This is a genomic window from Desulfoscipio geothermicus DSM 3669 (genome assembly GCF_900115975.1).
Taxonomy (GTDB): Bacteria; Bacillota; Desulfotomaculia; order Desulfotomaculales; family Desulfallaceae; genus Desulfoscipio; species Desulfoscipio geothermicus.
The window spans coordinates 1-102,293 of sequence record NZ_FOYM01000014.1; the positions used below are offsets into that span (position 1 = coordinate 1).

Consider the following 102,293-nt stretch of genomic DNA (forward strand, 5'->3'; position numbering starts at 1 on the left):
GGAGAAGCCTCCGGGCTTGTCCCGGAGGAGGTTGTGCGGGCGGCAGCCCGCACTGGATGTCGGACACCCTGCCGAGAGGCAGGGCAGGCCGGCGCTGCGCAAGTGGCAAGCGCGGCAAAGGGTACATCTAGCGCGCTCCCGTGAGGGACGTGACGGAGGAGAGAGGGGTAACCGAGAGGTCCCTATCCGAAGTGTGCAGGTTGAAAGCGCAACGCTGAATGCCAAAGCGGCGGGGTGAGTTGGGGACGCTGCGACCTCTGCGGAACCCAAAACCTGCGCTACGGTGAGGCTAGTGAGACACCCTAATGGGGAAACCCGGGGCAAACTGAGTAGGCTGAACCTACGGGCAAGGGTGAGGCAGCCCTGTAAGCCACTGAAACGGGGTATGCGGCTCATCACGTGGAGGGTGAGACATGCACGCTGCAGCCAGTGTGGGTGACCCGTCGAGGTCTCCTGGTTACCACCATTAAGGCTAGCGGATATGCAGAACCTAATGAGGCACCCAGCCGAAAGGTGGGAAAACGGACAGGGGGAGCTAAGTCCCTGGTTGGTGGACATGGGCATATAAGGGAATCCGAAATTGCCCGTGTGCCAGGAGAAGTCAGAGCGCCTTCATAGTAGCGAAGTAGCTCCGAGACCATAACTCGGTGTGAAGTGAAGGAAGGCGTCGTTACTGAAAAGTTGATTCAGAAGCAGACATGCTAATTGGTAAGTCTCCGTCGTGAAACACTGCCAAGATGGTTCTGCTTGCGAGGAGACGCTCGAACTTGAAGTGGCACAATCTTTATGGACGCTTGCTCAGTTATCAACGGTTGTATGAGGCATGGCTAAAAGTTAAGGCGAATCAAGGGGCTGGTGGAGTGGACGGAATCAGTCTGTCCGCATTTGAAAGCAAACTGGAAGAAAATCTCCAAGAGCTTTTTAGCGACCTCAAAGCCAAGGCTTACAAGCCATTGCCAGTACTCAGGCGCTACATTCCGAAACGAAACGGCAAAAAGCGCCCACTCGGCCTTCCATCTATTCGGGACAAGGTCGTACAACAGGCGGTCGTTGATATACTCCAACCTCTGTACGAGACGGAGTTTCACCCGGCCTCTGTCGGCTTCCGACCTGGAAAAGGTGCGTTCAATGCTTTCGGGCGCATCATCCACTTGATGGAACAAGGCTATGTTTGGGTATATGATGCTGACATCAAGGGTTACTTTGACTGTATAGACCATCGAATACTCCTGGGGATTATGAAGCGAAGGATTGCCGACCGTTCCATTCTGGACCTCATCTGGCAGTGGTTAAAGGCTGGAGTCGTAGAGAATGGCGTGAGAAGTTTCTCAAAGGCAGGTTCTCCGCAAGGCGGAGTCATTTCTCCATTACTTGCCAATATTTACCTGAATGAACTGGACTGGGAACTTAATAGGGCAGGCGTGCAATTTGTACGTTACGCTGATGATTTTCTGGTCTTTGCTAAGGATGAAGAAGGCGTCAAGCATGGAGAAGCTATCGTACGGGATGTCATGAGAAGATTGAAACTCGAACTCTCAGCCGAGAAAACGAATACTTTGCACCTGATGGAGAAACGCACTTTCAACGGAAGGACAATTCCCGAGCTAGAATACCTTGGAGTGGCTATTCAAGGATGGTTTCGGAAACGAGACGGAACTTGGAGTTTTGGACTCAGATGCACTTCCGATGCCATGAAGGCTTTCCGAGAAGCTATCAAAGAGCAAACTCCGAAAACTCACACGTTAAGTTTGGACGCATTAGTAAAGAGAGTGAACCCGGTAATTCTAGGCAAGGCAGCATATTGGGCGCAGGCCGCCAAGGCGGTGCAGGTGTACAAATCAGTCCGAGGCCAGTGCCGCTGTGCCACAGCACTCCTTGCTCAACAGGCGACCAGGCTAGATGCATATGTCCGTCAGCGTATTCGGCGCTGCCGCCTACCTCAGCGTGGTGGCGGCAAGACGTACAGGAGAGTTAACACGCTCAGCTCAATCTACACCCATGAGTGCTTTGTGGGGGCGGGGCTTCAATACGCCGAGAGAATCATTTGGGATGCAGCCACTGGCCTGTCATTGACAGATGACGAGCACTTAGCTATCATCCGTCAGCGCAGGACAAAGGTAGCATCAGCCAAGCGGCAGCGCAAAGCTGGTGATACAGTATACTGGGCCAAGCGGGCTGCAGCATACGAGCGAGCACAGAAACGCATCCGCAAGTTCGAGAGTAAGTAACGTAGAGCGGTTTGCGGGAAAACCGCACGAGCCGTTCATTGAGGGGCTGGCCTTGTAAGAGGTCGGCCTACTCTATCATGAATCAAATTCAAAAACCCTAATAGACGTTGATTTTAAATAAAAATAATGCTTCTGTATTTTTTGATATAATTCATTAAGTGTATAATCTGCTTCTCTTAAATACTTTTCATAAAGATTATTTAAAACTTCATCCCAATCATAATCTAAATAACCATTCATATGTTTACCTACTATGCCGGTACTTTTTAATTTTGAGATTAAAGCTATATGTTCTTGATCAGTCATAGCAACAAATGGTTTTGTGTATAGGTAATTTACAAATCTTATACCCATAGCAAAGCTTATAATATAACATGCTAAGTTTAGCAGTGCATATGTAAGTTTTGCGATATTGATCAAAATATGCCCGATAATTAATATTGCAACTTGATTCTGTAAAATAAAATCTGTTAACACTTTGGGGTTATCGATTTGCATGAATTGTTCACCGCACCGATTTACAGCATATATTAACAAAAACAAAATAGAGATTACCTTAATTATTTTCCAGTAATCCCAAAAGACTTGTTTGCCGACGTAGTAAAAGTGTTTGATATATTTTGGTGCCAGGTTAGATAATCTAGTTATCCTTTCTTGCGTGAAAAAGGTGCTAAGTTCAGTTTTTATATTTAGCATTGTTAATCATTCCCTTCATTTCCCAAAGTCTCCGTAGGTTGCAAATTTCGGGCATCTCGCCTCTCTCGTAAGACCATCTTAATAAAATAAACACCCTACAAATAAAGTAAGGTGTTAATGCGAAATCACTTTTTTGCTAAAAGGGTTTCAGTCGTCAATATTTAATATTTTTTCTTATTCTTGGCCAGACGCTTAAATATCAACTTCTTTATCCTATACCATTTGCCCGTCGATAATCGTAAGGCACAACAATGGTTAATGAAGAATCATTTACGTATACGAAGTCTTTTGGGTTTTTTGTATAAAGAGGATAAGTTGATGCTGTGGCTGCTATGTAACAGTCTTCAATATGCTTTTCCCGGTATTCCGCGGATTCTCTGGAGTAGAGTGCTGCTATCCTACCGATACGCTCGTCCACAGACAGAATGGTACTAAACATCGGTAAAACTTTGTTTATTCTTTCTTCTTCTTCGCAAGAGATATAAGGGTACTGTAGCAATTCTTTTAATGTTACCACCGAAAAGAATATATCCCGATCATCCTGGATCAATTGCTCAATAAGGGTTACGGCAGATTGCTGGTCAAACATAGCTCTTTCATTTTTCGGTCGGGACTTTCGTTGGGATCTTAAAAAATCAACGGCTATGTTTGTATCCAATAATACCCCACTCACCTATTATCAAAGAACGATGTGTCCTTACCTTCCCACAGGCCCACAAGTGAACGGAATGCTTTTAATCTTCTCTTAATTCGAGCCTCTTTAGTTTCAAACTTGGTACTAATGCTATTTCCTTTAATTTTTATTACAATCTTTCTCCCGGATGATTTTCTTGAAACGATTCGCTTTGGCATAATACTTCACCTCTTACTACAAGTATAACTGATCTCTGACTCTTTAGACAGCCCTCAATTTTAGATACATAATTAAAATATTGATCATATAAGAAGTTGCCGTGAATCATGCTGGCCATCATCTGTGATTGTACTTATTAGCCGGTGTTTCTCAATAAAATACTCCAAGTCAGATTCCCTGATCCGGATCTGTCCACTGGGGAGTAGATAGAACGTCAAAAGTTTTTTTTAACCACCGCCAGATCGTTACCCCACTCACGCCCAGCCTCTTTGCCACTTCCGACGGTGTCAAAAGCCTATCATCTTTTTCCGCCAGGGCGGTGGCTTTTCTCGCCAGGTCTGTGAATGTATCCGACGGAATAAAATCCTTAATATACTTCAATTCTTTAAGAAAACTTTTCAGCCTATTATTCAAACGGTTTCACCTCTTTACAACGTGTTTCATTTATTGCATCATATCTCCGTAGGCTGCAATTTTTTAAAACTTTTTATCTGCCCAATCAATGTCCTCGTCAATTGTTTTAAGAATGAGCATTATGTTTTTTATTTCCTCCCTTGGGACCGCAAATTTATTTATTAAAGCATTAACTTCGTCAATGTGATTTTGGTAATACTGAAGCAGCTCCGGTACATCCGCAATCGATTCTTTAATAAATTTTTCCATTTACTCCTCCTTCGGTATTTGATGGTATTTTTACTAATCAGTTAACAAAATGTTGATTATACGCCTGCTTTTTTCGCTCCAGCGACACCCGCGCATAAACCTGGGTTGTATTCGGTGAACTATGACCCAGTAGCGCCTGTATGTCTTCCAGCCTGGCACCGTGGTTGACCATAGAAGTGGCCATGGTGTGCCTGAATACGTGTGGGTGGATATTTTTATTTATTACCACCCGTGAGGCAATTTTTTTGAATATCAAATGGATTGACCGTTGTGATAATCGTTTGGGCTTACCCCTCTCCGTCACAAAAAGAGCTTTTTCAGTATCTTGACGGCTGTCAAGGTATTTTTTAAGCGCGTGGGCTGCCCGGGCACCGATAAACACCACTCTTTCCTTGTTTCCTTTTCCGATAACCGAAAAGCATCTCTCTTGCCAGTCAATATCCGACCGGTTAAGGTTATGTATCTCGGCCAGCCGGCACCCGCTGGCGTAAAAAACTTCGAGCAACGCTTTTTCCCTCAGGGTATGACAACCCTCCCGAAGAATTTCTAACTCATCAACGCTCAGCGCTTTGGGAATGCGCTGTTCCAGTTTAGGCAACTTGATTTTCCGGGTGGGATCAAAACTAATAAGTTCTTCCGTTATAAGATAATCAAAAAATGTTCTCAGCACGCTGATGTAGTATCGAATGGTACTTATTTTTAATTCCTGACAACTTGAAAGCCAGTTCCTTATATCCCCCGGAGTAATCTTGTTTACAGGCTTTTCAGTGTATGCCCCGAAATTTAAAATGGTTTTGCGGTAATTCCGTAAAGTCTTTTCGCTAAGACCTTCCATTTTCTTGGCCAGGAGAAACATATTCATTTTTTGTGATATATCCGGGTGTGTTTCTCCAGTGGCTATTTTCTTAATTTCGTATTGGCTCAGTAAATCATGTAGTTTTTCTTTGATTTTTTTTTCACCAGACGTACAAATAACGGTTATTTGATCAATTAAGGTGTCAAGCATATCAACTCACCTTTTTAAGTGGATCTTCACCATTTTTTCAGGACTGAAAATAAATAAAGAACAAAGACCTTGGTGAATACACCAAGTCTTTGTTCTTTAGTGGGTAGTACCATGATTCTGTTAATCTCGTCTGCGTTTCAACCATTTACCGATATTAACATCAGCACTAACTTTCATTTGCTCAGGCGTTCCGGACACAAAATAGTTAAGGTTGGTTTTAATTTGTCCACCTTCAGCGTCCCCGAAAGCCAATAATTCATCTACTGTCATTACTTCGCAAAAATCAAAGACATTTTTGTTTAAAGCAGGCTTAAATTCACGATCCCACTTATCTTCATCGTTATAATTTTCCACACCGGCCGGTGCGTTAATGGAAACGTTACCATAAGCCGTTACGGTGTCTAAAGTGGCGATACCATCGTAAATTGAGCCATATGAAATATCAGGCTCAAAGCCGCTATCCCTTATTGTCCTATAACCACTTCCGTGGGAACGTTTCTCCTTAATTATTGCCGTTTCAAACTCACCAGGTAGGTACTTTGTTTCGCCGGGTTGCAATATAACGTCCCATTTAACCGGCAACCTTGCATAGTCGCTATCAGCGGTTTCGTGCCTGTAAACTACCTGTAGATCTTTGCAATTCATGATAAATTGTGAATTATTCAGGAATCCTTGGTTTACTTTATAGGTGTCAATGAAACGGTAAAGGAGTTTTTCAGTGTACTTCTCTTTAGTTTCTTCCACTCGCTCACCGATATGCTTGATAGTAAAGCCATCGATTTTGCTATACCCGCTATGAGGGAGCATAAATATATACTTTTCCGTGCCATCTTTTTGGGTTACAGAATCGTAATAATATCGCTGCCCGTTAATATTTATTGTTCGACCAGCTTTGTCATAAGGGTTATTAAAATATTGTATTAACTCGCGATTTGTAAATTGATCTTCGTAATACTGATCCAAATATCTTCGTATCCGACCTTCATAATTAGCGATAAATATACGATAATTGGAAGTGTTTGACAACATACCTTTAAATTCATCTATTGAATTTGCAAGCCAAACTTTGCAGAATACCATAGGTCCCACAGCTCTCATGTTGCTTATATCCTGTTCGCTGGCCGGTTTCCCTGGAGATCTATCATCTATGGCAATTGGCCGGTATACCTCTACCCGACTCCAGGTATAGCCAGGTACGGTTTCATATACAGGCTTGCCAATAGTCCAATCTTCGGGATCGTCGGGAACCCATTTCATAACTGTTTTGAACGCTGGCTTCAACACAAATACTTCCTGGTCGTCTTCGTTTTCTTTGTACCACTGCGGGGCACCAAACTGTAAACCTGTAGCATCGCAAAAATAAAATACCCGGTCATAATCGTCCGCCGGGGGTTGGTACTTGTATTCATCCGGCGCGTAGGGGTCGTAATTTTCTTCAATATGAACAACTACAGATAAATAGTTTATCTTATACGGCTTCCATCCTTTCACTTTCGCATCTTGCGGTAATTTAACCATAACCCACTTGGTTTCTTTGGCTCCCAGGTTTACAAATACATCCCTTGATTCAGGTATGAAAGTTCTAACCTTGGCTTTTACGGCCCAATCGTTGGGATTGTATATCGGGATAATTATCTGCCGCCATTCCTCGCGGTTAAGATAATCACCGAAAGGATAATAAACTTGTTTGGGTTCCCTTGTACCCCACTTGTAATGTGAAAGACTTTCGTTCATATACCTTGGCGACGGATAGACTTCCGCAGGATACAGGTATCGTTTGGGTTGGGAGGGGTCTTGAACACGCTTGGTTTCATACCCGATGAGAACCTGCCTTTCCTGCTCAACGAATTTACCCTCGTTTAAGTAGGCCCAGCCGGTTTTGTTGCCTTGCTGGTCGCATTCAACCAGCACTTGGGGAGAATTTTTCGGAAAAACCCAATATCCAAACACCTCTGTCCCGTCGGTTAGAGTATGCCAGGAGGGGCGTTCTACCGGTAGTGATCTGGATACGTCTTCATTCGGTACTAGCCTGGCCCTTACTTTAACATTTACTTCGGCTTCTTTATATGGCAGTTTTTTAACTTCCGGCAGCCATACTTTTTCTTTGATTGTTTCGTATATCGGCTCTTGTACTTCCATCGCCGGGTAGTATGAGGCGTAGTGGCTTTCTTCCCTGGGGGTTGTATTTTCGGTTATGTTATGGCTTTTTTCTAATGTGTTGTTATCATAATTTGACTCGTCTAATAGTTCGCCCGATTCCAGTTTAAATTGCCTATCTTTCCAGCCATTTTCCCAGATACGGTTAATTGCTATCACGGGGGTTGTACCCTTACTCGCTGTATATACCCAACCGTCATCTTTGTCTATATAGACTGTTCCTCCAGGCTCCATAAAAACAAATTTGCTGTCCCGCAGCTGGTAGTTGCCTGCTGATTGCTTAACGTAAAAACGAAGTTCTGCAAACCCAGGCTTGTTGTAATAGCTTCTAAATACGGCGGCTACTTTGTAGGTTTCGCCTTCTATGAGTGCATCGGCCATACGGCTTCCTGCGCTGTTATACAAGTTCAGGTCCATGGCGGCCAGGTCAACGTCGCCGCTGGGCGGCTCATTGCTGCCGCTGTTGCCGCCGGTCATTTCCGACGTTAGTACGTTGTCCGAGTAGGTTGTTTCCATTGCCCCGTCTTTGCCGTAAATTTTGTAGTATTCACCTTTAAGTTGGAAGTCGGCTTGTGTTACCAGCGGTTCATTTACCCATTTGCCGTCTATATAGTTTCTATTGACCGTGACAATCAGGGTGAAGTCGTTTTCGGGCAGAGCGTAACCGAACTCCCAAAATAACGTGCTGGCTACCTGGTTTTGCGCCAATTCAGCTTCCTTGCTTGCCACCAGTTGCGGTTCGCCGCCTTTTTCCTGGATGAAGGCCCGCAGGTGGGTCTTGTCTTTAACCGTAGTGAAGGGGGTTTGGTTGATAAGCTGGACTGTCCATTTTTCTTCTTCGCCCGGGTTCCTGGCCACCTTCTTTTGCTTCAGCCCGATCAGGGCCAGGTTATAGTTATAGTTGATATACACGTCTGTGTTTACCTGGACATTGCCTTTATGGGTGACCAGGGCCTTGGCGGCATCGGCGGTCAGTAAGGAGCTGCCCACCTGGCCGCCTTTATCGCCTTTCAGGTAGGTGGTGGCGTAATAGAAGCCTTCGTAATCGTTGCCGTCTTTGCCTACCCAGGCGACGCTGTAATTAGGTGGTCTATTATATAGCTTATAAGGATCTTTGGTTGTTGCATCGTCCGGGCCGGGTGTTAGTTTGCCTATAACCGGGGCGTTGGGATTGTTCTGTATTTCCACGTTTGTATCCATCGTGGTAGCCTTGATATACGGGTTTTCCCTTAAGCCGTTGTGGATTAAGAAATAATCAATATTTTCAGCGGTGGCTATTTGAAATTTGGTGCTTTTTAAAATGGCGTATGCGAAGGGGTCATTTTCGCGAAGGTCTTTTTCTACTGCCGCTGTATAACCGCTGTTAAGCTTGCCGGGTAAGCAGAATACCGGCATGTAACTGCCATGGATAGCATAATTGTTATACATAACGCCACCGTCGTTTAGAAATATACGGACATATTGGTTGTGTGTGTTAACACGGCCCGGGTAAGGACTGGGTAATGGATCTGACCATCGTTTTTCGTATTTAGCTTGTGCCAAACCTGTGGGCAGCAAAAAAAACATAATAAATAGAGAGAAAAGTAATATCTTTTTCACGCTTACAAACCTCCTCCGTTCTTTTAAATTGAAAACGGCTCTCTAAAAATAAAAAGCCGGGGTTTTTAATCACCCCGGTGAGAAGTACATTGTTTAAATTTTTTTCAAGTCTATCATTGCCCCGGCGCCTTTCTTTACAAATTCAAATACCTTATCCCTAAACTCCTGTGGCAGTCTTCCGGTTATAGCCCCCGGTTTCCAGATGCCAAGCAAGAAGAAAACTGCCAGCAAAATTTCATAAAAACGCAAAAAGTTATGGTAACCACTGGTCTTGAATATGTTATCGGACTGAGAAAAATAAAAGACTGTATCCATGAATCCCTTGCCCTCGGATACGACAGAAATTTTAAACATGCCGAATACCACAGCGACAGTGGCCACCAACTTGAAAATAATGCGCAGGTCGGGCAGGTTCTCGTTGCTACTGACTTTTAAATAGACAACAGCCCAAATTGTAAGAAATACCAGCAGGCTGGAAAAATTGGATATGCCGGCGATTACGCCCAGGCCGGCCAGGCCGATAAGATACCCGGCCAGGGCAGCGTAATTGATGTTCTTGGCCTTCTCGACCAACCACCAGATAACGCCTGCAACAATCATCATCCCCTGGCCCAACCGGTAAGTGAAATCACTAAGCAGGGTTAAAGAGTTGCCCAAGAAACTCCCGCCAATGAACATTGAAGCAGCGTTTTGAATTAGTTCAACGGGTATAATTAAAAGCGGGCTGAAAACAAAAATAATAAGGCCGGTTGTGCCTATAATGGCCGCCATGATAAACGGTATATGGATGATTAGAATATATAGCCAGTTTAGAAAAACTTGCACCAAAACTATACCCAAAATCGCAATCAACATGAGCTCGGCACCGGACAGGATATTACCGGTATTTCTCAAGTAAAAAGGCAAAAGTAGCAGGAACGAAACCAGGTAAAGGACTCCCAGGAACAGGCCGGCATCCTTGATTTTAAAAGCCATTCGCGGCACAATTAAATCTTCATGGTTCATGTAAACACCTCTCCTTTGTTAAATTTCTTATGCACCATTATCAGTAATAAATTTTTCCAACTCCCCCCTTTTTTCTCTAAAAAAGTGACTATAAAAAGAAAAGGCGGGATTTAATCCCGCTTAAATTTTATTAAAGCTCACAAACCATAAGTTTTCGTAAAGAGGAGGTTCTGGAGGCCCTATGCTTGCAGCAGCGTTAAAATTAAACGCTGACAATAAAACTGCATTTGGATTACCATCTATAAAATATTTGCCGTTTTTAACATAGAATTTACCATTCAAGCTATCTTCAACAACATGCCCGTCCTTTTCCCATACCAGTTTTGCGGTATCACCGCCATCTTTTAATTCAACATATCCCGGGCTCCAATATCCTTCTGCCCCGTAAATCCTTAAAGTTTTGGATTTTGGGTCATACTGAAACGCTTCTTCCGGGGCTCCGAAGGCAGTTAATAGGACTTTTATGTTTATCGGGCCTTCATCAAAACGGTTTCTGGGTTCCGGTGTAAGGTAATCCGGCAAGGTTTCTTCCCAGCGCCGCGGTTCACCACCATCAACAGTAACGTAATAATCACCGCTAGATCCGTGTACTACAAGTGCCGGGTCATAATTCCAAAACACTACCTTCTTGGAAGAAGGCATAAAGCCCATTATCATGGCCCGGGGCTTCTCGGGAAACTCAATGTCAGGCCGCTTGAAAACCGTGTTTTGAGGGATTTCTTCCACCGGCGGCAGTATCACTTCAGGCGTTTTGGCCCCCTGGGGCACTATGGCCACCGTTCGGGTTTTATCGTCCCACTTTACCGCGTACCCAAACGCCTCGGCAACCCACCGGGCCGGCAGGTAGGTTCTGCCGTCCCTGATCACCGGCGCGACATCAAGGTCGCTGCCCTCGGATATGATTTTCTTTGCTATATCCACCGCGTTATCTTCGCCATTTCTGACCAGTATCTTTTTAACCCCCACTACCAGGTAGACACCGGTGTCGTCCCGGGTTAAAGTGACCAGGCGCAGGAACTTGTTCCATTCAACCTTGATGCCAAACGGTTCGCTCATGTAACGTACCGGAACGTAGGTACGTCCATCTTCGATAAACGGTTTGGCGTCCATTTCTTTTAGTTGATCGTCCAGTTGATAGGTGCTGCTGTCTATGGTAAAGATTACGGAGTGGTTGTCGGCGGCATCAGCCGGCCTCAAACCGGGTACGAAAATAACCATCAGAGCGACAATTACAACAAACAAAATAAATTTTTTCAAGTGATCACACCCCTTCGGTTTCTTGAGCAGTATCCAGCGGACTTTCCCAGTGTATGGCCAGTGCTTTATCTTCCTCGACCATCAGGTCAACATACATACCTTTCTTTAATTTGCTGGTTAAGTCAAATGCCGTTCCGGGCTTTGAAAGAATGTCCATCCCCTCCTGGATGGTAGTGTTTGAATCAATCTTAATAGTAATTTCTTTGCCTTCGAACTCCTTGTCCCCGCTATTTTCTACTTTTATGGTTAGCTCATTTGGCTTAACCGCAAGCACCTTGCCCGACCGGACCATCTGGTTAAGTTTCTCCTGGTGCTCTGTGGCCGCTTTTTTTAGTTTAACCTCCGGCATGTAATCCGTGAAGTACCAGTGGCCGCAAACGCCGCTAAATGTGCCGACTATGAAAGTTAAAATTGCTATTAAGATTGTTTTTCTCACTTAATGGTCTCTCCCTTCTTATTAGACACAATTTCCAGAACTAATGTTCCAAGTTTTGATCATCATGGTAACATTTTTTAATAGTTATCGTTGGATTTTGGACCTTGCTTGCAAATCGAAATAATGGAATGCTGAAGATCATCACTACTCCAAAAACCAAAAGCAGTATTAAAATTGGTATGCCTACAGCAGTAAGTATTAATAATGTGGTCAGTTTCAATGTTAATATCACCTCACATTCTTGTCCTGTTATCGCTCCCTACAAAATAAGAAAACCGGAGTTTACCAGCTCCGGTTGTTGACATTATATGTTAAACTTAATAATATTGTGTTAACAAGGAATATTGGTAATACGGCGTGTGCGCCTCGTCTGTCGGGGTTTCGTTTTAGGCCCCTGAAGTTGCTGGGATCAACTTCAGGGGTTTTTAACTACTGCCGCCAGTCCGTTATTCGGGCGACGAGGGTGAGAAAAAGGGTGACGGTTGCGACAATCTGTACTACATCTGAAACTGAAAACATTTTTACCTCACCCCCTTTCGAGTTGTTAAATCCTCATTTTTCCGCAAAATCAGATTATCTTAGCATATAGTAGAGCAAAACCCCGGATGTCATTACTGCCGTGGCACCTGTAGTAAAATTTAAAAAGATTTGCCTAAAATTGTTTGTTGCTCCTATCCATCGTACTACGGCTTTGGTAGTCTCATAACCTGCTACGGCCAGTATCGAAGCTGCAACTAAACGACCGTATTCTGCTGCAATTGGTGCTCCTGTAGGTGCTTCTGTAGGCAGTTCAGCCAGTTCCGCATATAAATAGGCGCAGTGGCCAGAAACAAATAATACCCCTAGCAATAACCCGTGGCATGCGATGGATATAAGATTAATATTCGGTCGAGAAAAAGTTTTGTCCGACAGAGCAGCAAAACCCAACTGTATGACATAAATGATACTGCCAAAAAATACGAAGAAAGATGACACATATTCACCCCCTACCTGTAACAATTTGGGTAATTAATCACATCCCGCTCCTTGCAAAATAAGAAAACCGGAGTTCATCACTCCGGTTATGTTTAACATGCTGTTTCTGGTTGATACTGGTATGGAACTACAATTTCTAAATTCGGATGCGGGACGTACTTAAAATCGCCAGGATTACGTGTGTATAAAGGCAATTTGAATGTTATCGCTGTTGCAGCTATATAGCAGTCTTCAATGTGATAGTCACGATATTCGGCTGATTGGCGAGATAGTATACCGGCTATGCGTGATACTTTAGAGGTTGTGGGTAAAATACGATAGAATGTTGGTAACAAGTTAATTATTCTTTCTTCCTCCTGTTTAGATATATAGGGATATTGAAGTAATTCTTTTAGAGTATGACAAGAAATATACCTAGTAATTCGTTCATCGATAAGCCAGTTAACTAACTCTATAGCTTTTTTTGAATTGTAAGCATATTCCTTGTTTTTAGGGCGAGATTTTCTATAGCTTCTAAGTAAATCTATCAAAATATTTGTATCTAATAATACTCCGTCCATATTACTACCTTTTATCAAAAAAAGATGTGTCTTTTCCTTCCCATAAACCTATTAGTTCTTTTAATGCTGCTTTCTCTCTTTTGATTTTCAGCTTATCGAGAGGAGTTAAAAACTTTTTGCGTTTTTTTTTGATTAAATCACCTTTAGCTCCGTACGTTATTTTTACTGATTTCATATTCATCACTCCGTTCACTAAACGTCAAGAATATTGTATCTATCAAAATTTAAGATTATCTTTTTCAAATTATAACCCATCATTTGTATTACCACAACCTTCTTTGACTTAATTAATTATTCAGTGGGATTTACAAAAAATGCTCTACTCGTGCTATCAATGTAAATTGGAACATGGTTTGAATCACTGAAACTACGCAAAACCGGCGCAAAAAAACCGGGTTTCATCCAGACCCGCGCCCGGGTATAATAACTGTCTTCACCTACCGGGTAGCCTTCCCAACCGGCTTTTTCAGCGTCTGGAGTTTCATCAAGGGTAAAATACCCGCCCTGGTTTGCCCAAAAACTTGGGCTGCCGTTAAGTAGGGCAGTTTTCAAGGCTGCCTCTTTTGCTTTTTCAGTATCTATTTCGATGTGATACCCCGTTATTTTTTCTTCAATTCCAATCGGGTTACCCGCATCATCAGTTACAGTCTGAACTTCTTTTTCAGGTATTACTTCTGCCGTCATGGCCCCGGCCAGTGACGAGGCATCGACCAGGGTTTGAAGCTGCGCCCGGGCGATTAAAAATCGACCTGTATCAAGCATGAGTGCTGCCAAAATTAAAAGCAGTGGAATTGCTATTGCTGCCCACAAAACCAATGAACCGCGTTGATTATTAATTATGTGGTTCATAACTCACTCCATCCTACTGAAAATAATCGTAAATATGGATAATTGATTCACGGTAGTAATCTGCTGTTACATGTATCAATATTGGAAATATAATCAAAGAAATAGCAAGCACAGCCGCAACCAGTACAAATTGATTTTGAAACAAACTGTCCAGCAAGATCATTTCTTTCAAATCATGTCTGTTAGGTAAGCGTATTGTACTAAGAGAAGATGATAACACATTGACCTCGGCATTCCTGTTTTTGTATAGCTCCAAATATTCACTGTTATCAAACCATAGTTTTAGTTTTACCAAATAACAGTGTTCCAAATGCTCTTTGTATGTGCCATTATATTTATCCGTATATTTGAAATCATCATAGTCAACAAGTCTGAATCCTTTTGTTTTCAACTGCTGTACTAGTGAATCTTTAACTGATTGACTGACCTGGCATAGTTTTAATGTCGGTGCCAGGTATTTTTCATTTATTGGGCAGGGAGCCCACTTGGAATAATATTCGTATTCAAGATTATATTTGGCAGCAAGTTTTCTGCAGATCGCCATATTGGGCACATATATATCGCAGGTGTTTGTTTCCTTGTTCTGGTATATATAAAAATTTTTGAGCATCCTAATCTTCCTCACTAATTTCAAACTCTTTTTTGAACACCGCGCTACCGGTGACAGTAATGGTATTCCCCCACCCCTCGGCATCGTGGTTTATGAGTTTGGGCAAGTTGGGAACGGCTATCGGCACTTTAAAACTCACATTGGCCAGACAGTGGGTACCGCCGCTGTCGGTCGGCACCAGGGCTTTATTAGTAATAACGCCGTCCGTCAATGTTACGTTGTACAGTTCTTTATTGTTGCTCAGTGTCCGGCCCAATACATGTTCCGTTACTGCAAGAGCCTCTTCTTTTTCATGTGTAATGGCATATGTCCTGGCTGTTTCCCTGGCTGCTGTTTGTGCCGCGTTTTTGGCTATCACTACTTGCCCCCATGTAAGCGCTCCCAGGATAAAAAACAAAATCACGGGAAATATCAGCGCAAATTCCAGCACCATCGAACCCCGTTTGTTTTTTTAAAATAACCAATTAAATGCCTCCCTTATAATAAGTCCGGGTAAAAAGAATGGAGCCAAAGGTAAAGCAAAAATCTTACCTTGTGCTTTTAGTTGCTGGATATAAAGTTTAATATTACCTTTAAACAGGTACTTAACGGTTAAAAGGTTCTGCGTGACCAATTCTTTAAATTGCCCTTTCAAAGCCATATACAGGCTAATAGCAAGGGCACAAAGGGCCACTCCGTAAAAAATCACCTCCGAACCTGTTTGATAACCCAATATTGCGCCCAATGCGGCCGATAACTTAATGTCCCCGTTACCCATAAAACCAATGATGCTGAAAAGAACGGTAAGCATAAAACAACCCAACAAGCCGGCCAGCGCAATTTCAGGTTCCTGACGATGAATCAAGAACCCGGATATAATACCGGCCAGGACAAGATAATTGGGTATGCGCCGGTACCTGATATCTGTCCATGAAACCCAAGTTAAAAGCAGTAAGCATGATATAAATGATACCGTCATAAAACACCCCCTCGAATAAAACAAAAAAGGTCACCCGGTAAATACGAGTGACCCTTGGTTTTTTATTCCATGTTATTATTGCCCTCATCCAGCCAGTTACCAATATTCTTGAAAGACTCGCTCGCTTTGGGTCCGAAAATCTGGTAGCCGGCTATAAAAAGGCCGATTAAAACAGCCACAATAGCGGCAAACTGGAGCACATCGCCCCTTTCATCTTTGATAAATTCTTTAATGGCTTTCATCAATAATTCCCCCTATGAATTGTAAATTTTAATTGTTTCCAGAATAATAGGCATAACTACAAAGCAGACCGTTGTTAATATAGCCGACAGGACAAGATAAACCGTAACTTTGGGTTTTAACTTGGATGCCTTTGTGAACAACTCCAATTCTTTTCTGTTTCGGAAGGTACGGTTCAGGTCCCGGAGGTAATTAGCAATGGCAGATCCTTTTTCGGCGTGTTTAAGTACGAGGGCCAATTCATCCGCCTCGGCTAGATTGTACCTGGCAGCCATATTGGAAAACACAAAGTGTAACGGCTTTCCAAGGCGTACCTGATCTATGACGTTTTTCAACTCCCGGGCCAGCAGGGTTTCCCCTTCGGCGGACCATTCCAAAACCCTGACCGGCATCAGACCGCCGGTTGCAGCAATTTCCATTCTCCTGCTTAAATTGATTAAATCCTCTCGAAAAGACTCCCGCCCCCTTTCTGCGTCTGCCTTAATTTTTGCCCATGGAGCCACAACAGCGGCGAAAGTAAATAGCATAACTATCCACGGGTCGATTACTCCTCCAAGACAAAGACTCAAGGCGCTTACCAAGACCAGACCGACAAAGGCTGCCATAATGCCGACAAAATCAATGGCCTGCAGATTGTATGGTCTACCGGCTAATTTTAGTTTGAAGTCGATTTCCTCCATGTTCAGGTTAATACCGACAGCAATTAACAACCGGTTTGTGATCCTGTATAATTCCTTGATAATATCCTTTTTGTTCTGTGGTTTGGATGTTAACAGTATTTCAAAAATTGAATGTCTTCGGTAAGAAATAATACCCAGGCCAAAGCAGGCCACAGAAGCAAATACGGCAAGCGTAAAATAGAACATTTTTACCAACCCCCGCGCAATGTAATAACCAGTTGCCTGAACAAAGCCGCCGACCACCCTATAACCACCGCGAGAACCCCCGGGTTTTTGTACGAAAACAGCGCTAACATCATGGAAATCAGAATTTCCGCCAACCCCGCGACAAGTGTTCCGGTTTTGTTTCCGAAACAACTCTGAATCAGGGCGCGAATGATTATTCGGCATAAAAAAAGACCTATCAGGGCGATTACAATACCTCCGATTATGTCACCAATGGACCATGAGAGATGTTCAAAAAAATATAACGCATCGTTATATGAAGAAATAATCTCCAATAAAATCACCACCAACCCGGTGCTTTACAAGTTCCTGGCCTGTTTAATCATGTACTGCGTTATTGACCAGCAGATTACGACTATAACTGTTCCCACGAGGTATATGGTCGGGTTTTCATGCAATGTTTGCCAGTGAACGCCCTGGCGGTCCATCAACAACAAAAGAAAAAGCCCCAGCGGGAAAATATGGGCCAGAAGTGCTGTGTATTTAATTTCCGAAACATTGGCTTTGACCTGCATCATATACCTTTCTCTGAATCTTACATGTTCTGCAGCTGATTCCAGTATTTCGCCGGTATTCTCACCCCCGCCCAGTTCGCTGATCACGCGTACTGTTTGGGCAAGTTCTTTCAAGTCGGGCAGGTTGAATTCTGCGATAGCTTTTTCAATGGCCTGGTGCGCTGTAAACCCGTGATCCACACCATCCACGATGTATTGAAATACCGTACCCGCCGGTGCGGGAAATTCATTTGCAATATGTTTAAAACCATCATATAGTGTGCCGGTTCTCGCGCAAACGGCCAGGGTCGTTGTAACCCGCGGCAGTTGCTTTTCAAAAGCTTTTTGGGTTTGCTCGTTTTTAAATTGAATGAATAACCGTGGAACGGTTATAACACCCAGTATACCGAACACAATGCTCAGATAACCGTTTATTGCAAAGCCCAGTACAATGCCAACGGCCGCGCTTAGTATGGCCACCTTCTGCACTTCTTCGCGATTATGACTGTATTCCTCAAGCCTCCAGACATTATCCCAAAAATTGCTTTTATTATTTGACCGGCTTGTCTTGCCAAATAACATTTCCTTGAATATTGATGTCCTGCCCCGATAGATTATTCCCGCGCCCAAGCATAAGATTGACAGAAAAACAGAAACGCAAAGCAAAAATACTAACAAAAGTATGCCCCCTTTTAAAAGCCCTGCCGGGAATTAGTTTTCGTTTGCCGGCAGCAATAACAGCGCGATGGATTTTCCGTCACTTTGGGCGCTTAAAATATTATCGGCCTCTTTTGGTGTTACGGCTAATACCACTGCCTTTGATTCCTCCCGGGGTACGGCTAAAACAGTCACATCTGTACCTACCTTTACGGTCTGACCTTTAACTGAAGCCATAATATCCACTGCATCTCCCGGCCGGATGGTTTCGCCCACCGTTGTTTCTATGCCAGAGGGTATAGCCAGCGCCACTCTACCTTTCATGGCGGCGAGCTTGGCGGGAATGCCGGCCTTTGAGACCGGTTGGAACATTGATTTTCTAAGAATTGTGCCGGCCGGTATATACCCCTTTGCGCACATGTTCGCCAGTTCGGCGGGTTTTAATATAGTATCGCTCTGCAGCGCTCCCCTGGGGGTTTTGCCCAGCACTACATTATGGGGAGTGGCGGTTTCATCGGGATGTATGTCTGTGCCGGCCACCGCCACGTATACCATCCGGTTGACGTTGTTGTACCCGTACGCAAATATAGCTGCCGCTATTAAGGCAAAAACAACGGTACCTATAAAAAATAATTTATAGTTCTTCATTTTAATGATCTCCTTTTCTACCTGAGATTGTAAATATTTGCTGCGGCACGGATATTTTCCGCCTGGCCATTTTCTCCAATGCTCGCCTGGGAATGTATCCCGTGGGCACCATTTCATCGCCCCGGCGCACAAAAATATCTTTTGTCTCCACGGGTTCTCCATTGGAAATTTGCACTTCGGAAATGTGAGTGCAGACACGCTTTTCCGTTTGGGTTGCAGGGTCGTACTCTTTCCCCATTTGTACTATTAAATCTATTGCGGAGCTGATAATAAGATTTCGTGTAGCTTGATCCATGCCGGCGGCTTCAGGTGATTGGCCCATTAGCATTGGTATTTGTACCCGGACGGTATCCAGCGGTGTTTCAGAGTGCAATGTGCCCATTCCGCTCTGTCCTGTGGCCATGGCACGCAGCAAATAAAAAATAGCACCGTCCCTGACCTCGGCGATAAGTATTCTGGTTGCCCTGGTCTGTAGGGCGTGCTTTAGTATGGTACCAATACCGATTTCACCTTTACCTTCAATATTGGGCTGTCTCGCCACATAGTTGCGCAAATACGGGTGTTTTAAAGGACATTCCCTGACTTCCTCCACCAGAACGGGCAACTCCAGTTGATCGAACTCGTGACCGAGCACAGCGATCAAAGTGGTTTTACCCGCACCCATCGGGCCGGTAATCATTACGTTCAAGCGGCCTTTCGCAGCCAGCTTGAGAAATAAGGCGCCTGCGGCCGAAAAGGTGGCTGGTACCATGCTGTCGATATTGCCTATATATACGAACTTCCTGATGGCCAGGTACACGCCATCCCCCAGCGGAGGTATGGATACAGCCACCCGGTGACCTTCCGGTAGAGTTAAAGACACAGACGGGGTTGACTCGTCTATCTTGCACCGTCCCAGATAACACAGCCGTTCAACGAATAGTCTCAAGTGCGCTTTACTCCGAAACGTAATGCCAGTGGCGGGGATTAGTTCACCGTCCTGCTCGTATAGGATTTTATCGTAGTCAGTAACCACAATATCAGTTACAGTCGCGTTATCCATTAGTTCCTGAAGCGGCCCGTAGCCTGCCAGTTCGTTGCGTATCTGGCGGGCTATATTAACCCGATCGGTATAGCTCAGGTTGCGGTTTTGTGTCAAATGATTGGATATTTCATCTTCCAACTGGTTACCGTCAAGCTCCTGGCCTTTCTTATAAAGGTTTAATATGTGTTGGCGGCACCCTTCCACCACTTCTTCCATATGTCCGTATATTTTATCTTCAGTTTCTTTTTGCCGCCGCTGGCGTAAAATATCCGAAGTTCCGGGTAATGATCTTTCCATAGACTAATTCCCACCCTTTTTAAACGTGAATAAGTTTGTAAACAGCTTTTTAAAAAATCCTTTTTGTTCGATTTGCGTTGACTGAGTAAATAACTCACGGGGGAAGAAGTGACGCAGAAACTTTTCCATCTCCCTTGTAAACGGCGTGTCGTGTGCGCCCAAGTACGGTACCCTTGACCTGCGGGACAGCATTTCGTATACTTCGTTATCCCGCGGCAACTGGTGTCTCACGGGAAAACCGCCGGTCGCTTCAGGTATGGATTCATTGAGCTTGAAAGGGTCCTTACCGGGCGGGACTTTATTTGCAACCAGTGATATATTCGGATCACCGTTAATATATCTGATGGTATCCGTGGTGAAATCAACCAGGTTATCCAGTACGGGCAATTCCGGTGAGAACACTATCAGCAGTTCATCTGAGTTTTCCATGGCTGATAACGTAGGATCGCTTAAAGTGTTCCCACCGTCTATCAGTATCACGGCAAAATGGCGACGTAATACATCAATGGTTTTTTGCACCAGGTCATATGTTAATTTATTATCCGTCATTCCCCTGATCGGTGGCAGAATATAGAGGTTTTTACGTATTTCAATAAGGTAAGCTAACACAACATCCCGGTTGCCGCGCATCTGCCACGGAAAGTCGCTCCAGGCCGACAATGTTTTCTCCCGTGGCCGCGGGCCGTTATAATGATCGTCTTTTTTAATCGAAGTAATTATTTTTTCTTTAGCATCTGCGAGATAGCCAAAATAGCGAATCACATCGCCATAGGCCCTGTTTATGTCAAGGTCTAAAACCACCACCTTGAGATTGGTGACTGTCGCTATACTCTGGGCCATAGATACTGTGAGCACTGTTTTGCCGGGATTGCCGCCTTTTTGACCAAAAACGGTGATGACTTTTTTATCGACCGGGACTCCGCGGTTTGATAGTTCTCTCCGGCGCACTTCATCTATCCTGGCGTTGCTGCCGGTTGAATCGTCTTCGTTTTCATCCAAATCTTCAAATAAGGTTTTATCCTTATTGTTTCTTACTGCACTGTGTTTAATTAGCTCAGGGCGCTCAGCGAAGTATTTATTGATGGTCTCCAGTTCAAAGCCTTCCCGGGCCAGTTTTAATTTATATTGCGCCCATTTTCGGTATGCCGTGGCCATGTCGTCAACGGACACAAAAATAACGCTTTGAACTTCGTGTCTGGTGGCTACATCAATCATTAGCTTAATTTCGTCGTCTGAAAATCCCAAAAGGACGGCATCTGCGCCCTTGGCGCTGTTTTCAAGGGCCTCCACTGCCTGGGATGGTTCAGTGGCCAAGTTGATAATCCTTATTTGCGAATAATCATTATTTTGCCTTTCGATCCGGTCTGTAAATTCTCTCGGACCGGCAAGTAAAAGTTTTATCATATGAACATCTCCCTATGTCTGAATTTTTGCAGCCAGTTTACCCATGCCCATGGCTATTGTTTCACTTTTCTTATATGCTGGTTCCCCGGATGCCAGGGCTGCGTAACAGCCTTCAAAGTCGGTTTTAATTGTAATGACGTTTTGCCCCAGTATGTCTTCTACAATCTCTGTGCCGATGTCGGGTATGGCTTTGTTGTATACAAAAAGTGCGTTCTTTATTGCAGCAGGTTCAATGGATTGGACCACGTCACTGTCTATAACCACGACGGTTTTATCAGCTTCAACTGACTGAATATGCTTGTAATCAGGCTGAGGCGAAAAGTCTACAACTACCCATCTATATTCTTTGCGCAGTATATCAATTAGTGGGCCAATTTTATCTGAGTTCAGCTTCCATACCGGAGCAGGCGGCACATATAGGTCCCAGTATTCTGTTTGGGCCAGTAAAAAACCGTCTTTTTTATCAAATTGAGGGTTGCCGCAGTGATGTTTTGCATTTGGCGGAATACCCAGGTCAACGACGGCAATTTTGCCGCCATTTTCGTGCAGTAGCATTGCAAGGCTGGTAGTGATCGTTGTGGTACCTACCCCACCTCTAAAACCTCTAACGGCTATAACTTTAATTCTGTTTGTTACGGGTGCAGGGCCTGCGGATTCTTCTTCATCTTCAAAAATAAAAACATCCTCGTCATTGTCGTTGGCGAGAATGTTTTGTTGAATGCTTAAAATTTTTTCAATTATAGCATTTACAGAAAGACGTTGGCCGGCAGGCAGCAGGAAGATATTATCTTCCGGTACACCGGCTTTGGTAGCTCTGTTACTGAATGCAATTCCAGTTTTATCAGGCGTGCCGGCTATTACTATACAATTTTGAGGGGTTACAAGGTATTCCGTTGGGTCGTCTATACCGCCGGTTTTGTTTTTGCGAATGACAATTGATATAATACCTGGCTCCTTATAGTTTTCCGTTAATGTTAATCCTGTTTCATTGGCAATTCTGTCGGTAAATTTTTGCGGTAACATGCTAAATAACTTCATGTCAACCCCTCCTAAACATAGACTTCAAGCCAGAAAACAATGATTTCTTTCCCCCACCAACTAATTGTTCTTCATAAGCTAGTTGCTGGAAGGGCAAGCGCTTACTGGCTATTACTTTTACTGCATTCCCTGCTGTACTGCCGTTAAGCTGGATTGCAAGTTTGCGATTTTTTTTGGCTGCATTTACTCCCTGAGTATCCAACGGAATTTCATCATAGCTATCAAAACCCAGTTTTTTCGCTACTTCTTTTGGAGTGTAATAACCAGTTGGTACAACCATGTTAATCACAAGTTTCATTTTCTTTGTGTGGGCATTTTCGGTACCTAAAAATTGAGTTAACTTACCAATCGTTTTTTCGTCCTGGCCGCCGATTAAGAAGACTGTATCAGCTAGATTTAACGCTGTCCGGGCATGTGGTGAGAAAGCATCTACGCCCAGGTCAATTACTACCAGGTCAAATTGCTCGGCCAGGGTTAAAATTAAGTCTTCAATTTCAGTGCCCGGTATTTCGTTGCCGGCGTATGGATAACACGGAAGAACATATAGTCCCGAGTTATGACGTAACAGGCTTCCTTTCAGGTCTCTTGCAAATCTGCGCCATTCGGCTACGGTGGCCCAACCGTTTTTAGGTACGACAGCTTTTTTATCAAGAACTTTATCTCTTTGGCGGGGGTCTACCAGGCCCATTGCTGTATCCATGTCTCCAAAACCAAAGTCCAGGTCAACTGCTACTGTTGATATTCCCACCAGTGCTGCACAGCCCCCCATATTTATGCTTGAAAAAGTTTTTCCTACACCACCGGATGCAGAAAATGAAGCTGCTATATAGCCTCGTTTATTAAATGACTGGTTAAAAATGCTTGTATGTTGGGGCTTATCTTGTACCTTATTTATTGATGTCACGGTATCATGTTGGTGTGTAACAGGGGTATTTTCTTCGAATGTATCTTCTTCAAATTCAAAAGAAATGTCCGGTTCTTCTTGTTGTTCAAATGTTTGAAGATAGCTTTCTATTTTACCAGGTAGTGATTCTAAGTTTGCATGTTTAAATTTTTGAATTATCTTCCATTCTTTTAAATTAACCATCCCCGTAATTACAACGATTACGCTTGAATTATCAGTTAATCTGTTAAGCTCGTCGTAATAACCGGGTATTTCAATTACCGTGCATACCGCTGATTGAGGTTTGCTGGTAATTTCAAAAGCCGCCAGAGCCTCGGTCAATTTTTTTGAACCTTTTACGCAGATCAAAACGCCAGACCTCCTATACTTGAAGTATCTTAAAGTCCATGTCGGACAGGTGTTGCAATAAATCTTGCCGTGCACCTAAATTGACAATTACCTTTATTTTTTGATCCCTTTGGGCGTTAATAATCTCTTTTAAACATCTAACATCTCTTTCTTCCAGAGTTTCTTCTAATTCTTTGTCCATACCGTAATAACGAACTTTCTTACTAATTTTAGCCGGAGTTGCCGCTAGGCCAAGGCGCCAGTCGTGCTGCCAAATGCGGTTCGGGTTCACACCCAACATGAAAGCAAGACTGGCGTTTTCCAGGTCAGCATCTATAATTGTTAAAGGTTTCTTTACTTTGCTTTTTACTAAACTCATAATGGCGTACGTTCCCCCGTTGCAAACAGCTACCAGTGGATCTTCCGGAATAGTGATTTTTTTATGCAGCATGTTTTTAACTATAGAGGCGGATTCAACCCTCCCCCGACCGGAACGCTTTACTCTGTACAATGCTTCGTCAGCGGCTTTTATTACTGCTAGAGGTGTGTTGCCATGTATTCCTATTTGTGCAACACCGCCGGAGTATAAGACGTTTTTGTTGTCAATGCAGGCAAAATTTTTACGGTTCCATTCGTTGCACATTTTTTCAGCTAAGTTGAGGGCGCCGGCTATTTCGGTTTCCGGAAGAACGACCACAAATTCATCGCCGCCGTAACGAATTACATAGTCAGACCGGCGGGTGGATTTAAGCAGGAAATCCCCGAATGCTCGGAGTATCTCGTCCCCTGCGGCATGCCCGTATGTATCGTTTATCATCTTAAAATTATCCAGATCGCAGAACAGGACGGAAAAAATTCCGTCCTGTTCTGCTAAGTACTTTTCCAGTGCAGCCCGGTTAAGACAGCCGGTCAGGTGATCTACGTCTGCTTTTTTATCAATTAGATCCATAGTTGAAAGGCTGCAATCATTCTGTACTTGATCCTCTCGTTGATAAGCGAGGTGGTTTGCAAAAGATACTCTATTGAATGTAATCTTTTCATTTAAAAGATTGACATCTTGAGCTGCGAGCCGGCGAATTGCGGTGCAGGCCTTGCCCTTTCCATAGAAAACTAGTGGTAACCGTTTTTTTTGGGCTTTATTGATATGCTTTGGTTCAAACGGAATGGTTGTAAATTTTTCAAAATCAAGGTAACGGGCCACATCCCGGGGGCGGTAATATGCCTGCGGTGAGGCTTTATTTATTACAAGTTTAAATTTATTCCACTGGTGCTCTATTGTTTTGAAGTACCTTGAAAGTGTTTCTACGCATTCCAGGGTTGGGATGGCAATTAAGTAAATGTAATTACAAGCGTTTATTATTGCCTTAGTATCCTGACGATTAGGATCGTTGCCAAGGTCTATTATTATTAGTGTGTATTTGGAATTCAGTGCTTCAAGTAGTTTATCAGGTTCAAATTTTTTATCTTGAAGGCCTGACAGGCCAGGTAATACTGTTAAACCATATGATGTTTTTAGTGCAATTTCTTCTAAATTTAAATCATCTTTGTTAAACGGGGTGAATAAAAAATTGAGGGCTTTTTCCCTCATAAATAAAGCCCCCAATATATCGCCTTGCCTTGTTTCTGTAAGGATAGTTTTATTGATATGCTGCGCCGCCCATGCAGCCAAATTTGCTGAAAAAAAAGTGGTACCGGCGCCGCCGGTGGTTGATACGATACCGATTATTTTTGGCATAGTCTAATTCCCCCTCTGATAATAATATCGCAATTACAAGCCATGAAATCAATTGTTTCCCGACGGAACAGCCAGCCATTCTTCCGGGTTGCATGGCTGGCCGTTGACGTAAACCGAAAAGTGCAGGTGCGGGCCTTCCGAAAGCCCGGTGGAGCCTACGTAACCTATTACCTCTCCGGCCTTTACCATAACGCCCACCTGCACGGATATTTCAGACAGGTGGGCATAAAGGGTTTTACAGGAGCCGTGGTTTAAGACAACGCATAACCCGTATCCGCCTTTCGCCCGGTCCCAATCCACCCGACCGTCCTGCACGGCAAACACCGGTGTACCGGTCGGGGCCGGGATGTCTATTCCGTCGTGAAATCGGTATTCCTTCAGAATGGGGTGTTGGCGCATACCATAAGCCGATGATATCTGTATATATTTCGACGATAACGGCCAGGTACCGTTACCCACCGGTATCATCGTGGCTGAGTAGGTTGATGCCAGTTCCATAACTTCTCTGACGTACCACCCGGCATGGTTGTAAGCAAATAATGCTTTCTCGGGTTTCTCTGCAAAGCCGTTGGATTGGAGCATGTTGGCCGCTGAAAAAACCGCATCCCAGGGGTCATAAGGGTCGAATTCTCCGTCACTATTTCCATCTTGTTTGTATTTGTTCCACGTGTCGGGCATAAACTGCATAAAGCCTATCGCTCCAGCGTCTGACGGCCCCATGTTTTGGCCAAACGCCGATTCAGTTTTCGCTATGGCCGCCAGCACTGCCCAGGATACATCGTATTTGCTCTGGGCCTTTAGAAATATGGGCATGTATTCGACGGGTATATCCGCTACGGCAAAAGCGGTGGGCGCACCGGAACGAAACCCTGCCTCATTTCCCCCGCCCAGACCGCCGATTATGGTTGAAATTAAAAAAAAGAAAAATAACATCAATACTAATATAACTCCCATTAACAGGAGTACGATTTGTTCAATTCCGATAAGCAGTTGTGACCTTTCTTCTTCCGAAGTGGCCAGGCGTTTGGCCTTTTGGGCAACTTTTAATACTGTTGCAGGATTCACCCAATCCCTCCCCCATAAAAACAACCCCGCCATGTAAGACCGGCGGGGTTGTAATAAGGCCCGGATACAAGTTGTTGATGCTTATGTGATATTATCCTTGCAATATTTGGGCAAACCTCCGTACATTATAAGGCCGGACGGGGTTTGCGTCCGGCCTTGACAACTTCTTTGCAGCGGTATATCATTAATTTAAATAGGGAATATTGGTAATACGGCGCGTTTGCCTCGTCTGTCGGGGTTTCATTTAGGCCCTTGAAACTGTTGGCGCAGTTTCAAGGGTTTTCAATTACTTCCGCCGGTCCGTTATCCGGACGACGAGGGTGAGAAAAAGAATGACTGTTATGACGATCTGTGTTACATCCGAGACTGAGAACATTTCCACCTCACCCCCTTTCGAGTTGTCTTAACCCCGGCAGGTGAGGCCCGTATTCCCAATATTCCCGTGTCATTATACCACAAAATGCCGTATTTTTCGGCATTTTGTTTTTACGTGATTATTTTTCTTTCATGTTCTTTACGCCCGGCGGAATCGCCCTGGCGGTATCCAAAGAAGTGCCTGTTACCGGTTTATCTTTCTTACTTTCTTTGTTACGGGTAGGCCTTTGTTCGGATGAAGTTGGCGGAAGTTGTTTGTTGCGTTGTTCTTCCGGGTGATTATCTTCCAATACAGTACCTGTAGTATCCAGAGTTGCTTTCGACTTGTTGATATGTGTTGTAGCGTCCGGAATTTCTTTGTAAGGCCAGTTTTCAGGCGGCTGCCCTTCCCAGGCCGGCGATCTTCTTTGCTGTTCCGGCCCGAGCACCTCCGGGATTAGAGGCTTGTTACCGGTATTGTTTCCAGGCGGCGGAGGATTTTGATTATTTCGGCTGGTTTGCCCGCGCCGCGAAAACCACCAGTCGGTAAGCGCGTCTGTTACTCCAAGCCGCCTCGCCATTGTCTTGCTGGTGTTAATAATTTTTTGGGTGTCAAGTTTCCCGTCCAGCGAAGCGTTTCCTTTTTTAATTGTATCAAAAATCAAATTTAAAAATTTTTTCCTGTAAATGGCGGCACCAAAAAAAATTGCTGCCATTACAATCATAGCCAACCCGAGATTTCCCTGCATTATCCCATCACCGCCCTTGCAAAACCGGTAGCTATGATCAGTACCAGGGAAAGATATAACCCGTATATCAATTTAACCATAAAAAAGCCGGCTGTCATTTTAAAATATGAAGTGGCAAGCGCCCAACCGGTTTCCGGTATCATCATGGCAAACAGCGCCATGGGCAATACCAAAAGCAATGCCGCCAGCGCCACCTGGCATACCAATATGGAAAGCGCTACTGTGCCGGCCAGGATGGCAAAGCCAAGCGACGGTAAAAGGGTGAACCCGGCTGTCATGATGTGTGTGCCCACGCTGTCGGGGGACAGTCCCACCACAGACCCGGGGTGGGCTCCATGGTCCACTTCTTTTCCTTTCATTACCCAACGGGGCACCCATAATAATTTTGCATTGGGGCGACCAAGCGCTTCGGCCACGGCATTGCGGCCATCCTTGCTGCCGCAGCCCAAAAAAAGCGTGTCGATACGCATGCCGGGCTTGATTTTTGCCTGGCTAACTCCGGGAAACACAGTTTTATCAAGCACTTCATATTCACTTTGGGTTAATAGCAATCTTGACTCGTCAGCAGTACCGAACATTGCCAGTGCCCACGGTTTGGCCACGATACCTTGCCATACCGTTTGACCGGCCAATACCAGGCCGCGATCCACGGGATCATCAATGTTGACATTCTGGCCTTGGGTGGTGTACTCGCCCACTGCCCCGAGAAATGCCCCTGCCAAAGAATCACTTGCCCTGGATACGCCGGCAATGATTTGCTGCGCGTTGGTCGTGAAGAAAAACACGCAGCCAACAGCCAGCGCGGCCACAAGCGTGGCGTTTAAAGCACCCATGGCCTGGCCGCGCAGTAAGCGAAAGGAGATATACATCAGGAGAAGTATTAACCCAATGGTCATGAGCAACTTTGTGAAATCATCGCCGGGCGCAAATATACTTGCCACGCCTTCGGACACCCAACCCACCATGCCGGAGACGATATCGGTGTGAAACGCCAACACCGTGGCGTTTATGGACACTCTGGTGATCGTCTTGGAAATATTAAAAATCATATTGGCTATAAATTCTCCGGCCCCGGCCTTGGCGCGTTCCCCCAGTGACAGCTGATCGATAAATTTGTCCGGAGGTACGTGATGGAAAACGTACCGCCCCATGGGCCAGTTTTCCCAGATGGCGTTTTCCGGCCTGGCTATTTGTGCCAGGCCCGTGCTTACAAATCCGGCACCGGCCACCACCATAAAAAACGGCTCGCCGCCTGTAGCAACCGCGCCAAGCACGGCAGCTTTGGTGCCCAACCCGACTATATTAAATAGCTGGCCTTCCATTTCTTTTTCGGATTGCACGTCTCCCAACAGGTTCCACTGATCGCATGGTTGCTCGCCTATAGCCAGGGCGATCCCCGGGGTAATAAATAATAAAACGATTATTAGCAAAAAAGAGAGGTGCTTCTTCATCGAAGCCCTCCCCTGATTTCCATGTGGGTACTATACATTATACCGTTGCCGGCGATCGCAACTTGCGTCATGTTCAATCCCCCTTTTGGACTGTTTTCACTTTCGGAGACGTATCGAATAAGTCAAGCAGGTACTCCGGGCGGGGGTCGATGTACACCTGCCCGATGCGGCCCTGGGCGTCTCTCATGATGCACCAGCCGTCTCTCATAGTTGGGAATATGGTTCCCAACCCTCTTTCGTAATTCTTTTTCTCTTCGTTATCTGCGCCCAGCAATTCCAAATTGGCCATAATCTCGTCTTTATCTTGAGCCCGGAAGCATAATATATAGCTTACGTTGTTCTTTATCGTTTGCAGGTCGGCAATGTCTGTGGTATTTTGGGTGATCAAAATCGGTATAACACCATAGCTGCGGGCACCCATGCGGATCAGTTCGTCCACCACCCTTTTGCCTTCCGAAATTCCCAGCAGCATCCAAGCTTCGTCAAACACCTCACATTTTATGATTTCAACCGGAAGTGTAAAAGCTACCTCCCGGGCCATCACCGCAGCCAGGTAAAGTACCGCAAGGCCCTGGCGTTCGCTTTCGGTAATCCGCCCCGCCAGCAGGTTCTGCGCCGCACGGGGCAGCGGCAGTCCCTGTAAGTTAACAATTGTCACCTGCGATATTTTGTTATCCGTATCAGTGCCGAAAACCAGGTGTCCCAAACTGCCGTCCCGTAACGATTCCAGAAGCAGAGCGCATTGCCCGGCTTCCTGCGCAACGGCAACATGAGGGCTTTCTTTGGACAGGCGATGTAGTTCATCAAGGCACGAGTGCAGGTTACGCTTTTCAGGCGGCATCGCCGCAACCGCTTCCACCGCCTGGCTTACAGCCACCCGGCGGGAGTCGTTGTCTTCACGTACGTTAAGGGCCACACTTAGAAAGTCCAGTACGATGCTTTTGGCCCGGCGAGGGTCTTTGGCAAGCATAAAGGGGTTAAATTTCTCTCTGCCCCCGGGATTTAAGTCAATTTTTCTAACCGGGAACAGTTTTTCCAGTACAGCATATTCGTTGTTCTTGGGGTCGATTATGAACATGTAACCGCCCGCAAGGCGCACGAAATAAATCATGTCTTTTATTGCCATGCTTTTGCCGCCGCCCAGGGCGCCGCTGACAAATATTGCGTTTGAACGATTAAGTTCCCGTCCGGCATAACCGGGCTGCCACCAGACCGGCGAAGCGCCGGACCAGCCCAGAAAAAAACCGCGTGTATCACCAACCTCCAGCGATATAGTCGGGCCGGATGAGGAAATAAACCCGGGGTCACATTCTATCATGGGCGCTGCCGGCTTGGCTCCGGGGATAAATGAGTAAAGACATTTGATTTGATCGCCTGCCGGGCGCACGGCCCTGAAACCGGATGAGGAATATCTTTCCATAAGTCCCACGGCCGTGGCCCGAGCTTCTTTTAACTCCGAATTTGCCACCGCAAGGCATACAGACATCGACGCTAAAGGTTGGCCGCTCTCCAATTTTCCTTCCAGTGAACGGCCTTCGGTAACACCATATTCTTCGCTTTCGCTGGGTTCGTCATCTCCTTTCAGCGCTTCCTTAATCTGACCCTTCAAGAAACGCCTTCGGGTGGCTGTTTTCTTTTTGGCCTTATATGGCCGCAAGATGTTAAAGTGCACTACCGCATCAACGGATGATTCTTCCGTGTCTAAACTGGCCAGCCATTCAGCCCCGATTTCCGGCAAGCCCTTGGGGACATCAGGAAAGGTCACAAATACCTGGTGGTGCCGTTCGTCGGCGCCGTTGGTGATAACTACGTGACCAGGGCCTTCGTCGATAAGGCAACCGTCGGAAAAACTGCTGATTAAAGCCGGCGTAAACTTGCCGCCGTCACGGGAAGGCAAAGGCGGAGGGAGTACCCCTACCCGCCATACATTGCGCCTGATGATGAAATCAAGATCATTGAAGTTTATACGCCCGTCTATAAGCAGCCGCAGGCGGCGGAACATCTGGTCTTCGGCTTCCAGTGCTTCTTTTACGCGCCGGCTGGATAAAAGCCACCGTTCCGAACGAAAAAAAGCGCCTAATGTGGCATCCCGGAATTCCTGCAAGGCAGACTGCCAGTTATCGTCCTGGCCAAGACGCAGTTGAAGGACCAGATAACGCCGGCGATGTCGTGCCCCCATGACCATGGCGTTGCGAACTGACCTGGCATGCCGTGCCGCTTCATCGGCCAGCTGCCGGGAAAGATTGCCGGATACCCCGGCAGCGGCCATGTAGCCGCTTTCATCCAACCGCAGTTCCTCACAGAGCAGAAGGATCTGTCCGTTACCTTCAAAGCCATAGAAAAATTTTTCCAGCCTGCGCACCACCATTTCCCGGTGGGTTCTGGGCAAGTGGTTGTACGGTTCGCCGCGCAGCCGGTAGATGGCATATGCTTCACCCGTGTCGTTAAATACAATGTTATTTTTGAACGCGACCAAGGGAAACTTCATCTGTCAATCACCTCCGGTAGATGCCAGTCAAGCCGGTGCTTGCGCAGGCGGCAAATCGATCTTCCCGCCAGATTGGTGGTTTTGGGCCGGAACAGGTAACTTAATAAGTCAGCGATAAAAACGGGCAGAAATTTACCCTGCGGGTCCATCTGGGTTAGCAACCACGATAGCCCTCCAGCAATTAAAATGGTCATTACCCACGGGTGTGCCGGAAAAACAAGGTAGCCCACGGGCAAAAGGGGGAAAAACAGGATTATAGTCATAAATAGTGCATCCAGGGGGATGGCCCGGGGAAGAACCTTGCCTCCGAAATCATAAATTTTGAAGTTAATTTTGAATAACGACCTGTAGCTGTTAAATACACGCACATTATCTTCCATTAGGTATACCTCCTCTCAAAAAAAAACGGGGGTTTTCGTAAGGATTGGCCTTTCGAATACCCCTGTTTCTCCATTCTACTGTTAACTGCCGCCCCCCACCAGGTTAAGCAATCCCCGGCCTATTGACGCAAGTGTATCCAGAGAGGTTGTAGCTAAAATTATGCTCCCGACAATGACAATAACCACAGCTGCGACCATTTGGTGTTTAAGAAATGTTGCAGTGGCGGAAACAAGCATTACAATTAAAACAATTTTTTTCATTAAAGCAAGTGCATCATCTGCACCTTTGTTTAGATCAAATGCGAAAGCCTGGTCGGGGATAACAGTTCCAAAGACGACTAATAACAGTAATACCATCATTGCAATATGAACTTTTTTGCCAATAAACACTTCAGTTCATCTCCTTTTTATTTACTTCACACTGCTTAAATCCTTCACGAGGAAGCTTCCCCTGTCCGCTTTTATTTTCAAGTAAATATATTGCGTTAAATGTTCCACCCCCGGCGCCGATACGGATACTTGCACAAAAGCCCTGGTGGGGGTATGCTGTGAATCAACCCGAATGTCGTTTACTGATTCAAGTTTCCAGCCGGTTACCGGTTGAACATTTGCTCCGGGGACGAGAAAGTTGGTCAGCGGGCCGCCGTTATAATATAGATCCAGGAACTGCTTTATGAATGATAAAAACTCCGTAGATGCCGGCTCAGTGTACCCCGAAGACGATAGCTGCCCGGTGCCCTTTGCGGGGGGAACAATTACGGGCAAGCCCGTAACAGTGGCTTTGCCGTCAAGGATTTTTACGGGCACTTCGATACACATTAAATAATTCTGCCATACAGGAACAGGTTTATCCTGTCCGCCGAATCCGCCGAATGTGTCCCGTCCCACAAGGGCCAGGTCATCCCTGGTTACCGGCACATATACCTGGGGCAAAGATTGCGCTTCAGGCGAAGTTACCGGCACTAATCGCCGGGTATGCAACATCACACGCACCCGGGAAAAATCTCCCTCTTTTTTAGTTGATTCGAGGGAGGCGCTAATTACTTCCTGAATTCCGGCGGGAACCGGAATATTGACCGAATCCTGTAAAAATGTGCTCAGGCGGTGTTGATAGTCTTCGGTATTTCCCGACCAGGTGCCCCATTCAACGGAAAAGGCCCTGGCTGTTTCGCGGATTTTTGTTATTTGCAACTCTTGCGCGGAGGTCATGGCCCTGGCGGCTATGTGCCCGGTTTTATTGACTATGTTTACGCTGCGAATGGCAATTGCCACTACAATAAAAATAAGCAGCCATAAAAGGCCGCCGGCCAACCAGCGATATATGATTCTCCTGTCGATCATCAGACGCCCCCTTCCGTTATGATTTCATTACCCACATCCAGGATATTATTAAAGCCGTCCTGTGTCAGGTAATTGTCCAGCTTGAAATACTGGTCCACCAATATACGCTTGCCGGTTATTTTGCTGGTTTTATAAACCAACACCCGGTGGCCGGAAAGCCAGCACAGTTTGTTTTCCATTAGCTTGACATCCTCATCGGACCATCCTTTTAGTTTCCATGTTTCCAGGTTCAGACCCGATGGGTTTTTTAATGCTTTGTAAAATCCCTGCAGTGTATCGTACAGTGCGCCCGAGGCGGTTACTTTCACAATTTTTTTCCGGCCTGTCTTATCTGTTTCGCGGATAGCATTGATATGGGCGCACATTATTGCGGCTCCTTCTTTTTTGGGTGTTCTACCCCCTGTGGTGACGGCATCCATAAATTCAGTCAAGTTCTTTCTGATAACCGGCGCTTCGTTCACGTAGCAGTTTCCGTTACCTTGGAGCCCCCGGTATAACTGCCAGCCCCCGACGCCGGCGCGCAGGTCATTGGCCGCCTGCCCGTCCTTTACAACTAACCATTTGTTATTCCAGTTTGCTTTTAGCTCGTTTTTTACCTGATTTACCAGCTGCCTGTCATTGGGTCCGGGGTTGGATATCTGTTCGGTAATACTGGTAATCTCGTCCTGATTCAATCTCTGGTTTTGCGGAATATTAATAGCCCGGGCCAGGCCGGCTAATATGTCCACAAAATCGTTGACTTGATTTAAACTGAACTTGTAAGCCTGTTCGGTTTTAATTGTTTTGCCAAACGCATACCATTCCGGGATATCAATGTTATATTCACTAAACTGTACCGTGGTTACCAATAGTATTTCTTCCTTTTGCCCGGGCCAGGCGTTTAATGTCCCTTCAAGTACAACGGTTTTGGCGGGCGCGCCGGCAAGCGCTTCGCGTGTAGGTTGGTTGGCCGGCTGCACGGAAAGAAATTTTTTTGTTTCCAACGTACGCCAACCGCCGCCCGGCTCCCTGACAAAAACGGACCCGTAAACAATACACAGGTCACGGTCGGGATCGTAGTGCATGGCTTTGCCGAATACGCGGGCGTGCCGGTAATAAATACCATACTGGTCATCCAACTGAGCACTTGCCCATGCGGGGGAGAGTATAATCAGAGTTAATAACCCAAAGATGAATAAAGAAGCTTTTTGTTTCATACGATTGATCTACTCCTTCGGATTTCCATAAGCGTCAAGGTAGAGCTTCCAAATACCGTCTTCTTTTGTCATGGGAACCTCCATTTCATGGGATGCTTTCTTTCCTTTAAATTCGGCAGTTAATTCAACCTTTACAATAGCTTTTGTGCCGTCAACTTTTTCAGAAAGCATTTTAACGCCGGTAATTTTGTCAAGCTCCTGTTTTCCGGCCATCCAGGCCAGGAATGTGGGAAGATCGGTTTGGTTGTCTGCCGCCGTTTTTAAGGATACAAATTGGGCGGCTTCGGTATAATTACCCTGTCGCATGTTTTCCATGAAGATTGTAAATGCCTGCCCCGGGCTTAGTTTTTTGGGATTTTCAGATTTCGCGCAACCGGTCATGCCGGCAAAAACAGACAAGGCAACGATTAACACAGTAGTTATTTTTAAGGCGCGTTTCATATCAAACCTCCTGAACGTTTATATACTTCCAATAGTACCCATCCCGATATAACCGGGAACACTAACAATTTTTCCAATATCCCTCCTGTATGCATTAAAGGTATGGTAAACCGCACAGGCAGTGGCCAGAGCAGCGGAACCCCTGCGGGATTAAAAATGTCAAGGATCAGGTGGGATATATAGCCTGCCAGGAAAGCGATTAGTAAAGTTTGCGGTTGTTTCCAGCCGGCGATCATGGCAATTACGGCTATTAAAATAGCCCAAAACAATCCGGCTAAAAGAGAGTGTGTCGCTCCCCTGTGCCCCAGGGTACCGCCGATCGCGGTGGGTAATACTGGTACCCGCGCGCCGACAAAGGATTCCGGGGAATCTATATCTGGCAGCAGCGCAGCTATACCTGATACACAGGCGAAAACAGCAGCTTTTTCTATACTGACGCCATCAGCCACCATTAAACCGGCAGCGATGCCACCTACAACATGGGTTGGGAAAAGCATTGTATCACCTTAAAACATCTTTTTTAAAAAGATAGTCGCCCGTTATTACCGGCAACTACCACGTTTCTTACGTTACATGTTTTTTTCTCTTGCAATTTATAGTAAATGCTGGAGTGGAGTAAATTAGCGCATTTGCTGCAGGCAAAAAATCTTCTTGCCCCGATAAATAATTTACCGTTGTCATCAAGCTCAATATATTCGCTGCACTCAACTTTAAAGGCTCCGCAGATGCCGCACATTTTTGCATTACCCTTAAACTTAATTTCCACTCTCGCACCCGGTGGTATATTTGATGATGCCGGGTTGTTTGATTTCGTTGTTGTTATTTGCGCAGTCTTTTTATAAAAAGTGTCCAGCTTAATCACCTGGATACCCAGGCCGGACAGATAAGCTTTTGCGTATTCCATTTTCCTTTGTCCCCCGAAGGGTATTGCAAACGAATCCAGGGATATTTGCATTGGTACATTTTTTTCGATTGTCGCCAGCTTTTTCGAAAGGTGTATTTTGTTAATGTTGCTGCGGATGTTTTCGCCTGCTTTGCCGGGGATCTCTTGTGCCCGAGCTAATAGGTTATCCAAGGATTTATATTTTTTAAGTAAGGATATAGCTGTTTTGATGCCTATCCTGGGTACACCGGGTATATTATCTGAGTGATCCCCGGCCAGAGACTTTATGTCAACCGTCAATGAATGAAAAAACCCCGTGATTAACGGAGTTGTATGGGGCGTGCATTCTTCAAATCGGCCCTTGTGCAATAACACTGTTATCTTGTCATTAATTAGCTGAAGGCAGTCTTTATCGCTTGTCAAAATTTCAACTTTGAAGTTTTCTTTAGCTGCCTTGTTTGCCACGGTGCCAATGACATCGTCAGCTTCATAACCTTCTAATTCAATATATGGGATTCCTATTTTTTGCATAGTTTCTCGCGCGATTGATAACTGAATAACCAAATCGTTGGGAGTTTCTTTTCTGTTTGCCTTATATTCCGGAAAAATACGGTGACGGAACGTTTTGCCCGGGTAATCCATGGCCACAAGCATGTGCGTAGGGTTGCGGGCCATAGCCGCTGCTATGAGAGTGCGCAGCGCACCGTACACTGCATTTGTCGGTCGTCCGTCCGGTGCTCTCAGCATGGGTGTGCCGTAGTATGCTCTGTTAATTATTGAATTACCATCGACGATTAGAATCTTTTTGAGACTTGGTTTACTGTTTTGATTAGTATTTTCTATAATGCTGGCTGTTTTCTTTTCCCGGGCTCCGGTCTGATTATTTCCATTACAAACAAAATAATTAATACCCTTTTTGTATCTGCGTGCCGTGGTACAGGCATGTTCCCATTCTGCTGCTGAAATCTCACCGGTATCTGGGTGAATACATTTCATTACTTTGCTGCACTCACTCCACAGAGAGCAGACATCAAAATCTTTCATCAAAGCACCTCCGAAAAACCGGGCGTTGCCAGATAGTGCACTTTTTCTTTGTTATGTGTCACTAACAATTTAAATACCGGAACCCAAAGCCATAGGCTCTTCAGTTTCCCTTTCTGTGATTTTGTCTGAAATGCTAAACTTTTCCCCATCTTCATAGCCTTTTTCATACGCTTCGGAATAGCCTTGATAGTAAGTGTTGGTTTTAACTGTTCCTTTAAATTTAATCTGACTATACGCATCGACAACCTCTTTGTCTTTTACAAGGACTAAGCCCCACTCTTGATTTCTCTTCTTTTGCTCTTCGAATTTTTCATGCAAACCATCAATGAACCCCAATGCATAATCGTTTTCAAGGCCCCTTGTACTACAACCTTCCCTCATATACTGATACCTTAATCTCTTCACAGCGCTATTTATACAATCAACGGCATACTCCAAAACTATGTTGCAAACTGTAATATCTTCTTCTCTGCCAAAAAAAGTTATAGTATTTGTGCGTCTTGTTTTAAAATAGTGGTAACATCCGAAGTTATCTGCAATTAACTTTGCTAATTTTGCCTTCCATTTAGCTTTAGTAAAAGTCACTTTGGTAATATTCTCCTTAATAGCGCTACTAAAAGTTTTGAATTCCTTGACTTCTTTAAGTGATAATTTGTTTTTTGCAAGTAGTTCCTGTGCCTTAAGCATCGCTAATTCAGCTTCGTGTCTGTTACTGCTTTCACTTAAAGCTAATAACTTTTGTATTTTTTCAATCAGCTTGGTATCCAAAACTTTCCCTCCTTTGCGTCACATCTTTAACAAACAATGCGTTTACATTATTTTCTTTTGCTCATTTAACCATTCCTAATATTCAGGTGTTTGCTGCAGGCATTTCGCAAAATCTTTGTATGTGCAACTATTAGCCTTTAGCTTTGCGAATTATTTCATCAATGTAATCAGTGTCATGGTTTTCCTTGTTTAGAAATCGTCTTGCATACTTCAACGCTTCCAGTAACTCTTCATGTATATTAACTCGACGAACAATTTCTTCTGCTTCCTGGGTATGATAGTATTTTCTTTTGGCTATCTCAAAAAGAATAGCATCCTCCGTAACCCTTAAAGATAGCAGCTCAGTATTTACTTGCTTTTCAAACTCGCAGTGTGTTTTTCTAACAATACCATTTTGCACCAATATTCCGGTTCTTCTAAAGTCATCTATTTCTTTGAATGCTTGACGTAATTCGTCTTCAGTTAGTTTTCCAACCAATTTCTCTGTAAACATTATACCCCTCCTATGTGAAATATATTTGAATATGCAGCACAGTTACTTTTCTACAATCTCAAACTTTAAACAGACTATACATCATTTTCATTCCCACGCCAACCTATCCACTGCCTTTTCCAGGTCCTGAACCGAAGGCCTGGTGTATCTGGCTGTGGTATTTAGGTTGGCGTGACCCATTAAAGCCGCCACCCGGTCCAGGCTTTCGCCGGCATCCACGAGCATCTTGCCAAAGGTATGACGAAGTATATGTGGAGTAACATTTAGCCCTGACACCCGTCCGTATTTTGTTAAAACATTCTCGGCGGATCTGGTTGTGATATGTCCGCCCCGGCGGCCGGGAAATAACCACTCCCCTTTTGTTTCACTTATGTACCCATCCAGTGCCCGGCGAACCGTTAGATTTAACGGCACCTCCCGATACTTATCCCCTTTACCATGCCGGACTCGGACAATTCCCGAACGCTCCCTGATTATTACATCGTCAATCTTAAGAGATACAGCTTCGGATATCCGCAAACCGGTGTGTATAAGTAGCAACACTAGCGCAATATCCCTGGTTTTACCGTATTTTTGAATTGTTCTTATAAAGATTCCTAGTTCTCGTCGATCAAGCCACCGGGGTGCGTTTTTTTGTTCCTGCACCCTTTTAATGCTGGCTGATGGGTTAACCTGTATTACACCCTTAACGTTTGCCCAGACAAAAAAGCTATTCAATACATCAAGCGCGTGGTTAATGGTGGCCGGTTTCCTTCCCTTCTCAACCAAATGCCTGCGGTAATTGGCCACATCCAGGGAAGTTATAGCGGCTGCGTCAAACTCACCATGAACCTGCTCCACCCACCTGGCAAACCGGCGCAGTGTGGTTATGTAAGAATTTACTGTACGTTTAGACAACCCCCGGCCTTGCAAGTGTGTTTTGAAGCTATATAAGATTTCCACTTTATCTCCCTCCGGTGATTTCCTTATACGAAGAAAAAAACCCCCGTTAACAGGAGGTTTTTTAATACTTATACGTAATTTTTTAGGCTATTTTTTCGCATAAGACCTCTTATGTGTATTGATTATTCTCACAAATATTATAAATTTTTTAGTTAAACTTAAGGTGTAATACCAACAAGTTGACGAATACGTGTACGTATTTCATTATAAACTGGTAAATTCAAGGCTGGTGCTACTTCCAGTGTAACTACTAAAGCATACGGGATACTTTCCGTTAATTTACCAGCATCAGCCCGACAGTTAACTTGAACAATTATTTTGTCTTCATCCACAAACGACGAAGCCTTATCTCCGGCAAAAATTTCATGTTGCACTGTTCCTCTGCGAACTGTTTGCCAATCAGCTTCCTGACGACTCACTTGCAGTAGTTGTTGAAACTCACCTTCTTTCTGATCACCACCATATGGGTCAAACCATAAATTAGATTTTCTGTAAGCACGATGAGTTGGATTAATTGGTGTAAACCATGCAAGTGTAACAGTTACACGACGCCAGATTTTTTTACCACTAATGCTCGGTGGTAAGGGTATGATATAGCGGTGTGCTTCATTATCATAAAGACTACCACATCCAAGCATTGTAGCACGCTGATCAGTGCATTCAAAAACTCTTTCTGACATTACCAAACCATACCCTAGTAAACGTGCAATTATGTTTTTATCACTGATAATTCTTTTAATATTTTCGTATGAATCTCCCCAACTAGCACTATGAACTAAAAGTGCCTTTATTAAAACTGCAGTATAATTATCATGTAAACGATCTCCGCCAGGTTCATTTTTAAGTTGCTGTAGAAGATCATACAATAAAACAGCTGTACGTGAAGCTAAAGCAGTTGCATTACTAGTTCCACGCATGTGTCGGGTGGCCCCTAAATTACCAATCTTTGCAGCTGGAGAAGCCACCCTTTGTCCTGGCGGATAACTTGATCTGTTGATTTCAATAATAGCTTTAGTATGAGTATTACCAAGGAGTTCTTGATATGTTTGTCGTCCCCCAGGGAAAAAAATGTCAGGTTTTATTGAGCGGCGAAAGCCAAGGCCTTGGGCACAAATTGGGCTTGGTAACCCTTTCGACACAAATGGGTCTATCCTGTTCCCAAGGTTTGAATTGGATGAACTATCTTCATGAACGGCCCCAATAGTTAAAACATTTATGGCCTCTGCAGGAGATAATAGACGACGGTTTCTGCCTTGCTGTATAATTGTTTTTAAAACTTCTTCTTCGAAACATGCTGCATTCTGTCTCACCATAGATAATTCTCTTCTGTGAATATTTAGCTCAATTCCAGAAGGATAGTTGCCAGCACTAACAATAAATAATACCTGATATTTCCATGACAAGTAGTCCAAAAGCCTTGCCCAAGGACTAATTAGTCTATCGAATGGCCGCCCTGGATCACCAATCGAGAGATTGATAATGCGAACAGTAGGAGCAACTGCCGGTTCTGTCCCTTCGCCTTCAAAAAGCCGTCGAACTGAACGGTGTACTAAATCAACGGGTAGTACATCTTCGGGAATACATTCAACCTTAGGGTTACGCCAATCCCTATGGTCTGGTTTTAATATTGGCCGTACATATAATGGGTGATTAATTGGTAGTTCGCTTGCATCAAGCTCTCCATGTATAAGCAAAGACGCCATTGCTGTGCCATGGTACCTATTTAAAACAGGGTAATCAGCGGCCCAGTTTTCGGGATCATCTACTATTAACCGTCCATCTAATAATTTATGATTTTCAATCGGCAAACCATCTAAGAGAGCAACAATGGGGTTGCCTTGTGGTAGTGGGAGATTATCGCGGGTTAATTCACTAAATGATTCTCTATCATCAGGCATATCAACAACCGCTTGCCCTACCGGTCGGAAAAACATAACTTGCTCGCAGCGCACTAATTGTATGGATCTGTCTTTAAAAATTGCCTCAACCTTTTGAATAGGAAGTTCCGCGAGGATAGCATGATATGCAATCTCTTCAATGCAACAAGCCTGTCCAATAACACGACCATGTAAGTCGTGTACCAAACGCTGAACTATATCTTCTGATTTATTACGCTTATCAACTGATTGACGAAACCATAACTCAATCTCAATTTTCATATATTCTTCTCCGATAGCAACCCTTTCTTGCCAATCTTCCAATAATCCCGTTTCAAACAACCGGTCTTCTGGGCCCCATGGATGAATATCCTTTAGTTGTTTAAATAAATGGCCCCACTTCTTTCGTCCTCTTTGAAACTGAGGATCTTCTGGATTTTTACAAAAAGTTTTCCATAATGAAAATAATTCTTGAAGACCCCTGTTGTTAGAAAAAATTAGGTATAGGCGACCGGGAAGGGCTTTGTCAGGGTGTTCTTCGTCGACGTAAAAATCATTATCAGGAGTAATATCATCTAAGTCTGAATCGGCTAACCATTCAAGTCCCTCAATGCCCCGTAAAGCTTTACAAAAATCATCTATTTTTCCAACTGTTTCCAGAACCAGGACTTTTTCAGGCTCTATTCCAGTAGGATCATCTCGCATTTCAACTCGACACGCCTCAAAAGCCCGTTCTAGTTGTTCGAACTTTGGCTGCAGACGTTCTAATTGGCGAACTGGTGAAGGGAAATGCATTTTACCTGGCATTATTTTTTTCTTATGTCTACCCACAATTGCAGGTTCAGGAAAAATTAATAAAGGTTTTTCAGCCATTTAAATCAATCCTTTTTAATAAGGAAAAGCGTTCTTTCCATTGCCTAATACGGTCATTTACGATACTTTTTATATCATCTTTTGGTAAGGTTAATACACGCCGGCGTAATATATCATTACCAAATTCTTCGATTTCAGCAAAACTTAAACCTTCTAATTTTTCTGCTAACGTACTGGGTGCATAGCCAAGTGGCATTCCTAAACGTTTTTCAAAGCGTTTAAACCAAAGTTCTAATTCTGCTTTTTTAGGTGCAGGTAACAACATTCTTAATTGGAAACGTCGCCACACTGCACGATCCAAAAGTTCAGGGTGATTCGTTGCTGTTACAACTATAACATGACTGGGCAAATCATCTATTTGTAGTAATAAAGAACTTACTACCCTCTTTATCTCCCCTGTTTCATGGGCGTCTCCGCGTTCTTTACCTAAAGTATCAAATTCATCAAAGAATAAAATACAATGGTGTGTTCTTATAAAATCAAAGAGGCGACGTAATTTTATAGCGGTTTCGCCCAAGTAACTTGCGATAATTCCCTCATATCTTACTACTATCAAGGGAACCATTAAAGCTTTAGCTAAAGCCTCTGCCAAAGATGTTTTACCATTTCCAGGAGGACCAACAAGTAATATACGGTGACGGGGTTCTAGTCCGTAAGAACGTAATAAGTCACGACGTTGATGTTCTTCTACTAATTCTGAACAAGCACTCATAACCGCTTTAGGCAATATTAAATCATCCAAATTTTGTTGAGGGGTAATTTCACAAAATAGGTTTTGGATCCGCCCGTCTGGAACGGATAGGATCTTAGTATCAGTTGAGCCATTCGTTTTTAGGTACTCTTCCAAGCGGCTAGCTAAAATATGATGTTGTTTTTTTCGTTCCTCTGCAATTATTGCCTCAACTGTTTTTCGGAAGAGTAACTGGTCTCCACGACTGCCCGCCCGTACCAAGTTAATTAATAAATCAGAACGGGCCATAATTTCACTCCATTCTGTCAATAAATTATACACCAACTCTTAGAAGAGACCATAGCACATAACGTAATTATACTATTAGTTTATGCTTATTCCTGCTTTAATTCAGCATTAAATATACTCAAACATCCAAATATTATTTAAAAACATTAGTGTTGCATAAATAGATTTGCTGTTTGTCAAACCTGGAAATAGCCTGAAATTAGCGAAATGCCAGTAAAAATGCAGGATAAAGATACTACAAAATCCACATTTTATCAACTACTTAAACCTGTTATAGATTGTTTTCCTGGTAAAACGGCTCCACCCATATATCCGTCGCTCCCATGGCCCAGGCTCCTTTCCTACTGGGCAGCAAAGCCCTCAAAATCACAACGCCCCATGCCTCTGCGGAAGCTGGCGGGACAGCGTCTCCTATACGTTGTCTCCACCTGCGGTCGGACTTGCCTGCCAGCTGAAGCGGCCGGCCATCCGGCATGTGCGTAGGGAAGCCCTGGAGCATGGCCAGTTCGTAGGTGGTTAAAGGCCGGTGCCAGGTGCCATCTAAAGCAATTATTACCGGTGGCGGATCCGGCCTGTCGGTATCTGCTGGGATTCGCGGGTCTGCAACGGCGGTCGCACCCGAATGGACATCGCCGGCGCCGAGAACTGTAGATGACGGGTTATCCCAGCACATAACTCCGTATGAACCTGACCGCGGCCGGCAGCCCAGGCGCGGATCGGCTATTGATATAGCGCCGGCCTGGATGTCGGGAATGCCGGTAACGCAGGGCGACGGGTCATCAAACTTTACAAGTTTAAATTTGTTGTTAAACCTTTTGGCGTTCTGCGGACGCGGATCGGAAATTGCCGGCGCGCCGCTGCCGAAGCGTGAGCCGGTGACACAACATGATTGATCATGCCAGGCTATAACCTGGTACTTATTGCCGTACCCATTAGGTATGGAACAGGGACGGGGGTCCGCAATCGCTGCCATGCCAATTGATGAATTCACACGAGCCGATCCGAGTACCGGGCCGGCGGGTTCACCCCAGCTGGCCACCTGTAAGGAACCGTCTCGCGGTTTGTGCTTTATACGCGGGTCAGCCACTGCAGCTACCCCGTTTGAACCCCTTACACTGGCCGAACCAACCACTGTGCCAGCGGGTTGTTCCCACTTCGCCACGCCGAATACACCCTTACGCGGATTATGGCCCAAGCGCGGGTCGGCCACCGTTATTCCCCCGCAGGAGGGTGATCCGCCACCGGTTATCGTCCCTGAGTGGTAATCCCATGGAACAATGCGATACGCGCCGCTGTACCATTCTTTATCAGTAATTCGCTCCAAATCCCGCCAGTCGCCGCCGGCGGGAATTAAGGCAAGGCGCACCCAGGTTTTCCACTCCAAGCGGGGTAGCCGGTGCATGGGGCCGCCTGCGGCAATGTCATCGGGGAAAGGTAACGGGCCGATCACTTCCCCGATGGATTTGACTCTTTTAATGGGCGGTTTATATACAAAACTTGTTACTTTTTCGGGATGGCGGGCTATGAGTAGGTAGCGCCGCCGGTGTTGCGCCAGCCCGCCCACTTCGCCGCAATCGTGAAATCCTTCGTGGATGGCGTAGCCGTATGACGTCAGGAGTCCTTTGACCGTATGCAGGAGTCCTTTGCCCCTGCTGGTAATTCTGGGGACATTTTCGATAAGAATAATACCAGGTAGGTAATCGCGCCAGGCCTCCATTACCAGGAACAGTCCCCGCACAACCAGGCGGTTTAAAGCCTGGTACTTTTCGGTTGCCGCAGTCTTTTTAGGGAGAAGTGAGCTAAAACCTTTGCACGGCGGCGAAAGAAAAATGACATCGGGTGTTTCGCGTACAGCCATGTGCAGATCATGCGGTGTAATTTCCCGCCAGTCCGCGGGCGGTTCTTTACCGTGATATGCTATGTAATCCCTGCGTTCGAACAGGTCCATATGGATTGCCGGTGCGCCGGTGAGATTTTGGAAATCCTCACAGGCTTCGGAATCGCAATCGATACCGGCGATAGTTCGAAAACAGCCGCGAATACCTCTCCATTCAGCGCGCGCCCTTTGAAAGCCCAGGGCGGCGCCGCCTAGGCCGCAGAATATATGCAAAATCTTGAATTCTTCGGTCATTTTGCACCTCCCGTTCTATCTTAAAAAAAATAGCCCCGGGTGTTATCATCCCGGGGCAGTTTTAGGGAGAGGAGATGGAAATTAGTAATTAGTATTTACTTTTTCAAATGCCTTACCCGGATTCCCGTGGGCATAACAACCTATACCCCCTGCCCCAAAGGGGCTGCATAGCCAATGTATAAGTGCGCTTTGGGGTTATCAGAACTTAGGTTGGCTTCATACCTGCCGGCCAGCCAGTTCCTAGCTTCAAAATGCTCCCCTTCGTTATCCGGCACCCATTCACCCAGTTGGACTTCAAGTGAAGAGCCGCAGTGCAAATCGTAATGACTGCCATCACCAAGCAATATATAATGCCGCCATCCGCCGGCGGTTTTCTTGACCTCTAACGTGCCCTCAATATAAGTAGTTTTCAAACCAATCAACTCCTTTTATAACCTTTCCTCTCGGAACCAGGTTAACTAATTTCTATTTTTCTGGTAAAATGCTTTTTGAAAAGCAACGATGTAAAAATCCAATTCTTGGCTTAATCTGAGTGCTTTATTACTTGTATGAGGTAGCGATAATTTGTTTAGTTCCTTGCGCAAGTCTTCAATTTTTTGCTTGACGACATTAATATCATTCATATAATCCCTCCTTGCATTTTGGGTAGGCCAGTTTGGTTATTCATAAAAAAAAACCATGCTTGATTAGCTGGGGGGAAATAATTTTTGTGTAGCTGTCATTTAGAAAAAATCCAGTAAATACTTGGTTTATAAGGGCTGAAAAATCATAAGTCCGGCGGGCCGGAAGGGGAATTATCCGCCGCCCTCCGGTACTTGAATATGCGTTATACCATGCCTACCGGCAAGGCTAAGGGGGTGTTGACGGATATCGGCACCGAAGAGCTGGCCCATATGGAAGTGGTGGCATCGTTGGTTTACAAACTGTTGGAAGGGGTATCCATTGAGGCCATTAAAGCTGCGGACTTGGGCAGCCACTATGCGGATCATGACCGGTCCCTGTACTGGGTGAATGCGGCCGGGGTGCCCTGGGTGGCGGCCTATGTTTCGGCCACCGGCGACCCGGTGGCCGACCTGCATGAAAACCTGGCCGCAGAACAAAAGGCCCGGGCGGTTTATGAGAATTTAATCCACCTTACCGATGACCCCTGTGTCAAGGATGTATTGCGTTTTCTGCGGGAACGGGAAGTTGTTCATTATCAGCGTTTCGGCGAAACGTTAATGCATGTGGAGGAATACATGCGGCAGAAGAAAGTTTTTTAACTCTATTAACTTGTATATAAAACAGATTAACCCGGCTTGTTGGCCGGGTTAAAAAATATGTGTTGGAGGAATAAATATATGTTTCATTATAAATAATAATTAAGGTGGGAAGTACCTGTACCGTTTTTTTATCTTTCCATTTGTTTGGCTAAAAATGAGGCGGCCGTTTCGGCCAGTTTGTTTTCCAAATTTCCTATCTGGCCTTCTTTGCTGGAGGTGATGATAACGGCGCCAATGGGTTCTCCGTTAGCGATGATGGGTGAAACAACACTGCTTTTTAACACTACCCGTTCATCGGTCGTGAAGCTGTGATCTTCCTCCAGCATTTTAGTTTGCCGGCTGTTTATAATGTCTTCCAGCATATTGCCTATGGGCTTTTTCAGCAAGTCTTTCTTGAAACCACCTGAAACGGCAATGATTTCATCCCTGTCGGTAATACATACTACATGACCCAGTGCTTCATGCAGGGAATCGGCATATCCCTTGGCATGTTCCGTTAAGTCGTTGATGGGAGCGTACTTTTTTAAGATCACTTCTCCTTCCCTGTCTACATATATTTCCAGTGGTTCCCCGTCACGGATTCGCATCGTACGCCTAATTTCCTTGGGTATGACGACACGGCCTAAATCATCTATCCTTCTGACAATTCCGGTAGCTTTCATATTATCCTCCTCTTGGATGAAATTTAACGTAGTATTATATTTTTCTCTTAATTTAAGTTAATCATTACAAAAAAAATTGGAAAAATGGTATACCTGTAAATTAAGTGATATTTTTGATAACAGGCAACCTTATTGTGAATTTACTTCCCCCTCCGGGCCTATTGGCGGCGTGAATGGTTCCGTTATGCTGCTCCACGATCCAGCGGGCAATTGCCAGCCCCAAACCGGAACCCTCCCGGCCTCGGACACCTTCACCACGGTAAAACCGGTCGAAAATACGGTTTTCTTCACCCGGCGCCAAACCGGGCCCCCGGTCTGTCACCGCTATTTCCACAAACCCGTTGGGTAAGTCTTGGGCTGTCAGGTTGACAGAACTACCGGGCGGTGAGTATTTAAAGGCGTTATCTAACAAAATAAATAACAGCTGGCTGAAGTAATCGCTGTTTACCATGATGAGTGTTTCCGCTGGACAATGGTTTGCAAAGGAAAATTCTTTGTCACCGGCCAAAAATTGGGCTTTGCGCTCCACTTCCTTTAAAATGTCCGCCAGGGGGATAGATTTTTTTTCCAGGTTAAAACCGGCATCGGCCCGGGCCAGCGCCAGCAGGTCCTGCACCAAGCGCGTCAGGCGGCGGGCTTCGCTGACAATATCGTTAAGCGCTTCCCGGACCAGGGACGGGTCGGCCCTTTCTATTTTAAGCAATAGTTCGGCATTGCCGCGGATAGAAGTGAGCGGCGTGCGCAGTTCGTGCGAGGCGTCGGAAACAAACCGGCGCTGTAGTTCGTAGCTTTCCTCCAGGCGGTGATACATTATCTCCAGCCGCTCGAACATGGCGTTCAAAGTGTAAACCAGCCGTCCCAGTTCGTCAGCCGGGCCAGCATAGTCTATGCGCCTGCTAAGGTCACTGCCGTTTTCAATAGATGAGGCGGTTTGCGTGACCCGTTCCAAAGGACTGAGCACGGTCCGGGCCAAAAACCAGCCCAGCAAACCGGCCAGCAGCACCGCCGCCGTACCCACCAGAGCAATAAAAAAACGCATCCGGCCCAGCAGCGCGTGTATTGTTGATAGTGCCCGCCCTACTTGCAGCAGGCCCACCAACCGGCCTTCCACCACCAGAGGTACGTTATAAACCCTTATTTCCTGTCCGCCGGCCAGCACGGTTTCATAAAATTTATCTCCCCGGAGGGCGGATTGCAGGGTGTATTCGCCAAGAGGGAGGTACTGCCCGCCAAGATTATCGGAGCGGGCTACCACCCGGCCCCGTACATCCACCGCCTGCAAATAGGTGTCAGGGGAGGCAAAGACGTCCACATCCGGTAGAATTATCTCCCGTAGCGGCAGCGGGGCGCCTTCTATTCTGATGGACTTGATAACCGACGCAGCCCTGGCTGCAATGCCTTCGTCCACTTCCTTGTATAGTGTATGGGCTGTGGCCAAGTATAGCACTGTAGTTAATACGACCAAGACCAGGCTCAGTACGCCGGTGTAGAGCAGGGTGAGCTTCATTCGCAGATGCATGTGATCACTCCCTCAGGGTGTACCCCACACCCCGCACGGTATGAATCAACCTTTTACGTCCACCGTCTTCAAGTTTCTGTCTCAAGTTGCCTATATAAACTTCCAGTACATTGGATTCGCCGGAAAAGTCGTAGCCCCAAACCCGTTCCATGATTAAATCCCTGGACAAAACCTGGCGGGGGTGCTGCATAAACAGCTTTAACAGTTCAAATTCCCTTGTCGTTAGCTGTACCACGCTGTCACCCCGGTACGCTTCCCTTTTTTGCAAGTCCAGGGTTAAATCAGCAAAGCTTAGTAGTTGATTATTAGCCTCCCGGGTTCGACGGGCGCGCCTTGACAGCGCCCTGACCCGGGCCAGTAATTCTTCCAACGCGAAGGGTTTGACCAGGTAATCGTCGGCTCCGGCATCCAATCCCCGAACCCGGTCGGCCACTTCATCCCGGGCCGTAAGCATGAGGATCGGCACATCACTTTGCAACCTGAGCCGCCGGCAGACTTCCCACCCGTCCATACCCGGCATCATTATGTCCAGAATAACCAGGTCGGGCTGAAAATGTTCCATTTCCCGCAGCCCGTCTCTTCCATTAAAGGAAAAATGCGTTTCATGGCCTTCAAATTTTAAAACCCTTTGCATCAAAGTGGTGATTTTTTCATCATCGTCAATAACCAAAATGCGCAAATTTGCCAACCCCTATACTCTTTTTTCCTTACCTAAATAATTTCTATAGCGTTCTTAATAAATCCTATTTGCCAAAAAGTATAAAAAGAGCCGCCTGCAGAGGCGGCTTACTTAATTTATTTTTCGGCCAGAGTCAGGGAAACATAATTCCTAGAGCCGTTTCTTTCCACCAGTAAAACTACCTTATCTCCCACTTTGCTTTTCTTTATAAAATCTGTTACATCACCGGCTTCATTAACTGCTTGCCGGTTGATTTGCAGTATTACATCACCCTGCTGCAATCCCACCTTATCGGCAGGCGAACCGGGTATTACCCCGGCAATAATGGCCCCGTGATCGGCTTGCAGGTTCAGGTTTTGCGCCAGTTCAGGGGTTAGAGTCTGTATATACACGCCCATGTGGGGGCGGGAGATTTTGCCTTTCTCGATTAATGTATCCATTACAGCTTTAACGGTATTGGCCGGAATAGCGAAACCAATTCCCTGGGCACTGGCATTTACAGCTGTATTGATGCCGATGACCTGGCCGGCAAGGTTAAGCAGTGGTCCCCCGCTGTTGCCGGGATTAATGGAAGCGTCGGTTTGCAACAGGTTTTTGAAGTGTCGGTTTTCCACCTGTACCGGGCGGCCCTTGGCGCTAATTACGCCCGTGGTTACGGTATGGTCGAGTCCGTAGGGGTTGCCTATGGCAATTACCCATTCGCCTACCCTGGCCGCGTCAGAATCCCCCAGCGTCAGGTGGGGTAGTTCACCACCAGCCTTCACTTTAAGAACTGCCAGGTCCAGTTCGGCGTCAGAACCGATTATTTTTGCGGTCAGGGCTTTTTCCTTGTTGGACAGGTAAACATTGATTTCTGTAGCTCCGTCCACCACGTGCGCGTTGGTTAATATATAGCCGTCCTTGCTGATGATAAAACCGGAACCAAGTCCTTTGCGAACATCGGGTTCCACCCGGAAATACGGGGTGCCGAAAAACTGGCGGAAAAACGGGTCATTAAAAAAGGGATCTATTGGGGCGTTGCTTTCCTGAATGGTTTCAATTTTAACCACCGCCGGGCTGGTTCTGGCCACGGTATCGGCGATAATGTCGGTTCCCAAAGGCGATGCCGCGGTGCCGACCACTTGTTTTACAGTGGCCTCCGCCGGGTTGAAATGATCCTGGGGTAAAAAAACAAATACTCCGCCGAGCAGGGCTGCTTCCAATACCAGCGCGGCTACGATGCCGATTACCAGAGTTTTGACATACTTGTCCTTTGCCATTATTTTTAGCCTCCTCATTCTAATCTTTCATGGCTTAAATAATGGCAGAACAAGCTGAAAAGGCCCTGAATATAATCTAAAAATTTATTAATAATTATGTGAAAAAAATATCAAACTTCCTTGATCAGTAATTGCTCTATGGGCAGCCTGGGTCTGGCCGGCGGGTCTTGATCCGGGTAACCCACCGGCACCAGGGCTACCACTACCATGTCTTCCTCCAGTCCGAGGACCTCCTTGACGCCTTTTTGTTGGAACATCATGATCCAGCAGGTTCCCAGACCCAGGTCTGTGGCTCGTAAAATTAAATGCTCAATGCCTATAGCAGTATTCAGCGAGGCATAGGCCCGGAGCGCATGTTCATCCATTTCCCGGCGCCGTTTCATGTACTCTTCCGTACCCGCGGTTTCAAGGTCCGTGCCGGCAAACGCTCCGGCCTCCGCCAGCTCTTTGATGCGCTGGGGCGTTTGTTTGTAGGCGGTCAGGTCGGTGCAGCAGGCAATAACCACCGGGGCATTAGTGACGAATTTTAGAGTATAATGGGCCAGTTCCCGGCGTTTTTCCACGCTCTTGACTACCACGAACCGCCAGGGCTGCAAATTGGTGCCCGACGGGGCCAGCCTGGCCGCCTCCAGAATTTCGCGGATGTAATCATCGGGCACCGGGTCGGGTTTGAACTTGCGGATACTCCTGCGTTTTCTGATTACTTCATTTAACTCCATAAACTATATACCTCCGCTCGAATTTGGGAATAATTAGAATTTGGCCAAAATATTTCAGGTAAAATATTCCAAACATAAAATATGGTGATTACCAACTAGCTTGGTAACCGGCAATCCTGCAGCTTGCGTACAATAACCCGGTCCGCCGCAGCGAAATCATACCGGGCCAATTCATCAACTTCCACCCACCGGAAAGCGCGGCAATCCAGGGCCCGGGCCGCTCCACCGGCTACCTTGCATAAGTAACATAGCAAAATGATTTGCCGGTTGTCATAAATGTGGGAAACCACGTCGAAAATGTCTTCCACTATGACCGATAGGCCCAGTTCTTCTTTTATCTCTCTGAACAGGCATTGTTCGGGGGATTCGCCGGGCTCCAATTTGCCTCCGGGAAATTCCCATTTTAAAGCCTGGTGGGTGTTTTCATTACGCTGGGAAATCAATATTTTTCCGTTATGCTTGATGACGGCGGCTGTGACAACTAATATTTGCATACTGGTATAGTTTTCCCTTTCCGGTTATTTTATTTATTGTAATAGGAATTCGTTTATTCTACACTACAAGTTAAAACAAATAACAAAGCCTTTCGCCAAAAGTGAAAGGCCTTGTATATACGATTTATTAATAAGGTTTAAAGGTTTTGGCCGGGGCGTTGCAGATGGGACAGCGTTCCGGCGCCTGGTCCAGGGCCACGTAACCGCATACCGGACACAGGTGGAAAGATTCGGCCTGCATATCACCACCGGCTTCGAGCGCTGCAAGCGCCTTTTTGTATAAATCAGCATGCACTTTTTCGGCCTCATTGGCCAGCTCGAAACTCTTGGTGGCTTTGGCCTCTCCTTCTTCCTTGGCTTTTTCAATAAACTCGGGATACATGTTGCTGAATTCATAGGTTTCGCCTTCAATGGCCTCTTTGACATTATCCATGGTGGAGCCCACCTTGCTGGCCGTTTCCAAGTGTTTCAAGGCATGAATGGTTTCAGCCTCGGCCACCGCTCTGAACAGGCGGGCTGTTTTTGCCTTACCTTCCTTGTCAGCCTTTTGAGCAAAGGCCAGGTACTTTCGGTTAGCCTGGGATTCGCCGGCGAAAGCAGCCATTAAATTTTCCTGGGTCTTTTGTGACATGATATTTCTCCTCCTCATTTATTTACTTTAATTATTTGCACAATGGGGGCACTCCCCATATAGATACAGGGAAAGATCCTGGATTTTAAAATCTTCCAGCCGTTCCGGTATAGTTAATGAATCCAGGGCAATATCCAGGTCGTATACCCGCCGGCACTTTTTGCAGAGGAAATGGCAGTGGGGTGCTGGATTCGGATCGAAACGGCGTCGCTGTGGGTCAATGGTAATCTCCTGTATTTCGCCTGCTCCGGCAAGGGCCTCCAGAGTGTTATAGACGGTAGCGGGAGACAAAGAAGGATAATCAGGTTTCAGTTTACGGTAGATTTCCTCGACTGATGGATGGGCGGTATTCCCTGAGAGAAACTCCAAAATGGCCATGCGCTGTGGTGTGGCCCGCAAGCCGAGCTTCTTGAGTATGTTGATCATAATTTACCTTCTCCCGATTTTTAACCTTATTAAATCTTAAGTGCTATTTATTTATAACTATTATAAAATTGTTGTTGTTATATGTCAATAATATTTTCAAGAAAACTAAATTGTGTATTGATTTTATGATTCTGGGCATCCGACAAATAAGTTCCCCTATTTTTAAAGTGATGCGGTAATAATTCTATCATTATGCCTATAATTTTCAATTATTAATTTTTTAATATTGGAGTTTATAAGCAGGAACTATTTTTAGCGGCATATAATTATTACTTTTAATGAAGAATTTAGAGGAGGTGGAGCTCCGGCTTGCCGTTAAATGTCTAACTATTTAGATTATTTAGATATGCAGGCTGGTTAAATGTAATGAATTTGAATTATCTTTTGTATGAACAAAATAATAAGATTGGCATTGTCAGCCTTAACCGACCGGAAAAACGCAATGCTCTTTCCAGGGGATTGCTTGAAGAATTGGCTGAACTATTAACTGAGATAGGTACGGAGAAAAAAGTAAATGTGATAATTGTAAAGGGGATAGGAAAAGTATTTTCCGCCGGACACGATCTCAAAGAAGTATACGAATGTGAACCACAGGAGCTATTACAGCTTTTCCAAACTTGTTATTACACCATGCGTGTCATCAGGGAAATGCCCCAACCGGTAATCGCCCAGGTACACGGAGTGGCCACCGCAGCAGGTTGTCAGCTTGTGGCCGCGTGTGATTTGGCTGTGGCGTCCGAAGATGCCTTGTTTGGCACGCCGGGCGTTAAAATCGGCCTTTTTTGCAGTACACCGGCTGTTTTCTTAAGTAGAAATATCGGGCGCAAAAAAGCCATGGAAATGCTTTTAACCGGTGATTTTATGTCTGCCCGGGACGCTTTGCTATATGGGTTGGTCAACAAAGTGGTAGCGTCCGGGGAATTGGAAGAAGTCACTCAAAATATGGCCGCCACAATTGCCGGGTACAGCGCGTCCGCTATTGCCGTGGGCAAAAGGGCTTTTTACCAACAAATCAATATGGAAGACTTTCAGGCCCTGAACTATGCCAGCGAAGTTATTACTTTAAACAGCACCACCAAAGATGCCCGTGAGGGTATCAGCGCGTTTTTGAAAAAAAGACAGCCCAAGTGGTCTGATTAATCTATTTTCAATGGAGTCAGACTTGGGGGTTATTATTGCCGGGCGAAACGGGCCATGTCCGTTTTTCAAAGTTGTCGAATATTTGTACTGTTTAACCAAAAATTCTTAAATTACACTATTGACATAGAAGGTCTGAAGATAAAAAAACGGGAGATGCTGTTGACCAGATACTTCAGGGGGGATGAATCAAGGAGCAAAGCCACGGGCGGCACCGGGCTCGGACTTTCAATCGCCAGGCAAATTGTTCAGAGCCACAACGGAACAATTTCTGCTGAAAGCGAACCAGACAAAGGTACTAAAATTACCGTATATATTCCTTGAGGATTATTTTGTAAAAGTTGGATTAAAAGGCTCGCCCAAACGCGGTGCACTTGGGCCAGGCCTTTCAAAAACTCGGGGTAATCAATCGATGAACTAAAGTTTGCTGTAAATATAATAGGTTTCAGTGTTGTTTTTATATAAAAGCGTCTTCATCCAAAAACTCCAGGAAAGGCCGGTCAAACTGTACCATGGCGTTAACCACAAGTTCCACAAGGCCGCCGTACTGGATGTTGTATTTTTCAGTAGCCCCGTAATACTCCAGGATATCTCTGATGGCGCCCTTGCAGTTTGAGCAGGGAGCGGTCACGTATTTAGGAATATCGGGGCTTTCGATGGTATCCTGGAATGCCTCCAGGATCTGCTTGAACTTCATCCTGCTGGCAATCTTGTTCCTGAATTCAGGGAAGTTATGGGACTTGATGATGGCAAAGCCGCTGCCGCCTCCGCAGCAGTAGTTTTGGGCCCCGTGGGGAGTCATTTCCCTGAACTGGGGGCAAATGGCCTTAATGATTTTTCGCTGGGGCTGGATAATGCCCATCATCCTGCCTATATTGCAGGGGTCATGCAGGGTCACCGGAAAGTTGTTCCGCATAGGATCCAGCTTCAAGGCCTTCTTTTCAATCAAATCCCACAACAAAGGTAGGAAACTCTCCCTGGGAATGTTGTCTTCGCCGGTAATGGCCCGGTCGATGGCCAAGGCGATGGCTTTATGGGCGTGACCGCACTCGCCCACGATAATCCTTCTTACCCCCAGTTCCTTGGCTGCCTTCATCTGGGCCAGGCCGATTTTCCGCGCTTGGGCGTCGTCATAAAAAAGACCGTAGTTGACGTTGTCATAGCCGATAAAATCACTGCTGCATAGGGTCCAGTTCAGGCCGGCTTCCTCAAAAATGACCACGAAGGCGGAGGGGTTTTCCGGCCAGGCCAGATACTCACCGGCGTTATGGGTTAAAAGGATTAAGCTATCTGACCTCCCCAACTTTTATAATGTTGTTTTTCGGTTGATATTCATTGAAGGGGCAGTTTAAACACGGTGTTATTCGCGTTCACTTCAGCATGAGTGGTCCGATCAACTTTTTTTAGGGGCCGGTTTGCCCGGATTGATATGGGGAGCAGACCAGGATACCTTTGGTTTATAGCTCATGGCCTTCTTGACAATTTCCTCCATTTTGGAGTTTCTGAGGTTGGGTTCGTTTTCCCACGAGAATGAAATAGCATCGGCTATTTTCGGATTAAAGTATAAAAAAAGCGCGGGCAAAGGGAACTGATTTAAACAGTAAGCTGCGGCTCATGTTAGTTTATTCCTAATCCAACCTCTAACTTCTAATGTGGGCCAGGTATACTTTCCTTGTGTAAAAAAACCAAGAGCTACTGGACATTTTTCAACAAATCTCGACTATTTTATTATACAACTTACTATTTATGTGTAAGCTACAAGCGTCTAATGTCTGGGGACTAAGCGATAGGTTTACCAGCGGAGAAGGCGGCATGCTGGCAAGAATGTGAACGCTCACTTAAAGATTCTGTTAAGCTCCGTGGATAGTCCTTCAAAAATGTAGGATTGCACGACTTCAGGTTTTCTGTAAGTGATATTGCTGCTGATGTTTTTGTCTTCAGCCAGTTTTTCCTCAAGGTCGCAGATAACCATGATATCAGGCTATACAACATTAATATTCTCCTGGTTTCTCTTGAGTGTAATATCATAGGGGGCAACCAGGGGGATGCATCTTTTGTCCTGACCTCAGTAATAGCTATAATAGCTAAATTAGATACTGTAATTATATGTCAAAAAGGAAGCTGCATCAAGGAAAAGCAGTAAAGGCCGGGGAGATTTTTACCCCCGGCCAGTTGATTAATATTTATAGCATCTATTAATATTATTCTATTATCTGGATGTGTTAAAGTTTAAATAGATTAAAACTCTGCGTTCTTGGGCGTCCGGGGGAAGCAAATTACATCCCGTATGTTGGTCATTCCCGTCAGGTACATGATCAGCCGCTCGAACCCCAGGCCGAAGCCGGCGTGCCTGGTGCCCCCGTACTTGCGCAGGTCCAGGTACCACCAGTACTCCTCCTTGTTCAGCCCCTGCTCATCCATCCTTTTTCCCAGGTGCTCCAGCCGCTCCTCCCTCTGGCTGCCGCCGATAATTTCACCCACCCCCGGGGCCAGCAGGTCCATGGCCGCCACGGTCTTGCCATCGTCATTCATGCGCATGTAAAAGGCCTTGATTTCCTTGGGGTAATCGGTCACGAATACCGGCTTTTTAAAATGCTTTTCGGTGATGTAACGCTCGTGCTCGGTCTGCAGGTCATGACCCCATTCAACGGGGTATTCGAACTGCTCTCCGGAATTTTTGAGGATCTCGATGGCCTCGGTATAGGTAATATGGCCGAAATCCGCATTAACCACGTTCTCCAGCCGTTCCAGTAGTCCCTTGTCGATGAAGCTATTGAAGAACTGCATCTCCAGGGGAGCGTTTTTCAGCACGTAACTGATAATGTATTTCAGCATATCCTCTGCCAAGTCCATATCGTCCTGCAGGTCGGCAAAGGCCATTTCAGGCTCAATCATCCAGAACTCGGCGGCATGGCGGGGCGTGTTGGAATTCTCAGCCCGGAAGGTGGGACCGAAAGTATAAACATTCCCGAAAGCCAGGGCATAGGCTTCGGCCTCCAACTGGCCGCTGACGGTAAGGTTGGTCTCCTTACCGAAGAAATCCCTGGTGAAATCCACATTTCCCCTGTCGTCACGCGGCATTTTGTCAAAACCCAGGGTGGTCACCCGGAACATTTCACCGGCACCCTCGGCGTCGCTGCCGGTGATGATGGGTGTGTGCACATAGACAAAACCCCTTTCCTGAAAGAACTTGTGAATGGCGTAAGCTGCTGTCGACCGTACCCTGAACACTGCGGAAAAAGTGTTGGTCCGGGGGCGCAGGTGGGCGATGGTGCGCAGGAACTCAAAGGTATGCCTCTTTTTCTGCAGCGGGTAATCCGGCGCCGAATGTCCCTCTATTTCTAAGCTTTCCGCTTTCAATTCAAAAGGTTGTTTGGCGCCGGGAGATTCTACCAGTTCCCCCGTCACCCGGATGGCCGACCCCGTAACCAGCTTGGATACCTCTTTGAAGTTGGCCAGGTTTTCATCGTACACAACCTGCAGGTTTGCGAAATACGTGCCGTCGTTTAGTTCAATAAACCCGAAGTTCTTGGATGCCCTGACCGTCCGCACCCAGCCGTTCACTTTTATTTTCTTATTCAGGTAGTTCTCCTTGCGTATGTATAATTCTTTAATCGTGGTTTTTTCCACTGTATTTCCCTCCCCGTAATAAGGTATATATGCAAATATAACAAAAAAATCCCTTAAGTAATGCCTACAAGATAAAATTTCCCAAACAGGGCGCCCATATTCCGCTGGCAAACCGATATTCCCCGCCCTGTACTACGGCTTTTAAGTTATTTGACGGTTTATCTTCAATTCCTCTTTGAGATATGCCTTATACCTAGCTAAAAAGGGAACGGGCATTTTGTTACGTAGTATCTTTGGAGTGTGCAGCAGCTGGATACTTTGAATAAATTTTAGTCAATGGTTAAATACTAATTATAAATGAAAATTTAATGAACTAATTACAGGAGTGTTGTTATATAATGCAATTTATAAATTCATTTTGTAAGAATACAAAAGAAAAACCTCATTGCGGGGAAGTATTTTGCTTATGGCAACATCTTGCTCAGAGATATGATACTTTAGAAATAACACAAATTTTTCAGAACTTCGCCCACGATAATGATTTTAAAGCCATATTAACTATGGGATTAAAAATCCTCAATAATGAAATAGAGCTTATCGAAAAACAAATGAATTATTTTGATATTTCTGTACCCCCAAGACCACCAAAGTCAGCAAACACTCCTACTAATACTGAAATATTACGAGATGAAATAATGTTTCGTATTATTTATTGGGGGATACAAAATTTTGTTATTCAGCAAACAAAAAGTATATTAGCGGTCGAAAAAAATCATTTAAAAAGTATGTTTATAAAAATGCTAGAAACAGAAATCAATTTATATGATAAACTTACCTCCTTCGGCAAATCAAAGGGCTGGTTATATGTCCCGCCTATGTGTGACAAAAGAAGTTAAGTTAACTATTATTACGTATTATTAACAGACTGCGCAGAATTGATATTTTTTCAATCCTGCGTTTTATCTCCGTAGACTGCAGCATTTCTTTAACCTTCTGATCATGAACTGCAATTTTCTATTACCCTTTTGGTTATGGCCCTTCACAATAACTAATTTAGTACTCAAATCTTCTTCCAAGTGGATAACCTTAGCCAAAATTAACGTATTTTAATTCGCAATAAAATGTTCACATAGTCTAATGCATGGAATATTATGTTAGTAATCTTTATATTTGGGAGGTTTGGTTATGGATGCATATTACAAGGTAGTTAAAGGGCTAAAAACCACCTTGCTGGACGAACGTGCCACTGCCGTTTTTTATGCAAAAATGCGTGACATATCACGAACTTACGCGGGTGTTGAAGCATTTGCCGAAGCACGAAAAGACGAGTTGGACCATGCCCGAGAACTTACGGAATTACTGGAAGAACTAACAGGAACAACACCAATGGAAGCAACCCAACAGATTACACCTCCAGTCTTTAGTAATTATTGCGAAGGCATTGCTATAGCAATTGATGGCGAAAGAAACGCGGGTATTGAATACTCAAACATCATAAAAATCTCACCGTACGATAAAGTAAATAAATACTTGATCAAAATAATTAGTGATGAGGAAGTTCACCTGGCGAAATTTAGTAAACTATATGAAATGGAATGCCAGCAAAACTATCAACCATATCAACATAGTACAAAAATTTAACAAGCATTGAAAAGTAATTATATTTTGGAAAGACCAAAGAAATTCTTAGGCGAGCATGTAAATATAGTCTTTAAAACTATAAAAACGTTGTCATACTTGAATCAGCGGGACTACTATTAAAATTATTGATATTTCATGAGAGACTAGAGATCAAACATTTAATCAACCACCATTTAAAAATAACTGGCATGGTTTTGCCAGCTATCATTACATTTGTCAGTTTACGAAATACTGATTATACGCCCGCTTTTTTTAACCAGTCTGTTGTTTAGCATCTCGTGTGCATATTGATATGCCCGGTTGCAGGCGAACCGTCGTGGCTGGTGTTCATGGCCTGCATCATGTCAAACGCTTCACCTTCCCGGCACTCGCCCAATACGATCCTCTTCGGAACCATGCGCAGGGCGTCCGCCACTAGGTCGTGCTGCGTCACTTCCCCTTCTCCTCGCACGGTTACGTTGCCCGATTCGTTGAAATAGGCCAGCGCTACACTGACTCCGACATCGGCCTGCGTGGCAGCGGCGCACGCCATAGCCACCGAAGCAGTTGACTTGCCTACCCCACTTTTAATACCAGATGAAACTACTACCGTTTTGGGCAGCTTCCGTAGTCGCTCAGGCATGTGCTTTGTCGATGCGCACTAAGTAACCAGGCAGGGCTGGCACCCGGCGGAACGAGGGGCATTTTCTCCGCCTGCTGCCGCATATCTCCACGCACCGCGTCAGCTTCTTGCTCGATCATGCCGGCTATATCATTGCCGGTCATGTTGCCGCCACCGTGCCTCCCTCGGGGGTGAATTCCGCAATATGTCGCGCGCGGACGGGGTCACCTGCGGCTATAGCGGTCCTTGTACGCCGGCCAATGCCAATCGGGAAATTATTTAATAAAGAAACCTAATTTTTATGAATTTTAATATATGCTTTTAAAATTGTTGAAATAAATTGAAGGTGTTTTGCTTCCATGCCTTTTATTATATAAAGCGATTGCATTAATTCAGCAGGCAATTTTTTATTTTGTGAGTCAATAAATAATAAATGAACCTCTATACCAAGAACATCCGCAATCTTTTCAATAAGCTCTATAGAAGGATTTTTCTTTCCCCTTTCTAGATAACCCCAATATGATGAAGTAATGCCGGCAAGCAAAGCCGCTTCTTTTTGGGAGAAACCCCTCAGAATCCTAAAATGTTTTATGTTTTTCCCGACAATAATTTTCATAGTTTAAGTTTCGCCATATTTTTGTTAAAGTATTAGTTTTATTACGATATTTTGACATAATGCATCCTAATAGTTTATTTTTATTGAAATTTAACAACTGATAGTTATATAATATTTAAGGATTTTATGAATCTGTTTCACAAATGGTAAACTATCTCGAAAGAGTAGGGCACAAAGCTACGGGTCTAACGTCCAATCAATGTGGGCTATGACAGCCAAGCTGCAGGGGAACAGTTTATTATGCTTTGTGTTACATTTCCCCTCCTTTTGCGATTAATATGCCTTTTTCATCTTTTGGAGGGAATATTAAATTGAAGTTAAATATAGATGTGATACAAACCATTCTAGCCGGATTTCCTCATGATTTACGTCAACATTCTTTAAATGTATGTTATCTATCTTTAAAATTAGCAGATTATGCCGGTTACGCTTATGAGCAAAAAAGAACGCTTATTATTGGTGCTTTACTTCATGATATAGGGAAGAGCTGTATAGATGAAAGTATACTGAATAAACCTGGCAAATTAACGTATAATGAATTTTTAATAGTTAAACAACACACAATTTTGGGTGTAAAAATGCTTGAATACTTTAAAGAAAGCAACGAAATTCTTCCGATTATTCTTTATCACCATGAGCGTTGGGATGGAAAAGGTTATGAAGGTCTTGCAGGGGAAAATATCCCTAAATTAGCAAGCATAGTGACTCTTGCCGATGCATTTGATGCTATGACAAGTTACCGTCCCTATCAGAAACCAAAAACTCTAACAAGTGCCCTTAAACAGTTAAATATCAATAAAGGTACACAATTTGACCCAAATTTAGTTGTGTTATTTGAATCATGCATTTTAGATTTAACAAAAAGACCATATGAAACGTCTACTGGCAAATTCATTGATCAGCTAATTACCAATTTATATTAAATTGCCTTAGAAAGAGGTCTTTTAGGTGGATACAAACGATAAAAAAAGTGGCAATAGAAAAGCCAATATACAAATGCGTTTTTCTGACTTCGATCTTCCTCCTATGCAAGACGTTTTGTTGATCGGTAAACGAGCACCCATAGGACCCGAGGCCGTTCGCAGAATGGTTGACGCCCTCGCTCCCGGTCAATATGAAGTTATTCCCGTGGAAAACAGCCAGATAGAAGCCATGGCTGTCAAAAGCTCACTCTTTAATTGGATGTCACGAGATACCTTAATTAATACTATACTTGAGGAAGGCATTAAACTGGTAAATGATAAATCCATAATTAAAGCCACGTTGGAAATTACAATTTCTATATATAAAGAAGTTGATGTTTAAATGTTTCAAGCAAAAGATATAATGACAAGTCCTGTTATCTCAATTGACCCTGAAAAAAGCGTTTTTTATGCTGCGGAATATATGCGAAAAAATCAATTGGGCGGTTTACCTGTTATTGAAAACGGTAACCTGGTAGGTATTATTACATCCAGAGATATACGCCTTAGCCACCCCAATCGGCTTGTAGCCGACGCAATGACTAAAAGAGTTTTTTCATGCGCGCCAAGCGATACAGTTTGGGATGTGGCTATGGTAATGGATAAACACCGGGTTGAACGATTGCCTGTAGTGAAAAATAGTACAGTCATAGGGATAATAACCAAGACTCAGATACAAAAAAAGATGGGGCAAATGTATGATCCTTTAACGGATATATACAACTCAGCTTACATATACCAAGTTGCCACAAGATTACTAACTGAAGGACATGAAATTTGTGTAATTCTATTTGACGTTAATAATTTCGGGAAAATAAATAAAAAATTTGGACACGTTTACGGTGACAGCTGTCTAAAAGAGATTTCAAAGGTATTACATGAATATACAGATGATGAATGTGATTTTATCTGCAGATACGGTGGTGACGAATTTGTTGTCGTTACTCTCAACAAAATAAGCGCTGCTAAGCAACTGGCCGCTAAGATTATAGATAAGATCGCCTTCCATACCTCTAAAGTCGGCGTGCCTGTTACTGTCTCAGCGGGAATCTGCGGTGGACATAGAAAATATGCCAGAGATTATAATAACCAATATAAAGTTATTGAGAATCTAATTAATAAAGCTAGTTTGGCATCAACACAAGCTAAAACACTAAACAAAAAGTATATAATTTATTAGGAAAAACTAATTTTATGAGGAACTATATTAAAAGCAGTATTTGGACAAATTCCTGTTCGGGACTGGGGTACGGCGTTTTAATTCTTGCATTATTGATGATAAATAGCTTACCGTCGCCCATCCCCTTTTTGTGCGGGGTATTTCGGGGTATTTGGGGTCATTATTGCCGGAATAAAATTTGAAAACCCTTAAACCTTTGTGTATCAAAGGCTTAAGGGTTTTCAGGTTAAATCCGGTTTTGGTGCGCCTGACAGGAATCGAACCTGTGCACCCGGCTCCGGAGGCCGGCGCTCTATCCCCTGAGCTACAGGCGCCCGTTAAATTTGCTACATAAAACATTGTATCATAAAATTGAAATAATGCAAGGCATAAATATTAGGTGAAAAATTCAAAATATGGCCACCATCTCCAGCACCGCGGACAGGCGGCGCTTTCTTTCTGCGCCGCTTATGCCGTACAGAGAGGCGTGGAAATCCAGCAATTGTTCACAGGTAAGCCAATCATGATAGCGAAGTTCTTGGGCAAAAAAACAATCTTGCTGCGCACCTTGAGATCGCCCAGCGGGCGCCCAAGCAGACTTGCTTTCCCTGATATGGGAAACAGAAGCCCCACCAGCATTTTTACCAAAGTGCTTTTACCGGCACCGTTGGGGCCTAAAAAGCCGAAGATTTGCCCCCGGGATACCCGGAGACAAATCTCTGCACAACCTACCTTTGAGCCGTATTTTTTGGTCAGGTCTACAGTTTCAATGGCTAAATTCATGTAATCATTCCCACCTTTATTTCATTTGTGTCGCAATTTCCAGGGCGGAATGCAGGTCCAGTTTTTCGCCCGAGATAGTGTATATCACACCATCCTGCTGCCAGATCAGGAACTGCATGCCGGCGGAGTTGTGCTGTCGGGAACCGGCGTCTACGAAAACTCCGCGCGTTCCGTTAACGGTAACTTCCCTGGATGAGCCGTCGATGTTGGGAATTAATATAGTATTTTGCCAGTCATTAATTGCCAATAATTGGTTTTTTAGGTTATCGGGCATTGCCGGAATACTTAAAAGGGCATCCCGGATGGCCAGCGCATCCACGTTGGCGGGCGTTTTCAGCTCGGGGCTTCGGGCCTGGGTAATCATTATCCGGGCATTACCCGACTTGTAGGTGGCCACTATGGCGGTGGGCATGGTCAGCGAAAAATGTTGGCCGTCGAGGTTGTCGGGTAATAATGATGTACTGCCCAGTGTCTGGAGCAGACTGTTAACTTTTTGCACTTCCAGTTTTAAATTAACAGTATTGCCGGTTATTTTTTGTAATTGCGGATTACCAAAACCGTCGACCTGTGGAAGTTTAACGTCAAAATCCACTGCTGCAGATGCTTCAGTCAAGGTTACCGGTACGGATTCCTGTTTGCCTACAACTTCAGCACTACCGAAGTTATCAATATCCACTTTACTGGCGCCTTCTTGCAGGGCTTTTTCCAGTTCCTTCAGGTCCTCCGTGCTCACTGAAATGGTTTGCACTTTTTCCATCCGAAAAATGGTTAAAAATTCACCGGCCATGCTGCGCACCGCCGGAAAGCTAAAAGCGGTGAACATTACGGCTGCCGCTGCTGCGGTGGCGATTATTTTTTTGAATTTCATGACCTGTTTAAACCTCCATGTTTTTTTATTGACCGGTTGGGGGTTAGATTTATTTACAATTGGGGCTGTTTCAATACTGTAATCTGTATCCGGTTCATTCGACAGAAAGATGCTCAAGTTTTTACTTACAAAAATATCGTTGGCGCGCAAGTTTTCCATTTTATTCCGGCAGGCCGCGCACTGGTTTAAATGGAGGGTTATTTTCCGCATTTGGTTGCTGTTCAACTCGCCATCAATACAGGCCTGAAGGATGCCTTCATCGTAACACATCAGGCGTCACCCCCCTTTTGTTGCAGGTATATCCTTTTGAACCTGGCTTGAGCCCTGGCGATTATTGTGCCTACTGAAGATTTTTTTACATTGATTGCTTCGGCTATTTCGTCATACGAATATCCGGAATGTTTCATAAGTAAACACAACTTATCCCTTTCCGCCAATGACTCCAGCGTTTGCTGGATAATTCTTTTTTCCTCCTGCTGCAGGGCTATTTCCTCTGAAGATGCTGTTACGTCTTTTGGGCCGTTGACTTTCTGTTCCCTTTGCTGGCGGCTTTTTTCACTACGCAGATAATTGTATGCCAGATTGGCAGCTACCCTGGAAAGCCATCCTCCGATGTTTTTGTATTCCTGCGGCGGATTGTTATACATCTTGAGAAAAGTTTCCTGGGCCAGATCCTCCGCCGTTGCCCGGTTGCCCAGCATGTATGTAAGCTGGCGGCATACAACCGGGTAATAACGGTGATATATTTGTTGATATGTTTCTTGTACGTTTTTATCAATTAGCTTTTGTGACGGGATTATGGCCGGCCACCTCCCCGTTTTCCTTTCGTTTATATAACCCACTCGGCCCTTTTAATGTGACATTGTTTAAAATAAAAAACCGGGGATAACCCCGGCTTTATTGTAACACATGGTGATGATAATCAAATGCTAGCTTTATTTGGTGTTGTCCGTAATTTATCGGTCCGCCGAATAGCCGCTCCGCGGCTAACAATCACTTCAGGTGGGTCCTGCGGCAAAAAATAAAACCAGGCCGGCGATGCCCAGTATAATGGGATAAGGACCGGACAGTCCTCCCAGTGCGGCTGCACCGATAAGGCCAAGGCCGCCTACACGCAGCAACCATTTAAGGAATCTCGACATTTTTATAACATCCTTCCTTAAAATTATTTGCTAATTTTAATATTATAATAATAAATTATTTATGGCAATAACCAAGTTACTTATTACAGGTCAACATACCCACCAAATCGTCTTTCCACATGATAATAGCGTCTTCTTCGGTGTCGGTATAATATTTTTTACGGAGGCCCCTTTCAGCAAAGCCCAACCTAGTATATAGATGACGCGCCGTCGTATTGGAAGGGCGTACTTCCAGGGTCATACGTTCTGCGCCCAGCAGGACCGACCGTTTTATCATTTCCAGCATCAGTGCCTTGCCCAACCCGCGGGACCGGTGCTTCTTATGCACGGCCACATTGGTAATATGGGCTTCATCAAGAATAATCCACATGCCTGCGTACCCGGCCACCCGGTTATCCTGCAGAGCAACAATGTAGTGAGCAAAATCATTGATTTGTATTTCATAGTCGAAGGCCTGCCTGGTCCAGGGTGTGGGAAATGAAGACTTTTCTATTACCAACACCTGGTCCAGATGCTCGGGTTGCATTCGGTCAAATTTAATGTTCGCCGGTAAGGTTTGTACTTTATTCAATGTTTCGGCACCTTTCCTGCCACTTGATCTCTGCTTCCGATTGCCGGACATAATTGGGCAGCAGCGTTAAAGGATCGTTTTTTACCCCGGATTGCAGGCGGCGCAAGCCCAGTTCTGCCACCGCGGCACCCCTGGGAAAAGAGGCGCATTCCGGAGCAAATCTGGCCCGCCCGCCCATTAACTCTTTTAACGAATCCGCGTATTCAGGTACCCCGTCCCCCAAAAAAGTCACTTCCTGATCGTACGCCAGGAGGAGGCCGGCCAATTTCTCGGCCCCCGTAGCAAAGGCCGGTAGTAGGGTTTTTTGCTCTCGGCCTTTGTTGAGAAACAAGGCGGCGTATAACTCGCCTTTCCGGGCGTTCAGTACCGGACATATCAGCCCGGTCTGGCCGGAAAGCGGGTAAGCCAGCGCTTCCAGCGACGGTACACCGGCCAGGGGCAAGCCCAGCACCTGGGCCAGTGTTTTGGCGGTGCTCATGCCGATGCGCAAGCCGGTGAAAGATCCCGGGCCTACTGATACGGCGATGCCGCCGAGATCTTCTTTGCTTAATCCGGCGTCGGCAATGACATCACGTATCATTGGCAGCAGGTTTACTGAATGGGTGCGCCGGTTATTCACCATCCGCTCGGCCATTATTTTGCCGGTGGTTACTACTGCCACCGCCGCCACCGGAGTGGCTGCCTCAATACCCAGAATATACACGCCGCATCAACTCCCTGAGCAAATCTTCGTAACGTTTTCCGTGCGGAATTATTTTAAAAATCCTACCGTTCTCATACTCCGGCGATTTTTCAATAATTATGTCCAGCCTTTTGGGGGGTAAATAATTTTCCACCTTTTGGGCCCATTCTATCATTGTTACTCCGGTATCATAAAAATACTCTTCATATCCCAGGTCTTCCAGTTCCTCCGGGGCACCCAGCCGGTAAACATCCAGATGATATAATGGTAATCTGCCGCTGTAATACTCGTTAATTAAAGTAAAGGTTGGACTGGTTACCCGCCCGGTGATCCCCAATCCCCGGGCTACTCCCGTAGTAAAGCAGGTTTTACCCGCTCCCAGGTCGCCGTCTAAAGAAATAACATCTCCCGCTGTAAGCAAAGCACCCACTGTTTTACCCAGTTCAAGCGTTTCACCTGCTGATCGGGTTTGAGTCGTGAACAATGTAAAAAACCTCCAAAGGATACGACAATAATATTTATATTAGGTATTATAACCCTTTTCACGCCCCAGTGCTATTTTATTGCTTGAAACGGGTTGGTAAAACAAAAAGAAGGTGGGTTGAATGCCCGCCTTCTTTTTATATTGCGTTGGCTTTGCAGCAACAATTATCAATATAATCCCGGGTAAAATCCGTTAGAAAGTTTTTTATATCCTCAACATCAAATGGTTTGGCCAGGCAACACAAGGCTCCTTGTGCCCTGGCCTGATCAATGGTATCGTCCGATCCGTATGCGGTCATGATCACCACTTTTGTTTCCGGATACATCAACTTAATTTTAGCAAGCGCCTCCAACCCGCCCATCAGAGGCATCCGAACGTCCATAAAAACGAGGTCGGGCCGTAGGGCGCGTACTTTTTCCACCGCTTCCAGGCCGTTTTGGGCGGTATATACTTTATGCCCCGCCTCCTTGATCACAATGTCCAGCAGGTAACGGACCCCGGGTTGATCATCAACCACCAAGATCACCAAGTTATTTTTAAGCATTAAGCTCACCCTTCCTTGTACAGAACTACTTTTGTATATATAAATTATACAAATTAGTATTTTGTTCCCACATTATATATTTATTTCTATCTAAAACAGAATAATCCTTTTTTATATCGTAATTTATTTATCAAAAACTTGAAATTGTAACCGAAAATATTAAAATTCAACAGATGTTCCGTTAATATAGACTCTTTTTATTACGGTGCGCAGGTCAAAGGGATGCCCGCTCAATACCACAATGTCCCCGTCTTTTCCCGGCGCAATGCTACCGATTCTATGGTCCAGGCCAAGTATTCTGGCCGGTTCAATGGTAATGGCTCGCAGGGCCTGCTCTTCGGAAAGACCTCCCCGAACAGCCAGTCCGGCGGATATGCTTAAATATTGTATAGGTACTACGGGGTGATCGGTCATGATGGCAAAGTTTACCCCGTGGCCGGCCAGCACGGCGGCAGTTTCCAGGCTTCGATTCTGTAATTCCACCTTGGCCCTGTTAACAATGACCGGACCGACCACTGCCGGTACCCCGGCCCGGGCCAGCTTATCCGCCACCAGATGTCCCTCGGTGCAGTGCTCAATAATCAGACGTATATTAAATTCACCGCCGATGCGCAGGGCCGTCATTATATCATCCGCCCGGTGCGCGTGTACCCGCAGTGGAACTTCCCGGCGCAGTACCCGCGTTACGGCTTCCAATTTCAGGTCACGCTCCGGGTATTCTCCTTCTCCTCGATTAGCTCGCTCCATTTTTTTTATATACTCAATGCCCCGTACAAGTGTTTCGCGTAATAAAGCTGCCGAGGCCATTCTGGTGGCCGGCGTTTTTTTACGCTGGCCGTAATTGCGTTTGGGGTTTTCGCCAAGGGCAGCTTTCAAACCTATTGGGTACTGCATAACCATATCGTCCACCACTGTACCCAGAGTCTTTAAAGCCACCATTTCTCCTCCCAGGATGTTGGCGCTGCCCGGCCCGGTGCCTACGGTGGTTACACCGCCCGCCAGGGCGTCTTGAAAACCGAGGTCCACGGGGTTGATGGCGTCAATAGCCCGCAGGTGCGGCGTGATGGGGTCAGTGTTTTCGTTCAGGTCGTCTCCGTCTTCCCGAAAAACTTCTTCCAGCATGCCCAGGTGGGTGTGAGCATCAATAAAACCGGGCATGACCACTTGACCCACGGCGTCGTAAACATCCGCCCCGTCGGGCACGGGTATTTTTTCTCCCACGGCGGTTATTTTACCGTTTTCCATCAGCACGGTTCCGTTTGGATAATAACCGCCTTGCATAGTAATTACTTTACCGCCCACTATCGCCTGCATTTTCCTCTCCCTTAATAATTAATCTACTTTTGTAAATTCAGCCTAAATGGCATTCTACAATAGTTAGCATTTTTCCTGTATCAAACGACCTTTTTTGCTCGACAAATAACGCGCAGCTGCGCGCACAAAAGCGGCAAATATCTGCAAAAAAATCGGGTATTTTCTGTACATATTTTCCGGGTGAAATTGCACACCCAGGGCAAAATTTCTGCCATTGACGCTTTCAATAGCTTCTACCACGCCATCTCCGGCCGTGGCTGATATGGTAAAATTTTTGCCAATAAAACTGATAATTTGATGATGAAATGAATTGACTCTGAGTTTATCTCCTTTTAAAATATTGTATAGGGTGCTATATTTTGTAATATTTATACCATGTGTAGGATACCAGCGTGGCGCTTGCTGTTGGTGCTGGAGATATTTATCCAGCGCCAGGCCGATGTCCTGGTGTACTTTACCGCCGGTGGCGACATTCATCACCTGCATCCCCCGGCAGATGCCCAGTAATGGTATTTCTGCCGCCATGGTCATTCTGGCCAGTTGAATCTCAAACTGGTCGCGTTGGGGATCGATATAGCCGTTTTCCGGCAGCGGTTCCTCGCCGAAATAATCGGGGTCCAGGTCGCCTCCCCCTGAAAGAAGCACCCCGTCAACGGCACGCAAAATCTCCGGAATATCGGCATCCCCCGCATGGGGCAATATTACCGGCACCCCTCCGGCGGCCCGCACTGCCAGCACATAATCTTCGCCCAGATTGAACCTGCCCGGCACATTATCATAACAGCAGGATATACCAATCAATGGCTGCATAGTTGTAGCCCCCTTTTTTATTTATAATATATAGGTAAGGGGGCTTTTGCTATGTTATTGATATGCCCGAATATTAATAAGCTGTCGCCAGCGCGGCGACAGCTTATTAAGCCAAATTATGTACGATTATATATGTAACACTGTTTTATGTACGTACTAAATGTCTACCAAGCCCAGGCTGATTTCCACAGCCTGATTTACTTTCAACATCATTTCGTTTTGCAGTGAAGCCACCTTTTCCAGCAGCCGGCTTTTATCTATGGTACGTATTTGTTCCAATAAAATTACCGAATTTTTACCCAGCCCTTCGGGACCGGCCGGTAACTCTACATGGGTGGGTAGTTTGGCCTTGGCGATTTGCGACGTAATTGCGGCCACTATGGTGGTGGGGCTGTACTGGTTGCCGATATCATTTTGCAGAATTAACACAGGGCGTGTCCCCCCCTGCTCTGAACCCACCACCGGGCTTAGATCGGCATAATAAATTTCACCGCGGCGTATTTGCATAATCACTTGCCCCCCGCCACAGGTTCATCAAACGCCGGCGCCACTTCGGACTCCAACCTGTATTGTTCTATGGCCAGGGCCAGGTTTATTTTGGCCATTTCCACGTACCCTTTCTTCATCTGCTCCCTCAGCAAGCGGCGTTTCCGCTCCTTAATGTAAAGCTTCATGGCTTCCCGGACAAATTCGCTGCGATTGAGGTTCTCATCCGCGGCAATACAATCAATTTCACTCAGTAAATACTCCGGTAGGCTGATCATGATACGCTTTACCTGTGCCACCTGCAATAACCCCCAGTATAAACATATTCTATACTCAAATATAACACATTATAAACACAGGGTATAGCCCTTTGTCAATACAAACCTATTTTCCATCCTTTGCCGCCTGGGGTTGACGGGAAAGCGCAATTTTACCGGTGCGTACCATTTCTACGATACCCTGATGTTCAAGGACATGTGTAAAGGCGCTGATTTTCTGCTCGTCTCCGATAATCTGAATGACCATGGTTTCCTTGCCCACGTCAACAATATTGGCGCGAAATATTTCGACAATGTCCACGATGTCCCGGCGTTTTTCCGGGTCCGCTTTAACCTTGATCAGGGCCAGTTCCCTTTCGATGGATTCGCGGTCCTCCAACCTGGTTATTTTGATTACGTCAACCAGCTTGGAGAGCTGGTGAATTACCTGTTCCAGCACATGCTCGTCCCCGTTGACCACCAGGGTGATTCTGGTAATATCGGGCTCCTCGGTATAACCGGCGGCAATACTTTCAATGTTAAATACACGTCTGCTTAAGAGTCCGGCAATACGGGCCAGAACGCCCGGTTTGTTTAAAACAAGTACGGCCAGGGTGTGAGTCATAATGATTAACCTCCATAATTTAATCAATTGGGTTATAAATTAATGCTATATTTTTTTATAAAAAATATTTTACCATAAATAAGTAGGACTTCCCAATTAAAATTTGCCAAACCGCATTTTTTACTGCTGTGGCGATTTCCCTCCAAAATATAAAGGGTTTACAAAGCCGGGTCAGCGGGCTTTGTAAACCCTTGCAACAAAATATTTATTGGTGCATATTAGGAAAATAATTAAAATTTGGTCAGGTATTGCTCCAATTCCCACGGGTGCACCTGCATCCGGTAGCTGTCCCATTCAATTTTCTTGGCTTCCATAAACCGGTGCAGCACATGCGGGCCCAGGGCATCCTGGATAACCCGGTCCAGGGAAAGGCAGTGCATAGCCTCCTGCAGGCTTTCGGGTAGGTTTCCGATCCCCAGCTGTTCCCGTTCCCGGGGGGAAAGTTCGTAAATATTACGATCACATGGTTCGGGCGGCTCAATTTTATTTTTGATGCCTTCCAGACCCGCCTTCAGGCAGACGGCAAAGGCCAGATAGGGGTTGCAGGACGGGTCGGGGCTGCGTAATTCAATTCGGGTGGACTGACCCCGCTTGGCCGGCACCCTGATCAGGGGGCTGCGGTTGCGGTAGGACCAGGCTATGTAAACCGGCGCCTCGTACCCCGAAACCAGTCTTTTATAGGAATTAACCGTAGGGTTGGTGATGGCTGTAATGGCCGGAATGTGTTTCATCAAACCGCCAATGTAGTAAAGGCAATCCTTGCTAAGCTGGTTTGGGGTTTCCGGGTTATAAAAGGCGTTGGCACTTTCTTTCATTAAAGACTGGTTCAAGTGCATACCCGATCCAGCGATGCCGAAAATTGGTTTGGGCATAAAGGTGGCATGCAGCCCGTGCCTCTGGGCGATGGTCCGTACGACAAACTTGAAGGTAACCACCTTGTCCGCAATATCCAGAGCATCAGAATACTTGAAATCAATTTCATGTTGGCCGGGGGCCACCTCATGGTGCGAGGCTTCAATTTCAAAGCCCATTTGCTGCAAGGTGAGCACCATGTCCCGGCGGGCGTTTTCCCCCAGGTCAACCGGCGTCATATCAAAGTATCCGGCCCGGTCATGGGTGATGGTTGTGGGCTTGCCTTCTCCGTCCACGTGAAAAAGAAAAAATTCAGCTTCGGGCCCTACGTTCATGGAATAGCCCATATCCGCCGCTTCGGCTAGGACCCGGCGTAAAACATGGCGCGGGTCGCCGATAAAGGGCGTGCCGTCGGCGTTGTAAATATCGCAGATTAATCTGGCCACCGCACCGTCCCTGGGTTTCCACGGGAAAACCACAAATGTTGACGGGTCAGGGTGCAGGTACATGTCAGATTCCTCAATACGCACAAAGCCTTCAATGGAAGAACCGTCAAACATCAACTCGTTGTCCAGGGCCTTATCCAGTTGTTCAACAGTAATCGAAACATTCTTCAATACACCGAAAATATCGGTAAACTGCAAGCGAATAAATTTGACGCCGTATTCCCTGGCCATGCTGCGCACATCTTCTTTGGTTAGTACAGCCATGTTTCACACCTCTCCTTTGAGCTGCTGCAGGGTACAATTTGCATTTTATGAAAAAAGCCCACAATGACAGTCACAATTCGAATTAACTGCCATGCAGGCTTCGTTGCCCTGTAACGGTACCCCATTGTACCCTTTCAATATTTTATTACTAACCATTAGTATAACACAAGTTGGGTAAAAAACCAGAGTGCTCTATAAATTCTTATAAAAAAGAAACCCTGCTCCATAATGAGGAACCAGGGTTGAGGATGGAAATAAGATTTAAGTAAAAGTGTTTAAAACATAGTCAGATACTTATCAACTTCCCAGTTATGCACCTGGACCCGGTATTGATCCCATTCCGCATTTTTCGCCTCTACGTACTTGGCGAGTATGTGCGGGCCCAGCGCGTCCCGAATGACTTCGTCGGCCAGTAGTTCGTCCACAGCCTCTTTCAGGCTGCCCGGCAGGCTGTAAATGCCCAATTCTTTACGTTCTGCTTCATCCATTTCGTAGATGTTTCGGTCGCACGGCAGAGGCGGTGCGATTTCGTTTTTGATACCGTCAAGCCCGGCTTTCAGGCAGGCGGCGATGGCCAGGTACGGATTGCAGGACGGATCGGGACTACGCAGTTCCACCCGGGTGCTCATACCCCGCTTGGCGGGGATCCGAATCAGGGGACTACGGTTGCGACCGCTCCATGCCAGGTAAACGGGGGCTTCATAACCGGGTACCAATCGCTTATAGGAATTTACTGTAGGATTGGCCACGGCAGCGATGGCCCGGGCATGCTTTAACAGGCCGCCGATATAGTGATAGGCGTCCTTGCTCAATTGCCCGGGGTCCTGCGGGTCAAAAAATACATTAGCGCCGTTTTTAAACAAGCTTTGGTTCATGTGCATGCCGCTGCCGTTAATGCCGAAAACAGGTTTGGGCATGAAGGTGGCATGCAGGCCGTGTCGCTGGGCGATGGTCCGTACGACAAATTTGAAAGTCACTATTTTATCGGCCACATCCAGGGCATTGGAATATTTAAAATCTATTTCGTGCTGGCCCGGGGCTACCTCGTGGTGTGAAGCCTCTATTTCAAAACCCATTTCTTCCAGTGTCAAAACCATGCTGCGCCGGGCGTTTTCACCCAGGTCCACCGGGGTAAGGTCAAAATAACCGGCCCGGTCATGGGTTTTTAAAGAGGGCGCGCCGCTGCCGTCAACCTGAAACAGGAAAAATTCCAGTTCCGGGCCCACCTGCATGGTATACCCCAGTTCCGCCGCCTCTGCCAGGACCTTTTTCAAGGCGTTGCGGGGGCATCCTGCAAAGGGTGTGCCGTCCGGGTTATATACATCGCACATCAATCGGGCTACGCCGCCTTCCCTGGGCCGCCAGGGGAAGACAACAAATGTTTGCGGGTCCGGGCGCAGGTACATGTCGGACTCCTCAATTCTGGTGAACCCGAAAATGGAGGAACCGTCAAACATCAATTCGCCGTCCAAGGCCTTTTCCAACTGCTCTATGGTAATGGCCACATTTTTTAACACTCCCAGAATGTCTGTAAACTGCAAGCGGATAAACTTTACCCCGGCCTCCCTGGCCTTGGCCAGCACCTCATTTTTGAGAGTATCATGCATAAATATTCCACCTTTCCTGTAAAAATAAACAGCGTCCCGTTAAAGCAGTTTTTAGTACCCGCTTTATTAAGGCGCCTTTACCTTTGCGGTACCTTATCATACTGGCCCCTATTTATTTAATGCCTGGGACATGATTACTGCTTCAGCTACCACGCGAATGGAAACGCGTTTGTTCATGCTCTGGCGCTGTATGCGCCGAAAGGCCTCGGCTTCAGACAGTCCGTGGGTTTCCATTAAAATGCCCTTGGCCCGTTCCACCAGTTTCCTGGTTTCCAGCGTTTCCTGGAGGTCCTTGATCTTCTTCTCCAGGTTCATAATCTCCTGGTAGTTCGCCAGAGCCAGCTCAACGGTTGGAATGAGAGAGGTTTCACTCACGGGCTTTATAAGTAAAGCATACACCCCGGCTTCCTTGGCCTTTTCCATAATTCCCTGTTGGTTGGAGGTGCTGGTCGCCACCACGGGTGCCAGCTTATCATCGTGCACAATTTTGGCTACTTGCAGTCCATCCATTCCGGGCAGGGCGGCATCTATGATTAACAGGTCCGGCTGCCTGCTGCGGACCAGCTTTAGAGCACTCAGGCCGTCGCCGGCTTCACCCACCACCCAGTAGCCGTATTTGCCCAGCATCGCCTTGAAATTTTTTCGCCATACAGTGTCAGCATCTATCAAAACAATCCTCTGTTCGCCCATGCGGAGTTGACCTCCCGTCAAAAGGATCAAACAAAAAGCCCTCAAACAGATACTGACAGAATACCTGTTGAGGGCATCATTGCCATATTATGATACATCATTGTATCATTTACTTTTTAAACTGCCCTTATTATAAACTAACCAATCCCTTAAAATCAATACCTTTTTGTTAACCCAAAATTTTCTCTACTTCATCGGCATCGCAATCCATCACATACTGGATACCGGAAATCTCAGCCGCTTCTTTAGTCAGGGCCACCAGATCGTTTCTGGTCATGTGCTCCAGGCTGAACTTGCGGGCGCCGCACATGAATTGCCGCAGTCCTTGCGCTAGACGCTCAAAATAACTGTAAACTCCGATAGCGCCCACTGGCAGCCGGTCAAATGCCTCGGCGCCCAGTTTATCTTTCAGTTCTTCGGCGGCGATAAAGACCTGCTCCAGTTTTTCACCGTATTTTTTGTATTCGTTGGGTACTTTGCCGCTCCTGACGGCCTCGCCCACGGTTTTGCCCACCATGGCCGCCGACAGGGCGGAACGAGCCATGCCGATAGCCTTGGTATACGGGGCACCCATGGCCAGACCCTTGAACATATGGTCTTCCAGGGTGAACCCGCCGGCTATGGCCACAGGCGGCAAATAAGCGCCCTTGGCGGCCAGCTTGTCAAGATACTTCATCAACATGGCTTGCAGGTAAACTGTGGGTACACCCCATTCATTCATCATCCGCCACGGGCTCATGCCGGTGCCGCCGCCGGCTCCGTCCACGGTTAAAAGGTCCAGCTTGGCGTCCGAGGCGTACTTGACGGCGCGGGCCAGATCGGCCGGGCGATAGGCCCCGGTTTTAAGCATGACGTACTTGGCACCGGCGTTACGCAATTCCTCCACCCGGCTCATGAACGATTCATACTCCACGAATCCTATCCGGGAGTGCCGTTCAAATTCACTGAAAGCGCCCGCCTTGAACGCTTCCTGCACCTTGGGATCTTCGGGGTTGGGCAGTACAACATATCCGCGGCTCTTGAGCTGCAGGGCTCTTTCCAGGGTATTCAATTTTACTTCGCCGCCGATGTCTTTGGCACCCTGGCCCCATTTAAGTTCAACGGCCTCAACGCCCAGTTTTTCAAGGCAGTATTCCTGTACGCCCAGGGAAGTATCTTCCACGTTGGCCTGCACGGCGATAAAGCCTTTGCCGTTGTACCAATCCTGGAAGACCTTGATTCGCTTGGCCATATTGGGAGAATGAACTACCCGACCGCCCTTGATTTCCGAGTTGGGGTCCATGGCACAGACATTTTCCCCGATCACAATGCCTACGCCGCAGATGGCGGCGCCTGCTGCCAGGTGATCCCAGTTGTTGGCTGCCACATTGGTGGAGCCCATGCCTGCCACCACGATGGGCAGGTTTAGTTTGATGTCGCCATTGGCGCCCACTGCGCTTTCCAGGTTAACGGCGGGGAATATCGCCTTGTTCGAATCGGCTTCGATACCGTAAGCCCCTACTGCGGTGCCCATGATGTTAAAGTGCGAGTAATCAACGGGGTAATCTTTCTGGGAAGCGGAAGTCGTTTTCCCGAAAGGCTGGGGGTATAGAACCTCCTTGCCCCGTATGGCTGATTTGCCTATTTCACAGAGTCCGGGGCAACCATCGAGACAGGTTACGCACATTCCGCTAAAAGGGCACTTGCTTTCTCCGGTGCGTAAACGGGTTAAAGTTGCTGCACTGGCGTTGATACCGTTACTGAAATTCATCTTTCCATCCTCCTATGCAATCCATAAAAGTTAATATTTTTTTCTCTTTAAAATCTAAATAGTGCCAACCGGTATTTCTTTTTCTCTAATCAGCTAAGTATTCGTTAAAAGTATTAGCGACTTGTTTAAAAATTAACTTTTTGTTTGTTATGCCGGTAAACGTAACCTACCCTGATTGATTCCCCCTTTCTCATGCTATTAATTGCCCTGAAATTATATTTTAAATTTTCAGGTATGCTAATTCAGATCGCTGTTTCGGCTCCAGATCTTAGTGGGCGGCTGGTACAGGGAGCCGATTAGGGTGCCGTATCCCCTGCGGGCGGCCACCTCATCCGTGTCGACGATGTGTACGTCCAACATGCGGCGGATGGGTGGAGCATCGTCACCCAGGAGTACTCGGTAAAGCGATAGTAATTTATCATTCAATAACTGCACTGCTTGGGCCAGGGAAGGTGTTTTCTCCCCCACCAGGACCAGCAGGTCGATATCCGAGGTTTTTCCGGCCGAATCCTTCATGGTGCTGCCATAAACGTAGACGGATTGTACAGTAGCATATTGCTCCCCGAGATACCGGCCCAGTTCCTTGGCTAGGGCGTAGCGGATCCGGCTGTGAATGGTCGGGCAATTCTTTTGCATCAGTTGCAGGATTTCCTCCCTGGAGTAGTAATGTTTTTGGCTGCAAAAAGCAAGGGAATTGTCAAAGAAAGCAGCTGCCAGCATATATCTATCCTCCCTTCAAAGGGTAAAAAAATATTTCTCTATATCTGTAAATGCTACATAAAAATGCTATCTCTGTATTGTTTTATTGTATCTGGCTGAAAAGCGTCAAAGTTTGATTCTTGGAAATATTCCAACTCCTTTGGTTGCATGTTTTATGATCTGGAACAGAAAGTGTGGCAATATTTACCATGCATTCTGTTTCAGATTATGTTACTAGATCAGTTGAAAATATAGACAATCAATTTAACTACATCTCGTGGTGCAAAATTCGATACAAGTTAGAAGTTTTGCAGGTATTCATCAAGTTCCCATTGGTGTACCTGGGACTGGAATCTTTCCCACTCATTTTCCTTGGCTTCCAGATAGCGTTGAAAAATAGATTCACCCAGTGCTTGTTTGATAACCACATCGGTTTTAAAAGCCCGCAGGGCGCCTTCCAGGTTGCGCGGGAGCCCCATTTCCCGGATCACTTCTTTTATTTCCCAGGCCGGGATATCTTTAGCCAGGGGTTTGGGGGCGGTAAGTTTACGTTTGATTCCGTCCAACCCGGCCTGAAGGGCCGCTGCTATGACTGTATAGGGGTTGCCGGTCGGGTCCGGGCTGCGCAGTATCACCCGGGTGCCGTTACCCCGCCAGGAAGGAACGCGTATCATGGCGCTGCGATTATTTTCCGACCAGCCGGCCAAAACCGGGGCCAGGTCGTTGGATGAAATGCGTTTATAGGAGTTAACCAGCGGATTGGCAATAGCCGTGAGCGCTCCGGCATGCTCAACAAGCCCCGCAATAAATCTTTTGGCTGTAATACTCAGACCGTCGGGTTCCTTTGCAGCATAGAATACATTTTTCTCATCCTGCCAAAGTGACATTTGCAGGTGTAGACCCGAACCGTTAACGCCGGAAACAGGCTTTGGCATGAAAGTGGCGTGCAAGCCGTGTCGTTGGGCAATGGTGCGTACAACAAATTTAAAAGTGGCTATGCTGTCTGCTATGGCCAGGGCATCATCTTCCTTAAGAAAAATTTCGTGCTGCCCCGGGGCAATTTCGTGATGTGAGGAAGAAACATCAAACCCCATTTCCTGCAATGTCAGCACCATGTCACGGCGGGCGTTTTCCCCCATATCCACGGGTGTTAGATCGCAATAGCCGGCCTGATCGTGGGTAATCACCGTCGGTTTACCCTTTTCATCGGTTTGGAACAGGAAAAATTCTATTTCCGCGCCGACTTGCAGGTGCAACCCTTTAGACTCGGCCGCGGCTATAGTTCGCTTGATAACCGAGCGGGAGCAGCCGCCGAAGGGTGTCCCGTCGGGGTGCAGCAAGTCGCAGATCAGTCGAGCCACTGCGCCCTCGCGAGGCCGCCAAGGAAATATTACAAAAGTGGAGGGGTCCGGGTTGAGTAAAATATCGGATTCGTACCGACCAACAATACCTTCGATTACGGAACTGTCGAAACTAATCTGCCCGTCCAGAGCTCTTTCCAGTTCTTCCACAGTTATGGCGATGTTTTTCAAGGTACCGAAAATATTGGTGAACTGTAGGCGAATAAACTTGACATTGTGTTCCGCAGCCTTTTCCAGCACGTCTTGTTTAGTAAAGGTCCTCACGGTGATCCTCCTTCAGGTAAATATTTTTCCGGAAAATTATAAACGTCCCCAACAAACATGCGCAAAACCACGCATGCTTGTTAGGGACGTCCTTGCCCCGAAAAATTTATTTACCTATCAATTATTATTATATGGTTTAAGAGGTTATAAGCAATATGTTTTGGCGAAGAATATTGTATACTTAAAATATATCATTGTTTTTGTAATTTTACAATAATGTTTTTGGCTACTTTGGTAATGGGGATGCACTTATCCATGCTGATCTTTTGCATGTAACGAAACGCCTCGCTCTCGGACATGCTGCGGCGGTCCATCAACAACCCCTTGGCTCTTTCCAGCAGTTTGCGATTTTCCAACTCCTGCTTGTATTTCTTAATTTCCCGTTCCAGGCTGAGGATATTATTGAAAGCGTTGATAGCCACTTCTACAACCGGCAGCACGTAACTTTCATGCACTGGCTTGGTTATTATCCCAAATATCCCGGGTACCCGGGATATTTCCATCATATCTTTTTCGGAATAAGAAGTAATCAACACGACGGGTGCCAGGTTGTGCTCCCTGATATACCCCGCAAACATCAGGCTTCCCCCGGGGAGATTATCGTCCACCACAATAACATCGGGCTCGTATTTCAGGGCCTCCTGCAGCGCGGCCTTGGCGTCGGCGGGCTCTGCCACCACCACGTACCCTGACCGCTGCAATATTTCCATGAGTTGCTGGTGTAAAACCTTGTCGGCATTGGCCAGCATAATTCGCGTGCCTAACACGGGCACCACCCCTGCTAAAAAAAATCAGTCACATTTTATCATGCCACCATTATCCAATACAAGCAGGGGAAGACTTAAACTGACTATACATAAACGTATAATCTTAGTATATAAATTGCTTATTGTAACAATTGCCCCAGGGCTTCCGGGTCGGTAACCGGTTCCCGGCAGGCCCGGTCCCGGCAGACATATGCCGTGGCTTGCCCGTTCACGGGCTGCTGCTCCCGGGTAAAAGGCGCCAAGTTTTCAATTAGCCTCTCCTGCTCCCCTTCGGGTCGATAGATGATTACGGTGTTGGGCGTGTATTCCCGCTGGACCCGGCGCAGCATTTCCGCAACTCCGGTATCATCTTGCCTGCCCACGATCACCACTTCCGTAACCGGCCCCGCGGCAAACAACATTGCGTTCATAAAATGGGCATAGCCCCGGGGATATTCCGCTACAGTCCCGGTAAAGGCGCGCATTTGACTTTCCGCCATTTCTTCCAGGCGACTGTCGCCCGACAGGGCCGCCAAGTGAAGTAAATTCAAAGCCATTACTGAATTTCCTGAAGGCGTGGCCCCGTCATATACTTCCTTGGGCCGGGTAATAAGCTGCTCGGCGTCGGCCCCGTAAAAGAAAAAACCTCCTTTTTCCCGATCCCAAAATAACTCTCGGGCCTTATCGATCAAATCCACAGCCTGGCTCAAATAAACGGGTTTGAATGTTGCCCGGTACAATTCAATTAAACCCCAGATAATAAAGGCATAATCATCAAGGTAGGCGGTAAAGGCCGATTCCCCGTCCCGGTAGCGGGCCAGCAGCCGCCCGTCCGCCCTTTGCAGCTTCTCCCGGATAAACCGCTCCGCCCGCTCTGCCGCTTCCCGGTACCGCGCATCACCCAGTACGGCGGCTCCCCGGGCCAGGGCGGCGATCATCAGCCCGTTCCAGGCCGTCAGTATTTTGTCGTCCTTGAACGGGTGTACCCTTTTTTCCCGGTGGGCGAATAATTTTTGCCGGTATTCTTCCAATATTATTAGTAGTCCATCCACCTCAATGTCCAGCCCGTTGGCGTGCTCTGCCGGTAAGGTGTTTATTAAATTGGGTACGCTATGGCCTTCAAAATTTCCGGCCTCGGTAATATCATAAACCCGGCAAAAGATATCGCCCGCTTCCCTGCCCAGCACTTCCCGTACTTCACCAGGCGTCCATACATAAAACTTGCCCTCCACCCCTTCCGAATCGGCATCTTCGGCGGAATAAAACGCTCCCTCGGGGTGGGTCATATCTCTCAAAACGTAGGTGAAAATCTGCCTTGCCGCCCCGGCGTAATATTCATCTTTGGTAGCCTGGTGTGCTTCCAGGAAAGCCAGGGCCAACAACGCATTGTCGTAAAGCATCTTTTCAAAATGGGGGACCAGCCACTTATGGTCGGTGGCATAGCGGGCGAAGCCGAATCCGATATGATCGTTTATTCCGCCCCGGTATATGGCGCGGAGCGTTTTTCCTGCCATGGATAGGGCTTCAGATTCCCCGGTCAGCTTCCAGTATCTTAATAAAAACAGTATGTTGTGCGGAGTAGGAAACTTGGGCGCGGACCCGAACCCGCCGTATATTTTATCAAAAGCCTGTCTGAATTGTTCATATCCACGTTTTGTTATTTCCAGCGGCGATTCAAACGATTCCCCGGGGATGCGGTCAAATTCCCGCACTCTTTCGGTGATTAGGTTGCCGGCCTGCATAACTTTGTCACGGTCGTCCCGCCACCTTTGGGCTATCTGTTTCAGAATATCCAGCAGTCCGGCGCGCCCCCACCTGGATCGTTTGGGAAAATAGGTGCCGGCAAAGAAAGGTTTTTTATCCGGGGTCATAATAACGGTCAGCGGCCATCCACCCTGCCCGGTAAGGGCCTGACAGACCGTCATGTAAATATGGTCGATATCGGGCCGCTCTTCCCGGTCTACTTTAACGGAAACAAAATACCGGTTTAACACCTCCGCCACTTCTTGATCTTCAAAGGATTCCCTTTCCATGACATGGCACCAGTGACAGGTGCTGTAACCGATACTGAGAAAAATCGGCTTGTCCTCCCTGGTGGCCCGGTCAAAGGCCTCTTCTCCCCACGGGTACCAGTACACCGGATTACGGGCGTGCTGTAACAGGTAGGGGCTTTTTTCGTTTATCAGGCGGCTTGTATGTGTACTTGAGGTTGGTTTGACCATTTTTTTCTTTTCACCTCCCAGACATAACATTTTTTTTTTATTATGAACGAAAAACGCAGGGATTACGCCCTGGCTTTGCCGGTGTGTTGTATTTGTTTACATTATTTACCTGTAGGGGTTGTTGGCAAAACTATTGCTGTATTGCATATTGTATATTTAGAAAGGCTCAAGAAGGTGCAAGGGATGCATCTTCTTCAAACGGCAATGTCGCCCGCCTTGTTTATCGGGTGGGCGACATTTTTTGTTTATACAAGCTTTTAAAACTTTATTTACCTGGGAGGGATAGATTTAATGTGCGGAATTGCAGGCTGGATAGATTGGGAAGAAGACCTTACCCGACAGCGTAATATTGTGGAGGCCATGAATGAAACCCAGGCCAACCGCGGTCCCGACGCCGCCGGGGTCTGGCTTTCGCCGCGGGCCGCTCTGGCGCACCGCCGTTTGACAGTGGTTGATCCGGCGGGCGGCGGACAGCCCATGACCCGGCGGCGGGGCGAAAAAGAGTATATCATCACTTATAACGGAGAGCTGTATAACACGCCGGAACTGCGACGGGAACTGTCTGCGCGCGGGTACACTTTTCAAGGACACTCGGATACGGAAGTGCTGTTGGTATCTTACGTGGAATGGGGTCCCCGGTGCGTGGAGTATCTAAACGGTATTTACGCCTTTGCCGTCTGGAGCGAGGCCGACCGGTGCCTCTTTATGGCTCGCGATCGTTTGGGAGTGAAGCCTCTTTTTTATACCCGGCGGGGGAGCGCCTTTATTTTCGGCTCCGAGTTGAAATCTTTGCTGGCTCATCCGGCGGTGCAGCCGAAACTGGGCACCGATGGACTGGCTGAAGTTTTAATTATGTGTCCCAGCCGCTCGCCAGGACACGGGGTTTTTCATAATATATTGGAGTTAAAGCCGGGGTATTGCCTGTTGTATGATCAAAATGGCTTGCAACTGCGCCGGTATTGGGCACTGGAAAGCAAACCGCATGAAGACGACCTGGAAACCACCGTTACCACGGTGCGAGACCTTTTCCAGGATGCGGTGGAGAGGCAGCTGGTGGCCGACGTCCCTGTCTGTACGCTATTGTCCGGGGGGCTTGATTCCAGCGCTATTACGGCCTTTGCCGCCGAATCGTTTTTCCGGGGCGGTATGGGTAATTTACATACCTGGTCAGTGGACTTTGCTGAAAACGACCGGTATTTTGAGGCCAGTGTATTTCAACCCAATTCTGATGCCCCGTGGGTGCGGCGTGTGTCGAATTACCTGGGTACCGTTCACCACCCGGTAATAATTGACACTCCTGAACTGGTGGATGCCTTGACGGTGGCCGTACGGGCGCGCGACCTGCCCGGCATGGCCGACGTGGATGCATCTCTGTACTTGTTTTCCCGCGCGGTTAAAGAGGAAGCTACCGTGGCCCTCTCGGGGGAGTGCGCCGACGAGGTCTTCGGGGGCTACCCCTGGTTTCATAGACCGGAGGTGTTGACGGAGGGCACTTTTCCCTGGATGCGGTCCCTGGAAAGGCGTGAGCAGCTGCTTGCCCCCGAGGTGGTGGATTGGATTCGGCCTCGGGAATACGTGGACCGGCGGTACCGGGAAACCCTGGCTGAGGTTCCACACCTGCCCGGTGAGAACCCACGCGAGGCCCGCATGCGTGAACTGCTATACCTGACTTTAAACTGGTTCATGGCCACGCTGCTGGACCGCAAGGACCGCATGAGTATGGCCGTCGGTTTGGAAGTGCGGGTCCCGTTCTGCGATCACCGGCTGGTGGAATATGTATGGAACATTCCCTGGGAAATGAAAACCCTGGGTGGCATGGCTAAAGGAATTTTGCGCCGCGCCCTGGCCGGTATCTTGCCCGAAGAAGTGCTTCACCGGCGTAAAAGCCCGTACCCCAAAACCCATAATCCAAATTATCTGGAGGCCGTGCGTCAGCAGCTTGTGGAAATCCTGGCGGATACGGAGTCGCCGCTACTTGAGCTGATCAATGTGGAGGCCGTGCGTGCCATGGTCAGCGCCGGCCAATTGTCTTTTAAACAGCCCTTTTTCGGCCAGTTGATGACCGACGCACAGTTCTTTGCTTATCTTATTCAATTGGACTACTGGTTGAGAGAGTATAATGTGCAGATAAAGTGAGGTTTTGCAGTAAAACTTTTGGTGCCGGGTGTTGAAAGTTGAAAGGTTGCAACCTTTCAACTTTCAACACCCGGCACCGTGGCTCTTTTCTTTTTTTAATATGCGTATATTTTGCCGTAAGGTCGTTTGGATACCGGCAACAGCTTGATGAACGGTCCCTGTAAAATTTCTTCTGGGTTGGCGTCAAAGTGCCGGCAATATTCCACCACGTAGTTGCGGATGATTTCCTTATCCTTTTCATCCAGCGGGCGTATGCCCACTTCCCGGCCCAGTTGATGCTGCTCCACATGGCCTCGGAGGTAAATTACCCCGCCGTGCATGCCGGTGCCGATATAATTGGCCCGGTGCAAATCATTTTCCTGCAAGGTCAGGCCCAGCAAAATGAGGATGCCTCCGGCCATGTATTCGCCCAGAAAGTCCTGGGCCGTACCACCGATCACCAGCACAGGCACCTTGTCCCGGTATTCCTTCATATGAATAGCCGCCCGGTAACCCACATTATCCCTAATAAATATCCGACCGCCGCGCATGGACATGGCCGCCACGTCCCCCGCGCGACCGTGGACGATTATTTCCCCCGCGTCCATGGTATTGCCTACACCGTCCTGGGCGTTTCCGTGCACTATGATGCGGTGGCCGTTCAGAAAAGCGCCAAGGTCGTTGCCCGGAAAGTTATTGATTTCAATGGTTACTTTTTCACGTCCGGGATCATATAACCGGGTACCGATGTACCGCTGTCCGAAAACATTGTTGATAACTATTCTGGAAACACCATGCTGTAAGCTTTCTCTGAGCAAATCGTTCAATTCTTTATGCTTCAACCCCCGGGCGTCGATCACGGCCTTTGTTTCATTAATATCGGCGTATTCCAATAGTTTGCTCACCGGCATTAGGCCGTCCAGAAAATTATCGCGCATGCCGAATTTGACATTCAAACCATTCATGATATCACTCCCCCGCTCCTTTTACGCCCAGGACATCCAGCTCCCATGCTTCCAGTCCCACGCCACGCAGGTGATCCCGGTTGCCCCGCAGGCTCTCAATGGCGTTGATACCCATACCGCCCAGTAATTCTTGGATTTCGTGGCTCCAGCTCTTCAAGAGATTAACTAACTTGCGCGTAGCTATCTCGGGGTTCAGCCTTTTTGTCAAATAGGGGTTCTGGGTACAAATGCCCCAGTTGCATTTGCCGGTATAGCATTTATGACAAAGCGTGCAGCCCATGGCCACCAGGGCGGCCGTTCCGATGTATACGGCATCGGCGCCCAGGGCAATGGCTTTGATGGCATCGGTGGAACACCTGATACCCCCGGCGGCCAGGATGGAACACTTGTGCCGGATACCCTCGTCCCGGAGCCGCTTATCTACAGCGGCCAGGGCCAGTTCCATGGGAATGCCTACGTTGTCCCTGGTGGCCAGAGGCGCCGCGCCCGTGCCGCCCCTGATGCCGTCGATGGCCACGATGTCCGCGCCCGCCCGCACGATGCCGGAGGCGATGGCGGCCACATTATGCACTGCGGCGATTTTAACTGAAACCGGCTTTTCGTAATTGGTGGTCTCCTTCAGGGCATAAATCAGCATGGACAGATCTTCGATGGAATAAATGTCGTGCTGGGGCGCCGGAGACAGCGCGTCCGTTCCCTGGGGGATCATCCTGGTCCTGGCTATGTCTGCGGAAACTTTTTCGCCCGGCAGGTGTCCCCCGATCCCGGGCTTGGCGCCTTGGCCGATTTTTATTTCAATAATCCGGGCGCTGTTTAAATATTCGGGATCGACACCGAACCGCCCGCTGGCGCATTGCACGATGGCACTGACGCCGAATTCCTCCCGCATGTGGGCCGGTAAACCGCCTTCGCCGGTGTTAAACAGGGTGCCGAACTCCCTGGCCGCAGTGGCCAGTGATTTGTAAGCCGGGTAACTGATGGCACCCAGGGACATAGCCGAAAACACCAGCGGGGTACTGATCGGCACATTGGGATGCAGGCCGGATTCCAACCGGGGCAGGCCGTCGTTGTCATAAGTTACTTGCAAGGTGTCCGGCTTTTTGCCTAAAAAGGTTTTTAGTTCCATAGGCTCCCGCAGCGGGTCGATTGAAGGGTTGGTAACCTGGGAGGCGTTCAACACCAGGTGGTCCCAGTAAATTCTGTAAGGCCGGTCGTTGCCGCTGCCGGTTAAAACCACGCCGCCCGTCTCGGCCTGCTTTTTCAGGTTTTGCAATTTATCCCTGGTCCAACTGCAGTTGGGCCGGTAGTCCGCTGTACGGGGCTGGACGTGCAGGGCATTGGTGGGGCAGAGGACCACGCAGCGCTGGCAGCCAACGCAGGCTTCCTCGGTGGTGAACAATCTGTCCAGTTCCCCGTCGTATTCGTGCACCTGGTTGGCGCATTGCCTTTCGCAGACCCGGCAGCGGATGCATCTATCTTCCAATCTTTTCACGGTGAATTCGGGTAGTAGGTAAGAATACATTTTGATCACCCTTAAATAGATTTATTTAAACTCAATAAATGGTCCCGGGAGTGCAATCTGACTACCACCGGTTCTCCGCCCGGCGGCGTCCAGGCCAGTTCCAGGTCCGGGCAGACGGCCCTGATGGAGGCCTCTTCGGAGGACAGGAAAACCAGGTCACCCTTGGCCCCGGCCGTGATGGGCCGCAGTCTGATCCGGTCCGTCAGGCCGACCATTTCGTTGTGATGAGCGATAATCACAGTGAAGGGGCCGTTCATCAAAAGGGGCGCATAGGTCATGCGCAAGGCGGTATAAAGCTCTCGCTGGTCTTTGTCCATGCGCTCGATGGTCTCCCACATGGGCGGGGCGAATATCCTGGCGACCAGTTCAATAGGCAGCTTTTGTCTTCTTAATAATAAATCGACGGCGTAGGCCAGCACCTCGGTGTCGGTATGCAGTGTGCAGTAATAATTAAACATTTCCAGGTATCTCCGGTTGGTGCCGTAGGAAGATATTTCACCGTTGTGCACCACGGTCCAGTCCAGGATGTTGAACGGGTGGGCGCCTCCCCACCAGCCCGGCGTATTGGTGGGAAACCGGCTGTGCACCGTCCATATATAACCCTGATATAGTTTGTCCAGCATGAAGTAATCAGCGATTTCTTCCGGGAACCCGACGCCTTTAAATACGCCCACGTCTTTGCCGGAGGAGAACACATAGGCATCTTCCACACAGGTGTTCAGGTACATTACCTTGTTTACCACATACTCATCATCGGTAACCGTCTGGTCTTCGCTCTTTTTTTGCGGGGCCACAAAGTAGCGCCAGACAATGGGCGGAAAAAAGACGTTAATTTCGGGGTTGGTGGGGATCTCCTCATCGTAAACCACGTAAAAGTGTTCTTTTAAAAACGCTTCCACTTCATGCTTGGCCCTTAAATTCTGGTTCTGGAACATTATGTGCAAGGCGTAGTAGTCCTTGTATTCAGGGTAGAGGCCGTATATGGCGAAACCGCCGCCCAGACCGCTGCCCCGGACTTTCATGTTTTTAATGGCGTTTATGGCCATTTCCCCGCCAAACCGCCGGCCGCTGATATTCATTACTCCGAAAAGGCCGCAGGCGTCCATATCCTTTTCGGGTACCATTCTTTCGCTCGGGAAATATTTTTGTACTAGCATTTATACCACTCCCAGAATCACTTCGTTTTCTAATAGCTGCCACCGCATATCATCCGGCAGGTTGCTGTACCCGAAACTTGTACTGAGAAGTTCCTGCCGGAAACCGCGCACGTCGATTTCCCTGCGCATCAGGTTGAGGAATATGCCGGCCCGGGCAATTTGGCCGGCCAGCACAAATCCTTTTATCCGGCCGTCCCGGTTTAGCACAAATTTGCGGTAGGTTTTCTGTTGTTCATCAACGGCAGCAATAATTTCCCAGTCGCCGCCGCCGGAGCCGGTGATGTTCAGGCCGGCGTTGATCAGGTTGAGATCGAAAAAGTGCATGGCGTTCATGCTGGTGCCCCAGGTATACTCCCTTTCCAGGCCGGCCATGTTGAAAGCCGCTATCCGGCCGCCCCGGTATGCGTTGGGCCACAGGGGCAGGGGATGGGTTTCACCCGTAACGAAGTTATAGGTGGAGGCGCAGTCCCCGCAGGCGTAAACGTCCGGCGCCGAAGTCTGCATGTTCCGGTTTACCACAATGCCCCGGTTGATTTTGATGTCCGTTCCTTCCGCCAGTTCCACCCGGGGGGTAACCCCTACGCCCACAATTAAAATATCGCAGGGAATGGTCCGGCCATCACGCAGGGTAATGTTTTCCACCCGGTCAGCACCGTGAATTTTCTCGATGGTGTTTCGGGTATTGATTTCCACTCCGGCCTCCTGGAATGTTTTCTCCACCAAGGCCGAGGCCGTTTCGTCGATTACCGGCGCCAGAAGCCTGTCGGCCAGTTCCAGCACATGTACCTGCAGGCCTTTTCTATGCAGTACTTCTGCCGCCATTAAACCGATGACCCCGCCGCCCAGGATTACTGCGTTCTTGGCTGCAGGCAGCGTTTCTTCGATACCCAGGGCGTCATCCAGGCTGTGGAAACTGAAGACATTCTTTTTATCCAATCCCGGGATGGGCGGGAAAATTGGCCTGCCTCCGGTGGCCAGAAGCAGTTTGCCGTAACCCACCAGCCGGCCGTCGGCCAGTTCGACCCGCTTTAGGGCGGTGTCCAGCTTGACCGCTTTATCTTCCAGTAAGTCAACTGCTGCTCGCTTATAAAAGTCCGCTGGCCGATAATACATTTTCTCCCCGGCAATTTTCCCGTCCAGGTAATAAGGAACCAGGGCCCGGGAATAAATATGGCGGTTTTCCTCGGCTATGACGGCTATGCTGCCTGATTTATCCACGCATCTCAAACCTTCAATGCAACCCGCGGCGCCCGCGGAGTTGCCTACAATTACGTAATCATAAGCACGCATCGTATCTCCTCCGTTTATTCTTCTGGCACATAGACCAGCGCTTCGTTGGGGCAGTGGCTGACGCAGTATAGTTCATCCAGCCCCGCGCACAGGTCGCACTTGAACACTTCCCGCCGCTTTGGGTCAACAACTATGCTGCCGTAGGGGCAGGTCAGCACGCAACTGTAGCAACCCACGCATTTTTCCCGGTCGTGTACCACCCGGCCGCTGGCCGGGTCTTTGAAAAGGGCGCCGCCGATACAGGCGGCTACGCAATCCGGTTCCGCGCAGTGCCGGCACTGGATGGCGAAGGTAAGCGGCAATTTCTCTTCCACTGTTACCCGGGGAAATGGCTTTTTTTCTTCGTATAAAAATGTTTTGATAATGTTCCGGGACCTGGAATGGGCCACGGAGCACCAGATTTCGCACAGGCGGCATCCGATGCAAACTTCCGGTTTGGCGACAACTCTTCCCATGCTATATCTTCCTCCCATAAAAGTGTAAAAAAAATTCCAGGTAAGCAAAATATAAAGGCCCGCAAAGCATACTCAAGTAAAAAATACGCACTGCTGCCTTACGGGCCTCATTGCCCTTGCGTGGCCGGCGCTTCCTTGGGCCGGCGCTGCAACCCGCCGTTGGGTTTGGCTATAAGATTATCCGGGACAAATAAAAACGCCCCACCAGACCTGCCTGACGGAGGTCTGAATGGGACGCCGTTGCCCACTAATTATTTATTCATGCATTTATTATATTAGTTTACCGGCAAAATGCAATATTTTTTGGCAAGAAAATATTGTATACATATATTTTTTTACTCCGCAGCCAGGTCCAGGATCCGGGCCAGGGTCTTATCCCGCCTGGCGTTGATGGCGTCGAAGTCCATATACGGGGCATAATATTTTTCCATTTCATCATGTTCTGCCTTGGCTTGACGGATGAAAGAGATGGCCTGTTTCATGCACTCCCGGTACATTTTGCGGGCGGTGGTTTTTTCCGCCAGGTACTTTTCATTGATTATGGGGTTGACGCATTCCATGGTGTCAATAACCGTGTCCCCGGCCCGAGGGCGGAAATCGTGCGGTTCTACGGAATTGACAATGGCTGCGTCGAGGCCCGGTATTACCAGGTGATCAATTAACTCGGGTTCCAGGGCGCAGTGATATGCTTCCACGTCGAAACCCCGCATCATGGCCGCTTCCATCAGGCGGCGTACCAGGGTGTTTTTGCCGGTGCCGTCGTCTCCTTCAATAATATAGCGTTTGCCGATGTGGTCAACTATGGTGCCCAAATGGCTGACCGGGCCGTCCGGTGTGATGGCGGTGGCAAACAAATGCCGCTCCCTGGGATTGTCAGTTTGGCGCTCCCGGCCCTCGAAAATTTCGTGCGTCAGTTCCAGCACCTTGCGGTCAAAACTGCCTACATGAAAGGCGCCTGTGCCGGAGTAATAAAACTTTACTTCACCCAAAAAGATTTTGGCTGCCGCCAGGTAGGCATAAGCCCGGTTGAAAAGTCTGCCGACCTCCTTGTTGCAGGCTAAAATTTCTTTTTTGTTGGCGCGCAGCCCCTGTTCGTTCCAGTGGTCGCCGAGATGGATGATCTCATCGACCGCCCCCGGATTTTTGGGATCTACAACGTGGGGCGCCGTGCCGTCCAGCATGGCTACCTTAATGGCCGGGATGACTACTCCGTCCAGCGACCCGTTATCCGAGGAGCAGCAATGAAATTCCACATCATAGCCCCGTTCCAACAAGGCCTCGCCTATTTTACGCATAAAAGTAGATTTCCCCACGCCAGGACCGCCTTTGATGACAAAAATGCGGGCCGCTTCCTGCTGATCGATAATGTAGTCGTAAAAAGAATAAAAGCCCAGGCTGGTGTTACCACCGGGAAAAACTTTTTTCAGCCTTCCCTTGGACAAAATAAATACCCCCTTGTCATTTAACACTCATGGCGCCGTTGCCAGGAGATTTTCCGGTGGACTACCGGGTTGTTTTTATTATATGCAAGGGGATTGTCAAATGACCGGGGCTGCGGGTCAAAGGCGGTGCCAGATTGTGGATTAAAACAGGGTATTCTTCGCTATATATACCAGTTTGTCGCCGTTACGTATAACGGTATCCGGCGCCGGGTTTGTATATAATTCATTGTCGCGGTAGATGCCCAGCAGAATGGCGCCTTTTTCCTGCATTTTAACCAGCGCTGCGCTAAATTCAACATTTACCAAGTAGTCCGGAACAGCACCTGAATAAAGCTCATTACCGAATCGGTTGGTTATCAGTTCACGCAGCATCTGAGTCAACCCGTTATAGATGCTGGACCGGAAAATCAGTTGACCGGATATTTCGCCGGTGCAAATAATTTCGTTTGCTCCGGCCCGGCGGAAGTGTTCAATGTTTTCCGGGTTCAGGGATTCCGCTATTATTTTACAGGAAGGATTCATATGCCGCACGGCCAGTGTGGTTAGTACGGAATGGGCGTCGGCAAGCCTTTCGTCCATTGCACTGTCCGCCAGCACGATCACTGTGGACGCCTTTTGTACGTTTGCTTTTTCAATAACGGATTCTTTGGTGCTATCACCCCGAATAAAGTGAACACCGGTTGTTTCCTTGACCGGGTTCTCCTCCCGGTTGGCAATCAGCACTATTTTACAATTCTTAATCTCGTTTTTTAACTCTTTACAGATATTTTCCACTTTGTAGCTATAGTCACAAATAATAAAATGATCAGAAAAACTTACTTTCATTTCACCCCGCTCCCTTCTGATTAAGTCCTCCAGCAGCGAACCGGCAATATAGCCGAAAGAGCCGATGCCGCCGAACATGACCGCCAGGGCCACCAGTCTGCCGCCGGTGGTGATGGGAAATTTGTCACCGTAACCCACGGTAGTAATGGTTACGATGCTCCACCACAGGCCGTCTCCCAGGCCGGCAAATTGTTCATTAACGTCTTTTTCCAAAAAATATATCAGCAACGCTCCGCCTACGATCAGGGTTAATAAAAACATCAGCACCAGTTTGTAGTTGGCATGGGCTTGATAGATGATTTTAAGTTTCCGTAAAAAATTAATAATTAAATGCATGATTCAAACCTGCCTTATTTATCCGATTAATAGTTACGCCAGGCTTTTTCGTACATGGGGATCAATACGGGTTTCAAAAGCGTATTAATAGCTTCGGGTTTCAGTTGTTCATCGCGTCCGAATTGAAACAGCCCCGGGATTACTTCGTTATTTAGGTACCTGGTGGGTTCCTCTATTTTAATTTTACTCACGTCAATGGGGTAGTCGGCGGCCAGGGTGAAGCCCCAGTCTCCAAAGGAGGGTACGTCGACGTGATAAGGCCTGACTTCCAGCCCCGTGGCGGCCACCGTATGGACTATGGTCCAAAAAACCTCGGGAGCGAACAGCGGGCTGGTGGACTGGACCGCCGTAATGCCCCCCGGCGCCAGGTGGTTTTTAACAAGGTTGTAAAACTCCAGGGTGTAAAGCTTGTTCAAGCTTTCATCATTGGGATCGGGTAGATCCGCTATAATGACGTCATATTTTAGGTTGTCCTGTTCCATGAATTTATAGGCATCTTGGTTGATGACTTTAACTCGCGGGTTATCAAGGGAGCCTTGATTCAGCTTCTTTATTTCCGGATAAGTGCGGCAAAAATCAACCATTTTCGGGTCCAGATCCACCAGAGTAATTTGTTTTACTTCTTCATATTTCAGTAGTTCCCGGGCGGCCAGGCCGTCGCCTCCGCCCAGTATGAGTACATTATCGTGACGAACGGCCAGGTTCATGGGTATATGAACCAGCGCTTCGTGGTAGCGGTATTCGTCCCATGATGAAAATTGCAAGTTGCCGTTGATATATAATCTCAGGTCGTCGCTGTTTTTGGTGACGATTATTTTTTGGTAAGGAGTTTCAATTTTTTTCACAATGTGATCCCTGTAAAGTCTTTGCTCCATGCCGAATGCCAGCTGGTCACCCGCCGCGACTCCGCTGAGCAAAACAAAAGCGCTTGCGACCAGGGCGATTTGCAATAACAGGCCGCCCTGCACCTTGTTACGGAAACGGTAAAAAATAAAACAGGCCACAAGCCAGTTCAACAGGCCGATGGCAAAAGCCCCCCGCACATAACCAAGAAAGGGGATAATGATAAAGGGCACCATTAAGCTGCCCAGCAGGCTCCCCACATAATCCCAGGCCAGAATATCGGACGTACCTTCCCGCACCGAACGGAGAATGTCCGTGGCCATGCGCACCAGGATGGGCGCCTCACAGCCGATATTGGCCCCGATTAGTAAAATGATTAAATAGGCCAAGGGTTGGTACCAGCTGGTATAGGCATAAAAAATAAACAGCAGCAGTATGCAGGAACCGCCTGTTAAAGCGATGGTGAGCTGGATAATGATAAACCTGGTGTACAGGTACAGGCCGTCAATGTAACGGGACAGGTACGAGCCGATACCCATGCCGCTCAGGAAAAGGCCGATGGTTATGGAATACTGCATCACGGCATTGCCCAGCAAGTAGCTCATGTTGGCCGCCAGCATCAGTTGAAATATAATGCCGGAAACCGAAACGACAGCCGATACCATGTTTAGTTCTCTGGTACTGTATATTTTGCTTTTTTGTTCCGCGGCCGGCATGATCATCCACCTTCTGTTTTGGGAAAAAATAGTGTGTTTTCGTGCGGCAGTCTTGCTTTACGCCGGTGCATCTACGCGCCGGCGATCAATAAAAAAGCTATTTGCTGGCCAACCAGTAAATAGCCTTTTTAGTGGATCTTTTTTAACTGATGGCGCCGGAGATGATGTAGCCGATCATCACAAAAATACCGAATACAAACCAGGCCGCCCCCTGGTTATGGTCGTCAATGGCCTTGTTTAAATTCCAGCCCGGTATCAACAAGTTGATCGAGTGGTAACAGATAATGTTCAGTACAATGCCGATACAGGCGTAAATGCCTGCATTCAATAATGTATCGGAATATATCATGGCCCCGTGAATGATTAAGCCGGTGGAGAAAAGCAAACCGGCCATTACAATACCGGCGGCCGGGTTTTTTTCCGCCAGCTCGGCGCGCAAATTGTATGAAGGGGTGGACAGGTCAAATAATACCAAACCCACCCAGCCGATTACAAACCCAAACAACGCCCAGTATACTGTAGCCACCACAGGTTGTTGCAAAAATTCCATGCCCTTGCTCCCCCTTTATTATTTACCCACAGCCGAACCGCCGCCGCGGATGGTGTCTCCTATGCGGATGCTTTTACCGGAGGAACTGGAGTACCCGCTGCCGCCTGAATAACCGCTGGTTCGGGGCTTGTATTTATGTTCCCAGGCATCGAACATTTCATCGATGACTTCCGCCATCACCATCCCCATGGCAAAATCACCCAGGTCAAAATGGTCCCGGCTGTAATTGCCAGCCATGTACTCCTTGGATGCCACTTCCACCAGCGAATTACCGGATTTATCCGGGTCGGTGGTAATGTCAACGACAGTATCAGGGTACAGTAAGATCATTCTCTTTTCACTGACGTCTGATTGTTGTTCCGGCGCTTGTGCCTTGGCCAGTTCCTCCGCCACGTCCGGCACCGGTTTGGGTACCCGGTATACCCTGGCAAAATCATTTTCCTGCAATTTGCTGGTTTTTACGTCAACGAGCTCATAATCTTTAAGCACATCTTCCGGGGATTTGCCCCCGCAGGCGGTTAACGTAAAAAGCAGCAGTAATATAAGAACCGGAATGGCTTTTTTCATGGCATCACCTTAGTAACATCACGATTAGCATCAATGGTTTTGGTACGAATCATTCTTTATCCTTGTTTAATCTGGCCTTTAAGCGGGCCAGTTCATCATCAATGTTGCTGGAGCTACCGCCCAGTTCAGCCAGTTCGTCGTCCAGGCTCTTGGTTTTGCCACGCAACTCCAGGCCGGCTGCCGCTTCGGCTTCGGATTGCAGCACTTTCTCTTCCATGCGCTCAAATCCCTTGCGGGCGGTGTTCTTCCCGAAGCCGGACATTACTTTATTAATGTCTTTTTGGGCTTTGGCCGCCTCCGCCCTGGCTACCAAGGTAGCTTTCCTGGCTTTCATTTTTTCCAGTTCTTCTTTCATTTCCTGCAACTGTCTTTTTAAAACATCGGCAGTTTCCCGGGCCTGCTCGAACTGCCCCTTGTAATCGGCTGCTTTACCGGCGTGAATCTTCTTGTCTTCCAAGGCCTTTCTGGCCAAATCCTCGCGGTTTTGTTCCAGGGCCTGCAGGGCCTGGGCCTCCCTTTTTTCCGCCATGGCCTGGGCGTCTTTATAAGAAGATTCGAAACGCTTGACAATGGCTATCTGCTTGGCCACGGCCACCTCGGCGTCGGCAATATCGTCTTCCATATCGCGCAGGTATTGCTCCAGCATTTTTACCGGGTCTTCAGCTTTGTCCAGTAACGAGTTGATGTTGGCCCGGATATTGTCACCGATTCTCTTAAATAAACTCATTCGCTATCCCTCCTGATTTGGTGATTGTAACAACCTCTACTCTAGTTATGACTGCCCGCCATTATGGAAAGTTCCCGGGGATGAATATAATAACCGAAACTTACCTCCAAATCGCCGCCCCACATTTCCACCGATAAGGCGTAGTCTTCCGATTCGTCCTCATATTCCCAGTAGCTGATGCGCTGGCCCGCAACGGCTCCGGCCTGCCCCTCCACCGCCACTATGGTGGCGGAGCCGGCTTCATCCAGGTAAAACACTTTATCCCTATAGGTAATTTTACGCGGGGGTTTGTCTCCCAGGTCCAACTTAACCGGCTTATAAATTCCCGCTTCCAGCGCGTCGTCCTGCTCCACTCCCAACCAAACGCGCTCACCATCACCTTCAAGCTGGTAGGCAGTCCATGTGTATCCGCTATCTTCGTATTTAATCAATCCCACGACTGTATAATCAATTAAATCGTAGGAAACGATATCTCCCACCCGCATGTTCAACAAATGCCGTTTCTCTACTTTGTTTCCCGCTTTGCCAGGCTTGCGGCCAAATATTTTATCAAATATACCCATAAAATCTCCCCGTTCGTTATTTTTTTAAATTCATGGTGTTGCATTTTTGAACAGGTTATTTATTTTATTTTATTTTATAATTTATAGTGGTCTATTGCAATTGCTATAGATTATGAATAAATTTTCTATCAGTCGCCCCTTTACCCGTACCCAATAAAAAACCGCCTTTGCACTTGATAAAGCATTGTATGGTGGTGGTCAGGCGGAATAAGGTCAGTGACAATTGCATTTTAATTCGGGTGGCAGTGAAATGCCTTTTTGCGCCAGGAAATCCTCGGCCCGGTGACTCAGATAATGCACTAATTCCTGGTTTTCTGCGTCAGTTAAAAATACTGCGTTGGATAAAAAAGAACCGTTTTTTAAATTCAAAATCCCGAAATATTCTTTATCTGCCAGCTGAAAATGTATTTTCAGCTCGAACTTCTCCCCGTCCATTAGTCCTATTTCTTTAATTACCGGTGTTGGCATGTTTTTTATGGTATCTCCGTTACTTGAAAATAATATTAGACAAAAAATAAATAACGATTACCAGTACAATCAGCCATAAAACAATAATCAATCCCGCGCCAGTCAGGCCGGCGCGAGTTGTTTCCAGGCGACGGCGGGCCTGAATCCTGTAATCGTCCAGTATTTCTGCAGGAATCATTCTCATGGCCAAGCTAATCCCCAGGGGGACCAGCACCAGATCGTCCAGATAGCCCAGCACGGGAATGAAATCCGGTATCAAATCCACCGGGCTGAAAGCATAGGCCACCACCAGGGCGGCCAAAAGCTTGGCATGCCGGGGTACCCGGGGGTCCCGGTAGGCCAGGTATAATATGTGGAGCTCAGTTTTTAAGTTTTTGGCGCGCCTGAACCAGCGCCTGATCATTCCCAATCGGTGCGCCAACCTCCCGCTTACTTTTCCAATAACTTTTCATAAAGCTCCGGACGCCTGCATTCAAGGTAAAAGCTATGCCGCATGGAGCGTGATTCCCGGCGTCGAATGGTATTCAACACAGCCGGGTCCAGATCCACCACCAATAATTCTTCCCGGTTGTTGAACGCTTCCGCCACGATGTTGCCCCGGGGGTCGATAACCAGCGCGCCGCCGCAGAAACTGTGCCCGGTGCCGTCCTCTCCGATTAAATTACAGGCGGCCAGGAACACGGCATTGTCGTAGGCCCGGGCGGTCATGTATTTCAACCATATCCCCCGGCGATCCCCTACAATGGAGGGCGAGGCGTGCGGGGCAAAAATAATTTCCCCTCCGTTCAGGGATAATATGGTGGTTACTTCGGGAAAATGCAGATCCCAGCAAATTTCAACACCGAATTGTGCCTTGTGGAAATGAAAAACCGGCAGTTCCGAACCTGGTGAGAAATAAGGCTTTTCACTGTTGCCCAGGTGCGTCTTCCGGTAAACGTAATATTTGCCGTCCGGGTAGGCGACCAGATGCGTGATATACGGTTTGCCGCTTGCTGACGCTTCTGCCAGCCCGGCCAGTACTACAATATTAAACCTGCGGGCCATATCGACTATGTGTTCGGAAGCGGGCCCGGGGACGGGTTGGGCAGTGGCGGCTGACTTGTCCCGGCTGTAACCCTGGACGCACAGTTCGGGAAAACAAATGATTTCCGCCTGTTTGCCGGCCGCTTGCCGGGTAAAATACTCCATTTTACGCAAGTTATTCTCCGTTTGAGCAAAACGGGCATTCATCTGTACCAGAGCGATACGTGTATCCTTCATATTTTTACCCCTGCTGACGGATTAAATTTGACAGGTCATTATATCTTTTATATTAACATAGGTTTAGCCGTTAATGCTAATCCAAAGTGCCCCCGGGGCTGCGCGTACTTTATCAGATCAATAGTTTTGCGCGGCTTTGTAACCGGTGGTTCCTATGGAAGTATTCCTGATTAAGTTAAATAGCTCTTTCCTATCTTTGGGCACGGGGGCGCTGTCCACGATCAGGTTGCTGTTTATTAATTCCCGGTGCACTTCAATCACCCAGGGGGTGGTCAACCCGCAATTATGCAGTAGTTCCGGCCTTATAAACACCTGCTGTGGTGAGCCTTTGCCCACTACGGTGCCGTTTTTAATCAAAAAGACATAATCAGCCCAGCTGTAAGCCAGATCAACATCGTGGGTGGACATGATCAGCGTCTTCCCCTGCTTGCTAAGCCGTTCCAGCAGTTCCAAAATTTTTTGGGCCATTCGAGGGTCCAGGCAAGCCGTAGGCTCATCAAAAATGATTACCTGCGGTTCCATGGCCAGTACGCCGGCGATGGATACCCTTTTTTTTTGGCCATAGCTGAGAAAATGTGTGGGTTTGTTCTGTAAGGTTTCTATTTCAGTTTCCCGCATGGTCTGCCTGGATCTGGCCAGTGCTGTATCCCGGTCCAAGCCGAGATTAAGAGGCCCGAAAGCGACATCTTGTAAAACGCTGGCGGAAAACAACTGGTTGTCGGGATCCTGAAAAACAATCCCCACGTTTTTGCGTAATTCCAGTAGACTATGCTGCCGGTAATGCACTGCCCGGCCCCGAAATAAAATTTGGCCGCGCCCGGGGCGTAAGATACCGTTAAAATGCAAGAAAAGTGTTGATTTACCGGCCCCGTTGGCACCCAGCACGGCTATCTTCCGCCCTTCTTCTATCTGCATGGTCAGGCCGTTTAAAGCTTTGGTGCCGTCGGGATAGGTATATTCAATCTCATATGCCTCGATAATGTATTGACTCATACCAGTCCTCCTGCATATAAGGAACAAAGCAATAGCGCGCTGTCAACGGTAACAATGAGCAATATGTTCCGGGCACACCATTGACGCGGTTCCGATAAATGGTGTAGGTCTCCCGAGTAACAGCGAGAAACCAGTGAATCGTACATGGCCTGGGATTGCCGGTAAGACTTGATAAACATGGATAAAATCAACCGACTTAGAGAATTGAACCCGGTTCGCGTATTTTTGTAACCCAGGCGGGATGACTGGGCGGTGTATATTTGCCTGGTTACTTCCAGTAAAATGAAAATAAAGCGGTAAATGAGGGTCATCAGTTCTATCACCAGGGTAGGCATCCGCATTTTCCTGAGTACATCCGCAATTTCCGTCATGGGGGTGGTCAGGGAAAGAAAATACAGGCAGGATACCGCCCCCAGGGAACGCAGAAAAAGGTTTACCGAGTTATCCAGGCCCTGCCGGGTAATTCCGGCGAAATACTGCCCGGTGTGTATGGCCCAGATAAAGTCCTGCGGCGCACGGGTTACGGAAACCGCCACGGCGGCTACGCCGACTGCTAAAAACGCGCCCGGGAGGAGCAGCAGTTTCAGGTAAAAACGCCAGGGCACTCCGGCCGCAAACACCACCGCCCCGGCCATTAGCAATGTAACGACCAGGGTGGTGAAAGTGGTGGGTAATGCCAGGCATAATGCAACGGTCACCGCAAAGAAAAGAAACTTTTCGCCGGGGTGGACCCCGGCCAGTTTATTATTATAAGCGTAATGATCAATTAATAGCATATCAGTCTTTTTCCGCCTTCTTTTTCCCTTTCTTGTAACCCAGGTAATAACAAATTACCCCTGCTCCCAATGCCCCTTGCAGAGCAAATAAGAGGCTTTCGATTTCTCCGCTGGGAGGTGACCAAATAGAAGAAAACCATGGCTGATAGCCGGGGTTGATATTGGCGATTACTGCCTCAGCCTGGCCGTCGGCCCCCCCGAATTCCGCGCCGCTGACATATACCAGCGGGAACACCGTCAGCGCTATAACAGCCAGGAGCAAAAGGATATTTTTATAAGTGTTCTTTGTTTTCATTTTACCAACGCTCCTTCCCCGGGAATGATGGCCAGTTCTACCAACTCATCCTGGCTGTACGTGTATAACAAGTTGAAAACAAGTACGGTTAAAAGCCCCTCGCTGACAGCCAACGGAATCTGAGTCAAGGCAAAAATGGCGGTAAATTTGCTAAACGAGGCCATTACCCCTCCGACTGCGTCGGGGTGTGCCAGGGCCAATTGCAGCGACGTAATGACATAGGTCATTAAATCACCCAGTGCTGCGGCCAGGAAAACTGCCAGCCACAGCGGAGCCCCGGCCCGTCTGCTAAATTTATACACGCACCATGTGACCAGCGGACCGGCAACGGCCATGGAAAAGGCATTGGCGCCCAGCGTGGTCAGTCCGCCGTGGGCCAGCAGCAGGGCCTGAAATAATAGGACAATGCTGCCCAGTACAGTCATCACCACCGGGCCGAACAAAATGGTACCCAGTCCCACCCCGGTTGGGTGTGAACAACTGCCGGTCACCGATGGCAGCTTGAGGGCGGAAAGGGCAAAGGCAAATGCGCCGGCAAAGGCCAGCAGCATTTTCAGCTTTGGATTCATCCCGACCGTTTTATTAATGGATACCAGTCCCATGGCAAAAAACGGCAGGGTTAACAGGTACCACAAAACGCTCCATTTCAGCGGCAAAAAACCTTCCATGATATGCATGGCGTAAGCCGTGTCGGGAGCCAGCATAGATGCCAGCAATAAGTAAGTAAATAAATAAACAGTTGTTTTTTTAATATTATTGTTCATGTCTGTCCCTCCCATTTTTCTGTAAAGGCAGTTTATTGAGCAAGAGTTTAAGAACTTCTTGCCAGCCGTATTCCCGGTTATGCAGGTTGTGCAAACGCTTGACGATGACCACGGGTATTTTCAAAGATAATGCAGCGTCCACTTTGGTATCCGTGCCGCCGGCTTTACCGCTGTCCTTGGTGACCACCACAGAGGCCCGGTACATTTTAAAAAGCGCTTTATTGATTTGCTTGGAAAAGGGACCCTGCATGGCCACAATATCCCTTGGTTTGATGCCTAAATCCTGGCATTTTTTAATTACCCTGTGTTCCGGCAATACCCTTACCACCAGACGTATATCATGTTTTTTTTGCAAGTTTATAAAATGCTCCAGGTCATTGCTGCCCGTGGTTAAAAAAATGGTTTTACCAAGGGTGACGGCCTTTTCCGCGGCTTCCGCCATGGAATGAACCTGGTGCACCAGTTCGCTGGAAGCTATGCTGGTTTCTTCCCGGCCGACCCGCAGGTAAATGATGTTCTGTTCTGAGCACGTTTTGATCAGAGATTCTTCATCTTGACGGTTAAAGGGATGCCTGGCATCAACTACGACACGTATACCCAGGTCCTTTATCAATGTGTCGACATCGGCGGGCAACCCGTCACCGACCAGGGCGGCGCCGTCTTCCACGGCCAGTTCCCGGCCATAACTGGTGGAAGCTATAACTGATACCGGGTAACTTTTTTGTATCAAAGCGCGGGTAATTTTTCTGCCGTCTCCGGTACCGGATAAAATTAAAACCAACTGTTAATCACCTCTGTTACGCAAAAAGCCCCCTGGTCAATCGGGGGCTTAAAATTATTAATCCGGCCGCAAGCAAACCAATGTTCAACCACCCCCCAATGAAACATTAGCGGTGCGCTTGAACAGGCCCGGTTTGCTGGTTTTAGGTTTGCGGCCCCAAGTTATGTTTGGGATACCATTCCTGCACAGCTAGTAAAACCGCATTTAAGCCATCAACTTCTCGAGCGATGGCACCTGCTCGTGTATTTAATTAATGGTTTGAGAACTATGTATTAAAAATTAAAAAGCCTTAGCTCCCTTGGAAAGCTAAGGCATACCTTTTCCAGCCGTTTTGGCGGTCATAAAGGCACCCACACCAACCCTCTCCCTGGGAGGCTATTGTGTGTAAGCCCGGGTAGGTCTCCTGACTCATGGTTTAACGTCCGCTCTCCGCCTTCCCGGCTGCGTTAGCCAGTGGCATATGGAAAGGGACATACCATTCACAGTGGCCGGACCGTCCAGGATTTGCACCTGGTTCCCTGTTATCCCCAAAGCATCTGCTTCGGGGCACCCGGGGGAATAATTTACATTTTTCATATTTAGCAAAATATTATCATATTTTTACTAGGCTGTCCAGGGTTTACCCTTTTTTATGTAATGATCTATATCGTACCTATTAACATTATACTAAAAAAGTCTTCAATATCTTTAAGAATTTATGATCTATCATTTTCTTGTATTTCCTTGCCGGAATCCTGTTTATTCATATTATTAACTCAACTTTCGCAGTAACAAGCAGCCAGTCGTTCCTTGAAAAACGAGGGTAAATTGCTGATCAAGTAGTCGATCAGCTTGCGGATCTCCGCCTCCGCCAGTTGCAGCTGCTCTTGTAAAAACCGCTCCATCAGGGAGAAAATCCTCTGCAGCGCATCTACCAGACTGATATCCTGCAACTCGTCGCAGCAGATGTAGAAGAGGTTGCCGATGGTTCTCGGGTCTTCGCCGTTTCGGCTCTCCAGAGCCAGCATGATGTATCGGATGAACACGATGGTAGTGTGCGCCACCATGGAATCGTAGGAACGTCCCTGAAACTCTTTGGCCAGCCTGAGATAGGACTTGG

Annotated in this window: 107 protein-coding genes, 1 tRNA gene, 2 pseudogenes and 2 riboswitches; of the genes and pseudogenes, 11 read left to right on the forward strand and 99 right to left on the reverse strand. The window is 47.0% G+C overall.

Annotation, left to right across the window (positions count from 1 at the left end):
* The coding region (locus BM299_RS09540) for a hypothetical protein (RefSeq protein WP_207545111.1) at positions 1–238 on the forward strand (238 nt) is incomplete at its 5' end.
* A gap of 529 nt (positions 239–767) precedes the next feature.
* Positions 768–2,228, forward strand: a complete 1,461-nt coding sequence (gene ltrA / locus BM299_RS09545; RefSeq protein ID WP_165608156.1) for a group II intron reverse transcriptase/maturase — start codon at positions 768–770, stop codon at positions 2,226–2,228.
* Between the two features lie 75 nt (positions 2,229–2,303).
* Here the strand turns inward: ltrA and BM299_RS09550 are convergent, their stop codons facing one another.
* From BM299_RS09550 to BM299_RS09765, 44 genes are all read right to left on the reverse strand, one after another.
* Positions 2,304–2,726: a hypothetical protein gene (locus BM299_RS09550; RefSeq protein ID WP_131820631.1), complete on the reverse strand. Its 423-nt coding sequence runs from the start codon at positions 2,724–2,726 to the stop codon at positions 2,304–2,306.
* A gap of 406 nt (positions 2,727–3,132) precedes the next feature.
* Positions 3,133–3,582: a PIN domain-containing protein gene (locus BM299_RS09555; protein WP_245779717.1), complete on the reverse strand. Its 450-nt coding sequence runs from the start codon at positions 3,580–3,582 to the stop codon at positions 3,133–3,135.
* Between the two features lie 363 nt (positions 3,583–3,945).
* Positions 3,946–4,191 carry a helix-turn-helix transcriptional regulator gene (locus tag BM299_RS09565; RefSeq protein ID WP_092483417.1) on the reverse strand — a complete coding sequence of 82 codons (246 nt, stop codon included), beginning with the start codon at positions 4,189–4,191 and terminating at the stop codon, positions 3,946–3,948.
* A gap of 63 nt (positions 4,192–4,254) precedes the next feature.
* On the reverse strand, positions 4,255–4,440 hold the full coding sequence (locus BM299_RS09570; protein WP_092483419.1) for a hypothetical protein: 186 nt from the start codon (positions 4,438–4,440) through the stop codon (positions 4,255–4,257).
* Between the two features lie 37 nt (positions 4,441–4,477).
* A complete protein-coding gene (xerA, locus tag BM299_RS09575) occupies positions 4,478–5,446 on the reverse strand; it encodes a site-specific tyrosine recombinase/integron integrase (RefSeq protein ID WP_092483420.1) in 969 nt (322 codons plus the stop codon).
* Between the two features lie 120 nt (positions 5,447–5,566).
* Positions 5,567–9,031 (reverse strand): hypothetical protein, encoded by a 3,465-nt coding sequence (locus BM299_RS09580; RefSeq protein ID WP_131820632.1) that lies wholly within the window; start codon positions 9,029–9,031, stop codon positions 5,567–5,569.
* 264 nt (positions 9,032–9,295) lie between these two features.
* Positions 9,296–10,207 (reverse strand): hypothetical protein, encoded by a 912-nt coding sequence (locus tag BM299_RS09585; RefSeq protein ID WP_092483424.1) that lies wholly within the window; start codon positions 10,205–10,207, stop codon positions 9,296–9,298.
* Between the two features lie 120 nt (positions 10,208–10,327).
* Positions 10,328–11,464: a copper amine oxidase N-terminal domain-containing protein gene (locus tag BM299_RS09590; RefSeq protein ID WP_092483426.1), complete on the reverse strand. Its 1,137-nt coding sequence runs from the start codon at positions 11,462–11,464 to the stop codon at positions 10,328–10,330.
* A gap of 4 nt (positions 11,465–11,468) precedes the next feature.
* Entirely contained in the window at positions 11,469–11,900 is a 432-nt protein-coding gene (locus tag BM299_RS09595) for a hypothetical protein (RefSeq protein ID WP_092483428.1), read from the reverse strand.
* 573 nt (positions 11,901–12,473) lie between these two features.
* Positions 12,474–12,875 carry a hypothetical protein gene (locus tag BM299_RS09600; RefSeq protein WP_092483430.1) on the reverse strand — a complete coding sequence of 134 codons (402 nt, stop codon included), beginning with the start codon at positions 12,873–12,875 and terminating at the stop codon, positions 12,474–12,476.
* Between the two features lie 92 nt (positions 12,876–12,967).
* Complete coding sequence (locus BM299_RS09605; protein WP_092483432.1) at positions 12,968–13,435, reverse strand: PIN domain-containing protein; 468 nt, start codon at positions 13,433–13,435, stop codon at positions 12,968–12,970.
* Between the two features lie 4 nt (positions 13,436–13,439).
* Entirely contained in the window at positions 13,440–13,610 is a 171-nt protein-coding gene (locus BM299_RS19300) for a hypothetical protein (RefSeq protein ID WP_165608255.1), read from the reverse strand.
* 116 nt (positions 13,611–13,726) lie between these two features.
* The gene (locus BM299_RS09610; RefSeq protein ID WP_092483434.1) at positions 13,727–14,284 is read right to left on the reverse strand and encodes a Tad domain-containing protein; all 558 of its coding nucleotides are present in this window, start codon (positions 14,282–14,284) and stop codon (positions 13,727–13,729) included.
* Positions 14,285–14,297: 13 nt separating this feature from the next.
* Positions 14,298–14,909: a hypothetical protein gene (locus BM299_RS09615; protein WP_131820633.1), complete on the reverse strand. Its 612-nt coding sequence runs from the start codon at positions 14,907–14,909 to the stop codon at positions 14,298–14,300.
* Positions 14,896–15,324: a TadE family protein gene (locus tag BM299_RS09620; RefSeq protein ID WP_165608256.1), complete on the reverse strand. Its 429-nt coding sequence runs from the start codon at positions 15,322–15,324 to the stop codon at positions 14,896–14,898. Before BM299_RS09620 ends, BM299_RS09615 begins: the two co-directional genes overlap by 14 nt.
* Before the next feature lie 21 nt (positions 15,325–15,345).
* Positions 15,346–15,852 (reverse strand): A24 family peptidase, encoded by a 507-nt coding sequence (locus tag BM299_RS09625; RefSeq protein WP_092483440.1) that lies wholly within the window; start codon positions 15,850–15,852, stop codon positions 15,346–15,348.
* A 62-nt stretch (positions 15,853–15,914) separates the two neighbouring features.
* Positions 15,915–16,094: a hypothetical protein gene (locus BM299_RS09630; RefSeq protein ID WP_092483442.1), complete on the reverse strand. Its 180-nt coding sequence runs from the start codon at positions 16,092–16,094 to the stop codon at positions 15,915–15,917.
* A 12-nt stretch (positions 16,095–16,106) separates the two neighbouring features.
* A complete protein-coding gene (locus tag BM299_RS09635; protein WP_165608257.1) occupies positions 16,107–16,958 on the reverse strand; it encodes a type II secretion system F family protein in 852 nt (283 codons plus the stop codon).
* A gap of 338 nt (positions 16,959–17,296) precedes the next feature.
* Entirely contained in the window at positions 17,297–18,169 is an 873-nt protein-coding gene (locus BM299_RS09640; protein WP_092483446.1) for a type II secretion system F family protein, read from the reverse strand.
* Between the two features lie 33 nt (positions 18,170–18,202).
* Positions 18,203–18,796 carry an RcpC/CpaB family pilus assembly protein gene (locus BM299_RS09645; RefSeq protein WP_092483448.1) on the reverse strand — a complete coding sequence of 198 codons (594 nt, stop codon included), beginning with the start codon at positions 18,794–18,796 and terminating at the stop codon, positions 18,203–18,205.
* 1 nt (position 18,797) lies between these two features.
* Entirely contained in the window at positions 18,798–20,117 is a 1,320-nt protein-coding gene (locus BM299_RS09650; RefSeq protein ID WP_092483450.1) for a TadA family conjugal transfer-associated ATPase, read from the reverse strand.
* A 3-nt stretch (positions 20,118–20,120) separates the two neighbouring features.
* Positions 20,121–21,521, reverse strand: coding sequence for a nucleotide-binding protein (locus BM299_RS09655; protein WP_092483452.1), 1,401 nt, complete (start codon positions 21,519–21,521; stop codon positions 20,121–20,123).
* A 12-nt stretch (positions 21,522–21,533) separates the two neighbouring features.
* Positions 21,534–22,559, reverse strand: a complete 1,026-nt coding sequence (locus BM299_RS09660) for a cellulose synthase operon protein YhjQ/BcsQ (RefSeq protein ID WP_092483454.1) — start codon at positions 22,557–22,559, stop codon at positions 21,534–21,536.
* A gap of 1 nt (position 22,560) precedes the next feature.
* On the reverse strand, positions 22,561–23,811 hold the full coding sequence (locus BM299_RS09665; protein WP_092483456.1) for a CpaE/TadZ family protein: 1,251 nt from the start codon (positions 23,809–23,811) through the stop codon (positions 22,561–22,563).
* Between the two features lie 13 nt (positions 23,812–23,824).
* Positions 23,825–25,525, reverse strand: a complete 1,701-nt coding sequence (locus tag BM299_RS09670) for a diguanylate cyclase (RefSeq protein WP_092483458.1) — start codon at positions 25,523–25,525, stop codon at positions 23,825–23,827.
* A 48-nt stretch (positions 25,526–25,573) separates the two neighbouring features.
* Positions 25,574–26,590 carry a peptidoglycan DD-metalloendopeptidase family protein gene (locus BM299_RS09675; protein WP_245779718.1) on the reverse strand — a complete coding sequence of 339 codons (1,017 nt, stop codon included), beginning with the start codon at positions 26,588–26,590 and terminating at the stop codon, positions 25,574–25,576.
* A gap of 494 nt (positions 26,591–27,084) precedes the next feature.
* A complete protein-coding gene (locus tag BM299_RS09680) occupies positions 27,085–27,693 on the reverse strand; it encodes a hypothetical protein (RefSeq protein WP_092483462.1) in 609 nt (202 codons plus the stop codon).
* Entirely contained in the window at positions 27,693–29,144 is a 1,452-nt protein-coding gene (locus tag BM299_RS09685) for a hypothetical protein (protein WP_092483464.1), read from the reverse strand. Before BM299_RS09685 ends, BM299_RS09680 begins: the two co-directional genes overlap by 1 nt.
* Before the next feature lie 73 nt (positions 29,145–29,217).
* Complete coding sequence (locus BM299_RS09690) at positions 29,218–31,632, reverse strand: ATP-binding protein (protein ID WP_092483466.1); 2,415 nt, start codon at positions 31,630–31,632, stop codon at positions 29,218–29,220.
* Positions 31,629–32,012 carry a conjugal transfer protein gene (locus BM299_RS09695; protein WP_092483468.1) on the reverse strand — a complete coding sequence of 128 codons (384 nt, stop codon included), beginning with the start codon at positions 32,010–32,012 and terminating at the stop codon, positions 31,629–31,631. The genes BM299_RS09690 and BM299_RS09695 overlap by 4 nt, the downstream gene beginning before the upstream one ends.
* An 81-nt stretch (positions 32,013–32,093) precedes the next feature.
* Positions 32,094–32,402: a hypothetical protein gene (locus BM299_RS09700; RefSeq protein ID WP_092483470.1), complete on the reverse strand. Its 309-nt coding sequence runs from the start codon at positions 32,400–32,402 to the stop codon at positions 32,094–32,096.
* Positions 32,403–32,423: 21 nt separating this feature from the next.
* Positions 32,424–33,353, reverse strand: a complete 930-nt coding sequence (locus tag BM299_RS09705) for a conjugal transfer protein (protein WP_245779719.1) — start codon at positions 33,351–33,353, stop codon at positions 32,424–32,426.
* The gene (locus tag BM299_RS09710) at positions 33,353–34,549 is read right to left on the reverse strand and encodes a hypothetical protein (protein ID WP_092483472.1); all 1,197 of its coding nucleotides are present in this window, start codon (positions 34,547–34,549) and stop codon (positions 33,353–33,355) included. The genes BM299_RS09705 and BM299_RS09710 overlap by 1 nt, the downstream gene beginning before the upstream one ends.
* A 9-nt stretch (positions 34,550–34,558) precedes the next feature.
* On the reverse strand, positions 34,559–34,990 hold the full coding sequence (locus BM299_RS09715; RefSeq protein ID WP_245779720.1) for an outer membrane protein assembly factor BamD: 432 nt from the start codon (positions 34,988–34,990) through the stop codon (positions 34,559–34,561).
* Positions 34,987–35,487, reverse strand: coding sequence for a metal-dependent hydrolase (locus BM299_RS09720; protein ID WP_092483474.1), 501 nt, complete (start codon positions 35,485–35,487; stop codon positions 34,987–34,989). The genes BM299_RS09715 and BM299_RS09720 overlap by 4 nt, the downstream gene beginning before the upstream one ends.
* 23 nt (positions 35,488–35,510) lie before the next feature.
* On the reverse strand, positions 35,511–36,917 hold the full coding sequence (locus tag BM299_RS09725; RefSeq protein ID WP_092483476.1) for a 5'-3' exonuclease: 1,407 nt from the start codon (positions 36,915–36,917) through the stop codon (positions 35,511–35,513).
* A gap of 69 nt (positions 36,918–36,986) precedes the next feature.
* Complete coding sequence (locus BM299_RS09730; RefSeq protein ID WP_092483478.1) at positions 36,987–37,685, reverse strand: DUF2786 domain-containing protein; 699 nt, start codon at positions 37,683–37,685, stop codon at positions 36,987–36,989.
* 130 nt (positions 37,686–37,815) lie between these two features.
* Positions 37,816–38,178, reverse strand: coding sequence for a hypothetical protein (locus BM299_RS09735; protein WP_092483480.1), 363 nt, complete (start codon positions 38,176–38,178; stop codon positions 37,816–37,818).
* A gap of 87 nt (positions 38,179–38,265) precedes the next feature.
* Positions 38,266–39,120, reverse strand: coding sequence for a tyrosine-type recombinase/integrase (locus BM299_RS09740; protein ID WP_092483482.1), 855 nt, complete (start codon positions 39,118–39,120; stop codon positions 38,266–38,268).
* A gap of 158 nt (positions 39,121–39,278) precedes the next feature.
* Entirely contained in the window at positions 39,279–41,870 is a 2,592-nt protein-coding gene (locus tag BM299_RS09745) for a S8 family peptidase (protein WP_092483484.1), read from the reverse strand.
* Complete coding sequence (locus BM299_RS09750; protein WP_092483486.1) at positions 41,863–42,849, reverse strand: AAA family ATPase; 987 nt, start codon at positions 42,847–42,849, stop codon at positions 41,863–41,865. The genes BM299_RS09745 and BM299_RS09750 overlap by 8 nt, the downstream gene beginning before the upstream one ends.
* 271 nt (positions 42,850–43,120) lie before the next feature.
* Positions 43,121–44,980, reverse strand: a complete 1,860-nt coding sequence (locus BM299_RS09755; protein ID WP_092483488.1) for a DNA cytosine methyltransferase — start codon at positions 44,978–44,980, stop codon at positions 43,121–43,123.
* Positions 44,981–45,120: 140 nt separating this feature from the next.
* Complete coding sequence (locus BM299_RS09760; protein ID WP_092483490.1) at positions 45,121–45,393, reverse strand: DUF5348 domain-containing protein; 273 nt, start codon at positions 45,391–45,393, stop codon at positions 45,121–45,123.
* Between the two features lie 45 nt (positions 45,394–45,438).
* Positions 45,439–45,603, reverse strand: coding sequence for an aspartyl-phosphate phosphatase Spo0E family protein (locus tag BM299_RS09765; RefSeq protein WP_092483491.1), 165 nt, complete (start codon positions 45,601–45,603; stop codon positions 45,439–45,441).
* Positions 45,604–45,738: 135 nt separating this feature from the next.
* Here BM299_RS09765 and BM299_RS09770 point away from each other — a divergent pair, with 135 nt between their 5' ends.
* Positions 45,739–46,242 carry a manganese catalase family protein gene (locus BM299_RS09770; protein WP_245779723.1) on the forward strand — a complete coding sequence of 168 codons (504 nt, stop codon included), beginning with the start codon at positions 45,739–45,741 and terminating at the stop codon, positions 46,240–46,242.
* Between the two features lie 128 nt (positions 46,243–46,370).
* Here the strand turns inward: BM299_RS09770 and spoVT are convergent, their stop codons facing one another.
* The 8 genes from spoVT to BM299_RS09810 all read right to left on the reverse strand — a co-directional run bounded on the left by spoVT (position 46,371) and on the right by BM299_RS09810 (position 52,631).
* Positions 46,371–46,904, reverse strand: a complete 534-nt coding sequence (gene spoVT, locus BM299_RS09775; RefSeq protein ID WP_092483494.1) for a stage V sporulation protein T — start codon at positions 46,902–46,904, stop codon at positions 46,371–46,373.
* A gap of 100 nt (positions 46,905–47,004) precedes the next feature.
* On the reverse strand, positions 47,005–48,423 hold the full coding sequence (locus BM299_RS09780) for a sensor histidine kinase (RefSeq protein ID WP_092483496.1): 1,419 nt from the start codon (positions 48,421–48,423) through the stop codon (positions 47,005–47,007).
* Between the two features lie 4 nt (positions 48,424–48,427).
* The gene (locus tag BM299_RS09785; protein ID WP_092483497.1) at positions 48,428–49,102 is read right to left on the reverse strand and encodes a response regulator transcription factor; all 675 of its coding nucleotides are present in this window, start codon (positions 49,100–49,102) and stop codon (positions 48,428–48,430) included.
* Positions 49,103–49,218: 116 nt separating this feature from the next.
* Positions 49,219–50,361 carry a S1C family serine protease gene (locus tag BM299_RS09790; RefSeq protein WP_092483499.1) on the reverse strand — a complete coding sequence of 381 codons (1,143 nt, stop codon included), beginning with the start codon at positions 50,359–50,361 and terminating at the stop codon, positions 49,219–49,221.
* Between the two features lie 110 nt (positions 50,362–50,471).
* Positions 50,472–51,080, reverse strand: coding sequence for a nitroreductase family protein (locus BM299_RS09795; RefSeq protein WP_092483501.1), 609 nt, complete (start codon positions 51,078–51,080; stop codon positions 50,472–50,474).
* A 95-nt stretch (positions 51,081–51,175) separates the two neighbouring features.
* Entirely contained in the window at positions 51,176–51,574 is a 399-nt protein-coding gene (gene mutT, locus BM299_RS09800) for an 8-oxo-dGTP diphosphatase MutT (protein WP_092483503.1), read from the reverse strand.
* A gap of 127 nt (positions 51,575–51,701) precedes the next feature.
* Positions 51,702–52,205, reverse strand: coding sequence for a rubrerythrin family protein (locus tag BM299_RS09805; RefSeq protein WP_092483505.1), 504 nt, complete (start codon positions 52,203–52,205; stop codon positions 51,702–51,704).
* A gap of 27 nt (positions 52,206–52,232) precedes the next feature.
* Positions 52,233–52,631, reverse strand: a complete 399-nt coding sequence (locus tag BM299_RS09810; RefSeq protein WP_207545162.1) for a Fur family transcriptional regulator — start codon at positions 52,629–52,631, stop codon at positions 52,233–52,235.
* 366 nt (positions 52,632–52,997) lie between these two features.
* On the opposite strand from BM299_RS09810, the gene BM299_RS09815 reads away from it, so the two are divergent.
* Together BM299_RS09815 and BM299_RS20455 are read left to right on the forward strand one after the other, a co-directional pair.
* Complete coding sequence (locus BM299_RS09815; protein ID WP_092483509.1) at positions 52,998–53,771, forward strand: enoyl-CoA hydratase; 774 nt, start codon at positions 52,998–53,000, stop codon at positions 53,769–53,771.
* A 54-nt stretch (positions 53,772–53,825) separates the two neighbouring features.
* Positions 53,826–54,092 (forward strand): ATP-binding protein, encoded by a 267-nt coding sequence (locus BM299_RS20455; protein WP_092483511.1) that lies wholly within the window; start codon positions 53,826–53,828, stop codon positions 54,090–54,092.
* 133 nt (positions 54,093–54,225) lie between these two features.
* Here the strand turns inward: BM299_RS20455 and BM299_RS09825 are convergent.
* Both BM299_RS09825 and asnS read right to left on the reverse strand, forming a co-directional pair.
* A pseudogene (locus BM299_RS09825) lies at positions 54,226–55,050 on the reverse strand ((Fe-S)-binding protein); the annotation flags it as partial.
* Positions 55,051–56,006: 956 nt separating this feature from the next.
* Positions 56,007–57,398 carry an asparagine--tRNA ligase gene (gene asnS / locus BM299_RS09835; RefSeq protein WP_092483514.1) on the reverse strand — a complete coding sequence of 464 codons (1,392 nt, stop codon included), beginning with the start codon at positions 57,396–57,398 and terminating at the stop codon, positions 56,007–56,009.
* 338 nt (positions 57,399–57,736) lie between these two features.
* Between asnS and BM299_RS09840 the strand changes: the two genes are divergently transcribed.
* The gene (locus BM299_RS09840) at positions 57,737–58,234 is read left to right on the forward strand and encodes a DUF3231 family protein (RefSeq protein ID WP_092483516.1); all 498 of its coding nucleotides are present in this window, start codon (positions 57,737–57,739) and stop codon (positions 58,232–58,234) included.
* A gap of 289 nt (positions 58,235–58,523) precedes the next feature.
* Positions 58,524–58,979 (forward strand): ferritin-like domain-containing protein, encoded by a 456-nt coding sequence (locus tag BM299_RS09845; protein ID WP_092483518.1) that lies wholly within the window; start codon positions 58,524–58,526, stop codon positions 58,977–58,979.
* 268 nt (positions 58,980–59,247) lie between these two features.
* On the opposite strand, the gene BM299_RS09850 is transcribed toward BM299_RS09845, so the two are convergent.
* The gene (locus BM299_RS09850; RefSeq protein ID WP_092483520.1) at positions 59,248–59,601 is read right to left on the reverse strand and encodes an ATPase, T2SS/T4P/T4SS family; all 354 of its coding nucleotides are present in this window, start codon (positions 59,599–59,601) and stop codon (positions 59,248–59,250) included.
* A 271-nt stretch (positions 59,602–59,872) separates the two neighbouring features.
* Positions 59,873–60,196, reverse strand: a complete 324-nt coding sequence (locus BM299_RS09855) for a helix-turn-helix domain-containing protein (RefSeq protein ID WP_092483521.1) — start codon at positions 60,194–60,196, stop codon at positions 59,873–59,875.
* 135 nt (positions 60,197–60,331) lie between these two features.
* A riboswitch (cyclic di-GMP riboswitch) is annotated at positions 60,332–60,424 on the forward strand.
* An 83-nt stretch (positions 60,425–60,507) separates the two neighbouring features.
* Here BM299_RS09855 and BM299_RS09860 point away from each other — a divergent pair.
* Genes BM299_RS09860 through BM299_RS09870 form a run of 3 tightly spaced genes read left to right on the forward strand, consistent with a single transcriptional unit; the run spans position 60,508 to position 62,338 of the window.
* Positions 60,508–61,119, forward strand: coding sequence for an HD-GYP domain-containing protein (locus tag BM299_RS09860; protein WP_165608260.1), 612 nt, complete (start codon positions 60,508–60,510; stop codon positions 61,117–61,119).
* 25 nt (positions 61,120–61,144) lie between these two features.
* Positions 61,145–61,501: a hypothetical protein gene (locus BM299_RS09865; RefSeq protein ID WP_092483525.1), complete on the forward strand. Its 357-nt coding sequence runs from the start codon at positions 61,145–61,147 to the stop codon at positions 61,499–61,501.
* A complete protein-coding gene (locus tag BM299_RS09870; RefSeq protein WP_092483527.1) occupies positions 61,502–62,338 on the forward strand; it encodes a GGDEF domain-containing protein in 837 nt (278 codons plus the stop codon).
* Positions 62,339–62,577: 239 nt separating this feature from the next.
* Here BM299_RS09870 and BM299_RS09875 read toward each other — a convergent pair.
* From BM299_RS09875 to BM299_RS09975, 22 genes are all read right to left on the reverse strand, one after another.
* Positions 62,578–62,652 (reverse strand) — tRNA-Arg (locus BM299_RS09875).
* 133 nt (positions 62,653–62,785) lie between these two features.
* The gene (locus BM299_RS09880; protein WP_342741330.1) at positions 62,786–63,100 is read right to left on the reverse strand and encodes an ATP-binding cassette domain-containing protein; all 315 of its coding nucleotides are present in this window, start codon (positions 63,098–63,100) and stop codon (positions 62,786–62,788) included.
* 16 nt (positions 63,101–63,116) lie between these two features.
* Positions 63,117–64,238 (reverse strand): anti-sigma factor family protein, encoded by a 1,122-nt coding sequence (locus tag BM299_RS09885; protein ID WP_092483529.1) that lies wholly within the window; start codon positions 64,236–64,238, stop codon positions 63,117–63,119.
* On the reverse strand, positions 64,238–64,810 hold the full coding sequence (locus BM299_RS09890) for an RNA polymerase sigma factor SigX (protein WP_245779721.1): 573 nt from the start codon (positions 64,808–64,810) through the stop codon (positions 64,238–64,240). Before BM299_RS09890 ends, BM299_RS09885 begins: the two co-directional genes overlap by 1 nt.
* A 156-nt stretch (positions 64,811–64,966) precedes the next feature.
* Positions 64,967–65,110, reverse strand: a complete 144-nt coding sequence (locus tag BM299_RS19310; RefSeq protein WP_165608261.1) for a hypothetical protein — start codon at positions 65,108–65,110, stop codon at positions 64,967–64,969.
* Positions 65,111–65,186: 76 nt separating this feature from the next.
* Positions 65,187–65,636 (reverse strand): ribosomal protein S18-alanine N-acetyltransferase, encoded by a 450-nt coding sequence (gene rimI, locus BM299_RS09895; RefSeq protein ID WP_092483604.1) that lies wholly within the window; start codon positions 65,634–65,636, stop codon positions 65,187–65,189.
* Between the two features lie 37 nt (positions 65,637–65,673).
* On the reverse strand, positions 65,674–66,384 hold the full coding sequence (gene tsaB / locus BM299_RS09900; RefSeq protein ID WP_092483531.1) for a tRNA (adenosine(37)-N6)-threonylcarbamoyltransferase complex dimerization subunit type 1 TsaB: 711 nt from the start codon (positions 66,382–66,384) through the stop codon (positions 65,674–65,676).
* Positions 66,365–66,847 carry a tRNA (adenosine(37)-N6)-threonylcarbamoyltransferase complex ATPase subunit type 1 TsaE gene (gene tsaE / locus BM299_RS09905; RefSeq protein WP_092483533.1) on the reverse strand — a complete coding sequence of 161 codons (483 nt, stop codon included), beginning with the start codon at positions 66,845–66,847 and terminating at the stop codon, positions 66,365–66,367. Before tsaE ends, tsaB begins: the two co-directional genes overlap by 20 nt.
* A gap of 136 nt (positions 66,848–66,983) precedes the next feature.
* A complete protein-coding gene (locus BM299_RS09910; protein WP_092483535.1) occupies positions 66,984–67,391 on the reverse strand; it encodes a response regulator in 408 nt (135 codons plus the stop codon).
* Positions 67,392–67,550: 159 nt separating this feature from the next.
* Positions 67,551–68,705, reverse strand: coding sequence for an amidohydrolase (locus tag BM299_RS09915; RefSeq protein ID WP_092483537.1), 1,155 nt, complete (start codon positions 68,703–68,705; stop codon positions 67,551–67,553).
* Between the two features lie 63 nt (positions 68,706–68,768).
* Positions 68,769–69,515 (reverse strand): gamma-glutamyl-gamma-aminobutyrate hydrolase family protein, encoded by a 747-nt coding sequence (locus BM299_RS09920; protein ID WP_092483539.1) that lies wholly within the window; start codon positions 69,513–69,515, stop codon positions 68,769–68,771.
* Between the two features lie 156 nt (positions 69,516–69,671).
* Positions 69,672–70,022 carry a type II toxin-antitoxin system PemK/MazF family toxin gene (locus BM299_RS09925; protein ID WP_092483541.1) on the reverse strand — a complete coding sequence of 117 codons (351 nt, stop codon included), beginning with the start codon at positions 70,020–70,022 and terminating at the stop codon, positions 69,672–69,674.
* Positions 70,023–70,024: 2 nt separating this feature from the next.
* On the reverse strand, positions 70,025–70,300 hold the full coding sequence (locus BM299_RS09930) for a CopG family ribbon-helix-helix protein (RefSeq protein ID WP_207545163.1): 276 nt from the start codon (positions 70,298–70,300) through the stop codon (positions 70,025–70,027).
* A gap of 85 nt (positions 70,301–70,385) precedes the next feature.
* Entirely contained in the window at positions 70,386–70,883 is a 498-nt protein-coding gene (ilvN, locus tag BM299_RS09935) for an acetolactate synthase small subunit (RefSeq protein WP_092483545.1), read from the reverse strand.
* Positions 70,884–71,113: 230 nt separating this feature from the next.
* Positions 71,114–72,445 (reverse strand): type I glutamate--ammonia ligase, encoded by a 1,332-nt coding sequence (glnA, locus tag BM299_RS09940; RefSeq protein ID WP_092483546.1) that lies wholly within the window; start codon positions 72,443–72,445, stop codon positions 71,114–71,116.
* Positions 72,446–72,720: 275 nt separating this feature from the next.
* A complete protein-coding gene (gene glnA / locus BM299_RS09945) occupies positions 72,721–74,052 on the reverse strand; it encodes a type I glutamate--ammonia ligase (protein WP_092483548.1) in 1,332 nt (443 codons plus the stop codon).
* Between the two features lie 108 nt (positions 74,053–74,160).
* On the reverse strand, positions 74,161–74,742 hold the full coding sequence (locus tag BM299_RS09950) for an ANTAR domain-containing response regulator (protein ID WP_092483549.1): 582 nt from the start codon (positions 74,740–74,742) through the stop codon (positions 74,161–74,163).
* Between the two features lie 169 nt (positions 74,743–74,911).
* The gene (locus BM299_RS09955; RefSeq protein ID WP_092483551.1) at positions 74,912–76,492 is read right to left on the reverse strand and encodes an FMN-binding glutamate synthase family protein; all 1,581 of its coding nucleotides are present in this window, start codon (positions 76,490–76,492) and stop codon (positions 74,912–74,914) included.
* 237 nt (positions 76,493–76,729) lie between these two features.
* Complete coding sequence (locus BM299_RS09960; protein ID WP_092483553.1) at positions 76,730–77,212, reverse strand: nucleotidyltransferase domain-containing protein; 483 nt, start codon at positions 77,210–77,212, stop codon at positions 76,730–76,732.
* Between the two features lie 278 nt (positions 77,213–77,490).
* Positions 77,491–78,816 carry a type I glutamate--ammonia ligase gene (glnA, locus tag BM299_RS09965; protein WP_092483555.1) on the reverse strand — a complete coding sequence of 442 codons (1,326 nt, stop codon included), beginning with the start codon at positions 78,814–78,816 and terminating at the stop codon, positions 77,491–77,493.
* 191 nt (positions 78,817–79,007) lie between these two features.
* A complete protein-coding gene (locus BM299_RS09970; RefSeq protein ID WP_092483557.1) occupies positions 79,008–79,583 on the reverse strand; it encodes an ANTAR domain-containing response regulator in 576 nt (191 codons plus the stop codon).
* 119 nt (positions 79,584–79,702) lie between these two features.
* Positions 79,703–81,784, reverse strand: coding sequence for a thioredoxin domain-containing protein (locus BM299_RS09975; protein ID WP_092483559.1), 2,082 nt, complete (start codon positions 81,782–81,784; stop codon positions 79,703–79,705).
* 291 nt (positions 81,785–82,075) lie between these two features.
* Between BM299_RS09975 and asnB the strand changes: the two genes are divergently transcribed.
* Positions 82,076–83,920 carry an asparagine synthase (glutamine-hydrolyzing) gene (gene asnB / locus BM299_RS09980; protein WP_092483561.1) on the forward strand — a complete coding sequence of 615 codons (1,845 nt, stop codon included), beginning with the start codon at positions 82,076–82,078 and terminating at the stop codon, positions 83,918–83,920.
* A 95-nt stretch (positions 83,921–84,015) separates the two neighbouring features.
* On the opposite strand, the gene BM299_RS09985 is transcribed toward asnB, so the two are convergent.
* The 21 genes and pseudogenes from BM299_RS09985 to BM299_RS19315 all read right to left on the reverse strand — a co-directional run.
* On the reverse strand, positions 84,016–84,864 hold the full coding sequence (locus BM299_RS09985) for a GltB/FmdC/FwdC-like GXGXG domain-containing protein (RefSeq protein ID WP_092483563.1): 849 nt from the start codon (positions 84,862–84,864) through the stop codon (positions 84,016–84,018).
* A gap of 4 nt (positions 84,865–84,868) precedes the next feature.
* The gene (locus BM299_RS09990; RefSeq protein WP_092483565.1) at positions 84,869–86,386 is read right to left on the reverse strand and encodes a glutamate synthase-related protein; all 1,518 of its coding nucleotides are present in this window, start codon (positions 86,384–86,386) and stop codon (positions 84,869–84,871) included.
* An 11-nt stretch (positions 86,387–86,397) separates the two neighbouring features.
* The gene (locus BM299_RS09995) at positions 86,398–87,543 is read right to left on the reverse strand and encodes a class II glutamine amidotransferase (protein ID WP_092483567.1); all 1,146 of its coding nucleotides are present in this window, start codon (positions 87,541–87,543) and stop codon (positions 86,398–86,400) included.
* On the reverse strand, positions 87,544–88,833 hold the full coding sequence (locus BM299_RS10000) for an NAD(P)/FAD-dependent oxidoreductase (RefSeq protein ID WP_092483569.1): 1,290 nt from the start codon (positions 88,831–88,833) through the stop codon (positions 87,544–87,546).
* 14 nt (positions 88,834–88,847) lie between these two features.
* The gene (locus tag BM299_RS10005; protein ID WP_092483571.1) at positions 88,848–89,288 is read right to left on the reverse strand and encodes a 4Fe-4S dicluster domain-containing protein; all 441 of its coding nucleotides are present in this window, start codon (positions 89,286–89,288) and stop codon (positions 88,848–88,850) included.
* Positions 89,289–89,623: 335 nt separating this feature from the next.
* The gene (locus tag BM299_RS10010; protein ID WP_092483573.1) at positions 89,624–90,730 is read right to left on the reverse strand and encodes a PRK06851 family protein; all 1,107 of its coding nucleotides are present in this window, start codon (positions 90,728–90,730) and stop codon (positions 89,624–89,626) included.
* A 141-nt stretch (positions 90,731–90,871) separates the two neighbouring features.
* Entirely contained in the window at positions 90,872–91,891 is a 1,020-nt protein-coding gene (locus tag BM299_RS10015; RefSeq protein ID WP_092483575.1) for a potassium channel family protein, read from the reverse strand.
* Between the two features lie 26 nt (positions 91,892–91,917).
* Positions 91,918–93,450 carry a polyamine aminopropyltransferase gene (locus tag BM299_RS10020; RefSeq protein ID WP_165608262.1) on the reverse strand — a complete coding sequence of 511 codons (1,533 nt, stop codon included), beginning with the start codon at positions 93,448–93,450 and terminating at the stop codon, positions 91,918–91,920.
* A gap of 142 nt (positions 93,451–93,592) precedes the next feature.
* Complete coding sequence (locus BM299_RS10025) at positions 93,593–94,000, reverse strand: DUF350 domain-containing protein (protein WP_092483579.1); 408 nt, start codon at positions 93,998–94,000, stop codon at positions 93,593–93,595.
* Positions 94,001–94,018: 18 nt separating this feature from the next.
* Positions 94,019–94,567: a DUF4247 domain-containing protein gene (locus tag BM299_RS10030; protein ID WP_092483581.1), complete on the reverse strand. Its 549-nt coding sequence runs from the start codon at positions 94,565–94,567 to the stop codon at positions 94,019–94,021.
* 49 nt (positions 94,568–94,616) lie between these two features.
* Positions 94,617–95,294, reverse strand: coding sequence for a PspA/IM30 family protein (locus BM299_RS10035; protein WP_092483583.1), 678 nt, complete (start codon positions 95,292–95,294; stop codon positions 94,617–94,619).
* Between the two features lie 41 nt (positions 95,295–95,335).
* Positions 95,336–95,857 (reverse strand): DUF4178 domain-containing protein, encoded by a 522-nt coding sequence (locus tag BM299_RS10040; RefSeq protein ID WP_092483585.1) that lies wholly within the window; start codon positions 95,855–95,857, stop codon positions 95,336–95,338.
* Positions 95,858–96,070: 213 nt separating this feature from the next.
* Positions 96,071–96,325: a hypothetical protein gene (locus BM299_RS10045; protein ID WP_092483587.1), complete on the reverse strand. Its 255-nt coding sequence runs from the start codon at positions 96,323–96,325 to the stop codon at positions 96,071–96,073.
* A 19-nt stretch (positions 96,326–96,344) separates the two neighbouring features.
* Positions 96,345–96,728, reverse strand: coding sequence for a YkvA family protein (locus BM299_RS10050; RefSeq protein WP_092483606.1), 384 nt, complete (start codon positions 96,726–96,728; stop codon positions 96,345–96,347).
* A gap of 26 nt (positions 96,729–96,754) precedes the next feature.
* Entirely contained in the window at positions 96,755–97,585 is an 831-nt protein-coding gene (locus BM299_RS10055) for a nitrilase family protein (protein WP_092483589.1), read from the reverse strand.
* Between the two features lie 117 nt (positions 97,586–97,702).
* Positions 97,703–98,578 (reverse strand): energy-coupling factor ABC transporter ATP-binding protein, encoded by an 876-nt coding sequence (locus tag BM299_RS10060; RefSeq protein WP_092483591.1) that lies wholly within the window; start codon positions 98,576–98,578, stop codon positions 97,703–97,705.
* Positions 98,575–99,354 (reverse strand): cobalt ECF transporter T component CbiQ, encoded by a 780-nt coding sequence (gene cbiQ, locus BM299_RS10065; RefSeq protein WP_092483593.1) that lies wholly within the window; start codon positions 99,352–99,354, stop codon positions 98,575–98,577. Before cbiQ ends, BM299_RS10060 begins: the two co-directional genes overlap by 4 nt.
* Position 99,355: 1 nt before the next feature.
* Positions 99,356–99,649 carry an energy-coupling factor ABC transporter substrate-binding protein gene (locus BM299_RS10070; RefSeq protein ID WP_092483595.1) on the reverse strand — a complete coding sequence of 98 codons (294 nt, stop codon included), beginning with the start codon at positions 99,647–99,649 and terminating at the stop codon, positions 99,356–99,358.
* On the reverse strand, positions 99,646–100,413 hold the full coding sequence (locus tag BM299_RS10075) for an energy-coupling factor ABC transporter permease (protein ID WP_092483597.1): 768 nt from the start codon (positions 100,411–100,413) through the stop codon (positions 99,646–99,648). The genes BM299_RS10070 and BM299_RS10075 overlap by 4 nt, the downstream gene beginning before the upstream one ends.
* Complete coding sequence (gene cobK / locus BM299_RS10080) at positions 100,403–101,194, reverse strand: precorrin-6A reductase (RefSeq protein ID WP_245779722.1); 792 nt, start codon at positions 101,192–101,194, stop codon at positions 100,403–100,405. The genes BM299_RS10075 and cobK overlap by 11 nt, the downstream gene beginning before the upstream one ends.
* 376 nt (positions 101,195–101,570) lie before the next feature.
* Positions 101,571–101,763, reverse strand: a riboswitch (cobalamin riboswitch).
* 186 nt (positions 101,764–101,949) lie between these two features.
* Positions 101,950–102,293, reverse strand: a pseudogene (locus BM299_RS19315) (IS4 family transposase); the annotation flags it as partial.

What these genes read in the sequence shown, in the direction of transcription:
- BM299_RS09550 (WP_131820631.1), bottom strand. Translation starts at nt 2,726, where the DNA reads ATGCAAATCGATAACCCCAAAGTGTTAACAGATTTTATTTTACAGAAT.
- BM299_RS09570 (WP_092483419.1), bottom strand. Translation starts at nt 4,440, where the DNA reads ATGGAAAAATTTATTAAAGAATCGATTGCGGATGTACCGGAGCTGCTT.
- xerA (WP_092483420.1), bottom strand. Translation starts at nt 5,446, where the DNA reads ATGCTTGACACCTTAATTGATCAAATAACCGTTATTTGTACGTCTGGT.
- BM299_RS09580 (WP_131820632.1), bottom strand. Translation starts at nt 9,031, where the DNA reads ATGTATAACAATTATGCTATCCATGGCAGTTACATGCCGGTATTCTGC.
- BM299_RS09585 (WP_092483424.1), bottom strand. Translation starts at nt 10,207, where the DNA reads ATGAACCATGAAGATTTAATTGTGCCGCGAATGGCTTTTAAAATCAAG.
- BM299_RS09605 (WP_092483432.1), bottom strand. Translation starts at nt 13,435, where the DNA reads ATGGACGGAGTATTATTAGATACAAATATTTTGATAGATTTACTTAGA.
- BM299_RS19300 (WP_165608255.1), bottom strand. Translation starts at nt 13,610, where the DNA reads ATGAAATCAGTAAAAATAACGTACGGAGCTAAAGGTGATTTAATCAAA.
- BM299_RS09610 (WP_092483434.1), bottom strand. Translation starts at nt 14,284, where the DNA reads ATGAACCACATAATTAATAATCAACGCGGTTCATTGGTTTTGTGGGCA.
- BM299_RS09625 (WP_092483440.1), bottom strand. Translation starts at nt 15,852, where the DNA reads ATGACGGTATCATTTATATCATGCTTACTGCTTTTAACTTGGGTTTCA.
- BM299_RS09630 (WP_092483442.1), bottom strand. Translation starts at nt 16,094, where the DNA reads ATGAAAGCCATTAAAGAATTTATCAAAGATGAAAGGGGCGATGTGCTC.
- BM299_RS09635 (WP_165608257.1), bottom strand. Translation starts at nt 16,958, where the DNA reads ATGTTCTATTTTACGCTTGCCGTATTTGCTTCTGTGGCCTGCTTTGGC.
- BM299_RS09645 (WP_092483448.1), bottom strand. Translation starts at nt 18,796, where the DNA reads ATGAAGAACTATAAATTATTTTTTATAGGTACCGTTGTTTTTGCCTTA.
- BM299_RS09650 (WP_092483450.1), bottom strand. Translation starts at nt 20,117, where the DNA reads ATGGAAAGATCATTACCCGGAACTTCGGATATTTTACGCCAGCGGCGG.
- BM299_RS09655 (WP_092483452.1), bottom strand. Translation starts at nt 21,521, where the DNA reads ATGATAAAACTTTTACTTGCCGGTCCGAGAGAATTTACAGACCGGATC.
- BM299_RS09660 (WP_092483454.1), bottom strand. Translation starts at nt 22,559, where the DNA reads ATGAAGTTATTTAGCATGTTACCGCAAAAATTTACCGACAGAATTGCC.
- BM299_RS09670 (WP_092483458.1), bottom strand. Translation starts at nt 25,525, where the DNA reads ATGCCAAAAATAATCGGTATCGTATCAACCACCGGCGGCGCCGGTACC.
- BM299_RS09680 (WP_092483462.1), bottom strand. Translation starts at nt 27,693, where the DNA reads ATGCAGGGAAATCTCGGGTTGGCTATGATTGTAATGGCAGCAATTTTT.
- BM299_RS09685 (WP_092483464.1), bottom strand. Translation starts at nt 29,144, where the DNA reads ATGAAGAAGCACCTCTCTTTTTTGCTAATAATCGTTTTATTATTTATT.
- BM299_RS09690 (WP_092483466.1), bottom strand. Translation starts at nt 31,632, where the DNA reads ATGAAGTTTCCCTTGGTCGCGTTCAAAAATAACATTGTATTTAACGAC.
- BM299_RS09695 (WP_092483468.1), bottom strand. Translation starts at nt 32,012, where the DNA reads ATGGAAGATAATGTGCGTGTATTTAACAGCTACAGGTCGTTATTCAAA.
- BM299_RS09705 (WP_245779719.1), bottom strand. Translation starts at nt 33,353, where the DNA reads ATGATCGACAGGAGAATCATATATCGCTGGTTGGCCGGCGGCCTTTTA.
- BM299_RS09710 (WP_092483472.1), bottom strand. Translation starts at nt 34,549, where the DNA reads ATGAAACAAAAAGCTTCTTTATTCATCTTTGGGTTATTAACTCTGATT.
- BM299_RS09715 (WP_245779720.1), bottom strand. Translation starts at nt 34,990, where the DNA reads ATGAAACGCGCCTTAAAAATAACTACTGTGTTAATCGTTGCCTTGTCT.
- BM299_RS09720 (WP_092483474.1), bottom strand. Translation starts at nt 35,487, where the DNA reads ATGCTTTTCCCAACCCATGTTGTAGGTGGCATCGCTGCCGGTTTAATG.
- BM299_RS09725 (WP_092483476.1), bottom strand. Translation starts at nt 36,917, where the DNA reads ATGAAAGATTTTGATGTCTGCTCTCTGTGGAGTGAGTGCAGCAAAGTA.
- BM299_RS09735 (WP_092483480.1), bottom strand. Translation starts at nt 38,178, where the DNA reads ATGTTTACAGAGAAATTGGTTGGAAAACTAACTGAAGACGAATTACGT.
- BM299_RS09745 (WP_092483484.1), bottom strand. Translation starts at nt 41,870, where the DNA reads ATGGCTGAAAAACCTTTATTAATTTTTCCTGAACCTGCAATTGTGGGT.
- BM299_RS09750 (WP_092483486.1), bottom strand. Translation starts at nt 42,849, where the DNA reads ATGGCCCGTTCTGATTTATTAATTAACTTGGTACGGGCGGGCAGTCGT.
- BM299_RS09755 (WP_092483488.1), bottom strand. Translation starts at nt 44,980, where the DNA reads ATGACCGAAGAATTCAAGATTTTGCATATATTCTGCGGCCTAGGCGGC.
- BM299_RS09765 (WP_092483491.1), bottom strand. Translation starts at nt 45,603, where the DNA reads ATGAATGATATTAATGTCGTCAAGCAAAAAATTGAAGACTTGCGCAAG.
- spoVT (WP_092483494.1), bottom strand. Translation starts at nt 46,904, where the DNA reads ATGAAAGCTACCGGAATTGTCAGAAGGATAGATGATTTAGGCCGTGTC.
- BM299_RS09780 (WP_092483496.1), bottom strand. Translation starts at nt 48,423, where the DNA reads ATGCATCTGCGAATGAAGCTCACCCTGCTCTACACCGGCGTACTGAGC.
- BM299_RS09790 (WP_092483499.1), bottom strand. Translation starts at nt 50,361, where the DNA reads ATGGCAAAGGACAAGTATGTCAAAACTCTGGTAATCGGCATCGTAGCC.
- BM299_RS09795 (WP_092483501.1), bottom strand. Translation starts at nt 51,080, where the DNA reads ATGGAGTTAAATGAAGTAATCAGAAAACGCAGGAGTATCCGCAAGTTC.
- mutT (WP_092483503.1), bottom strand. Translation starts at nt 51,574, where the DNA reads ATGCAAATATTAGTTGTCACAGCCGCCGTCATCAAGCATAACGGAAAA.
- BM299_RS09805 (WP_092483505.1), bottom strand. Translation starts at nt 52,205, where the DNA reads ATGTCACAAAAGACCCAGGAAAATTTAATGGCTGCTTTCGCCGGCGAA.
- BM299_RS09810 (WP_207545162.1), bottom strand. Translation starts at nt 52,631, where the DNA reads ATGATCAACATACTCAAGAAGCTCGGCTTGCGGGCCACACCACAGCGC.
- BM299_RS09815 (WP_092483509.1), top strand. Translation starts at nt 52,998, where the DNA reads ATGAATTTGAATTATCTTTTGTATGAACAAAATAATAAGATTGGCATT.
- BM299_RS20455 (WP_092483511.1), top strand. Translation starts at nt 53,826, where the DNA reads ATGTCCGTTTTTCAAAGTTGTCGAATATTTGTACTGTTTAACCAAAAA.
- BM299_RS09840 (WP_092483516.1), top strand. Translation starts at nt 57,737, where the DNA reads ATGCAATTTATAAATTCATTTTGTAAGAATACAAAAGAAAAACCTCAT.
- BM299_RS09845 (WP_092483518.1), top strand. Translation starts at nt 58,524, where the DNA reads ATGGATGCATATTACAAGGTAGTTAAAGGGCTAAAAACCACCTTGCTG.
- BM299_RS09850 (WP_092483520.1), bottom strand. Translation starts at nt 59,601, where the DNA reads ATGCCTGAGCGACTACGGAAGCTGCCCAAAACGGTAGTAGTTTCATCT.
- BM299_RS09855 (WP_092483521.1), bottom strand. Translation starts at nt 60,196, where the DNA reads ATGAAAATTATTGTCGGGAAAAACATAAAACATTTTAGGATTCTGAGG.
- BM299_RS09870 (WP_092483527.1), top strand. Translation starts at nt 61,502, where the DNA reads ATGTTTCAAGCAAAAGATATAATGACAAGTCCTGTTATCTCAATTGAC.
- BM299_RS09880 (WP_342741330.1), bottom strand. Translation starts at nt 63,100, where the DNA reads ATGAATTTAGCCATTGAAACTGTAGACCTGACCAAAAAATACGGCTCA.
- BM299_RS09885 (WP_092483529.1), bottom strand. Translation starts at nt 64,238, where the DNA reads ATGTGTTACGATGAAGGCATCCTTCAGGCCTGTATTGATGGCGAGTTG.
- BM299_RS19310 (WP_165608261.1), bottom strand. Translation starts at nt 65,110, where the DNA reads ATGTCGAGATTCCTTAAATGGTTGCTGCGTGTAGGCGGCCTTGGCCTT.
- rimI (WP_092483604.1), bottom strand. Translation starts at nt 65,636, where the DNA reads ATGCAACCCGAGCATCTGGACCAGGTGTTGGTAATAGAAAAGTCTTCA.
- BM299_RS09910 (WP_092483535.1), bottom strand. Translation starts at nt 67,391, where the DNA reads ATGCTTAAAAATAACTTGGTGATCTTGGTGGTTGATGATCAACCCGGG.
- BM299_RS09915 (WP_092483537.1), bottom strand. Translation starts at nt 68,705, where the DNA reads ATGCAGGCGATAGTGGGCGGTAAAGTAATTACTATGCAAGGCGGTTAT.
- BM299_RS09920 (WP_092483539.1), bottom strand. Translation starts at nt 69,515, where the DNA reads ATGCAGCCATTGATTGGTATATCCTGCTGTTATGATAATGTGCCGGGC.
- BM299_RS09925 (WP_092483541.1), bottom strand. Translation starts at nt 70,022, where the DNA reads ATGCAAATACGCCGCGGTGAAATTTATTATGCCGATCTAAGCCCGGTG.
- ilvN (WP_092483545.1), bottom strand. Translation starts at nt 70,883, where the DNA reads ATGACTCACACCCTGGCCGTACTTGTTTTAAACAAACCGGGCGTTCTG.
- glnA (WP_092483546.1), bottom strand. Translation starts at nt 72,445, where the DNA reads ATGGCTGTACTAACCAAAGAAGATGTGCGCAGCATGGCCAGGGAATAC.
- glnA (WP_092483548.1), bottom strand. Translation starts at nt 74,052, where the DNA reads ATGCATGATACTCTCAAAAATGAGGTGCTGGCCAAGGCCAGGGAGGCC.
- BM299_RS09950 (WP_092483549.1), bottom strand. Translation starts at nt 74,742, where the DNA reads ATGGGCGAACAGAGGATTGTTTTGATAGATGCTGACACTGTATGGCGA.
- BM299_RS09955 (WP_092483551.1), bottom strand. Translation starts at nt 76,492, where the DNA reads ATGAATTTCAGTAACGGTATCAACGCCAGTGCAGCAACTTTAACCCGT.
- BM299_RS09960 (WP_092483553.1), bottom strand. Translation starts at nt 77,212, where the DNA reads ATGCTGGCAGCTGCTTTCTTTGACAATTCCCTTGCTTTTTGCAGCCAA.
- BM299_RS09975 (WP_092483559.1), bottom strand. Translation starts at nt 81,784, where the DNA reads ATGGTCAAACCAACCTCAAGTACACATACAAGCCGCCTGATAAACGAA.
- asnB (WP_092483561.1), top strand. Translation starts at nt 82,076, where the DNA reads ATGTGCGGAATTGCAGGCTGGATAGATTGGGAAGAAGACCTTACCCGA.
- BM299_RS09985 (WP_092483563.1), bottom strand. Translation starts at nt 84,864, where the DNA reads ATGAATGGTTTGAATGTCAAATTCGGCATGCGCGATAATTTTCTGGAC.
- BM299_RS09990 (WP_092483565.1), bottom strand. Translation starts at nt 86,386, where the DNA reads ATGTATTCTTACCTACTACCCGAATTCACCGTGAAAAGATTGGAAGAT.
- BM299_RS09995 (WP_092483567.1), bottom strand. Translation starts at nt 87,543, where the DNA reads ATGCTAGTACAAAAATATTTCCCGAGCGAAAGAATGGTACCCGAAAAG.
- BM299_RS10000 (WP_092483569.1), bottom strand. Translation starts at nt 88,833, where the DNA reads ATGCGTGCTTATGATTACGTAATTGTAGGCAACTCCGCGGGCGCCGCG.
- BM299_RS10005 (WP_092483571.1), bottom strand. Translation starts at nt 89,288, where the DNA reads ATGGGAAGAGTTGTCGCCAAACCGGAAGTTTGCATCGGATGCCGCCTG.
- BM299_RS10015 (WP_092483575.1), bottom strand. Translation starts at nt 91,891, where the DNA reads ATGCATTTAATTATTAATTTTTTACGGAAACTTAAAATCATCTATCAA.
- BM299_RS10020 (WP_165608262.1), bottom strand. Translation starts at nt 93,450, where the DNA reads ATGCCGGCCGCGGAACAAAAAAGCAAAATATACAGTACCAGAGAACTA.
- BM299_RS10025 (WP_092483579.1), bottom strand. Translation starts at nt 94,000, where the DNA reads ATGGAATTTTTGCAACAACCTGTGGTGGCTACAGTATACTGGGCGTTG.
- BM299_RS10030 (WP_092483581.1), bottom strand. Translation starts at nt 94,567, where the DNA reads ATGAAAAAAGCCATTCCGGTTCTTATATTACTGCTGCTTTTTACGTTA.
- BM299_RS10035 (WP_092483583.1), bottom strand. Translation starts at nt 95,294, where the DNA reads ATGAGTTTATTTAAGAGAATCGGTGACAATATCCGGGCCAACATCAAC.
- BM299_RS10040 (WP_092483585.1), bottom strand. Translation starts at nt 95,857, where the DNA reads ATGGGTATATTTGATAAAATATTTGGCCGCAAGCCTGGCAAAGCGGGA.
- BM299_RS10045 (WP_092483587.1), bottom strand. Translation starts at nt 96,325, where the DNA reads ATGCCAACACCGGTAATTAAAGAAATAGGACTAATGGACGGGGAGAAG.
- BM299_RS10050 (WP_092483606.1), bottom strand. Translation starts at nt 96,728, where the DNA reads ATGATCAGGCGCTGGTTCAGGCGCGCCAAAAACTTAAAAACTGAGCTC.
- BM299_RS10055 (WP_092483589.1), bottom strand. Translation starts at nt 97,585, where the DNA reads ATGAAGGATACACGTATCGCTCTGGTACAGATGAATGCCCGTTTTGCT.
- BM299_RS10060 (WP_092483591.1), bottom strand. Translation starts at nt 98,578, where the DNA reads ATGAGTCAATACATTATCGAGGCATATGAGATTGAATATACCTATCCC.
- cbiQ (WP_092483593.1), bottom strand. Translation starts at nt 99,354, where the DNA reads ATGCTATTAATTGATCATTACGCTTATAATAATAAACTGGCCGGGGTC.
- BM299_RS10070 (WP_092483595.1), bottom strand. Translation starts at nt 99,649, where the DNA reads ATGAAAACAAAGAACACTTATAAAAATATCCTTTTGCTCCTGGCTGTT.
- BM299_RS10075 (WP_092483597.1), bottom strand. Translation starts at nt 100,413, where the DNA reads ATGAACAATAATATTAAAAAAACAACTGTTTATTTATTTACTTACTTA.